At 64.2% G+C, this 113,250-nt stretch carries 102 protein-coding genes, 5 tRNA genes and 1 riboswitch (2 of these 108 cut by a window edge); of the genes, 61 read left to right on the top strand and 46 right to left on the bottom strand.

Annotation, left to right across the window (positions count from 1 at the left end; genetic code table 11):
- Together ACXAEK_RS19110 and lhpI are read right to left on the bottom strand one after the other, a co-directional pair.
- Window positions 1-589: the 5' portion of an aminotransferase-like domain-containing protein gene (locus tag ACXAEK_RS19110; protein ID WP_475044327.1), read on the bottom strand. 596 nt of this gene lie to the left of the window's left edge; 589 of the gene's 1,185 nt are visible here — the first part of the coding sequence; it begins with the start codon at window positions 587-589; its stop codon lies beyond the left edge, outside the window.
- A gap of 17 nt (window positions 590-606) precedes the next feature.
- A complete protein-coding gene (gene lhpI / locus ACXAEK_RS19105; RefSeq protein WP_475044326.1) occupies window positions 607-1,536 on the bottom strand; it encodes a bifunctional Delta(1)-pyrroline-2-carboxylate/Delta(1)-piperideine-2-carboxylate reductase in 930 nt (309 codons plus the stop codon).
- Between the two features lie 382 nt (window positions 1,537-1,918).
- On the opposite strand from lhpI, the gene ACXAEK_RS19100 reads away from it, so the two are divergent.
- The 9 genes from ACXAEK_RS19100 to ACXAEK_RS19060 all read left to right on the top strand — a co-directional run bounded on the left by ACXAEK_RS19100 (window position 1,919) and on the right by ACXAEK_RS19060 (window position 10,412).
- A complete protein-coding gene (locus tag ACXAEK_RS19100; protein WP_475044324.1) occupies window positions 1,919-3,082 on the top strand; it encodes a M24 family metallopeptidase in 1,164 nt (387 codons plus the stop codon).
- 61 nt (window positions 3,083-3,143) lie between these two features.
- Complete coding sequence (ehuB, locus tag ACXAEK_RS19095; protein WP_475044323.1) at window positions 3,144-3,998, top strand: ectoine/hydroxyectoine ABC transporter substrate-binding protein EhuB; 855 nt, start codon at window positions 3,144-3,146, stop codon at window positions 3,996-3,998.
- Between the two features lie 55 nt (window positions 3,999-4,053).
- A complete protein-coding gene (locus ACXAEK_RS19090; protein ID WP_475044321.1) occupies window positions 4,054-4,812 on the top strand; it encodes a maleate cis-trans isomerase family protein in 759 nt (252 codons plus the stop codon).
- Window positions 4,813-4,839: 27 nt separating this feature from the next.
- Window positions 4,840-5,697: an ectoine/hydroxyectoine ABC transporter substrate-binding protein EhuB gene (ehuB, locus tag ACXAEK_RS19085; RefSeq protein ID WP_475044319.1), complete on the top strand. Its 858-nt coding sequence runs from the start codon at window positions 4,840-4,842 to the stop codon at window positions 5,695-5,697.
- A gap of 59 nt (window positions 5,698-5,756) precedes the next feature.
- A complete protein-coding gene (gene ehuC, locus ACXAEK_RS19080; protein ID WP_475044317.1) occupies window positions 5,757-6,479 on the top strand; it encodes an ectoine/hydroxyectoine ABC transporter permease subunit EhuC in 723 nt (240 codons plus the stop codon).
- Window positions 6,480-6,482: 3 nt separating this feature from the next.
- Window positions 6,483-7,148 (top strand): ectoine/hydroxyectoine ABC transporter permease subunit EhuD, encoded by a 666-nt coding sequence (ehuD, locus tag ACXAEK_RS19075; RefSeq protein WP_039127002.1) that lies wholly within the window; start codon window positions 6,483-6,485, stop codon window positions 7,146-7,148.
- Window positions 7,145-7,921 carry an ectoine/hydroxyectoine ABC transporter ATP-binding protein EhuA gene (gene ehuA / locus ACXAEK_RS19070; RefSeq protein WP_475044315.1) on the top strand — a complete coding sequence of 259 codons (777 nt, stop codon included), beginning with the start codon at window positions 7,145-7,147 and terminating at the stop codon, window positions 7,919-7,921. Before ehuD ends, ehuA begins: the two co-directional genes overlap by 4 nt.
- Window positions 7,922-8,039: 118 nt before the next feature.
- The gene (locus ACXAEK_RS19065; RefSeq protein ID WP_475044313.1) at window positions 8,040-8,741 is read left to right on the top strand and encodes a GntR family transcriptional regulator; all 702 of its coding nucleotides are present in this window, start codon (window positions 8,040-8,042) and stop codon (window positions 8,739-8,741) included.
- A 27-nt stretch (window positions 8,742-8,768) separates the two neighbouring features.
- On the top strand, window positions 8,769-10,412 hold the full coding sequence (locus ACXAEK_RS19060; RefSeq protein ID WP_475044312.1) for a choline dehydrogenase: 1,644 nt from the start codon (window positions 8,769-8,771) through the stop codon (window positions 10,410-10,412).
- A gap of 219 nt (window positions 10,413-10,631) precedes the next feature.
- On the opposite strand, the gene ACXAEK_RS19055 is transcribed toward ACXAEK_RS19060, so the two are convergent.
- Complete coding sequence (locus tag ACXAEK_RS19055; RefSeq protein WP_475044311.1) at window positions 10,632-12,059, bottom strand: aldehyde dehydrogenase family protein; 1,428 nt, start codon at window positions 12,057-12,059, stop codon at window positions 10,632-10,634.
- A 465-nt stretch (window positions 12,060-12,524) separates the two neighbouring features.
- Here ACXAEK_RS19055 and ACXAEK_RS19050 point away from each other — a divergent pair.
- A tRNA-Leu gene (locus tag ACXAEK_RS19050) sits at window positions 12,525-12,611 on the top strand.
- A gap of 123 nt (window positions 12,612-12,734) precedes the next feature.
- Here the strand turns inward: ACXAEK_RS19050 and ACXAEK_RS19045 are convergent.
- The 7 genes from ACXAEK_RS19045 to thiC all read right to left on the bottom strand — a co-directional run bounded on the left by ACXAEK_RS19045 (window position 12,735) and on the right by thiC (window position 19,501).
- Window positions 12,735-14,096: an amidase gene (locus ACXAEK_RS19045; RefSeq protein WP_475044309.1), complete on the bottom strand. Its 1,362-nt coding sequence runs from the start codon at window positions 14,094-14,096 to the stop codon at window positions 12,735-12,737.
- 126 nt (window positions 14,097-14,222) lie between these two features.
- Entirely contained in the window at window positions 14,223-15,185 is a 963-nt protein-coding gene (locus tag ACXAEK_RS19040; protein WP_475044307.1) for a ThiF family adenylyltransferase, read from the bottom strand.
- Window positions 15,182-15,787, bottom strand: a complete 606-nt coding sequence (locus tag ACXAEK_RS19035) for a thiamine phosphate synthase (RefSeq protein WP_475045314.1) — start codon at window positions 15,785-15,787, stop codon at window positions 15,182-15,184. The genes ACXAEK_RS19040 and ACXAEK_RS19035 overlap by 4 nt, the downstream gene beginning before the upstream one ends.
- Window positions 15,787-16,554 (bottom strand): thiazole synthase, encoded by a 768-nt coding sequence (locus ACXAEK_RS19030; RefSeq protein WP_475044305.1) that lies wholly within the window; start codon window positions 16,552-16,554, stop codon window positions 15,787-15,789. Before ACXAEK_RS19030 ends, ACXAEK_RS19035 begins: the two co-directional genes overlap by 1 nt.
- Window position 16,555: 1 nt before the next feature.
- Entirely contained in the window at window positions 16,556-16,753 is a 198-nt protein-coding gene (gene thiS, locus ACXAEK_RS19025; protein WP_475044303.1) for a sulfur carrier protein ThiS, read from the bottom strand.
- Complete coding sequence (locus tag ACXAEK_RS19020) at window positions 16,722-17,690, bottom strand: FAD-dependent oxidoreductase (RefSeq protein WP_475044301.1); 969 nt, start codon at window positions 17,688-17,690, stop codon at window positions 16,722-16,724. Before ACXAEK_RS19020 ends, thiS begins: the two co-directional genes overlap by 32 nt.
- Window positions 17,687-19,501: a phosphomethylpyrimidine synthase ThiC gene (thiC, locus tag ACXAEK_RS19015; protein ID WP_475044300.1), complete on the bottom strand. Its 1,815-nt coding sequence runs from the start codon at window positions 19,499-19,501 to the stop codon at window positions 17,687-17,689. Before thiC ends, ACXAEK_RS19020 begins: the two co-directional genes overlap by 4 nt.
- 137 nt (window positions 19,502-19,638) lie before the next feature.
- Window positions 19,639-19,767, bottom strand: a riboswitch (TPP riboswitch).
- 214 nt (window positions 19,768-19,981) lie between these two features.
- Between thiC and bioB the strand changes: the two genes are divergently transcribed.
- The 12 genes from bioB to ACXAEK_RS18955 all read left to right on the top strand — a co-directional run bounded on the left by bioB (window position 19,982) and on the right by ACXAEK_RS18955 (window position 32,407).
- On the top strand, window positions 19,982-20,959 hold the full coding sequence (gene bioB, locus ACXAEK_RS19010) for a biotin synthase BioB (protein WP_475044298.1): 978 nt from the start codon (window positions 19,982-19,984) through the stop codon (window positions 20,957-20,959).
- Window positions 20,959-22,098 (top strand): 8-amino-7-oxononanoate synthase, encoded by a 1,140-nt coding sequence (locus tag ACXAEK_RS19005; protein WP_475044296.1) that lies wholly within the window; start codon window positions 20,959-20,961, stop codon window positions 22,096-22,098. The genes bioB and ACXAEK_RS19005 overlap by 1 nt, the downstream gene beginning before the upstream one ends.
- Window positions 22,095-22,736: a dethiobiotin synthase gene (gene bioD, locus ACXAEK_RS19000; RefSeq protein WP_475044295.1), complete on the top strand. Its 642-nt coding sequence runs from the start codon at window positions 22,095-22,097 to the stop codon at window positions 22,734-22,736. Before ACXAEK_RS19005 ends, bioD begins: the two co-directional genes overlap by 4 nt.
- Window positions 22,733-24,031: an adenosylmethionine--8-amino-7-oxononanoate transaminase gene (gene bioA / locus ACXAEK_RS18995; protein WP_475044294.1), complete on the top strand. Its 1,299-nt coding sequence runs from the start codon at window positions 22,733-22,735 to the stop codon at window positions 24,029-24,031. Before bioD ends, bioA begins: the two co-directional genes overlap by 4 nt.
- A 2-nt stretch (window positions 24,032-24,033) precedes the next feature.
- Complete coding sequence (locus ACXAEK_RS18990; RefSeq protein ID WP_475044292.1) at window positions 24,034-24,648, top strand: pimeloyl-ACP methyl esterase BioG family protein; 615 nt, start codon at window positions 24,034-24,036, stop codon at window positions 24,646-24,648.
- On the top strand, window positions 24,648-25,439 hold the full coding sequence (locus ACXAEK_RS18985; RefSeq protein WP_475044290.1) for a methyltransferase domain-containing protein: 792 nt from the start codon (window positions 24,648-24,650) through the stop codon (window positions 25,437-25,439). The genes ACXAEK_RS18990 and ACXAEK_RS18985 overlap by 1 nt, the downstream gene beginning before the upstream one ends.
- Window positions 25,440-25,623: 184 nt before the next feature.
- Window positions 25,624-26,592 carry an ABC transporter substrate-binding protein gene (locus tag ACXAEK_RS18980; protein ID WP_475044289.1) on the top strand — a complete coding sequence of 323 codons (969 nt, stop codon included), beginning with the start codon at window positions 25,624-25,626 and terminating at the stop codon, window positions 26,590-26,592.
- Between the two features lie 384 nt (window positions 26,593-26,976).
- The gene (locus ACXAEK_RS18975; RefSeq protein ID WP_475044288.1) at window positions 26,977-27,942 is read left to right on the top strand and encodes an ABC transporter substrate-binding protein; all 966 of its coding nucleotides are present in this window, start codon (window positions 26,977-26,979) and stop codon (window positions 27,940-27,942) included.
- Between the two features lie 10 nt (window positions 27,943-27,952).
- A complete protein-coding gene (locus ACXAEK_RS18970; RefSeq protein WP_475044286.1) occupies window positions 27,953-29,005 on the top strand; it encodes a quaternary amine ABC transporter ATP-binding protein in 1,053 nt (350 codons plus the stop codon).
- On the top strand, window positions 29,005-31,041 hold the full coding sequence (locus tag ACXAEK_RS18965) for an ABC transporter permease (protein WP_475044285.1): 2,037 nt from the start codon (window positions 29,005-29,007) through the stop codon (window positions 31,039-31,041). The genes ACXAEK_RS18970 and ACXAEK_RS18965 overlap by 1 nt, the downstream gene beginning before the upstream one ends.
- 122 nt (window positions 31,042-31,163) lie before the next feature.
- On the top strand, window positions 31,164-31,826 hold the full coding sequence (locus ACXAEK_RS18960; protein ID WP_475044283.1) for an NnrU family protein: 663 nt from the start codon (window positions 31,164-31,166) through the stop codon (window positions 31,824-31,826).
- Window positions 31,827-31,888: 62 nt separating this feature from the next.
- On the top strand, window positions 31,889-32,407 hold the full coding sequence (locus ACXAEK_RS18955) for a DUF2478 domain-containing protein (protein WP_475045312.1): 519 nt from the start codon (window positions 31,889-31,891) through the stop codon (window positions 32,405-32,407).
- A gap of 134 nt (window positions 32,408-32,541) precedes the next feature.
- On the opposite strand, the gene ACXAEK_RS18950 is transcribed toward ACXAEK_RS18955, so the two are convergent.
- Window positions 32,542-32,625: transfer RNA gene (locus tag ACXAEK_RS18950), tRNA-Tyr, on the bottom strand.
- A gap of 120 nt (window positions 32,626-32,745) precedes the next feature.
- Between ACXAEK_RS18950 and rlmB the strand changes: the two genes are divergently transcribed.
- From rlmB to ACXAEK_RS18935, 3 genes are all read left to right on the top strand, one after another.
- On the top strand, window positions 32,746-33,522 hold the full coding sequence (gene rlmB, locus ACXAEK_RS18945; RefSeq protein ID WP_475044282.1) for a 23S rRNA (guanosine(2251)-2'-O)-methyltransferase RlmB: 777 nt from the start codon (window positions 32,746-32,748) through the stop codon (window positions 33,520-33,522).
- A gap of 99 nt (window positions 33,523-33,621) precedes the next feature.
- Window positions 33,622-34,083, top strand: coding sequence for a YHS domain-containing (seleno)protein (locus ACXAEK_RS18940; RefSeq protein ID WP_475044280.1), 462 nt, complete (start codon window positions 33,622-33,624; stop codon window positions 34,081-34,083).
- A 204-nt stretch (window positions 34,084-34,287) separates the two neighbouring features.
- Window positions 34,288-34,758 carry a CoA-binding protein gene (locus ACXAEK_RS18935; RefSeq protein WP_475044279.1) on the top strand — a complete coding sequence of 157 codons (471 nt, stop codon included), beginning with the start codon at window positions 34,288-34,290 and terminating at the stop codon, window positions 34,756-34,758.
- A 170-nt stretch (window positions 34,759-34,928) separates the two neighbouring features.
- Here the strand turns inward: ACXAEK_RS18935 and ACXAEK_RS18930 are convergent, their stop codons facing one another.
- Both ACXAEK_RS18930 and hisF read right to left on the bottom strand, forming a co-directional pair.
- A complete protein-coding gene (locus ACXAEK_RS18930; protein ID WP_475044277.1) occupies window positions 34,929-35,246 on the bottom strand; it encodes a phosphoribosyl-ATP diphosphatase in 318 nt (105 codons plus the stop codon).
- Between the two features lie 11 nt (window positions 35,247-35,257).
- On the bottom strand, window positions 35,258-36,019 hold the full coding sequence (gene hisF, locus ACXAEK_RS18925; protein WP_475044276.1) for an imidazole glycerol phosphate synthase subunit HisF: 762 nt from the start codon (window positions 36,017-36,019) through the stop codon (window positions 35,258-35,260).
- Between the two features lie 225 nt (window positions 36,020-36,244).
- Between hisF and ACXAEK_RS18920 the strand changes: the two genes are divergently transcribed.
- Complete coding sequence (locus ACXAEK_RS18920) at window positions 36,245-36,691, top strand: DUF302 domain-containing protein (RefSeq protein ID WP_475044274.1); 447 nt, start codon at window positions 36,245-36,247, stop codon at window positions 36,689-36,691.
- Window positions 36,692-36,723: 32 nt separating this feature from the next.
- Here the strand turns inward: ACXAEK_RS18920 and ACXAEK_RS18915 are convergent, their stop codons facing one another.
- Window positions 36,724-37,014 (bottom strand): hypothetical protein, encoded by a 291-nt coding sequence (locus tag ACXAEK_RS18915; protein WP_475044272.1) that lies wholly within the window; start codon window positions 37,012-37,014, stop codon window positions 36,724-36,726.
- A gap of 25 nt (window positions 37,015-37,039) precedes the next feature.
- Complete coding sequence (gene hisA, locus ACXAEK_RS18910) at window positions 37,040-37,762, bottom strand: 1-(5-phosphoribosyl)-5-[(5-phosphoribosylamino)methylideneamino]imidazole-4-carboxamide isomerase (RefSeq protein WP_475044270.1); 723 nt, start codon at window positions 37,760-37,762, stop codon at window positions 37,040-37,042.
- Window positions 37,763-37,896: 134 nt separating this feature from the next.
- Here hisA and ACXAEK_RS18905 point away from each other — a divergent pair, with 134 nt between their 5' ends.
- Window positions 37,897-38,283, top strand: coding sequence for a DUF2147 domain-containing protein (locus ACXAEK_RS18905; protein WP_475044268.1), 387 nt, complete (start codon window positions 37,897-37,899; stop codon window positions 38,281-38,283).
- 2 nt (window positions 38,284-38,285) lie between these two features.
- Here the strand turns inward: ACXAEK_RS18905 and ACXAEK_RS18900 are convergent, their stop codons facing one another.
- The gene (locus ACXAEK_RS18900; protein ID WP_475044266.1) at window positions 38,286-38,537 is read right to left on the bottom strand and encodes a WGR domain-containing protein; all 252 of its coding nucleotides are present in this window, start codon (window positions 38,535-38,537) and stop codon (window positions 38,286-38,288) included.
- A 108-nt stretch (window positions 38,538-38,645) separates the two neighbouring features.
- A complete protein-coding gene (locus ACXAEK_RS18895) occupies window positions 38,646-39,182 on the bottom strand; it encodes a peroxiredoxin-like family protein (RefSeq protein ID WP_475044264.1) in 537 nt (178 codons plus the stop codon).
- Between the two features lie 103 nt (window positions 39,183-39,285).
- On the opposite strand from ACXAEK_RS18895, the gene ACXAEK_RS18890 reads away from it, so the two are divergent.
- Window positions 39,286-40,017 (top strand): helix-turn-helix transcriptional regulator, encoded by a 732-nt coding sequence (locus ACXAEK_RS18890; RefSeq protein WP_475044262.1) that lies wholly within the window; start codon window positions 39,286-39,288, stop codon window positions 40,015-40,017.
- 67 nt (window positions 40,018-40,084) lie between these two features.
- Here the strand turns inward: ACXAEK_RS18890 and hisH are convergent, their stop codons facing one another.
- Both hisH and hisB read right to left on the bottom strand, forming a co-directional pair.
- Window positions 40,085-40,723, bottom strand: coding sequence for an imidazole glycerol phosphate synthase subunit HisH (gene hisH, locus ACXAEK_RS18885; protein WP_475044259.1), 639 nt, complete (start codon window positions 40,721-40,723; stop codon window positions 40,085-40,087).
- 1 nt (window position 40,724) lies between these two features.
- A complete protein-coding gene (hisB, locus tag ACXAEK_RS18880; protein ID WP_475044257.1) occupies window positions 40,725-41,312 on the bottom strand; it encodes an imidazoleglycerol-phosphate dehydratase HisB in 588 nt (195 codons plus the stop codon).
- Window positions 41,313-41,513: 201 nt separating this feature from the next.
- On the opposite strand from hisB, the gene ACXAEK_RS18875 reads away from it, so the two are divergent.
- Entirely contained in the window at window positions 41,514-41,753 is a 240-nt protein-coding gene (locus ACXAEK_RS18875) for an Lrp/AsnC family transcriptional regulator (RefSeq protein WP_475044255.1), read from the top strand.
- Window positions 41,754-41,796: 43 nt separating this feature from the next.
- On the opposite strand, the gene ACXAEK_RS18870 is transcribed toward ACXAEK_RS18875, so the two are convergent.
- The 9 genes from ACXAEK_RS18870 to ACXAEK_RS18830 form a co-directional block, all read right to left on the bottom strand.
- Window positions 41,797-42,723, bottom strand: coding sequence for a calcium-binding protein (locus ACXAEK_RS18870; protein WP_475044253.1), 927 nt, complete (start codon window positions 42,721-42,723; stop codon window positions 41,797-41,799).
- Between the two features lie 114 nt (window positions 42,724-42,837).
- Entirely contained in the window at window positions 42,838-44,190 is a 1,353-nt protein-coding gene (locus ACXAEK_RS18865; protein WP_475044251.1) for an aminotransferase, read from the bottom strand.
- 161 nt (window positions 44,191-44,351) lie between these two features.
- Window positions 44,352-44,426, bottom strand: a tRNA-Gly gene (locus ACXAEK_RS18860).
- 144 nt (window positions 44,427-44,570) lie between these two features.
- Window positions 44,571-44,645 (bottom strand) — tRNA-Gly (locus tag ACXAEK_RS18855).
- Between the two features lie 90 nt (window positions 44,646-44,735).
- Window positions 44,736-45,149 carry a very short patch repair endonuclease gene (locus ACXAEK_RS18850; RefSeq protein WP_475044249.1) on the bottom strand — a complete coding sequence of 138 codons (414 nt, stop codon included), beginning with the start codon at window positions 45,147-45,149 and terminating at the stop codon, window positions 44,736-44,738.
- On the bottom strand, window positions 45,134-46,036 hold the full coding sequence (locus ACXAEK_RS18845) for a NaeI family type II restriction endonuclease (protein WP_475044247.1): 903 nt from the start codon (window positions 46,034-46,036) through the stop codon (window positions 45,134-45,136). The genes ACXAEK_RS18850 and ACXAEK_RS18845 overlap by 16 nt, the downstream gene beginning before the upstream one ends.
- Window positions 46,037-46,180: 144 nt before the next feature.
- The gene (locus ACXAEK_RS18840; protein ID WP_475044245.1) at window positions 46,181-47,140 is read right to left on the bottom strand and encodes a DNA cytosine methyltransferase; all 960 of its coding nucleotides are present in this window, start codon (window positions 47,138-47,140) and stop codon (window positions 46,181-46,183) included.
- Window positions 47,141-47,284: 144 nt separating this feature from the next.
- Window positions 47,285-47,359 (bottom strand) — tRNA-Gly (locus tag ACXAEK_RS18835).
- Between the two features lie 500 nt (window positions 47,360-47,859).
- Window positions 47,860-51,303 (bottom strand): pyruvate carboxylase, encoded by a 3,444-nt coding sequence (locus ACXAEK_RS18830; RefSeq protein WP_475044243.1) that lies wholly within the window; start codon window positions 51,301-51,303, stop codon window positions 47,860-47,862.
- A gap of 407 nt (window positions 51,304-51,710) precedes the next feature.
- On the opposite strand from ACXAEK_RS18830, the gene ACXAEK_RS18825 reads away from it, so the two are divergent.
- The gene (locus ACXAEK_RS18825) at window positions 51,711-52,148 is read left to right on the top strand and encodes a BLUF domain-containing protein (RefSeq protein WP_475044241.1); all 438 of its coding nucleotides are present in this window, start codon (window positions 51,711-51,713) and stop codon (window positions 52,146-52,148) included.
- Between the two features lie 3 nt (window positions 52,149-52,151).
- On the opposite strand, the gene ACXAEK_RS18820 is transcribed toward ACXAEK_RS18825, so the two are convergent.
- Together ACXAEK_RS18820 and ACXAEK_RS18815 are read right to left on the bottom strand one after the other, a co-directional pair.
- The gene (locus ACXAEK_RS18820) at window positions 52,152-53,294 is read right to left on the bottom strand and encodes an alpha-hydroxy acid oxidase (protein ID WP_475044239.1); all 1,143 of its coding nucleotides are present in this window, start codon (window positions 53,292-53,294) and stop codon (window positions 52,152-52,154) included.
- Between the two features lie 111 nt (window positions 53,295-53,405).
- Entirely contained in the window at window positions 53,406-55,214 is a 1,809-nt protein-coding gene (locus ACXAEK_RS18815) for a sensor domain-containing diguanylate cyclase (RefSeq protein WP_475044237.1), read from the bottom strand.
- Window positions 55,215-55,440: 226 nt separating this feature from the next.
- Between ACXAEK_RS18815 and ACXAEK_RS18810 the strand changes: the two genes are divergently transcribed.
- Window positions 55,441-57,798 carry an ATP-dependent helicase gene (locus tag ACXAEK_RS18810; protein ID WP_475044235.1) on the top strand — a complete coding sequence of 786 codons (2,358 nt, stop codon included), beginning with the start codon at window positions 55,441-55,443 and terminating at the stop codon, window positions 57,796-57,798.
- Between the two features lie 146 nt (window positions 57,799-57,944).
- Here the strand turns inward: ACXAEK_RS18810 and ACXAEK_RS18805 are convergent, their stop codons facing one another.
- From ACXAEK_RS18805 to ACXAEK_RS18795, 3 genes are all read right to left on the bottom strand, one after another.
- A complete protein-coding gene (locus ACXAEK_RS18805) occupies window positions 57,945-58,808 on the bottom strand; it encodes an EamA family transporter (RefSeq protein ID WP_475044233.1) in 864 nt (287 codons plus the stop codon).
- Window positions 58,809-59,597: a phosphodiesterase gene (locus tag ACXAEK_RS18800; protein ID WP_475044231.1), complete on the bottom strand. Its 789-nt coding sequence runs from the start codon at window positions 59,595-59,597 to the stop codon at window positions 58,809-58,811.
- Between the two features lie 313 nt (window positions 59,598-59,910).
- Window positions 59,911-60,120 (bottom strand): DUF1127 domain-containing protein, encoded by a 210-nt coding sequence (locus ACXAEK_RS18795; RefSeq protein ID WP_475044229.1) that lies wholly within the window; start codon window positions 60,118-60,120, stop codon window positions 59,911-59,913.
- A gap of 343 nt (window positions 60,121-60,463) precedes the next feature.
- On the opposite strand from ACXAEK_RS18795, the gene ACXAEK_RS18790 reads away from it, so the two are divergent.
- From ACXAEK_RS18790 to murD, 9 genes are all read left to right on the top strand, one after another.
- Window positions 60,464-61,528 carry an Mrp/NBP35 family ATP-binding protein gene (locus ACXAEK_RS18790; RefSeq protein WP_475044227.1) on the top strand — a complete coding sequence of 355 codons (1,065 nt, stop codon included), beginning with the start codon at window positions 60,464-60,466 and terminating at the stop codon, window positions 61,526-61,528.
- Between the two features lie 865 nt (window positions 61,529-62,393).
- Window positions 62,394-62,861 carry a division/cell wall cluster transcriptional repressor MraZ gene (gene mraZ / locus ACXAEK_RS18785; RefSeq protein WP_039167216.1) on the top strand — a complete coding sequence of 156 codons (468 nt, stop codon included), beginning with the start codon at window positions 62,394-62,396 and terminating at the stop codon, window positions 62,859-62,861.
- 3 nt (window positions 62,862-62,864) lie between these two features.
- On the top strand, window positions 62,865-63,857 hold the full coding sequence (gene rsmH, locus ACXAEK_RS18780) for a 16S rRNA (cytosine(1402)-N(4))-methyltransferase RsmH (protein WP_475044225.1): 993 nt from the start codon (window positions 62,865-62,867) through the stop codon (window positions 63,855-63,857).
- Window positions 63,854-64,204, top strand: coding sequence for a cell division protein FtsL (ftsL, locus tag ACXAEK_RS18775; protein ID WP_475044224.1), 351 nt, complete (start codon window positions 63,854-63,856; stop codon window positions 64,202-64,204). Before rsmH ends, ftsL begins: the two co-directional genes overlap by 4 nt.
- The gene (locus ACXAEK_RS18770; RefSeq protein ID WP_475044222.1) at window positions 64,201-65,985 is read left to right on the top strand and encodes a peptidoglycan D,D-transpeptidase FtsI family protein; all 1,785 of its coding nucleotides are present in this window, start codon (window positions 64,201-64,203) and stop codon (window positions 65,983-65,985) included. The genes ftsL and ACXAEK_RS18770 overlap by 4 nt, the downstream gene beginning before the upstream one ends.
- 17 nt (window positions 65,986-66,002) lie before the next feature.
- A complete protein-coding gene (locus ACXAEK_RS18765) occupies window positions 66,003-67,505 on the top strand; it encodes a UDP-N-acetylmuramoyl-L-alanyl-D-glutamate--2,6-diaminopimelate ligase (protein WP_475044220.1) in 1,503 nt (500 codons plus the stop codon).
- Window positions 67,502-68,902, top strand: coding sequence for a UDP-N-acetylmuramoyl-tripeptide--D-alanyl-D-alanine ligase (locus ACXAEK_RS18760; RefSeq protein WP_475044219.1), 1,401 nt, complete (start codon window positions 67,502-67,504; stop codon window positions 68,900-68,902). Before ACXAEK_RS18765 ends, ACXAEK_RS18760 begins: the two co-directional genes overlap by 4 nt.
- Window positions 68,903-68,922: 20 nt before the next feature.
- A complete protein-coding gene (gene mraY / locus ACXAEK_RS18755) occupies window positions 68,923-70,005 on the top strand; it encodes a phospho-N-acetylmuramoyl-pentapeptide-transferase (RefSeq protein ID WP_475044218.1) in 1,083 nt (360 codons plus the stop codon).
- 464 nt (window positions 70,006-70,469) lie between these two features.
- Window positions 70,470-71,867 (top strand): UDP-N-acetylmuramoyl-L-alanine--D-glutamate ligase, encoded by a 1,398-nt coding sequence (murD, locus tag ACXAEK_RS18750; RefSeq protein WP_475044216.1) that lies wholly within the window; start codon window positions 70,470-70,472, stop codon window positions 71,865-71,867.
- A gap of 220 nt (window positions 71,868-72,087) precedes the next feature.
- Here the strand turns inward: murD and ACXAEK_RS18745 are convergent, their stop codons facing one another.
- The gene (locus tag ACXAEK_RS18745; protein ID WP_475044214.1) at window positions 72,088-73,269 is read right to left on the bottom strand and encodes a BaiN/RdsA family NAD(P)/FAD-dependent oxidoreductase; all 1,182 of its coding nucleotides are present in this window, start codon (window positions 73,267-73,269) and stop codon (window positions 72,088-72,090) included.
- A gap of 234 nt (window positions 73,270-73,503) precedes the next feature.
- On the opposite strand from ACXAEK_RS18745, the gene ftsW reads away from it, so the two are divergent.
- The 16 genes from ftsW (at window position 73,504) to ACXAEK_RS18665 (ending at window position 90,600) form a co-directional block, all read left to right on the top strand.
- On the top strand, window positions 73,504-74,670 hold the full coding sequence (gene ftsW / locus ACXAEK_RS18740) for a putative lipid II flippase FtsW (protein WP_475044212.1): 1,167 nt from the start codon (window positions 73,504-73,506) through the stop codon (window positions 74,668-74,670).
- A gap of 25 nt (window positions 74,671-74,695) precedes the next feature.
- Entirely contained in the window at window positions 74,696-75,787 is a 1,092-nt protein-coding gene (locus ACXAEK_RS18735; RefSeq protein ID WP_475044210.1) for a UDP-N-acetylglucosamine--N-acetylmuramyl-(pentapeptide) pyrophosphoryl-undecaprenol N-acetylglucosamine transferase, read from the top strand.
- Between the two features lie 5 nt (window positions 75,788-75,792).
- Window positions 75,793-77,190, top strand: a complete 1,398-nt coding sequence (gene murC / locus ACXAEK_RS18730) for a UDP-N-acetylmuramate--L-alanine ligase (protein ID WP_475044208.1) — start codon at window positions 75,793-75,795, stop codon at window positions 77,188-77,190.
- Window positions 77,191-77,439 (top strand): hypothetical protein, encoded by a 249-nt coding sequence (locus tag ACXAEK_RS18725; protein WP_475044206.1) that lies wholly within the window; start codon window positions 77,191-77,193, stop codon window positions 77,437-77,439. It begins immediately after the preceding gene.
- Window positions 77,436-77,684 carry a DUF2484 family protein gene (locus tag ACXAEK_RS18720; protein ID WP_475044204.1) on the top strand — a complete coding sequence of 83 codons (249 nt, stop codon included), beginning with the start codon at window positions 77,436-77,438 and terminating at the stop codon, window positions 77,682-77,684. The genes ACXAEK_RS18725 and ACXAEK_RS18720 overlap by 4 nt, the downstream gene beginning before the upstream one ends.
- A 119-nt stretch (window positions 77,685-77,803) precedes the next feature.
- Window positions 77,804-78,109, top strand: coding sequence for a hypothetical protein (locus tag ACXAEK_RS18715; RefSeq protein WP_475044202.1), 306 nt, complete (start codon window positions 77,804-77,806; stop codon window positions 78,107-78,109).
- Window positions 78,061-79,002, top strand: coding sequence for a UDP-N-acetylmuramate dehydrogenase (murB, locus tag ACXAEK_RS18710; protein WP_475044200.1), 942 nt, complete (start codon window positions 78,061-78,063; stop codon window positions 79,000-79,002). The genes ACXAEK_RS18715 and murB overlap by 49 nt, the downstream gene beginning before the upstream one ends.
- 293 nt (window positions 79,003-79,295) lie before the next feature.
- Window positions 79,296-80,216 carry a D-alanine--D-alanine ligase gene (locus ACXAEK_RS18705; RefSeq protein ID WP_475044198.1) on the top strand — a complete coding sequence of 307 codons (921 nt, stop codon included), beginning with the start codon at window positions 79,296-79,298 and terminating at the stop codon, window positions 80,214-80,216.
- The gene (locus ACXAEK_RS18700) at window positions 80,204-81,097 is read left to right on the top strand and encodes a cell division protein FtsQ/DivIB (RefSeq protein WP_475044196.1); all 894 of its coding nucleotides are present in this window, start codon (window positions 80,204-80,206) and stop codon (window positions 81,095-81,097) included. The genes ACXAEK_RS18705 and ACXAEK_RS18700 overlap by 13 nt, the downstream gene beginning before the upstream one ends.
- 1 nt (window position 81,098) lies before the next feature.
- On the top strand, window positions 81,099-82,433 hold the full coding sequence (ftsA, locus tag ACXAEK_RS18695) for a cell division protein FtsA (RefSeq protein ID WP_475044194.1): 1,335 nt from the start codon (window positions 81,099-81,101) through the stop codon (window positions 82,431-82,433).
- A 374-nt stretch (window positions 82,434-82,807) separates the two neighbouring features.
- Window positions 82,808-84,529 carry a cell division protein FtsZ gene (ftsZ, locus tag ACXAEK_RS18690; RefSeq protein WP_475044192.1) on the top strand — a complete coding sequence of 574 codons (1,722 nt, stop codon included), beginning with the start codon at window positions 82,808-82,810 and terminating at the stop codon, window positions 84,527-84,529.
- 212 nt (window positions 84,530-84,741) lie between these two features.
- The gene (lpxC, locus tag ACXAEK_RS18685) at window positions 84,742-85,677 is read left to right on the top strand and encodes a UDP-3-O-acyl-N-acetylglucosamine deacetylase (protein WP_475044191.1); all 936 of its coding nucleotides are present in this window, start codon (window positions 84,742-84,744) and stop codon (window positions 85,675-85,677) included.
- Window positions 85,678-85,924: 247 nt separating this feature from the next.
- A complete protein-coding gene (locus ACXAEK_RS18680) occupies window positions 85,925-86,773 on the top strand; it encodes an outer membrane protein assembly factor BamD (RefSeq protein WP_475044189.1) in 849 nt (282 codons plus the stop codon).
- A gap of 28 nt (window positions 86,774-86,801) precedes the next feature.
- Window positions 86,802-88,451, top strand: coding sequence for a DNA repair protein RecN (gene recN / locus ACXAEK_RS18675; protein ID WP_475044187.1), 1,650 nt, complete (start codon window positions 86,802-86,804; stop codon window positions 88,449-88,451).
- A gap of 88 nt (window positions 88,452-88,539) precedes the next feature.
- The gene (locus ACXAEK_RS18670) at window positions 88,540-90,222 is read left to right on the top strand and encodes a chloride channel protein (protein WP_475044185.1); all 1,683 of its coding nucleotides are present in this window, start codon (window positions 88,540-88,542) and stop codon (window positions 90,220-90,222) included.
- Window positions 90,223-90,408: 186 nt separating this feature from the next.
- Window positions 90,409-90,600, top strand: coding sequence for a hypothetical protein (locus ACXAEK_RS18665; protein ID WP_475044183.1), 192 nt, complete (start codon window positions 90,409-90,411; stop codon window positions 90,598-90,600).
- A gap of 172 nt (window positions 90,601-90,772) precedes the next feature.
- Here the strand turns inward: ACXAEK_RS18665 and ACXAEK_RS18660 are convergent, their stop codons facing one another.
- The 6 genes from ACXAEK_RS18660 to ACXAEK_RS18635 form a co-directional block, all read right to left on the bottom strand.
- Window positions 90,773-91,114 carry a DUF427 domain-containing protein gene (locus ACXAEK_RS18660; RefSeq protein ID WP_475044181.1) on the bottom strand — a complete coding sequence of 114 codons (342 nt, stop codon included), beginning with the start codon at window positions 91,112-91,114 and terminating at the stop codon, window positions 90,773-90,775.
- 74 nt (window positions 91,115-91,188) lie between these two features.
- On the bottom strand, window positions 91,189-92,979 hold the full coding sequence (locus tag ACXAEK_RS18655) for an aminopeptidase P family protein (protein ID WP_475044180.1): 1,791 nt from the start codon (window positions 92,977-92,979) through the stop codon (window positions 91,189-91,191).
- A gap of 369 nt (window positions 92,980-93,348) precedes the next feature.
- The gene (gene cobT, locus ACXAEK_RS18650; protein ID WP_475044178.1) at window positions 93,349-95,226 is read right to left on the bottom strand and encodes a cobaltochelatase subunit CobT; all 1,878 of its coding nucleotides are present in this window, start codon (window positions 95,224-95,226) and stop codon (window positions 93,349-93,351) included.
- A gap of 193 nt (window positions 95,227-95,419) precedes the next feature.
- A complete protein-coding gene (gene cobS / locus ACXAEK_RS18645) occupies window positions 95,420-96,406 on the bottom strand; it encodes a cobaltochelatase subunit CobS (RefSeq protein ID WP_475044176.1) in 987 nt (328 codons plus the stop codon).
- Window positions 96,407-96,795: 389 nt separating this feature from the next.
- On the bottom strand, window positions 96,796-97,164 hold the full coding sequence (locus ACXAEK_RS18640) for a BLUF domain-containing protein (RefSeq protein ID WP_475044174.1): 369 nt from the start codon (window positions 97,162-97,164) through the stop codon (window positions 96,796-96,798).
- Window positions 97,165-97,431: 267 nt separating this feature from the next.
- Entirely contained in the window at window positions 97,432-98,055 is a 624-nt protein-coding gene (locus ACXAEK_RS18635) for a DnaJ domain-containing protein (RefSeq protein ID WP_475044172.1), read from the bottom strand.
- A 107-nt stretch (window positions 98,056-98,162) separates the two neighbouring features.
- Here ACXAEK_RS18635 and ACXAEK_RS18630 point away from each other — a divergent pair, with 107 nt between their 5' ends.
- Window positions 98,163-98,417, top strand: a complete 255-nt coding sequence (locus ACXAEK_RS18630) for a BolA family protein (RefSeq protein WP_475044170.1) — start codon at window positions 98,163-98,165, stop codon at window positions 98,415-98,417.
- A gap of 39 nt (window positions 98,418-98,456) precedes the next feature.
- On the opposite strand, the gene ACXAEK_RS18625 is transcribed toward ACXAEK_RS18630, so the two are convergent.
- The 3 genes from ACXAEK_RS18625 to gatB form a co-directional block, all read right to left on the bottom strand.
- On the bottom strand, window positions 98,457-98,945 hold the full coding sequence (locus ACXAEK_RS18625) for a DUF4177 domain-containing protein (protein WP_475044168.1): 489 nt from the start codon (window positions 98,943-98,945) through the stop codon (window positions 98,457-98,459).
- A gap of 169 nt (window positions 98,946-99,114) precedes the next feature.
- Window positions 99,115-100,356: a peptidase T gene (gene pepT / locus ACXAEK_RS18620; protein ID WP_475044166.1), complete on the bottom strand. Its 1,242-nt coding sequence runs from the start codon at window positions 100,354-100,356 to the stop codon at window positions 99,115-99,117.
- A gap of 315 nt (window positions 100,357-100,671) precedes the next feature.
- Window positions 100,672-102,183, bottom strand: coding sequence for an Asp-tRNA(Asn)/Glu-tRNA(Gln) amidotransferase subunit GatB (gatB, locus tag ACXAEK_RS18615; protein ID WP_475044164.1), 1,512 nt, complete (start codon window positions 102,181-102,183; stop codon window positions 100,672-100,674).
- 336 nt (window positions 102,184-102,519) lie between these two features.
- Here gatB and ACXAEK_RS18610 point away from each other — a divergent pair, with 336 nt between their 5' ends.
- Window positions 102,520-104,874, top strand: coding sequence for a Tex family protein (locus tag ACXAEK_RS18610; protein WP_475044162.1), 2,355 nt, complete (start codon window positions 102,520-102,522; stop codon window positions 104,872-104,874).
- 183 nt (window positions 104,875-105,057) lie between these two features.
- On the opposite strand, the gene ACXAEK_RS18605 is transcribed toward ACXAEK_RS18610, so the two are convergent.
- The 3 genes from ACXAEK_RS18605 to pepN all read right to left on the bottom strand — a co-directional run bounded on the left by ACXAEK_RS18605 (window position 105,058) and on the right by pepN (window position 109,521).
- A complete protein-coding gene (locus tag ACXAEK_RS18605) occupies window positions 105,058-106,356 on the bottom strand; it encodes a hypothetical protein (protein WP_475044160.1) in 1,299 nt (432 codons plus the stop codon).
- A 161-nt stretch (window positions 106,357-106,517) separates the two neighbouring features.
- Window positions 106,518-106,976: a hypothetical protein gene (locus ACXAEK_RS18600; RefSeq protein WP_475044158.1), complete on the bottom strand. Its 459-nt coding sequence runs from the start codon at window positions 106,974-106,976 to the stop codon at window positions 106,518-106,520.
- Window positions 106,969-109,521, bottom strand: a complete 2,553-nt coding sequence (pepN, locus tag ACXAEK_RS18595) for an aminopeptidase N (protein ID WP_475044156.1) — start codon at window positions 109,519-109,521, stop codon at window positions 106,969-106,971. The genes ACXAEK_RS18600 and pepN overlap by 8 nt, the downstream gene beginning before the upstream one ends.
- Before the next feature lie 223 nt (window positions 109,522-109,744).
- Between pepN and ACXAEK_RS18590 the strand changes: the two genes are divergently transcribed.
- From ACXAEK_RS18590 to ACXAEK_RS18580, 3 genes are all read left to right on the top strand, one after another.
- Complete coding sequence (locus ACXAEK_RS18590; protein ID WP_475044154.1) at window positions 109,745-111,892, top strand: malate synthase G; 2,148 nt, start codon at window positions 109,745-109,747, stop codon at window positions 111,890-111,892.
- Window positions 111,893-112,006: 114 nt separating this feature from the next.
- Window positions 112,007-112,435 (top strand): GlcG/HbpS family heme-binding protein, encoded by a 429-nt coding sequence (locus ACXAEK_RS18585; protein WP_475044153.1) that lies wholly within the window; start codon window positions 112,007-112,009, stop codon window positions 112,433-112,435.
- 102 nt (window positions 112,436-112,537) lie between these two features.
- Window positions 112,538-113,250, top strand: partial view of a gamma-glutamyl-gamma-aminobutyrate hydrolase family protein gene (locus ACXAEK_RS18580; RefSeq protein ID WP_475044151.1) — the 5' portion only. It continues 67 nt past the right edge of the window; the window shows 713 of its 780 coding nt (coding positions 1-713); it begins with the start codon at window positions 112,538-112,540; its stop codon lies beyond the right edge, outside the window.

Raw genomic sequence — 113,250 nt, 5'->3', positions numbered from 1 at the left:
CGAAGTTATAGCGCTGCGCCAGCGCCAGCATCTTCTTGCGCCGTGCCAGCGAGGTGGTGACGCCGGTCGGGTTGTGGAAGTCCGGCACGTCGAACAGCAGCTTGGGCATCTGCTCGGCGTTGTTTTCCATCCGCTGCAGCTTTTCTTCCAGTTCATCGGCGCAGAAGCCCTCGCCGTCCTGGCCGATGTCCAGGAAACGCACGTTGTGGGTGCGCATGATGTGGACAGCAGTCATATAGGTCGGGCGGGTGACGATCACGGTGTCGCCGGCCTCGCAGAAGGTTCGCAGCGCCAGGTCAAAGGCGCTTTTGGAGCCGTAGGTGACCAGCACATTCTCGCGGCTGGCCTTGATGCCGTCCTCGGCGACGAAGTTGCAGATCTCGTCGCGCAGGTCATCCAGGCCCATCAGCGGCGCATACTGCATGGCTTCTTCGCGCAGGGGGCCCACGGCCTCGGTCGCTTCGCGCACCACGTCGGGCAGGCAGGGCGGGTAGGCGGCGCCGGAGTTCAGGGCGATGGTGCCCGGCGCGTGGTCAAACACCGATTTGCCAAGAATGGCAGAGCGGCGGGCGAATCTGAAATCAGTCATTGTCTTTCCAGTCAGGTTCAGGATGCGGCGGCCATGCGGGCGGCGACGAAGTCCTCAATCGCGGCCCCCACGGATTTGAAAACAGTGATTTGGCTGTCCGAGGTGCGGGGCTGCGCTTCGCCGCGGCACAGTTCGGCCATGTCGCCCGCGATGTCGGCGCGGGTGATGGTGCCGTCAGCCAGCGGCTGGGTGATGTCGCCGGCCTCGGCCATGGCGCCATCGTATGTGTCGACGATGATGCCGCCGGCGGCGCGCTTCAGCGCCTCGCTGTCGGTCTCGCGCATCTCAGTTGTAAAGCCGCCAACCAGATCCAGATGCGCGCCCTCTTTCAACAGCGCGCCCTTGATCAGCGGATCGTTGGTGATGGTGGCGGCGGCAATCACATCTGCCTCTGCGACGGCTGCGTCCAGATCGGTGGCCACGGTGACGGCCTCGTCGAACTGATTGGCCAGCGCCTGGGCCTGTTCGGGGCGGCGGGCCCAGATCCTGACCGTCTCGTAGCTGCGCACGGCGCGGTGGGCCGGGATCAGGTTGGCAGCGATGGTGCCGGCGCCGACGATCAGCAGCGATTTGGCATCCTTGCGCGCCATTTGGTCGGCCGCGAGGGCAGAGGTGGCGGCAGTACGGCGCGCGGTCAGCTCGCCGCCTTCCATCACCGCCTCCGCCTGGCCGGTCACCGCGTCGAACACCATCACGCTGGCGTTCACCGCGGGCAGGTTGCGGGCCGAGTTTCCGGGGGCGATGAACAGGATCTTCACTGCCAGCTTGCCGCCTTCCTCCCAGGCGGGCATCGCCAGGAAAGCGGCGTCCGGCTCGCCCGGCACCGGCACGGAATGCGCGGTGCGCAGGGGCTGCGAGACGCCTTTGGCAAATGCCCCTTTCAGTTCGGAAATCAGCGCCTCCCAGGGCAGGGCGGCCTGCATGTCGCTGTCGGTGAAGAATTTCAACTGGCTGTCCTCCCGCTGCCGGTTTTGCTGGATAATATATTATCTAGTATCTAGCGACGTCAAGCGTTGTGACAGCTCGCGTGGAAGCGCCGCCTTGGCCCTTTGCAGCAAGGCTGCCGGGCGGTTCGCCTGCCGTTCCGGCCGGGATGCCGTTTTGAGAATCAGCCTTGCCGGATCGGGGATTCAATATTGTGATTCCCTTGGGCGGGATGTGTTTCAACCGATGGCAGGGCTGGGACTGTGGGGCGCTGAGAACCCCTGTTTTCTTGGGAGATTGACCCCGTGCGGATACTGCGTCTGTCTAATTCGCAGAAAATTCTTGCCCTAAATAATATATTATCTAGTATGATGGCACGCAAACACAGCTCGTGTAAGGTACGACATGACAGCCCCATACGCAGATTTCACCAAAGAAGAGTTCGAAGCGCGCTACGCCAAAACCCGTGCGCTGATGGCCGAGAAGAACCTCGACGCCATGCTGATCACCGAACGTCTGAACTATCAGTATTACACTGGCCACCGCTCTGAGCAGTGCGCCGTGGACAAGATCCGCTCCTACATGTTCATCCTGCCCAAGGATGGCGACCCGACCCTGATCACCATGCCGTTTGAGGTGGCGCAGGTGGAGCAGACCTCCTTCATCACCGACATCCGCACCACCGGCGGGCTGATGGGCCACCCGGAGTTCATCATCGGTGTGCTGAAAGATCTGGGCCTTTCCAAGGCCCGCATCGGCGCCGAACTGGGGCGCGAACAGTATCTGGGCATTTCCTACCTGGGCCTGCAGGAAGTGATGAAAGGCCTGCCAGAGGCGGATTTCATCGACGCCGCCGACATTATCCTGAAGGTGCGCAACGTGAAGTCGCCGCAGGAAATCGAATACCTGCGCCGCGCCTCGATCATCTCCGCCGAAGCGCAGAAGAAGACCTTCCAGGAGGTGCGCGCGGGCATGACCGAAAACGAGGTTGCCCAGATCCTGCGCCAGAACCTGATAGCCAACGGTGCCGAGAAGATCTCGCTTCTGTGCGTGCTGTCGGGGGCCAATGAAAAGGGCATCGTGCTGCTGCCGACCGACCGGGTGATCCAGAAGGGCGAGACCCTCGGGTTTGACGTCGGTGTCAGCTACAAGGGCTATTGGTCCGACCTGGCCCGGACCGCCTCCATCGGCAAACCCTCGGATGCGCTGAGCGAGTTTTACACCTGGGCCATGCAGCTGCGCCATGACTGCAACATGCAGCTGACCGCGGGCAATACCCCTGCACATGTGATCGAGGTGGTCGACAAATACCTGGCTGAACGGGGCCTCAAGACCATGGGCGTGGGCCGGGTCGGCCACGGTGTCGGCATCGAGACCACCGAATACCCGTCGCTGGCAGCGTTTGAGGACATCCAGTTCGAGGTTGGCAATGTCTTTGCCTGCAACCCCAACTTCTCGAATGAGCTGGGCTTCATCAACGCTGAGGACAACTGGGCGGTGACGGAAGGCGAGCCGGACCTGCTGTCGGCACCGGTTGCCGAATGGGAGATCCCGGTCATCGAAGCCTGATGAGGAAGTGAACCATGGGCGCCGCGGGGAAATCCGCGGTGCCGCACCAAGGGAGGACAACATGAAACTCAACAGATTGCGCCGGACATTGCTCAAGACAGTGGCGGCAGCTGCATTGGCCGGGGTGCCCGCGCTGGGCATGGCCGAAACGCTGGAAGAGCGCGGCAAGGCGGATGGCCTGCGGGTCGCCTATTACAACTTTGCCCCCTTTGCCTATGTCGATGGCGACGGCAAGGTGATCGGCGAGCAGGTGGAAATCCTGCGCCATATTCTGGGCGAAATGGGTCTGAGCATTGCCTCGGAAACCTCGACTGAATGGGGCAACCTGATCCCGGGGCTGAAGGCCGGCCGGTTTGATATCGTGGCGGCAGCGATGTTCGTGACGCCCAAGCGCTGCAATGAGGTCGCCTTTTCCGAACCTACCTTCGGCATTCAGCAGGCGCTGGTGGTGAAAAGCGGCAACCCCGCGGGCCTGTCGGAATATGAAAGCGTGCGCGAGGCGGGCGTGACCATGGCGGCGATCTCCGGCACTGCTCAGGTCGATTGGGCCAAGAGCGTCGGCGTGGAGGAAGCCAGCATCATGCAGGTGCCGGATACGCCGACCGGGCTGGCGGCTGTGCGCGCGGGCCGGGCCGATGCCTTTGCCATTGATGCGCCTGGCGCACGTCTGGCGGTGGCCGGCAACGACGGCGGCGAATTTGAAATGTTGCAGCCTTTTGCCGAGGTCGATGGCAAACCCGCCAGCCCGCATGGTGCCTATGCGGTGCGCCCGGATGAGGCGGCCTTTGTCGCGGCGTTCAACGCCAAGCTGGCCGAATTCATTGGCACGCCGGAGCATCTGAAGATCATGGAGGCGCATGGGCTGCAGCCCAGCGAGCTGCCGTCGCGCAGCACTGCCGATCTTTGCAAAGGCTAACCCGGGTGGGGCCTGCGGGCCCCGTCCGCTGACTGTTCAAGGCCGGAAGATGACGATGCAAGACCAGATCCCGCTGACTGAGACCGTGCTGGGCGACAGCCCCGGCCCGTTCCGCGTGGGCGTGCTGGCGCTGGCCAATGATCAGGTGATTGAGCGCGACCTGGCGCGGTTGCTGCCGCCCGAGGTGCTCACCTTTACCACCCGGATCGCCTTTGGCGGCGATTGCACCATGGAGCAGCTGGCGAAGATGGCGCCGCAGCTGGCAGAGGCTGCACAATTGCTGAATCCGGAAGTGGCCCTGGATGCGGTCATTTTCGGCTGCACTTCGGGCACGATTGCAATCGGACCGGAGACAATCCGCGATGCTATCCAATCCGTGCGTCCCGGCGCCTTGGCGGTGAACCCGGTGGAGGCCGCCTCAGGCGCGCTGCGCCACCTGGGCGCCCGCCGCATCAATCTGGTGACGCCGTACGAACCCGAAATCGCCGACCGCATGGCGGCGCAATTCGAGGCAGCGGGCTTTGCCATCAACCGCAGGTTCGACTTCGGCATCACTGCCTCCGCGGACATCAGCCGGGTCCGGCCTGAAGCCATCCTCGAAGCTGCCGCCCGGCTGGGCGGCGATGGGGCAGAGGCTACTTTTGTCTCCTGCACGGATTTCCAGTCGCTGGGGGTATTGGAGCGGATCGAGACAAAGACCGGCATTCCCGCGGTGTCCAGCAACCAGGCAATGGCCTGGGATGTCCTGGCCTCGCTGGGGGTGCCGGGCGGAGTGCCGGGCTATGGTCGGCTGCTCCGCGGAATACCGGACTGACAACACAATAAAACAGGGAGAAAACTCATGACATTCAACAAGATCCGCAGAACTGTGCTGAAAGGCGCCCTGGCGGCAAGCGTGGCAATGCTGCCCGCGATGGCGGCCCAAGCCGGCAGCCTGATGGACCGCGCCAAGGGCGAGGGGCTGCGCGTCGCCTTCTACAACTTCAAACCCTATGCTTACCAGGACGACAGCGGCAATCTTACCGGCACTGACGTCGAAACCCTGCGCGCGGTTCTGGACGCAATGGGCGGCAAGATCGCCGAGGCCAAGTCCACCGACTGGGGCGCATTGATCCCCGGCGTCAAGGCCGACCGTTTCGACGTCGTGGCTGCCGGCATGTTCGTCACCCCCAAGCGCTGCGCAGAGGTGCAATTCTCTGAGCCGACATTCGGCATCCAGCAGGCGATGGTGGTGGCCAAGGGCAACCCAAAGGGCGTCACCAACTATGAATCCGTGGCCGAACAGGGGCTGAAGATCGGCGTGGTATCGGGCTCTGCCCAGAAAGGCTATGCCGAGGCCGTCGGTTTGACCGACGCCAGCATCTCGCAGCTGCCCGACAACCCGACCGGGGTGGCTGCCCTGCGTGCGGGCCGCATTGATGCCTGGGCGGTCTCGGCCCCCGGCGTGCGTCAGATCATCGAAAGCCTGCCGGATGCGCCGATCGAATCCACCGCGCCCTTTGCCGAGGTGGCAGGCCAGGCAGCGGTTTCGCACGGCGCCTTTGCCTTCCGCCCGGCGGATGCTGACTTCGTCGCAGCCTTCAATGCCGAGCTGACCAAGTTCATCGGCTCCGACGCGCATATCGCGCTCTTGCAGGAACACGGCATGACTGCCGACGAACTGCCGATCAGCGCCACTGCCGAACTCTGCGGCAGCTGAAACCAACAGTCTCCTCCGGCTCCGGACCCGGGGGAGGCATGACGGATGGGGAGGGCCGGATGGTACCAAGAATTGCCATTGTCATTGGCTTGGCTGCCTTTTTGGCGGGCCTGTCGGTGGCGACCTTTGCCGAGCTGAAGATGTTTCTGCCCGCGATCCTGAAAGGCGCGGTGGTGACGGTTCAGATCTCGGTGCTGTCCTGGCTTGTCTTCATGGCAATGTCGCTGATTGCCGGTGTTGCCCGGGCCAAGGCTTCGGGTGCGGTGCTGTGGCTGGCGGTTGGCTATATCGAGATCTTCCGCGGCACTTCGCTTTTGGTGATCCTGTTCTGGCTGTTCTTCGTGATGCCTGAATTCGGCCTTACCATGTCGCCGGTGCTGGCGGGTGTGTTGGGCATCGGGCTGAACTTCGGCGCCTATGGCGCGGAGATCGCCCGCGGTGCCATCGGTGCAGTGCCAAAGGGTCAGACCGAGGCGACGATTGCCCTCAATATCTCATCCTGGAACCGGATGGTGCGGATCATCCTGCCGCAGGCCATCGCCATCATGATCCCGGGCATGGTCAACCTCACCATCGAGCTGATCAAGGCCACCGCGCTGGTCTCGGCTGTCACATTGGTCGACATCACCTATGCCAGCGTGCAGCAGAACCAGCTGCATTTCCGCACCGTGGAGATCTTCGCGATCACGCTGATGCTGTATTACTGCTTTGCCCAGTTCGTGCGCTTTGGCGGCGACGCCTTGGAAGAGCGCTTCTCCCGCCACCTGAGCAAGAGGGTCTGAGCCATGGACTGGAGATGGGATTTCACATTCGACGTGGTGCTGCCCAAGATGTGGGAAGCCGCAGGCGTCACCGTCTGGGCCACAGTCGCAAGCTTTGTTCTGGCGCTGATTGGCGGCCTCATCCTGATGCTCTTGAAAACGCACCGCTCGCCCTGGATCAGCAGGCCGGCCACTGAGTTCATTGAATTCATCCGGGCAACACCCCTGTTGGTGCAGATCTTCTTTCTGTTCTTCCTGCTGCCCGATTTCGGCATCACCCTGCCGCCGCTGACCACAGGCATTCTGGCCATCGGCATCTACAATTCTGCCCTGTGTGCTGAGGTCTACCGGGCCGGTTTCCAGGCAGTGCCCAAGGGCCAGTGGGAGGCCTGCATTGCGCTGAATCTCTCCACCTACCGAACCTTCCGGGATGTGATCATCCCGCAATCGCTGCCCCCCATTGTGCCGGCGCTGGGCAACTACCTGGTGGCGATCTTCAAGGAAACGCCGCTGTTGTCCTTCGTGGCGGTTGCGGAAATCATGCAAATCTCCAAGCTGATCGGCGCGGAATACTACCGCTTTACCGAGGCCGTCACCATTGCCGGGATCTTCTTCCTGGTGATGAGCCTGATCGCCGCCTTCCTGATCCGCCTGGTTGAGAATTACGTCAAGAGGAGCATCCTGCATTGACCCATCCCATGATCCAATTCGACAAGGTGCTGAAAGCCTATGGCGCGCTGCAGGTTCTGAAAGATCTCGATTTCAGCGTCGGCAAGGGCGAGGTGGTCTCGATCATCGGGCCCTCCGGCTCGGGCAAGACCACGGTGCTGCGGGTTCTGATGACGCTGGAGGGCATCCAGGGCGGCACCATGTATGTCGACGGCGAGCCGCTGAACCGGATGCAGAAGAACGGCACGCTGGTCGATGCCAGCACCGCGCATGTGCGCCGGATCCGCTCGAAAATCGGCATGGTGTTCCAGAACTTCAACCTGTTCCCGCATATGACGGCGCTGGAAAACTGCATCGAGGCGCCGGTGCATACGCTGGGCCAATCAAAGGCCGAGGCCACTGAGGAGGCGATGCGCCTTTTGACCATGGTCGGGCTGGCCGACAAGGCGGGCCACTATCCCAGCCAGCTGTCGGGCGGCCAGCAGCAGCGGGTGGCAATAGCCCGCACCCTGGCAATGCACCCCGAGGTGCTGCTGTTCGACGAGCCGACCTCGGCGCTGGACCCGGAAATGGTCGGCGAGGTGCTGGAAGTGATCCGCGATCTGGCCAAATCGGGGCGTTATACCATCCTGCTGGTCACCCATCAGATGGGATTTGCCAAGGAAGTGTCTGACCGGGTTTGCTTCTTTGACGGCGGCCGCATGGTCGAGCAGGGCGCGCCGGGGCAGCTGTTCGACAACCCGCAGAACGCGCGGCTGCAGCAGTTCCTGTCCAAAGTGCTGGAGGCCGGATGAGCGAGCGTCTTGCACCAGGCTTTTCGATGTCCTACGGGCATAAGGGGGCAGAGCATGCTGTTTCTGCCGCCGCCCGTGCAGCAGACCTGCCCGGATCCGGGCTTTGGGAGGTTTCAGAATGAAGAACATCCTCAACTACGGTGATGGCCCCAAGGCGATCTATGAGGTTCTGAAACAGCAGATCATCGCGGGTGAGCTGAAAGCCGGCGAAGAGCTGAAGATCATGCCGCTGGCCAAGGAGATGGACATCTCCATCGTGCCGCTGCGCGAAGCGATCCGGATGCTGGCGGCGGAAAGCCTGGTGGAGCTGCGCCCCCGCCGCAGCCCGATCATCGCCAAGATGAATGAGCGCGAGCTGATCGAGATGAACCAGATCCGCGGCGCGCTGGAACCCATTGTGCTGGCCGACGCGGTGCCGCGCCATACCGATGAAACCATCGCCGCCTGCCAGGCGCTGATCGAAGAGGACGAGCGCTCCACCGACCTTTGGGAAAAGGTGGAACTGAACCGCCAGTTCCATCTGGCGCTGCTGGAACCCTCGATCATGAAGCGTTCGCTGGCGATTATCGGCGACCAGTATGACGGCATCGCCCGCATCACCCAGTTCCGGGTGGTCGATCACGGCGGCATGGTCGGCAAGCATAACTTCGAGCATGAGGCGATCCTGGATGCGGTCCGGGTGGCCAATGTGGAAAAGGCGGTGGTGCTGATGACCCGCCATATCGATCACGCCACGGTGCGTGCCAAGCATGAGCTGAGCCAAGCGGTGGAGGCGGGCCCGGCTGCGGGCAGCGCCGCCGCGAAAGCGACCAAGGGCTGACAAAGCCCTCAACAGGGAAGACAACAGATGAAGACCTGCGACTATGTCGTGGTGGGAGCCGGCAGTGCCGGCGCCATCATTGCTGCACGCCTTGCGGAAGACCCCAAGGTCTCGGTTCTGCTGCTGGAGGCGGGGCCGAGGGACAGCAGTCCCTTGTTCCATGTCCCGGCGGCGATGCGCTATGCCTACAACGCCCCGAAATACAACTGGAACTACGAGACCGAGCCGGAACCGTTCCTCAACAACCGGGTGCTGGTGCAGCCGCGCGGCAAGGTGTTGGGCGGCTCAAGTTCGATCAACGGCCAGCTCTATCTGCGCGGCCATCCGATGGATTACGAGGGCTGGGCCGAGGCGGGCGCGCGCGGCTGGTCCTATGCCGACGTGCTGCCCTATTTCAAACGGCTGGAAACCCGGGTCGATGGCGCCAGCGAGTACCGCGGGGCCGAAGGCAGGATCCGCGCCTCGACCATGGGGGCGGACAATCCGCTGACCCAGGCGTTTTTGCAGGCGGGCAGCGAGGCCGGCTATCTGCGCACCGATGATGTGAACGGCGGCCAGCAGGATGGCTTTGGGCTGTTGCCCAAGAACGTAGCCGGCGGCCGCCGCTCCTCCACCGCGCAATGCTACCTGCGCAACCCGCCGGCCAACCTGACTATCGAAACGGGCTGCCACGTGCGCAACATCATGATGGAGGGGCGCAAGGCCACCGGCCTGCGGATGGTGCAGAACGGCCAGGAGGTGACGGTCAAGGCCAACCGCGAGGTGATCCTGTCGGCGGGCGCCTTCAACAGCCCGATGATCCTGATGCACTCCGGCATCGGACCGGCGGCGCAGCTGCGCGAGCAGGGGATTGAGGTGCTGCACGACCTTCCGGGTGTAGGCGAAAACCTGATGGACCACCCGCTGACCTCGCTGCAGGTGGCTTGCACCCAGCCGGTAACGCTCTACAAGCACTTGAACCTGTTCTCTCAGGCGAAGGGCGTGCTGGACTGGCTGCTGACCCGCAAGGGGCTGCTGGCCAACAACCATTTCGACGCGGTCGGTTTTGTGCGCACCAAGGCAGGCGTGCGCTTCCCCAACCTGCAGATTGCCCTGTTCCAGATCGCGGTGGCCGAGGGGTCGGCAGATTTCGTCAAGGAACACGCCTTCCAGCTGCAATTCGCCAACCAGCGCCCGCAAAGCCGTGGCTATGTGCGGCTGGCGTCAAACGATCCTTTCGCCGCGCCGCGGATCCGGTTCAACCTGCTTGAGCACCCGGAGGACGTGGAGGAGCTGAAGGCCGGTTTCCGCCTCAGCCGGGAACTGGTGCAGCAGCCGTCGCTGACGGCCTTTACCGGCAAGGAGATCTTCCCCGGCTCAAAAGTCGAAAGCGATGCGGACCTGGAAGCTTGGCTGCGCGAGACCTGCCATTCCTCCTATCATCCCTGCGGTACCTGCAAGATGGGGACCGATCCGATGGCAGTGGTCGACCCGGAATGCCGGGTGCATGGCATCGAGGGCCTGCGGGTGGTGGATGCCTCGGTGATGCCCATCATCCCCTCGGCCAACCTCAACTGTCCGTCGATGATGATTGGCGAGAAGGCCGCCGACATGATCGCCGGCAAGGACCCGCTGCCGCCATCGAACCTGCCCTATTACAGCGATCCGAATTGGGAGACCTCCCAGCGCTAGAGTGCTCAGCTGTGCTGGTTAATTTGCAGAGGGCAGCGCCCGACCCTGGGTGAGGGCGGAGCAGCCTCCCGTCAAACCGCAGGTTTGCCTCTGGCAAAACGGGAGGGCCGGGCGCTGCCCGGCCTATCAGCCGGGCGGTTCAGTTGTTCAGTTCCCAGCGCTAGGCGAAAAAAGAGGGCGCCCGTTTGGGCGCCCTTTCCAGTCGGGGGAGTATCCGGCCTATTGCGCAGCCGCTGTCAGCCGGGGGAAGAGATACTCCTGCACCGCCGCCTCGCCGCCGACACAGCCCAGCCCGCTTTGCTTGATGCCGCCAAATGGCACGTCGATATAGGCAGTCGTCAGCTGATTGACAGCGACGCTGCCTACCTGCAGCCGGGCGCCAACGGCTTCGGCTTCCGCCTGATCGGGGCCATAGACATAGCCGGACAGCGCCAGCTCGCAATTGTTGGCCTCGGCAATTACTGCTTCCAGGTCGTCATAGGGGGTGATGCAGGCAATCGGGCCAAAGATCTCCTCGCGCAGGCCCAAGGCGTCCCAGGGCACATTGGCAAAGACCTTGGGCGTGACCCAGTTGCCGGCGTTCTGTGCCACCGGATCGTCGACGACAACCTCGGCCCCCTTTGCCACCGCATCCCCGGCAATGCGCTGCATCGACGCGACCCGCTCCGTGGTCGCCAGCGGCCCCATGGTGGTGCCGTCTTCCAGCCCGTTGCCCAGCACCAGATTGCGCGCATAGTTGCCTGCGGCCGCGGCAAAGGCGTCATGCTGGGCCCGGTTCACAAAGATCCGGTTGGGGGCGGTGCAGACCTGGCCCGCATTCCAGAAGCGTTTGGAAATCAGTGCCTTGGCTGCCGCCTCCACATCCGTGCCAGGCAGCACGATAGCGGGTGCGTTGCCGCCCAGCTCCAGCGTGCAGCGCATGATCTCGGCGCCGCATTGCGCCGCCAGCTGGCGCCCCACCCGGACCGAGCCGGTATAAGACAGATGCCGGGTGGCCGGGTGTTTGATCAGTGTCTCCGACAGCATCGCCGACGACCCCATCAGCAGGTTCACTGTACCCGGCGGCAGGCCGGCCTCTTGCATGATTCCGACGAGCCGGGCGACGGAGGCCGGGGTGGAGTTGTTGGCGATCACAACCGCCGTACAGCCTGCAGCCAGCGCAGGAGCCAGATGCACCGCGGCAGTCTCCACGGGAAAATTCCAGGTCGTGATGATGATCACCGGCCCGGCCGGGATCATATCGATGGTGCGGCTGGTGTTTTTGCCGGGGCGCTCATACCGGAACGGCATGGTCTCAGCGACAGAGGCGAAATGCTCAAACATCTCAACCACCCCGTCCATCTCCATCCGCGCCTCAGCCAGCGGCTTACCCTGTTCGGTTGTGATCAGGGAGGAGATGTCCTCGTGCACGTCCTGCAACCGCTGCGCAATGCCGCCCAGAAACCGTGCCCGCTGGTCCGGCGGCAGGGCGGACCAGACAGGGAAAGCCTCAGCCGCTGCGCCGGCTGCCAATCGCGCATCGTCGGAAGTGGCGCAGACGACGGTTCCTATGGGTTCACCTGTAGACGGGCACAGATTGTTTCTAACGTCACGGCCCTCTGGCTGTTGCCAGGTGCCGTTGATCAAAGGTGCGCAGTTCCGGGCCATCGAAGGTTCCTGAAAATTTTGGACTGGCATTTGAATAATATATTATTTAGCAAGTTTCAATGCCAGTTTCGGCAGGGATCGCGCAGCATTTGGGATGAGGTGGTTATTTAAATATATTATTGCGCCGTCTGCAACGGAGGCCGTGGGCGTGGCGAGTGCTTTTCTCAGATTGTGAACTTGCAGGCCTTGGAATGCGGCATCTGAGCCCATCCCATGCGGTGCGCGATCCCAGGGTGAACCGTTCAAAAGGTTCGTTTCCCGCTTTGCATCAGGTTTCGCGTCAGCCAGCCATCATTGCTGAAACCAGCGTGAATCATGCTTGTCTTCCGGTGTGAATCCCGCCTGTCAGCCTGACCTGTGCCGGCCGGTTTGCGGCCGGAAAATATTCTGTCTCTCACCAGCATTTTTCAGCTTCACATCCCCGGCAGGCTGGTCTATACGCCGCTACACCAAGCCTAAGACAGTGCGGTCGTGGCGGAATTGGTAGACGCGCAGCGTTGAGGTCGCTGTTCCTTAACCGGAGTGGAAGTTCGAGTCTTCTCGACCGCACCAACTTTTCCCAAAGTTAGAATGAGTTCCGGGTGCTGCGGTTTTCGCATCATTCTGTCCGGCCCCGCAGCCCTCCGTGAGGGTTTTCTTCAGTGGCGGCGGCGGGCGCTCCTGGCGGTCAAAGGCCTAGCCAAGCTGGATTGCCCGTTCAATGGTGCGGGCGAATTGCAGCAGTCGGGCGTCGGAGCCTTTGGGGCCGGTGATGTGCAGCCCCGCGGGCATTCCGTCAGAGGACGTTCCGAAGGGAATGGAAACGGAGGGCAGCTCCAGCGGCGGGGTGAGGGTGACAGTGCGCCAGTCTTCGGTGATTTCCCCGTCCCGCAGGTCCGCGGAGAATGGCAGGCCGGTGGCTGTTGGCCACAGGGCAAAGTCATAGCGCTCGAAAAAGGCTGCAGTGTGCTGCCAGACCCGGGTGCGGGTGTGCTGATAGGCGACCAGCTCTGCCAGGCTGCGGCCCTCTGCCTGCGCACAGGCGGTGCGGAAGCTTTCGCCTGCCAGTCCCATATCCGGCGACAGCGCAGCGCGGATCTGCAGCGCGCATTGACCGCGGATTATGTCGCCATGGTCCAGCAGCGGCGCCAGGTCCGGCGCATCTTCTGCCACTTGCCAGCCCAATTCGCGGCACAGCGGCTCTGCCCGGGCGGCCGCGGCCTGCACGGATGGGTCCACGCGGGCTCCGAAGGGGGCCAGCGACAGGGCAACCCGGCCCGTGCAGCGGGCAGGGGCGTTTTCCAGCTTTGCCAGCTGCGGCAGATCCTGCCAGTAGCCCAGCGGCTGGCTGGCAGCATTGCCTTGCATCGCCTCCAGCAGCAGCAGCAGGTCAGGCACGGTGCGTGCCATGGGGCCAGGCACCGATAGCCCGTCAAAAGGCGCGGGGTTCGGTTCATAGGGAATCAGCCCGGAGGTCGGACGCATCCCGGTAATGCCGCACCAGGCCGCCGGTGTGCGGGTGCTGCCGCCGAGGTCGGAGCCATCGGCCAGTGCCACCATGCGGGCCGCCAGTGCCGCGGCTGCACCGCCGGAACTGCCTGCCACCGTCTTGTCCGGGTTCAGCGGGTTGCGGGTGGTGCCGGCCACCAGGTTGGAGGTCTGGCCGGAAAAGGTGAATTCGGGCGTGTTGCTCTTGCCAATGATCACCGCGCCCGACGCCCGCAGCCGGGCAACGTGCAGGGCGTCATAGTCCGGCACATGCCGGGCAAAGCTCCTGGAGCCCCAGGTCGTGCGCAGGCCTTTGGTTTCGAAACAGTCCTTGATGGCGATGGGCAGCCCGTGCAGGGGGCCTGCAAACCGCCCCGCAGCGGCCAGCGCATCCAGTTCCGCCGCGCGTGCCTCAGCGGCCTCCCAGTCCAGCGTGACAAAGGCGTTGACAGCGGGTTCCAGCGCTTCGGTCCGTGTCCGGTGGGCGTGCAGAACTTCGGCAGCGCTCAGACTGCGGGAGCGGATCTGCCGGGCCAATTCCACAGCACTCAGAGATAGAATATCGGTCATGCGAAGTGGCTCCCGGAAGCAATTGGCACAGGTTCTGGGCACCAAGTTAGAAAGCCTTCCGGGCAGTCTCCTTCCTGAAACCGGCCTCAAAACCGCCTGTCAGCGACTTGCGCCATGGTGCCGGTTTCAGTTTCCTGCGGCCATCAGCGCCAGATTGCGGTACCCCGCCAGATGCAGGTCCGATGCTGCGCCCCAGGCGCGCAACCCGGTTCGGCAGCACAGCACGATACGCCCTGTGCGCGGCAGGCCGGCGGCCAGCAATTGCGCGCGCGCAATCCTGCGGGCCTGCGGCAGCGGCAGCTGCGGCGCCTCAGCCGCATCACGCAGCTCGATCACGGTGTCCGCGGGTGTGACCTGCCGGGGCGCGATGAAGGGCAAAGCCTGTTCCGGTTCTTCCGCGCCGTCAAAGCGGAAGCTGCTGAGCTGCAGGTCTTCCAGCCGGAAGATGAACAGCTGTCCCTTGGGGGATGGCTGATGGTCCAGCAGCGCCTTCAGGGCCAGCTGCGCCTGCAGTGCGCCGATCATGCCCACGGCCGGTCCCATGACGCCAGCGGTTGCACAGGTCGCCGCCCGTGCCGGCAGATCCGGGAAAACGGCCCGCAGCGAGGGCGCGCCGCCGCAGAAGCCTCCGGCATAACCTGACTGGCCCAGGGCAGAGGCAGAGATCAGCGTCTTGCCTTGCCGCAGGCATTCGTCCGACAGGATATAGGAAACGGCAAAGCTGTCTGCCGCATCCACAACCAGATCCGCTCCGGCCACCAGCCTTGGCGCGTTGGCGGCATCCAGCGGCTGGACCAGGGCGGTTGCATCCAGGTTCGGATTGGCAGCCAGCAGGCGCCGCCGGGCCGCTTCGGCCTTGGGCCGCCCCAGATCCTCCATGGCATAAAGCACCTGCCGGTGCAGGTTGCTCTCCTCCACCAGGTCGCCATCCATCACCGTGATCCGCCCGACACCCGCGCCGCCCAGGTATTGCAGCACCGGGCAGCCAAGCCCCCCGGCGCCAATCACCAGCACATGGGAGCGGGCCAGCACGTCCTGGCCCTGCGCGCCGACCTCCGGCAGGATCATCTGGCGGGCATAGCGGCTCATGCGTCTTCCCGGGCCCGGCAGGCCTCAGCCCATTCCCGGGTGCGGGCCTCGGGGTCGTCTGCCAGCTGGATGTCTGTCACCACCGCAGCGCTGTCTGCGCCCGCGGCGAAGACCCCCGGCAGCCGCTCCGGGGTCAGCCCGCCAATGGCAACCAGCGGGGTCTTTCCCGCCATCCGCTTCCAGCGCGCGACCCGCTCCAGCCCCTGCGGGCCCCATTTCATCTTTTTCAGAAGCGTCGGATAGACCGGTCCCAAGGCGACATAGGCCGGGTCAAACGACAATGCCCGCTCCAGCTCGCTCTCGTCATGGGTCGACAGGCCGAACCGCACGCCCCTGCGGCGCAGGGCGGCGAAATCGGCGGTATCCATATCCTCCTGCCCCAGATGCACGAAGCTGCAGTTCAGATCCAGCGCCGCCTGCCAGTAGTCATTCACCACCAGCTGCGCCCCATGCACCGCGCAGAAATCCCGCGCCCGGGCGATCTGGCGGCGGACCTCACCTTCCGGCGCGTCCTTGATACGCAGCTGCACCAGCCTGGCCCCCTGCGGCACCAGCAGCTCCAGCCGGGCCACATGGCCCACGATCAGGTAAAAACGCTCCATCATGCAAACTCCGCCAGGCCCAGAACCGGGGTCGATGGCACCGCCATGTCGCGGCGCTCCATCGGATCGGCCTCATAGCCAAGCCGCCCGGCCTCAACCGCCAGCGCCATTGCGCGGGCCATGCCCGCAGGGGCGCCTGCTTTGGCCACCGCGGTGTTCAGCAGCACCGCATCCATGCCCAGCTCCATCGCCTGGGCCGCGTCCGAAGGGCGCCCAATGCCGGCGTCCACAATCAGCGGCACCTCCGGAAAATGCGCCCGCATCGCCCGCAGCGCATCCGGGTTGCGCATCCCCTGGCCGGAGCCGATCGGCGCGCCCCAGGGCATCAGCACCTCGCAGCCCGCGTCCAAGAGCTTTTCGCCCACCACCAGATCATCGGTGGTATAGGGGAACACCTGGAACCCTTCGCTGCTCAGCACCTGCGCGGCCTCCACCAGCCCGAACACATCCGGCTGCAGCGTGTCGGAATGGCCGATCACCTCCAGCTTGATCCAAGGGGTGCCGAACAGCTCCCGCGCCATATGGGCAGTGGTCACCGCCTCCTGCACCGAATGGCAGCCCGCCGTGTTGGGCAGAATGCGGCAGCCGGCGCCGCGCAGGCTCTGCCAAAAGCCGGCGCCGGAGCCATCTGCGGTTTCCCGGCGCAGGGACACGGTGATGATCTCTGTGCCGCTGGCTTCAATGGCTTCTGCCAGAATGGCAGGGGAGGGGTATTGCGCCGTGCCCAGCAGCAGCCGCGAAGTGATCTCTGTATCGTAGAACTGCATCTCAGCCTCCCTGCATCGGCGCAAGAACTTCCAGCCGGTCGCCCTCGGCCAGCTGCACATCGCCGCGCTTGCCGCGGGCGACAAAGGCGCCGTTCAGCGCCGTGGCGACAGCGGGGCTGGTAAACCCCAGCTCCTCCAGTGCGGCGGCCAGAGTGGGTCCCGTCACCTCATGCGGTTTGGCGTTTACGATGATCTTCATCCGTGGTCTCCGGTAATAATCGGTCTGCGGCCTGCTGCGCCATCGCGGGCGCCAGCAGGAAGCCATGGCGGTACAACCCGTTGAGGTAAAGCGTGCCGTCCTGATCAGTCAGCCGTGGCAGGTTGTCGGGGAAGGCCGGGCGCAGGCCCGCGCCGGTTTCCACCACGCCGGCCTCGGCAAAGCCCGGGTGCAGGGCAAAGGCCGCGCTCAAAAGCTCGCTCAGCGAGCGCAGGCTGATGGCGCGGTCAGAGCTGTTCTCGATCATGGTGCCGCCGATCATGAAATGCCCGTCGCCGCGCGGCACGAGGTACAGCGGCATCCGCGGGTGCAGCAGGCGCAGAGTGCGGCGGATCTCCACCTCCGGGCAATGCAGGATAGCCATCTCGCCGCGCACCGGGCGCAATCCGGGCAGCGGCGCCGCCATCCCGGTGCAATCCAGCGTGACCCGGCCCGGGGCGGGGGCGCCATAGCGGATCCCGACCCCCAGTTCCTGCACCTTGGCGCTCAGGTCCCGCAGCGCCCGCCGCGGGTCCAGATGCGCTTCCTGCTCAAAGAACAGCCCTTGCGCAAACCGTCCCGCCAGCGCCGGTTCCAGCTCTCCAATCTCCACCCCGTCCACACCCCGGTGACCGGTGGTGCGGCGGGCAAAGCGGGTAAGCTCCGCCCGGTCGCGGGCAGGCGCCACCACCAGCGTGCCGCGCCTGTGGACGGTCGTGACCTTGGCCCACCAATCGAAGGCGCGGCTGCCGAGGGTGATCACCTCCTCCTCGGCGCTTTCGCGTTCGCACCAGGGCGCCAGCATGCCGCCCGCAAAGCGCGCGACGCTGCTGTCTCCGGGGGTTTCGCCCCTCTCATAGACGGTGACTGCCGCCCCGCGCTGCGCCAGTTCATAGGCGCAGGCGAGACCGGCAAGGCCCGCGCCTGCGATGGTGATCATTCCGCCGGTTCCGCAGCTTCGGCAGCAGGCACATACAGCTCGCCGCCCTCGCGGAACTTGGCGGCCATCGCCTCCATGCCCTCTTTCTGCGCTTCCGAGCGGATGTCGTGGCTGATCCGCATCGAGCAGAATTTCGGCCCGCACATGGAGCAGAAATGGGCGACCTTATGCGCCTGTTTCGGCAGGGTCTGGTCGTGGAATTCGCGCGCGGTGTCCGGGTCCAGCGACAGGTTGAACTGGTCCTCCCAGCGGAACTCGAAGCGCGCCCGGCTCAGCGCATCGTCGCGGCGCTGGGCGCCCGGCAGACCCTTGGCGAGGTCGGCAGCATGGGCGGCGATCTTGTAGGTGATCACACCGGTCTTCACGTCGTCCCGGTCGGGCAGGCCCAGGTGCTCCTTCGGCGTCACGTAACACAACATCGCGCAGCCGAACCAGCCGATCATCGCCGCACCGATACCGCTGGTGATGTGGTCATAGCCCGGCGCGATGTCAGTGGTCAGCGGCCCCAGCGTGTAGAACGGCGCCTCGTGGCAGCACTCCAGCTGCTTGTCCATGTTCTCCTTGATCTTGTGCATGGCGACATGGCCCGGCCCTTCGATCATCACCTGGCAGTCCTTGGCCCAGGCAGTCTTGGTCAGTTCACCGAGGGTTTCCAGCTCGGCAAACTGCGCCTCGTCATTGGCGTCCGCGATGGAGCCGGGGCGCAGCCCGTCGCCAAGCGAGAAGGAGACGTCATACTGGCGGCAGATGTCGCAGATTTCCTCGAAATGCTCGTAGAGGAAGCTCTCCTTGTGGTGATGCAGGCACCACTTGGCCATGATTGAGCCGCCGCGCGAGACAATCCCCGTCACCCGGTTCACCGTCATCGGCACCATGTGCAGCCGTACACCCGCATGGATGGTGAAATAATCGACGCCCTGTTCCGCCTGCTCAATCAGCGTGTCGCGGAACACTTCCCAGGTCAGGTCCTCGGCGATGCCGTTCACCTTCTCCAGCGCCTGGTAGATTGGCACGGTGCCGATCGGCACCGGCGAATTGCGCACGATCCATTCCCGGGTGTTGTGAATGTTGCGGCCCGTGGACAGATCCATCACCGTGTCGGCGCCCCAGCGGATCGCCCAGACCAGTTTGTCCACCTCTTCCTCCATCGAGGAGGTGACGGCAGAGGTGCCCATATTGGCGTTGATCTTCACCTTGAAATTGCGGCCGATGATCATCGGCTCGATTTCCGGGTGGTTGATGTTGGCGGGAATGATGGCGCGGCCCGCGGCAATTTCCTGGCGCACGAATTCCGGCGTCACGTAGTCCGGGATGTTGGCGCCAAAGTCATTGCCGTCGCGGTTTGCATGGCAGGGCGACAGCTCGCGCAGCTGGTTTTCGCGGATCGCGACGTATTCCATCTCCGGCGTGATGATGCCTGCCCGTGCATAGGCCAGCTGGGTCGGCGCCTTGCCGTCCTTGCCGCGCAACGGCGCAGGTTTCACCGGGAACTCCGGCACCAGCCGGTCGCCCTCGACAAAGCCGTTGTCCTCGGGCTTCACATCGCGGCCCTGGTAGCTCTCAACGTCGCCGCGGGCGAGGGTCCACTGGCGGCGCAGCTGTGGCAGACCCTCACGGATGTCAGTCAGCACATCGGGGTCGGTATAGGGGCCGGAGCTGTCATAGACCGGCAGCGGCGCCTCGCCCGCGGTGGGGTGGGTGGCGATCTCGCGCATCGGCACGCGGATGTCCTCATGGACCTCGCCGCTGACGTAGATCTTGCGCGATGCGGGCAATGCGCCGGTGGTGATCTTGGGGTTGGGGACGTTCATCTGGTGTTCCTACGGGCCTTCGGTTCAAAAACACCAATTGAGCCGGGACGGAGGAAAACGGGCAGGGGGGTGTACAGCCGGTGTACGGCCGGTGCACGCATGCTGCCTGTCCGAAACACGGGTTGGGGCCGGGGCGCCGCGCCATGCTTCTTGCTTCCTACGCCAGTATCAACTGGGTCAGGTTCAAAGGGTCGCGCCGCCGGTCCGGGATGCCCCGCACCATGACGCCTCTCAGTCCCTTGGGCGGGACTCCCCTGCGAGGCTTTAGGGGTAGGGGAGGCGCGGGCCTTCCGTCAACTGAAAATTTTGTAGATTATTTTTCTTATTTAATATCAGTGATCTACGGGCGATATTGGTGCCGAATTGAGGCAAATCGCTGCAGCGCGGCTTTGGCGCTTGATCGGCGGCATTGAAATTATCTATAAAACGCCGCAACGCCATCCGCGCATGGCCGTCAGGTATACGAGAACAGGAGACAGCATGCTGGACGCTGCACCCATCCGCACCGACTGGACCCGCGAGGAAGCGGAAGCGATTTACAACAAGCCTTTCATGGACTTGCTGTTCCAGGCGCACAGCGTGCACCGGCAGTATTTCGACCCCAACCAGGTGCAGAAATCCAAGCTCCTCAGCATCAAAACCGGCGGCTGCGCCGAGGATTGCGCCTATTGCTCCCAGTCGGCGAGGAACGGCGCCCAGCTGCAGGCGTCCAAGCTGATCGAAGTGCAGCGGGTGATCGCCGAGGCCAAGAAAGCCAAGGAAGGCGGCGCGACCCGCTACTGCATGGGCGCCGCCTGGCGCTCGCCCAAGGACCGCGACATGGCCGCGCTGGAGGCGATGGTGCAGGGGGTAAAGGATCTTGGCATGGAAACCTGCATGACCCTTGGCATGTTGGACGAAGAGCAGGTGTTCCGCCTGCGGGATGCCGGTCTCGATTACTACAACCACAACATCGACACCTCCGAGCGCTACTACTCTGAGATCATCACCACCCGCACCTTTGCCGACCGTATCGACACCCTGAACCGGGTGCGCGAGGCAGGCATCAAGGTGTGCTCGGGCGGCATCGTCGGCATGGGCGAGCAGCAGCTGGACCGCATCGACATGATGCTGGCACTGGCAACGCTGGAGGAGCATCCGGATTCGGTGCCGGTGAACATGCTGATCCCGATTGCCGACACGCCGCTGGCCGATGTCGAAAAACTGGATCCGATCGAATTCGTCCGCTCCGTGGCGCTGGCCCGCATCCTGATGCCGAAATCGCATGTGCGCCTGTCCGCAGGCCGCACCGACATGTCGGACGAGATGCAAGCAATGTGCTTCTTTGCCGGTGCCAACTCGATCTTTGTGGGCGACACGCTGCTGACCGCGGACAACCCGGAAGAGGACAAGGACCAGCAGCTCTTCGACCGTCTGGGCATCACCGCGATGGCGGCAGGCTGCGACGGCAGCCGCTGATGGCAAGCGCCTTTCCGAGGCATGAGAAATCGCTGGAAGCGCTGCGCTCGCGCGGGCGCTACCGGCAGCTGATGCCGCGGGACGGTTATGACTTTGCCTCCAATGACTATCTCGGGCTGGCAGGCAGCGATGTGCTGCGTGCCGCCGCTGCCGATGCGCTGGCCCGCGGGGTGCCGGTTGGGGCAGGCGGCTCGCGCCTCTTGCGCGGCAATGACGCGGAACACCAGCTGCTGGAGACGGAGGCTGCGGAGTTCTTCGGCACTGAGGCGGCACTGTTCATGGGCGGCGGCTTCAACGCTAATCAGGCGATCTTCTCCACCCTGCCGCAGCAGGGCGACCTGGTGCTGTATGACGCGCTGATCCATGCCAGCACCCATGACGGGATGCGGCTGGGCCGGGCTGAGACGCGCAGTTTTGCCCATGGCGATGCGGAAGACGCTGCGCGGGTGCTGAAGGACTGGCGCTCGTCAGGCGGCGCAGGCCAGGTCTGGATCGCGGTTGAGGCGGTCTATTCGATGGATGGAGACCTCGCCCCGCTGGAGACGCTTATTGCGCTGGCGGATGTCACCGGTGCTGTTCTGGTGGTGGACGAGGCCCATTCGACGGGTGTGTTCGGCGATCTGGGTCGCGGACTGGCGCAAGGCATCGCCCACCGCCCCAACGTCCTTTCCTTACACACCTGCGGCAAGGCGCTGGGCGCCTCGGGCGCGCTGATCTGCGGTCAGCGGGTGCTGATCGAGACGCTGATCAACAAGGCCCGCGGGTTTATCTTTGCCACTGCCCCGTCGCCGCTGAACGCGGCACTGGTGCGGGCGGCCTTGCAGGAACTTCAGCAGAACCCGGGCCGTCGGGAACAGGCTTGGCAGGGGATCACCCATGCCCAAGGCGAGGCCAAGCGCCTTTGCGGGCTGGAGGGGGTTCAAAGCCAGATCCTGCCGGTGGTGATTGGCGACGACAAACGCACCATGGCGCTGGCCGCTGCGATGCAGGCCCGCGGCTATGACATCCGCGGCATCCGCCCGCCGACGGTGCCCCGCGGCACTTCGCGGCTGCGGTTGTCGATCACTTTGAATACGGCGGCAGGGGTCATCACCCGGATGTTTGAAGACCTCGCCCGGGAAATGGAGAGTGCAGCATGAGCGCGCTGATTGTCACCGGAACCGACACCGGCATTGGCAAGACCATCTTTTCCGCCGGCCTGGTGCAGGCGCTGGGCGCAGCTTATTGGAAGCCGGTGCAATCGGGCCTGGAAGAGGAGACCGACAGCCAGACAGTGGCCCGCCTGTCGGGCCGTCGGGCATTGCCGGAGGGCTACCTACTGCAGCTGCCCGCCTCGCCGCATCTGTCGGCGGAGGCCGAGGGTTTGGAGATCGACCCGGATGCGCTGTCTTTGCCTAAAGTCGATGGCGTGCTGGTGGCCGAGGGGGCAGGCGGGCTGATGGTGCCTCTGAACCGTGAGATGCTGTATCTCGACCTCGTCGCCCGCTGGCGAGCGCCGGTGATCCTGTGTGCGCGGACGCAGCTGGGGACGATCAACCACACGCTGCTGTCGCTGAAAGCGCTTCGGGATGCGGGCTGCACCGTTGTGGGCGTTGCTTTCATCGGCGACGCGGAACCGGCGGTGGAGGAAACCATCTGCCAGTTCGGCCAAGTGGCGCATCTGGGGCGGCTGCCGGTGCTAGTGGAGCTGACCTCCGACGCGCTGGCGGTGGCCTTTCAGGCCAGCATCCGGGTGGACCTGATCGAGGAGGCGCTGGCCAAAGGAGAGACGGCATGAGCGCGGCAGACTTCAGCCAGCTGGAATTCGACCAGCAGCACCTTTGGCACCCCTATACCAACGTCGCCAAACCGGGGCCCACATTTGTGGTGAAGGAAAGCGAGGGGGTTTATATTACGCTCGACGACGGCACCCGTCTGATCGACGCCATGTCGTCCTGGTGGTGCATGATGCACGGCCACAAAAACCCGGTGATCACCAAGGCAATCCACGAACAGCTCGACACCCTGCCGCATGTGATGTTCGGCGGGCTGACCCATGACCCGGCCATCGACCTTGGCCGCAAGCTTCTGGAAATCACGCCCGAAAGCCTCACCCGTATCTTCTACTGCGACAGCGGCTCGGTTTCGGTCGAAGTGGCGATGAAGATGGCTGTGCAGTACCAGCACGCCATTGGCCAGCCGGCGCGCAAGGAGTTTGCCACCATCCGCTCCGGCTACCACGGCGATACTTGGAAGGCGATGAGCGTCTGCGACCCGGACACCGGCATGCACCACCTGTTCCAGGGCGCGCTGAGCGTGCAGCATTTTGTCTCCCGCCCGCCGGTCCGAATCCACGAGGACTGGGTGGACGACCCGGCGCAGAACGGATTGGGTGAGCTGCGCGCAGTGCTGGAAGCCAACGCCGAGAGGATCGCCGCCTTCATATTAGAACCCGTCGTTCAGGGCACTGGTGGCATGTATTTCTATCATCCGGAATATCTGAACCAGGCCCGTGCCCTGTGCGACGAGCTGGGCATCCTGCTGATCTTCGACGAGATCGCCACCGGTTTCGGCCGCACTGGGGAGCTGTTCGCCACCAATTTCTGCACCGTCGAGCCGGACATCATCTGCCTCGGCAAGGGGCTGACCGGCGGCCATATCTCATTTGCCTGCACCATGACCAATGACCGGGTGGCGAAAGGCATCGGCGGCGGCAATCCCGGCCTGTTCATGCATGGGCCGACCTACATGGGCAATCCGTTGGCCTGCGCGGCCGCCAAGGCCTCGCTGGACCTGCTCACGGGTCAGGACTGGCGCGGCACGGTGGCGGCAATCGGCGAACAGATGCAGGCCGAACTGGCCCCGGCCCGCGATCTGCCCAATGTGGCGGACGTGCGGGTGCTGGGCGCCATCGGGGTTATCGAAATGAAGCACCGGGTCTCGGCGGACGAGGCCCACGCGCGCGCCCATGAAATGGGCGTCTTCCTGCGCCCCTTCGGGACCAATATCTACACCATGCCGCCCTTCATCACGACGCAGGATCAGCTGAGCGAAATCACCGCAGGCATGCTGCGGCTGGCGCGGGAGCTGTAACCGTGGAGTTCCGCTGGCTCAAACAGAACCAGGCAGCCGAGGTCATCGTGGTTTTCGGCGGCTGGGCCGTGGGGCCGGAAGTGTTCTGGCACTTGGATGGCCCGCAAGACATCTTGTTTGCCAGTGATTACACCAATCTGGACGCCGGCTTGCCGGATCTTTCCGGCTATGAGCGGCTCAGCCTGCTGGCCTGGTCCTTTGGTGTGGCGGCTTATGCCCATTGGCAGCAGGGGCGTCCTGATCCGTTCCACCGCAAGGCCGCGGTGAACGGCAGCCTGCAGCCGGTGCACCGGGCCGCGGGCATCCCTCCTGCCGTCTTCCGCAAGACAGTCGAGCGCCTGAGCCTGCAAACCTACCAGGACTTCCTGACACGGGTGTTCGGCGCGCCGCAGCCCGCCGAGCCGCTGGATGTGGACGCGCGCCGCGCAGAACTGCTGGCAGTGGAGCAGCGCGGCGATGCTCCTCGTATGCGGTTCGACCGGATCTGGATCAGCTCCGGCGACAGGATTTTCCCGCCAGCCAATCTGGCCCGGGCCTGGGCCGGGCAGGATATCTCCAGGATCGACGCCGCCCACGCCCCCTTTGACAGGTTTTCAGAATGGGAGGCGCTGTTCTGATGAAAGATCTTGTGTCCCATGGGCTGGACCAGCCCCGCGTCCTGCACAGCTTCCGCCGCGGGCTGCAAAGTTACCACGGCGCGGCCTCGGTGCAGGCGGAAACTGCCGCCCGGCTTGCGGCCATGCTTCAGGCTCAAGGCGCGCCGCGGCGTTTCGGCATGGCGCTGGAGTTCGGCTGCGGAACCGGGCACCTGACCCGGCAGATGCTGCGGCGGTTCGAGGTGGAAAACCTGATCCTCAATGATCTGGTGCCGGAGGCGGCGCTGACGCTGAAGGGGCTGAAAGGTCGCGGGGCAGCGCAGGCCCGGTTCGCGGCAGGCCCTATCGAGAGCATAGAGCTGCCGCGGCGGCTGGAACTGATCGCCTCGGCCTCTGCCGTGCAATGGATACCGGACCTGCCGGTCTTGCTTGCGCGGCTGGCACGGCATCTGAAACCCGGCGGCTGGCTGGCGCTGTCGGGCTTTGGCCGCAACCAGTTCCGTGAACTGGCGGCGCTGGGGTCCGCCGCGGCAGCGCCAAGCTGCCTGGATGCCGGGGAATGGGCCGCCCTGCTGCCGGAAGGGATGGAGCTTTTGGCGGTAGAGCAGCGCCCGGCCGTGCTGTCATTTGGCAGTGCGCTGGACCTGCTGCGGCATTTGCGCCAGACCGGGGTCAACGGCCATGCCCGGCAAAATTGGAGCCGCCGCCGCCTGCGGGAGTTCGAAGCAGCCTACCAGGCCCGTTTCGGTTGCAATGGCGCCTTGCCGCTGACCTATGACCCTGTGCTGCTGGTCGCGCGCAGGACCCGGTAGCCGCATTGCGGCGGTTTCCGTGCGCAATGCGCGCTTAGGGCAAGTTTTAGGTTTTTTCCAGCGCGCCGGCGGAGGTGATCCGCTGCCGCGTTAATCTTTGTCAACGTCCCCCTGATATGCCGGAACCAGAGCTGCGCCCTTAGGGGGCGGCATGTGGGAATACTGGCAGAACGGGAGTTACGCCATGACATTCAAAGCGTTTGCGTCAGCGCTGGGGGCGCTGGCGGTTTCGGGGGCTGTTCATGCAGCTGACATGGGCGACGTTGGAACGCCGATCCGGCTGTCCCTGAACAATTGGACCGGCCAGCACTTGTCGACCTATATCGCCGGCGGCATGCTGGAGGAGGCGGGCTATACCGTCGAATACGTAGAGGCCGACCAGGGCGCCATGTATGAAGAAATCGCCTCAGGCGATGTTCATGCGATGGTTGAGATCTGGACCACCAGCAACCCGGCCAGCTATTTTGCAGCCCGAGACGAGGGCCGGATCGAGGAACTGGGCGATCTGGGCCTGGATGCCCGCAACGGGGTGGTTTTCCCGCCTTATGTGGCGCAGATGTGCCCGGGCCTTCCCAACTGGGAAGCACTGCGCAGCTGCGCGGCCATCTTCTCTAAGGATGGCAAGGGCAAGCGCGGCATTTACCTGGCTTACCCGGAATCCTGGGGCTCGCCCGGCGCCGACCGGATCCGGGCCCTGGACCTGCCGTTTGACGTGGTTGCGGCAGAGTCCGAGGCCGCGATGATTGAGGCGTTTCAGGAGGCCTACCGCGAAAGACGCCCGGTGATTTCCACCTTCTGGGCGCCGCATTGGGCAATGTCGTCCTATGCGTTGCAATTCGTGCGCCTGCCTAAGCCGGAGCCAGCCTGCTACACCGATCCGTCCTGGGGGCCGAACCCCAAGGCCACCGGCGATTGCGATTTCTACCGCGGCGGCGTGGTCAAGGCGAGCTGGAACGGGTTCAAAGAGCGCTGGCCTGCTGCCTATGAAATCCTCAAGAACTATGAGCTGAGCATTTGGGACCAGCAGCCGCTGATCGGCCTGGTGGATGTCCGCGGCGAAACCCCGCGGGGTGCCGCCCGCGGCTGGCTGGCGGTCAACCGCGCCAAGTGGATGCCGGTTGTCGAGGAGGCCACCGGCAAGGGCCGGTCCTGAAGCCGCGTAATCCGCTCATGCAGAAAGAACAGCGCGCCTGCTATGCAGGGGCGCTGTTTCTGTTTCGGCGCATCTGCCTTGCTGCTCGACCCGCCGCTGGTATAAGCCCGGAGGGCGGGATGTTGATTCCGGAACTTGTCTGTTTGCACAAAAACTTAAACCGTCAATCAGATTTTTTTGCCTTTTGTGCCGCATTTGCTCGACAAGAGGTCGCAATATGTTCCAATACTTGCATTATCCCCGGCCACACTTGGGTCATGGGCATCTGCTGACAAAGGTAAAGAGCGGCCGTAAGGCCAGGCAGCTGCCATGAGCCGCCGGGTTCCAAAAGACGCGCTAGGCCGGAAAACGGGCCGCGCAACAACAATGACAGGGAGTAGAAGGATGAACTTCAAGGGATATGCGCTGGCGCTGGGCGCCGCAACGATGACGGTTGCAGCGGGCATCGCCTCTGCGGCGGAGCTGGGCGACACCGGCAAGCCGATTAAGCTGGCGGTGAACGAATGGACCGGCCAGCATGTGACCACTCATATTGCAGGCGAAATGCTCAAGGCCGCTGGCTATGACGTGGAATATGTGTCCGCGGGCATGATGAACCAGTTCCAGGCCATCGCCGATGGCGACATCCACGCGACGCTGGAAATCTGGTCCTCCAATGTCTCGGATGAATACGCCAAGAAGGTGGAAGAGGGCACTGTTGTCGAACTGGGCGACCTGGAGCTGAACGCGCGTGAAGGTATTGCCTACCCGGCCCATGTGGCCGAAATCTGCCCCGGCCTGCCGGCCTGGGAGGCGCTGAAGGATTGCGCGATGCAATTCGCCACCGCTGAAACCCTGCCGAATGGCCGCCTGGTCGACTACCCGGCCGACTGGGGCACGCCCGGTGCCGACCGTATGACGGGACTTGAGCTGCCGTTCAAGGCCGTGCCTGCGGGTTCTGAGGCAGCTTTGATCGTCGAGCTGCGCGCCGCGACGGAGCGTAAGACGCCGCTGTTGATCACTTTCTGGCAGCCGCATTGGGCGATGTCCGCCTATGACGTGCAGTTTGTCGACCTGCCGGCAGGCGAGGACGCCTGTTTCAGCGATCCGGCCTGGGGGCCGAACCCCAATGCGGTGAACGACTGCGACTTCTCGCCCTCGCGCATCTTCAAGGCTGCTTGGTCCGGCACCGAGGAAACCTGGCCTGCAGCCTTTGAGATCCTGTCGAACTACACCCTGGCCGTTGAGGACCAGCAGCCGATGATGGGCGCGGTCGACGTGGACGGCGGCAAGGTCGAAGAGGTGGTTGCCGAATGGATGGCCGCCAACGAGGACAAGTGGCGCCCGGTTGTCGACGCCGCCATCAACTGAGCACAGCCCAGTGAGCGGCTCTGAAACGCCCGCCATCACCTGCCGGAATGTCTGGCAGGTGTTTGGCAACAACGCAGACAGCGCCCTGAAAGAGGCGCTGTCGCAGCACGAAACACCTGAAGCAGCAGCACAGGACTTGCGCGGCAAGGGGCTGATCCCGGCGGTGCAGGACGCCTCCTTTGACGTGAAGGAAGGGGAGCTGTTTGTGATCATGGGGCTGTCCGGTTCCGGCAAGTCGACCCTGATCCGCTGCATTTCGCACCTGCTGCACGCCACCGGCGGCGAAATCCGTATCGACGGCGAGAATATCGTCGAAGCCAGCCCCAAGCGGCTGATCGAACTGCGACGCAAGAAGCTGGGCATGGTGTTCCAGCACTTCGGCCTGTTCCCGCATATGACCGTGGCCGAGAATGTCGCCTATCCGCTGCGGGTGCAGGGGGTGAAAAAGAAGCAGCGCCTTGCCAAGGCACAGGAAGTGATCGAATTGGTTGGCCTCGGAGGCCGCGAAACCAACTACCCACGCGAACTCTCAGGCGGCCAGCGCCAGCGCGTCGGCATTGCCCGCTCGCTAGTGGCCGATTGCTCGGTCTGGTTCCTGGATGAGCCGTTCTCGGCCCTGGACCCGCTGATCCGGCGGCAGCTGCAGGATGAGTTCCTGGAAATTCAGGCCAAGCTGAGGACCACCATCGTTTTCATCACCCATGACATCAACGAGGCGCTGAAGCTCGCCGACCGCATCGCCATCATGCGCGATGGCAAGGTGGTGCAGATCGGCACCCCCGCCGACATCGTGCTGCGCCCGGTGGATGACTATGTGCGCGAGTTCTCCAAGGACGTGGCCAAGGGCCAGCACGCCCGCGTCGCCTCGGTGATGCAGACAGGTGAGCAACATGTCTATGGCGCCGACGATCCCGGCCTTCGGCAGGATATGACGCTGGATGCCGCCCTTGCCCGCTGCATGGAGCTGTATGAGCCGGTGCCCGTCCGCACGGATGACGGCAAACTGGTCGGCGTGGTAAACCCTGCAGACCTCGCTGCCGCGCTGCAGGTGGAGCAGGGGTGATGGCGGGTCTGTCGAAAGGATCCGTTGCGGCGCTGATCGCAGCGGCGGTGGGTGCTCTGTGCCTTCTGCTGGAAAGCAGCCTGCCGTGGCTGGTGAAATTCCCCGCCGCCTGGGTGCTGCCTGCCACTGACTGGGTCGGGGCCTTCATGGAATGGTTCCTGGCGCTGATCAAACCCGCCGCGCGCAGTTTCTCGGCGCTGATGTTCTATCCGATGGAGGCGGCGAACTTTGTGCTGAGCCATACCCCCTGGCCGCTGGTCATCTGCGCCACCACGGCGCTGGCCTGGTCCCTGGGCGGGGTGCGGATGGCGCTGATGGCCGTGGTGGGCCTCGGCTTTGTGCTGGCATCGGGCTACTGGCCCGAAAGCATGAACACGCTGGCGCTGGTCGCCGTCTCGGTGCCGCTGGCGCTGATCATAGGCGGCAGCATCGGCATCCTTGCCAATGAGTACCCCAAGATCCGCCAGCCGGTGCAGGCGGTGCTCGACATCATGCAGACGGTGCCGACCTTTGCCTATCTCACACCCTTGCTGGTGCTGTTCGGCTTTGGTCCTGTGGTGGGCCTCATCGCCTCCGCCATCTACGCGGCCCCGCCGATGGCGCGCAACGTGCTGTTGGGCCTGGAACGCGTGGAACCTGAAATCAAGGAAGCCGCCATTATGGCCGGCGGCACCCGCCTGCAGCAGCTGTTCCAATGCGAGATCCCCTCGGCCGGACAGCAGATCATGGTGGGGGTTAACCAGTGCCTGATGGCCGCACTCTCGATGGTGATCATCGCCGCGGTAATCGGCGGTTTTGACGACATTGGCTGGGAAGTGCTGCTGACCATGCGCAAGGCGCAGTTCGGCCAGAGTCTGCTGGCGGGTCTTGTGATCGTGATCTTCGCAATTCTGATCGACCGGATGAGCGGCACCCTGACCCAGGACCGGCGCGACAAGCACAACCCGCGCGTTGCCTGGGGCATCCTGGCGCTGGGTGCGCTGGTCAGCGCAGCCTTCTGGGGCAGCGTTCAGCAGCCCGGCGCCTACGGCCTGTTCAACCCGGTGGCGGACAGCGTGGACCGGGGGCTTTCATCCTTCACCAGCGCCAACGCGGAGTTTCTGACTGCGCTCAAGAACAACGTTTTGTTCTACGTGCTGCTGCCGATGCGGATCGGTCTGGATCAGGCGGTGCTGCCCTTTACCTGGGGGTTTGCCTGGACCCCGGCGATGAGTGCGGCGCTGTTTGCGGCGGGCGCCGTTGCCGGCGTGGTCTTTGCATTGCGCGGAAAGATGGCGCTGGGCGTGATGCTGCTGATTGCGGCAGGGATGCTGGAAACCGGCATTTCGCAGCTGCCCTGGCCCTTTGTTCTGGTGGGTGCGGGCGCGCTGGCCTGGGTCGCAGGCGGCCGCGGGCTGGCGATCCTTACCGTGGTGCTGCTAGGCACCATCCTGCTGTCCGGCCTGTGGGAGCGGGCGCTCTTGTCGCTCTACCTCTCTGGCGCGGCAGTCTTTGCCTGCGCGGTCGTGGGTGGGGCCATCGGTCTGGCCTCGGCGGTGTCGCCTGGCGTCTGGCAGGTGGTGCGCCCGGTCTGCGACATGCTGCAGACCATTCCGCTGTTCGTGTTCCTGATTCCGGTGCTGATGGTGTTCCAGATCGGCGAGTTCTCCGCCTTTTTGGCGATCATCGCCTATGCCATCGTGCCGATGATCCGCTACACCCGGCACGGGCTGGTTTCAACGCCAGAGGAAATGATCGAGGCCGCGACTGCCTCCGGCGCCACCACATGGCAGATGCTCAAAGACATCCGCGCGCCCTATGCGGCGCCGTCTATCCTCTTGGGGCTCAATCAGACCATTCTCTATGCCTTTGCGATGCTGGTCATTGCGGCGCTGATCGGCACTACCGGCCTTGGCCAGTCGATCTATCTGGCGCTGGGGCAGGCGGATGTGGGGCTAGGCATCTCTGCAGGGGCTGCGATGGCGATCCTCGCGCTGATTGCCGACCGCATGGTGCAGGGCTTTGCCGAGGAGCGGCGCAAGGCGCTGGGGCTGTAACCGCCTCCAAAATCATCTAAAGGGCGCCCAAGGGGCGCCCTTTTTTGATCTGGGGCAACGTTTTGCACCGCCCGCCCGCCTATAGCTGCACTTAAGACTGATCTATTTCCGGAGAGACCCCAATGGGCTGGCTCGAATTCACCTCTGCACTGCTGTTGTTCCTGGCCAGCCACGCCATCCCCGTGCGCCCGCCGGTGCGGCCCTGGCTGGTCGCCCGCTTGGGCCTGCGCGGCTATATCATCGCCTACAGCCTGCTGTCGCTGGCTATCCTGGCCTGGCTGGTCGTGGCCGCCGCCCGCGCGCCTTATGTCGGCGTGCTGCCCTATTGGGAGGGTTTCCGCTGGGTGCCGCTGCTGGTGATGCCGCTGGCCTGCCTGCTGGCTGTGGGTGGCATGATGCGGCAGAACCCCTTCAGCTTTGGCGGGCTTGGCATCAAGCCCTTTGATCCGGCAGCCCCCGGTATCTTGGCTGTAAGCCGCCACCCGCTCCTGGCGGCGATGGCGCTTTGGGCCGGGGCGCATCTGCTGGCAAACGGCGACCTGGCGCATGTGATTCTGTTCGGCCTGTTTGCGGGCTTTGCCTGGATGGGTATGGCGCTGATCGACAAGCGCAAACAGCGCCAGATGGGGCAGGGCGAATGGCGCCGCCTCAGCCGCAACACCGCGCGGCTGAACCTCGCCCGGCTGCGGCCCTCGGGCAGCGAGGCCGCGCTTGCCGGGGCAGCGTTCCTGGCGCTTCTGCTTCTGCACGCCCCCGTCATCGGCTACCATCCGCTGCCCTGGTAGGGGTTGACCCCGGCGCCCGCATGACCACCTATGAAATGACTCGAGACTGGAGAATAAGACTGATGCACCTGGCCTATGTGATGACCGAAGAACGCGGCGCCACCGACCGTCTGCTGAGCGAGCTGGCCGAGAAACTGCAGGCCAAGGGCATCCGCCTGGCCGGTATCGTGCAGACCAATGTGGAATGCTATGACAAAGAGTTGTGCGACATGGATGTGCGGGTGCTGCCTGCGGGCGAAACCATCCGCATTTCGCAATCCCTGGGCGCGGGCGCCCGCGGCTGCCGCCTGAACCCCGAGGCGCTGGAACAGGCGGTCGGGCAAGTTTCTGGCGTGCTGCAATCAGACCCGGCGCCGCAGCTGCTGATCGTCAATAAATTCGGCAAGCACGAGGCCGATGGCCGCGGTATGCGCCCCATCATCGGCGAGGCTCTGGCGCTTGGCATCCCGGTGATTTCCGGCGTTAACAGGCTGAACGTAGAGCCGTTCCAGGCCTTTGCGGACGGTATGGCGGTGGCGGCTGGCCCGAATCTGGAGGCGCTGGTCGCCTGGGCGGAACAGGCTGTGGCTGAAACCGCCTGATCTGCAGATTACCGTTTGAAATCAGATGAAAGGCCCGCGAAGCTGATGCGGGCTTTTTGTTTTACCGCGCCGCGTGCGGCCCATTCAGCGGTTTGCTGAACCACCATCGTCCGATCTGTGATGCAGAAAGAAGATGGTGGGCGACCTAGGAATTGAACCTAGCGTGCGTCTCCGCGAGGGAGTTACAGTCCCCTGCCACACCTTGCGGCCTGTCGCCCACTGTCAGTTGCGTGTTGCACCTGATGTGGAGGCGTGATTACAAGCAGGCCAAAGGAGCGTCAACAGGAAAAACGCAAGTTTTTCACGCGCCCCGCAAATTCTTTTTGCCGGAGAGCAATATGGCTAAGAAACCCAAATGGGTCGTCGAAAAAGAGCAGGCCAAACGGGCCGCTGCAGCGGAAACCGTGTGGCTGTTCGGGCTGCATGCGGTGCGCGATGCGCTGCTGAACCCCAAGCGTGAAAAACTGCGCCTGATGGTGACCATGAACGCGCAGGCAAAACTGGCAGATGCAATTGAACAATCCGGTATCGAGGCTGAGGTTGTCGACCCGCGCAAGTTCAACCCGCCGATCGACCCGCAGTCGGTGCACCAGGGGGCAGCGCTTGAGGTGAAGCCCCTGAACTGGGGTGGGCTGGCCGAAAACTGCATCGGCGCAGAGGCGCCGCGGGTGCTGCTGCTGGACCGGGTCACTGACCCGCATAACGTTGGCGCCATCCTGCGTTCTGCAGAGGTGCTGGGCGCCAGCGCCGTGATCGGCACCCGCCACCACTCGGCGCCTGAAACCGGCGCGCTGGCCAAGACCGCCAGCGGCGCGCTGGAGCGTCAGCCCTACCTGCGGATGCGCAACCTCGCCGACACCATAACCGAACTGCAAAGCATGGGTTTCATCGTGCTGGGTCTCGATGGCGAAGCAGAACAGACCATCGAAGCCGCGCTGGCGGGCAAGCAGCACCTGCCGGTAGCCTTGGTGCTGGGCGCCGAGGGGCCGGGGCTGCGGCAAAAGACCAAGGAAACCGTGGATGGCCTGGTCAAGATCGGCGCCGCGGGCGGCTTTGGATCGCTCAATGTGTCGAACGCAGCGGCGATCGCGCTCTATGCTTCGATCGGGCGCTAAGAGCGCCGGGGCCGTCACGGGCTGATCACATCTGCGTATGCGCCCTTTGCAAGGCCCGGGTGCTGCTTCAGAGTCCTGGGACGGATTTGGAAAACGTGAATGGAGAAGAGCAAGGTGCTGCGACTGGTCCTGTTGGCTGCTGCAGTTCTGTTCCTGTCTCTGCCAGGGCTGTCCCGGGCAGAGATGGCTGTCTTTTCCTCCCGCGAAGGGGTGGCCATTGGGGGATATGACCCTGTGGCCTTCTTTGAGCAGGGGGCGGCAGAGAAGGGGCGGCGTTCCCATGCGGTGATGTGGAAGGGGGTCGTGTGGCGATTCGCTTCCGCACGGAATCAGGCCCGGTTTGAGGCTAACCCCCGTGCCTATGCACCGGTTTTTGGCGGCTACTGCGCCTATGCGATGTCCAAGGGGCTGGTGCATCAGGGAAATCCTGAGATTTGGGCGATTGTGGACGGGGAGCTGTTCCTGTTGAACAACCAGCGTGTCCACACCCTTTGGCAGGCTGATACCGTGCAGATGATCGCCAGCGCGCATGCGCATTGGCCTGCAGTGCTGCGGAAATAACCTGTCACCTCACAAAAGCGAGAGCACCCCTTTTATTTTTCCGACTGTGACCCATATTCAATACAGACTGCGGAGTGGAACCACCGCAGATCTTTTTCACTGTCCCTCGTTCCATACCTTGCGCCCGGCTTGTCCGGGCGCATTTTTATGTCCGGGCAGCGAATCCGTCTATTCTGTGCCGGATGCCGCGGCTAGGGTGCGGGCATGACAGATTACAGCGATGAGCATCTGAAGAAGGTCCTGCAAAGGGCCAAGACCGTAGCGGTGGTGGGCGTGTCGATGAACCCGGTGCGCCCCAGCTACTATGTGGCACGCTATCTGGGCCTCAAGGGCTACAGGGTGATTCCGGTGAATCCCGGCCATGCGGGCAAGATGCTGTTCGGCGAAACAGTGCGGGCCAGCCTTTCAGAAATTGACCTGCCTGTGGACATGGTCGACATCTTCCGCCGTTCCGAGGCGGTGCCGCCGATCGTGGATGAAGCGCTGGAGATTTTTCCCAAGCTGCAGACCATCTGGATGCAGATAGGGGTAGAGCACGCTGAGGCTGCCGCCAGGGCCGAGGCGCGCGGGGTGACGGTGATCCAGAACCGCTGCCCCAAGATTGAATACCAGCGCTTGTTCGGCGAATTGCGCATGGGTGGTTTTGCCACCGGCATCATTTCCTCGAAGCTCTGACGCCTGTGGCTGTTCGGGGCGCTCCCGCCCGCTGCTGGCGCCCTGAAGGGCGTCATGCGCGGTTGGGTCGGGCGCCGCTGCGCGGCGCAAAAGAACTTGCTGAGAGGCCCTGACGGGCAAGTCTGCCCGTCAGGGCCTGGCCAATTGTAATATTGAGAGCGGGCTTGGGGTCAGCCCTTGGGACGGCTGGCTTTCTCGGCAATGCCGCTGAGGCCCTGGCGTTCAGCCAGCACCTGCAGCACATCGTCCAGCGCAACATCGCGGGCGGCCAGCATCACCAGGAAATGATAAAGCACATCAGCGCCTTCCGAAGCCAGCTTGGCTTTGTCAGCCTTCACCGCCTCGATGATCGCCTCAATGGCTTCCTCGCCGAATTTCTCGGCGCATTTCTCCGGTCCCTTTGCCAGCAGCTTGGCGGTCCAGCTGCTGTCCGGATCGGCGCCCTTGCGGGACTGAATGGTGGCTTCGAGATCGTGCAGCAGGCTCATCACATGTCCCTTCAGTTCAGCCGCATCGGGATGCCGGCGGCGGCCATGTGTTCCTTGGCTTCCTGGATGGTGTATTCGCCGAAGTGGAAGATTGAGGCCGCAAGCACCGCGGATGCACCGCCTTTGGTGACGCCCTCTACCAGGTGGTCCAGATTTCCGACCCCGCCCGAGGCGATCACCGGCACGTCCACCGCGTCCGAAATCGCCTTGGTCAGGGGCAGGTTGAATCCGGATTTGGTGCCGTCCCGGTCCATCGAGGTGAGCAGGATTTCTCCCGCGCCCTTTGCTGTTACGGTGCGGGCAAACTCCACCGCGTCGATGCCGGTGGGTTTGCGGCCGCCATGGGTGAAAATCTCCCAACGGCCCGGCTCGACAGTCTTGGCGTCGATGGCGCAGACGATGCACTGGCTGCCGAACTGATCCGCGGCCTCGGCAATCACATCCGGGTTGGCCACCGCAGCGGAATTGAACGAGACCTTGTCGGCGCCCGCCAGCAGAAGCGCCCGCACATCATCTTTGGTGCGCACCCCGCCGCCCACGGTCAGCGGCACAAAGCACTGCTCGGCGGTGCGCCGCACCACGTCGAACATGGTGCCGCGGTTTTCATGGGTCGCGTGAATGTCGAGAAAGCAGATCTCATCCGCGCCGGCAGCATCATAGGCCTTGGCCGATTCCACCGGATCGCCCGCATCGCGCAAGCCGACAAAGTTGACGCCCTTGACCACACGCCCATCGGCGACGTCGAGACAGGGAATGATACGGGTTTTCAGCATGGGGATCCGCCTTTTGCTCCTTGCGCCCGTGGGTACGCAATGACTGCCAAAAGCGCAACAGATATGGCTGCGGCTGCGCGTTTTGGTCCGGGGCGGGCTTATGTTACCCTGCCAGACAGCACCGCCGCAGTCAGTCAGATACCGCCAATGCCGCAAACGTGACTTGCCTGTTTGCGCCCGCTGCCTTGTTTTCACCGCATCGCCTCACATTTTGGAGCAGCTGTTATGATGAAAAACCTTATCCTTACCGGAGCCATCGCCCTCATGTCTGCATTGCCCGCCGCTGCCGAATTGATCAATGTGCCAAGCCAGAAACCCGTGGCGGAAACCATGGACGCGCTGCAGGCCGCTGTTGAGGGCGCAGGCGCCACCGTCTTTGCCCGGGTGGATCATGCCGCGGGCGCGCAAAAGGCGGAACTGGCGCTGAAGCCGTCCCAGCTGCTGATTTTCGGCAACCCCAAGCTGGGCACCCCGGCGATGCAGGCGGACATGCGCGCCGGGCTCTATCTGCCGCTTAAGGTGCTGGCGTATGAGGATGCGGATGGCCAGGTCTGGGTGACCTATGAGGATCCGGCTGAGATGCTTTCGGGCCTCGATATCCCCGCTGACGCCGGGTTCATTGCCAAGATGCAGGGCGCTCTGGGCAAGCTGACGGCTGCTGCCGCGCAATAACCCCGAAGGCCGCCTGCAGGCCGCCCCGTGCCTTACCGGCGCGGGCGGGACCGGTAGCGGTCGATCACGGCTGCAATCGCCCACAACAGCCCGGCGCCCATGGTGACCGGGCCGAAGATCAGCGGCCCCCAGGCGGCAAAGACCCCCATGGTATAGGCGGTCTCGCCCAGGTCGCGGCCCAGCACCACGCAGGGGTTGGCAAAGCCTTCGTGGATTTCGCAATCAAAGCCGGCTCCCAGCAGTACCACAAAGGCAATACACAGCAGCCACAGGACAATCGGGCCTATGGTGAGGACGGCAAGGATGCGGCGGACGAGGCGCATAGGCTTTCCCTTCGCCGGGACGGCGTCAGGCTTTCAGAACCGCCAGCGCCTCTTTCAGGTCAATGGCCCCATCATAGAGCGCCCGGCCTGAAATCGCGCCGTTCAAAGGCGCGCCGCAGGATTTCAGCGCCGTGAGGTCGTCCAGCGAGGACACGCCGCCGGATGCAATCACCGGGATGCTTACCGCATTTGCCAGACCGGCGGTGGCCTCGACATTCGGGCCCTTCATCGCGCCGTCGCGCAGGATGTCGGTATAGATGATCGCGGCAACGCCGGCGTCCTCAAAGGATTTGGCGAGGTCGGTGACCATCACGTCGGTTTCCTCGGCCCAGCCCTTGGTTGCGACCTTGCCGTTGCGGGCGTCGATGCCGACCGCCACCTTGCCAGGGAATTCCCGCGCCGCTTCGCGCACCAGATCCGGGTTTTCCACCGCCACGGTGCCCAGGATGACCCGGGCCAGGCCCTTGCCGATCCAGCGCTCGATGGTTGCCATGTCGCGGATACCGCCACCCAGCTGCGCGGGCACCTTGGTCTGCTTCAGGATCTCCTCGACCGGCACGGCGTTGACCGGCTCGCCGGCAAAGGCGCCATTGAGGTCCACCAGATGCAGCCACTCACAGCCCGCCTCGACAAACTCCAGCGCCTGCGCGGCGGGGTTGTCATTGAACACTGTGGTCTTGTCCATCTCGCCATGCAGCAGGCGCACGGCCTGGCCGTCTTTGAGGTCAATCGCGGGGTAGAGGATCATCCGGGCGGTCCTTCGTGAAATCAAGCTGGCGGTGTTTTGCACAACGTAAGGGCAGATTGCAACGCGACCCGAAGTCAACCTTGCCTCAAAGAAGGCATCAGGGACAGGCTGCCTGAAAACAGGGAGGAAATGGAATGAAACATCTACTGGCAGGCATTGCCGTGGCCTTGGGGCTGGCAGGTGCAGCTGCGGCGGACCCGGTTCTGGGTGTTTGGAAAACCGAACCCGATGACGGCTCCTATGCCCACATCCAGATGGCGAAATGCGGCGCCGCGGTTTGCGGCAAAATCGCCCGCACCTTCAACAGCGATGGTGAGTACCAGTCCCCGAACATTGGCAAGACGCTGGTGATCGACATGGTGCCAAACGGCGACGGCTCTTACGAGGGCAAGGTCTGGCGGCCCTCCAACGACAAGATCTACATCGGCAAGATGGATCTGGCGGGCAGCTCCTTGGCCTTGCGGGGCTGCGTTGCGGGCGGGCTGATCTGCTCGAAACAAACCTGGACCCGCGTCGAATAAGCCTAAAGCAGCCCCAGCTGCACCGGGATCGGCGCATAGCCGCGTTTCAGCTGCCGGTCCCGGAAGCGTTCGAAAATCGCCTGCGCTTCTGCCTGACCGGCAAAATACGTGCGCTTCTGCACCCCGCCCGGCGCGTTCAGCGGCCCGGATACACGCTCAACACACCAGTCGCCGAACAGGGTCGGCGTCAGGCTCAGCAGGCAATAGCGGTGCTTGCCTTCGGCGTGGTCGTATTTCTCGAAACGGATGTGCAATGGGGGCTGCCGCAGTGACAAAAGGTCCGCCCCGTATGCAACGAAGCGGACCCCTTGTCTATTGTTCAATCCGGCGAATTGCACTGGCCCCAGCGGCAGCTGTAACGCTTACACCTCACCGGTGTATTCGCCGCGCGCCGGGTAGTTGTTGGGGATGGCAAAATCCAGTGCCGCCACCAGTTCCGCGAAATGCGGGCGCACGAAAGGCATGGTCTGCACCGAGCCGTAATAGAGCGTCTGCTCCGGTGTTACCAGGAACAGGCCGGGCTCTGAGAACAGCGCAGGCTCCTCGATCCCGATAGAGGTCTTGCCGCGCGAGGTGGAGATATAAAGCCCCCATTCCTTGGCCACGGTGAGCGGCAGGTCGTAGCCGAACCGCAGTTCCTTGGCCTCGATCTTGCCGGCCATTGCACGTGTGCGCTCCTCGCCGTCAGAACTGATGGCGATGCAGTTGACACCGCGTTCGGCAAAGGCCGGAACCTTCTTCTCGAACTCCTTCAGATAGGTCGCGCAGATCGGGCAATGCAAGCCGCGGTAAAAGCAGATCACAGTGCCGCGCTCGGCGGTTTCCGCAGACAGGTTAAACTGCCCATGGTCCAGCGTCGGCAGGGTCAGGTCCGGGGTTTTCTGGCGGGGGATCAGCATGTTTTTGGTCCTTATGAATGATGTGAGTGGTGGTTCTTGCCCAAAGGTATCGCCCAGTTTACTGTTGTATAAATCCGAAAAACCTGATGGAAACTCCGAAATCATGGATCGCCTCACCACATTGATGGACCGCTTCCAGCTCACCGTGCAGGCCGCTGCCCCGGGCGAGGCCAATTTGATCGCGCTGGCCGATGCAGCAGGGGAGCCGGTGCAGATTCTTTACCGCACACGCGGCCCATTGGCGGTTCCTGCTCCGGGGGCGGTCATGTGGGCGGCGCGGGTGGAATGGTCGGGGCAAAGCAATCCGTTCCTGGCCGCATTGCCGCCGGTGGTGGAATATGACGTTTCCAGCAATGCCGAGGCGCAGGGGCTGGTACGGCTGATGCGGGACGAAGCAGAGGGGTGGCATTGCGGCGCGCAATCGGTGATCAACCGGCTGGGCGAGGTGCTGATGGTGCGCCTGTTGCGCAATCAGATCCAAAGGGGCGCGACAGAGCCGGGACTGCTGGCGGGCCTCGCCGACCCGCGCCTCAGCCGCGCCATCGTGGCAATGCACGACCATCCGGGCCGCCTCTGGACCAACGCCGACCTGGCGCAGGAGGCGGGGCTGTCGCTGTCACGCTTTGCGGAACTCTTCGCGGCTGAGGTCGGCGAAACCCCAATCGGCTACTTGCGCCGCTGGCGGCTGATCCTGGCGCATCAGGATCTTGTGCGCGGCGATAGGGTGGAGGCGGTGGCCCGCCGCTACGCCTATACCAGCCCCGAAGGCTTCACCCGCGCTTTCCGCAAGGCCTATGGCGTCGCGCCGGTGTCACTACGCTCCGCTGCGGCCTAGATGCTCCAGGCTTCTTCTTTGTCTAAATGCTCAAAGCAGAAGGCAACGGCGCGCAAGCGCCGTCCCCTTACGGTTTCCAGGTCAGGAAGTTGCCGATCATTCTCAGGCCCGTGGCCTGGCTTTTCTCCGGGTGGAACTGCATGCCCAGCATCGTGTCCCGGCCAATGACAGCCGTGACATCTCCGGCGTAATCCACATGCGCCAGCCGCTCCGCCGGGTTTGCCACGCGGAAATGGTAGGAGTGCACAAAATACACGTGATCGCCGCTTTGGATGCCGTCAAAGACCGGGTGCGCATGGTCGATCACCAGATCGTTCCAGCCCATATGCGGCACCTTCAGCGACGCATCCGCGGGTTCGATCTTCACCACATCGCCGCCAACCCAGCCGAGGCCCGGTGTCTCTTCATACTCATGCCCGGTGGTCGCCATCAGCTGCATGCCGACGCAGATGCCCAGGAACGGACGGCCCTTCTGCTCCACCGCTTCGACCATGGCGTCATAGATGCCCTTGTGGCCGCGCAGCTCCGCCGCGCAAGCCGGAAAGGCACCATCGCCGGGCAGCACCAGCCGGTCGGCGCGGGCCACCACATCGGCGTCAGAGGTCACCACGACCTCGCCCGCGTCCATCTCCCGCGCCATGCGCTGAAAGGCTTTCTCGGCAGAGTGCAGGTTGCCGGAATCGTAGTCGATAATCGCGGTCAGCATCTTAGAGTGCGCCCTTGGTCGACGGGATCGCATCCGCCTTGCGCGGATCGGTCTCCACTGCCAGCCGCAACGCACGGGCGACCGCCTTGAAGGCCGCCTCGGCGATGTGGTGGCTGTTGAACCCGTGCAGCTGGTCGATGTGCAGGGTGATGCCGCCGTGAGTGCTGAGCGCCTGGAAAAACTCCCGCACCAGCTCAGTGTCAAACGTGCCTATCTTCTGGGTCGGCAGCTCCACATTCCATATCAGGAAGGGGCGCGCCGACAGGTCCAGCGCACAGCGCACCTGGGTGTCGTCCATCGGCAGGTGGCACTCGCCATAGCGGCGGATGCCCTTCTTGTCCCCCAGCGCCTGCACCAGCGCCTGACCCAGCGCGATGCCGGTGTCCTCCACCGTGTGGTGGTCGTCGATGTGGTAATCGCCCTTGGCGCGGATGGTCATGTCAATCAGCGAATGGCGCGCCAGCTGGTCCAGCATATGGTCGAAAAAGCCAACCCCGGTCTGGTTGTCATAGACCCCGGTGCCATCCAGGTTGATCTCAACCGAGATATCGGTTTCCGCGGTCTTGCGGGTCACTTTGGCGGTACGCATCAGCGGCTTATCCTTCGTCATGCTGCAGGAATTCAAATTCTGCCTGGGCGCTTATAGGGCGGGCAGGGGGCATGGCTCAAGTGCGGCATTGTGCATGGGGGCAACCTGTTGCAGCAATCCAGGCATGATCCCGGTCTCTTGCGCCTGCCTGCGCCGCGTGCGAGCTTGGCGAAATTCCGTGACCATTCAAAAGGGCCGCCCATGTCCACCTGCGTCTTTGTCCAGATCCGCTGCAAGCCCGGCACCACTTACAAGGTGGCCGAGGAAATCGCCCTGCGCGAAATCCACTCCGAGCTTTATTCCACCAGCGGCAACTTTGACCTCTTGATGAAGCTCTACATCCCCTCAGGTGAAGACGTCGGCAAATTTATCAATGACCAGCTGCTGCAAATCGATGGGATCGAACGGTCGCTGACCACGATGACCTACAAGGTGTTTTGACGGCTGCCCCCTCCCGCCCCGAACAAGCGGGAGGGGAGAGCAATCAAAAGATGAAATCGGAGGCGTCGATTGGAACGTTGCTGCCTCCGAGGATGAGAATGCTGGTGCTGCCGTAGGTGATTTCCAGATCATTCCCGTCCGAGGTTAGCGTCAGATCGGCAAAACTGGTGACGCCATGATAGTCGATTTCGATCCGGTCCTTGCCATCGGACCAATTCTCGATGGTGTCGCTGCCCAGATTGCCGCCATTGAAGACAAACACGTCCCGGCCGGACTGGCCGCGCAGGATATCGTTGCCCTTTCCGCCTTCCAGCCGGTCGTCCCCGCCGCCGCCAGTCAAACGGTCATTCCCCGCGGATCCAACCAGCGTGTCATCGCCCTTGCCGCCCGACAGCGTGTCGCGGCCGCCGCCTCCGATCAGGCTGTCAGCGCCTCTGCCGCCAAGGATCTTGTCCCTGCCGCCGCCGCCCCACAGCTTGTCATTGCCCTGCCGCCCGTCAATCTTGTCGTTCCCGCCAAAGCCATTGAACTTGTCGCGTTTGCCGCCGCCCTGAAATTCATCCCGCCCGCTGAACACCTGCTTCAGAAGCTGGACGTTGTCCCGGTTGCTTTCCGTGGCCGAGACCCGGAAAAAATCGGCGGCGTCGATATTCAGCCCTGTCGCGGTTGAGGTGAAATCCGCCCCGGTTTCGGTTACATCGGTGATCAGCCCGCTGCTGGGCGTTGCCAGTGTTGTGCCGAACAGGGTGATATCGGTGAATTGCAGATCGGTGCCGCTGTAGACATCCGGTGCGGGATCGGGGATCGGAGGGGCGCCGGGGATGGGGGTGGAAATGTCCCGGACCAGCGAAAACCCCGTGCTGGACGTGCCGGTGACGCTTGCCCCCAGCTGAAACTGAAAGGACAGCCAGCCCAGGCCGCCGCCGGCCTGATCCGTTCGCGTATTTCCATTGACGACAAATTTTACCATGGAACACCTTTTGATTTGAATGATTAGGTGTTCACTGCTCCCTGGCTGCAATTCACGGGGAAAATGCGCCGCAAAGTTTCATCGCTCCACTGCGGCGCATCTTTTCCGCCGGGCTTACTGTGCAATCAGCCCCTTGTCCCACAGCTCCGCATAAGCCGCATCAATCGCGGTCCTCATCCGCGCCAGCATGTCATCGACCTCATCCTTGGTGATGATGATCGGCGGGCACAGAGCCACCGCATTGCCTGCAACCGCCCGGATGATCAGCCCGTTGGCCTCGCAGGCCTTCTGCGCAGCAGCCCCCGCCGCGCCCTTATCAAAGCTGGCGCCGGTGGTCTTGTTCGATACCAGCTCCAGCGCTGCGATCAGGCCCTTGCCGCGGACCTCACCGACCAGCGGATGAGCGGTGAAGATCTCGCGCAGCTGCGCCTGCATATAGGCGCCCACCTCGGCGGCGTGCTCAAACAGGTTGTCGCGCTCATAGATCTCCAGCGTCTTCAGCGCCGCCGCACAGGCCGCCGGGTGGCCCGAATAGGTATAGCCGTGACCGAACACGCCAACCTCATTGGTCTGGGCGATCATTGCCTCATACATGTATCCCGGAATGACCGAGGCCGAGATCGGGAAATAGGCTGAGCTCAGCTGCTTGGCAAAGGTCATCAGGTCCGGCTTGATGCCCATGGTGGTACAGCCGAAATCAGCCCCGGTGCGGCCAAAACCGCAGATCACCTCATCCGCCCAGACCAGAATGCCATGCTTGCGCAATAGCGCCTGCAGCTTCTCGTAATAGCCCTCCGGCGGCACGATCACACCGGAGGCGCCGGTGATCGGCTCGACAATCATCGCCGCAATTGTATCCGGGTCTTCCGCCAGGATCTGTTGTTCCAGGTTATTGATGATCCGGTCGACGAACTGCTCTTCGGTCTCGTTGCCCTGGCGGCCGGTGTAGTAATGCGGTGAATCCGAGCGCAGGATCGACAGCGCCTCCAGCGGTGCGTCGAAATGGGCCAGGTTTGCAGGCAGCGAGGTTAGAGAGCCAGCCGCCACTGTCACCCCGTGATAACCGCGCTCCCGGGTGATGATCTTGCGCTTCTCCGGCTTGCCGATGGCGTTGAAGTAATAGCGCAGCATCTTGTAGTGGGTGTCATTGGCGTCGGATCCGGAGTTGCCAAAGAAGATATAGGCATCCTCCACCGGCACCATCGCCTTCAGCTTCTCGGCCAGTTCCATGATCGGTTCATGGGTCTTGCCGCCAAAGGTGTGCGAGAACGGCAGCTTGTGCAGCTGTTCGGTGATCGCGTCCATCACCTCGGTATTGCTGTAACCCAGAGAGGTGCACCACAGGCCGGCCAGCCCCTCGATGTATTTGTTGCCCTTCGTGTCATAGACATAGATGCCTTCGCCGCGGTCCAGGCACAGCTGCTCGGTCGCGGTGAAATTGGTAGTGGGATAGATGACTGGGGCCATGGCCAAACTCCTCCAATGGTCCGCCGGGAGGGGCGGAATCGCTGTTGCGCCCAGCATTGGCGGGAAAGCACAGCTGCGTCAAAAGGAATTTGATCATATTCATGGCGCAGGATTGGAAAAAGCGAAAGGCCGCCCCGAAGGGCGGCCTGTCCGTTTCCCGATGGAGCGGGCGATGAGATTCGAACTCACGACCCTTACCTTGGCAAGGTAATGCTCTACCCCTGAGCTACGCCCGCGCTGCCATCCGGTGACGCGGTGAATAGGAAATCCAGGCGCGGGCCGCAAGCGGAAAATGACGGTCCGGTGAAGAAAAAGCCGCCGATGCTGTGATGCACAAAAGCGAAAGGCCGCCCCGGAGGACGGCCTTTTCCGCTTTCGAATGGAGCGGGCGATGAGATTCGAACTCACGACCCTTACCTTGGCAAGGTAATGCTCTACCCCTGAGCTACGCCCGCGCTGCCATTCGGTGAGGCGGTGTTTAGGATTTTCCCAATCAAGCCGCAAGAGGAAATTTTCGAAACTGCGCAAGTATCTGTGGATAAGCGTTATTCCTCCGTTTTGAGGAACTCCGTGAGGCGGACTTCCAGTGCAGCAATATCTTTGGTCTCGCATTCCCAGATGGTCAGCACCTGCCAGCCCGCGTCCTGCAGCGCGGCCAGATGCTCCGTATCGCGCTCGACATTGCGCCGCAGCTTCGGCTCCCAGTAGTCGCGGCGGCTGGCCGGGATGCGCCCGTCGCGGCAGGTATGGAGATGCCAGAAACAGCCGTGTACGAATATCACCTTGCGCCGCGGCCCAAACACCAGATCGGGTTTGCCGGGCAGGTCCTTGCGGTGCAGCCGGTAGCGGTAGCCCATCCCATGCACCAGCCGCCGCACCAGCATCTCCGGCTTGGTGTGCTTGGCGCGAATCTTGGCCATATTGGCACTGCGCCGTTCCGGTGTCAGGGTGTCGGCCATTCCACATGGTGCCTGGATTGTTCCACCATGCGGGCATGGTAGCCGCTTTCAATCCGGCAGGAAACAAAGGCGCTGGCCGGGCAGGGCGGCAGCCCCAGCGCTTTGATCAGCTGGGCATCCTTCTGCCCCTCCAGCAGTACGATCTGCTCGCGCGCCAGAATGTCCCGGGTGCCGTGGCCGCCATCAGCGCGGATCCGGCGCATGAAGTCCTTTTGCTGCGCCACCGCCTCCACCACGTCGCGGGGAACCGAGCGGCCCTGGATCAGCCGGAATAGACGCGCCATGCGCTCGTTGCCGGTCTCTCCTGCAAAGATCTGCTCCACCGCCGCCTCATCCGCGGTGCGCCAGAAATTGGCGGGGTAGGGCTGATCCTTCAAGAGCCACAGGATATGGCGGAACCCCTCGGCGGAAATGCTGCGCTTGGCATCCTTGTTCTGGCCTTGGGTCAAATGCTCCGGCCGGGCCACGATCAGCCCCAGATAGCAGCGCGCCCGTACCTCATCCGCCGCGACCAGCAGGCAAGCGCAGTCCAGTGCCTCGGTGGGGATCATCCAGTTGCTGCCCATGGTGTGTTTGATGTCCACGTCCTGGCCAAGGATCTCTGTATCCAGCCGGCCTTTGCGCAGTTTCAACAGTGCCCGCAGCTCGATCTCCACCCGGGTGCCGATATAGGTCTTTTCAGTCTTCTCCAATTCCTCGTAGGCACGCCGCCCGGTCTTGGGTGTCATGATCACATCGTCGATGCATTGGCGCAGCATCTGCGGCACATCGTATTCCAGCGCTAAAGCGCCGCCCGCACGGGTGGCGATCTCTTCGGCCAGCGGGAAGAGGCGGCCGAAGTCGGGATGGCCCGGCAGGACCAGGCTGTCAGGGAGCTTTTGTTTCATGGAGAGGAACTTTGTTGGATGTCCCGCCCGGCCGATAGGCCGGGCAGCGCCCAACCGCCCCCACGGGCGGGCGCTGCGCTTCCGCCCGCGGTTGCGCGCTGCCCTCCGTGTGTCATGGAAGGGGGAGGTGAAAGGGGGGAGGCTCTACGCCCGCACAACATGCAGGTTCGGCTTGGCAATCGCCGCCTTCAGCTCGCGCGCCACCGCCTCGGCCACTGGCGGCGGGAAGGCGTTGCCGACTTGCCGGTAGGCATTGGTCTTGGCGCCGGTGAAATGCCAGGCATCCGGGAAGCCCTGAATACGCGCCACCATCCGCACCGTCAGGCGCGGCATGTCGTTGTGGAACGGGTCCGGTGCCTCGTTGGCGATGGTGCGCCCTTCAACGCCCAAAGCCGCCCAGGCGCGCCGCGCCCGGGTCGGGCCCAGATCCGGGCCGCCATGTTTCTTGGAGCCGCCAACGATGGTCGGCGCTATCTCATCTGCCTTGGCCGCCCAGTCATCAGCGCCGCGCCAGCCGCGCTCCTTCATCAGATCTATCAGGGTTGCCCCGACGGTCGGCGGATTGTGCGGCAGCGGCTCGGGCCAGTTGAACTGGCCGGCAAATTCCTTACGCAGGGCAACAATCGCCACCCGCGGCCGCAGCTGCGGCACGCCAAAGTCCGAGGCATTCAGCAAACGCCAGTCAGTCTCATACCCCAGCTTTGAGAGCTGCTTCTTCAGCTTCTCCCGGTAGTCGGAGAAAACCGCATCCAGAAAGCCGCGCACGTTTTCGATCATTACCGCGCGGGGGCGGGTGGCATCCACGATTTCGATCGCATCGTCGAACAGGTTGCGCTCGTCCTTCTCGCCCAGCTGCTTGCCGGCTACGGAAAACGGCGGGCAGGGCAGGCCGCCGGCCAGCAGGTCGATGCCCTTATAGTCACCGGCCACGTCCTTGAACTTGCGCACGTCCTCTTCCAGCACGTTCCACTGGGGGCGGTTGTGGCGCAGGGTGGCGCAGCAATGCTTGTCGATCTCCACCAGCGCCGTGTGGTCAAAGCCCGCCGCCTCGAGACCGAGGGCCTGGCCGCCCGCACCTGCGCATAGTTCTACCGATGTCAGCATTCTGCTCTGCCTGTCCGTTCGCGTTCTTGCTCTGTTCCTATGCGGTAAAGCGATTCCGCACAAGGTTTTCTGCACCGGGTCAGACTATGCGGAAATGCTGAAAAACGAAAGGCCGCCCCGAAGGGCGGCCTGTCCGTTTCCCGATGGAGCGGGCGATGAGATTCGAACTCACGACCCTTACCTTGGCAAGGTAATGCTCTACCCCTGAGCTACGCCCGCGCTGCCATCCGGTGAGCGGTGAAATAGGGCTTGGGCGCGCGGGCCGCAAGAGGAAAATCGGCAAGCGGAGAAAAAAATCTGCACCGGCCGCGACGGAGAATCGGGGCGCGCGCGTAACACCGTTCATAAATCGGAATTTCAGGGGAGATTGACTGGATGCTTTGCAAGGATTTCCTGCGGATCGGATGCCTGGGTGCAGCCATTGGCCTTGGATTGCTGGCGCATAGCAAGCCAGCGCGGACAGACAACTGGGCCGGTCCGGCTGAGGCCGTGATGCTGCAGAAAACTAAGGTTTCCAGCACGTGACCACCCGTTTCCCGGCGCGGGAAAGGGCCAAGAACCCTGCGGGGATCTTCGGGTGTCATGCACAGAGGGGCGCCCCTGTTTTCCGCGCCGGGAAACGGGCCGGAATTCTCGCAGAATTCCGCATCGCCAGTGCAAAGGAAAAGGGCGCCCGCCAGCCGGCTGGGCGCCCTTCCTGAACTTTCCGGTTCTGCGGCTTATTCCAGCTCGATCAGCAGATCCTTGGCGTCGATCTGACCGCCCGCCTGGACATGCACGGCCTTCACAACCGCGTCGCGCTCGGCGTGGATGCCGGTTTCCATCTTCATCGCTTCGATAGTCAGCAGCATGTCGCCTTCATGCACCTGCTGGCCTGCCTGTACCGCGACTGAGGCCACTACACCCGGCATCGGCGCGCCAACGTGGTTGGCATTGCCCGCTTCCGCCTTGGCACGCTGCTCGGTCGAGGCCTTCACCAGGCGGTTCGGCACCCGGATCACCCGCGGCTGGCCGTTGAGCTCGAAGAAGACCTTTACCTCGCCCTTCTCGTCCGTTTCACCCACGGCCTGCAGACGGATTTCCAAGGTTTTGCCCGGATCGATCTCGGCAGTGATCTCGTCGCCCGGCTCCATGCCATAGAAGAAGGTCTTGGTCGGCAGGGCGCGTACTGGGCCGTACTGACGGTGGCGGCCCATGTAGTCCAGGAACACCTTCGGATACATCAGGTAGCCGTTCAGGTCCTCATCATCGACCTTGAAGCCTTCCAGCTGCTTGGACAGATCCGCACGCACTGCTTCCAGGTCGACCGGCTCCAGATGCGCGCCGGGGCGTTCGGTGTTGGGCGCTTCGCCCTTCAGAACCTTGCTGACGATGCTCTCCGGGAAGCCGCCCGGGGGCTGGCCCAGGTTGCCGCGCATCATATCGACCACCGAGTCGGGGAAGGCCACGTCCGTTTCCGGGCTTTCCACCTCGTCGCGGGTCAGGCCCTGGCTGACCATCATCAGCGCCATGTCGCCAACCACCTTGGATGAGGGCGTCACTTTCACGATGTCGCCGAACATCTGGTTCACATCGGCATAGGTCTGCGCCACGTCGGCCCATTTCTCTTCCAAGCCCAGTGAGCGCGCCTGCGCCTTCAGGTTGGTGAACTGGCCGCCCGGCATCTCGTGCAGGTAAACCTCGGAGGCCGGCGCCTGCAGGCCGCTTTCGAACGCCGCATACTGGCCGCGCACCTGCTCCCAGTAGCCTGAGACCTCGCGCACCTTGGCGATGTCGATTCCAGTGTCGCGGTCGGTGTTGCGCAGGCCCTCGACAATCGAGCCCAGGCAGGGCTGCGAGGTGCCGCCCGAGAACGCATCCATGGCTGCGTCCACCGCATCAACACCCGCGTCTGCTGCCGCCAGGATGGTGGCGCCGGCAATGCCGGAGGTGTCGTGGGTGTGGAAGTGGACCGGCAGGCCGACCTCTTCCTTCAGCGCCTTGATCAGCACCCGCGCCGAGGCAGGCTTCAGCAGACCCGCCATGTCCTTCAGGCCTAGGATATGGGCGCCCGCGGCCTCCATCTCCTTAGCCATGCCGACATAGTATTTCAGGTCGTATTTGGAGCGGTTCGGATCCAGGATGTCGCCGGTATAGCAGACGGTGCCTTCGCAGACCTTGCCGCTTTCGACCACCGCATCCATGGCAACGCGCATGTTCTCAACCCAGTTCAGCGAGTCGAACACACGGAACACGTCAACACCGGTCTCCGCCGCCTGGCGCACAAACTCCTGCACCACGTTGTCCGGATAGTTGGTGTAGCCGACGCCGTTGGAGGCGCGCAGCAGCATCTGGGTCATCAGGTTCGGCATCCGCTCGCGCAGGTCGCGCAGGCGCTGCCAGGGGCATTCCTGCAGGAAGCGGTAGGCCACGTCAAAGGTCGCACCGCCCCAGCATTCCACCGAGAACAGCTGGTTCAGATGCTGCGCATAGGCCGGCGCCACTTTGATCATGTCGATCGAGCGCATCCGGGTCGCGAGCAGCGACTGGTGGCCGTCGCGCATGGTGGTGTCTGTCAGCAGCAGCTGGCGCTGTGCCTTCATCCAGTCGGCAACGGCTTGCGCGCCTTTTTGTTCCAGCAGGTTGCGGGTGCCGTAGGGCAGGTTGCCCGGCTCGGCGTGCGGCGCGCGCGGCTCCTTCAGGTCGGCAGCAGGGGCTGCGCGGCCTTCGGTCTCCGGGTGGCCGTTGACGGTGATGTCGGCGATATAGGTCAGCACCTTGGTGCCACGGTCGCGCCGCTTCTTGAAGCTGAACAGGTCCGGGGTTTCGTCGATGAATTTGGTGGTGTATTCATTCGACAGGAAGGTCGGGTGTTTCAGCAGGTTCTCAACGAACGCGATGTTGGTGGAAACACCGCGCACCCGGAATTCGCGCAGCGCACGGTCCATGCGGGCAATCGCCTTTTCCGGGGTCGGCGCCCAGGCGGTCACTTTGGTCAGAAGCGAGTCATAATAGCGGGTGATCACGCCGCCTGCATAAGCGGTGCCGCCGTCCAGGCGGATGCCCATGCCGGTGGCCGAGCGGTAGGCGGTGATGCGGCCGTAGTCCGGGATGAAGTTATTGAGCGGATCCTCGGTGGTCACACGGGTCTGCAGCGCGTGGCCGTTGAGGCGGATGTCGTCCTGCCCGGCCTTGCCGGTGGCCTCGGCAATGGTCTTGCCTTCGGCGATCAGGATCTGCGCCTGCACGATGTCGATGCCGGTGACCTCTTCGGTCACGGTATGCTCCACCTGCACCCGCGGGTTCACTTCGATGAAGTAGAACTTGCCGTCGTTCATATCCATCAGGAATTCGACGGTGCCTGCGCATTCATAGTTCACATGCTGGCAGATCTTGCGGCCCAGGTCGCACAGTTCCGCACGCTGTTCTTCGCTCAGGTACGGGGCAGGGGCGCGTTCAACCACTTTCTGGTTGCGGCGCTGCACCGAGCAATCCCGTTCATAGAGGTGATAGATCTCACCGTGCTTGTCGCCCAGGATCTGCACCTCGACGTGGCGGGCGCGGGTGATCATCTTCTCCAGGTAGCCCTCGCCGTTGCCAAAGGCGGCTTCCGCTTCGCGGCGGCCTTCCAGCACTTTCTCTTCCAGCTCTTTATCAGCGTGGATCGGACGCATGCCGCGGCCGCCGCCGCCCCAGGAGGCCTTCAGCATCAGCGGGTAGCCAATCTCAGCTGCTTCCTTGCGGATCGCGTCCATGTCGTCGCCCAGCACTTCGGTCGCCGGGATGACCGGAACGCCAGCGGCAATCGCCACCTTGCGGGCAGAGGCCTTGTCGCCAAGGGCGCGCATGGTTTCGGCCTTGGGGCCGATAAAGGTGATGCCGTTGCGGGCGCAGGCATCCACGAAGTCCGGGTTCTCCGACAGCAGGCCGTAGCCGGGGTGGATCGCATCGGCGCCGCTTTCCTTGGCGACGCGGATGATCTCTTCGATCGACAGATAGGCCGCCACCGGGCCCATGCCTTCACCGATCCGGTAGGCCTCGTCAGCCTTGAACCGGTGCAGGCCGAGCTTGTCTTCCTCGGCATAGACGGCGACGGTGCGTTTGCCCATTTCGTTGGCTGCGCGCATCACGCGGATCGCGATCTCGCCACGGTTGGCAATCAGGATTTTTTTGAAGTCGGTCATTTCACCCTCGGGGTCCGTGCAAGTTGGTGCAGTGTTAGGCGGATATTATCGAACCGCACAACCGTAGTTCTGGGTATTTCCGGCATGATTGCGCTCTCAAGCGGCCTGTTTTTCCAATTCTGTTACATTCCAGGCGGCGGAAATATCCCGCTGGTAACGGACAATAGGTCCGGTTCGCACCTTATTTTCGGCGTGCAAAGAGGTGCGCGCCAGTCGCATTGGACGCTGAGGCTCAACTTTAGGTCAGCAAAGCGGACCTGGCCTGCAACCAATGAACCGGTAGCCTGTCCTTTTGCGGCGGCCCTGCGCGGCCGCCCGGCGGGTAAACTGAATTCAATCGCGGCTTCAAGTGCTTGCCCGCTGAAACCGCCTGGCTGCGGCCAGGCCAGCAGCAAAGGAGAGTGAACATGCACCGTATCATTTACGTCAGCCAGTCCGCCCGCAGGATGTCCAGTGCAGAGCTGGGCGGGATCGTCAAAAAGGCACAGGAAGCGAATGCTGCTGTGGATGTGACCGGCATGCTGGTCGGCCACAGGGGCTGGTTTCTGCAGGTCATCGAAGGCCCGGCAGAGGCTCTGGCTGCGCTGTTTCACCGCATCAGCGCGGACCCGCGCCACGGCAATATCCGGGTACTGGTGAGCGAAACAGCAGCAGACCGGGCGTTCCCGGAGTGGCGGATGGCCTTTTCCGAACCGCAAATGCTGCCGGAACGCGTGCGCAAACACGTGTTTTCCCTGCAGAACCTGATTCCGATCAACAGCCCGGACCGCGGCAGCGAAACTGCAGTGCGGCAGGTGGTGCGGGATTTCCTGGCCGCCTTCGAACGGCTGGAAAAGACCGCATGACACCTACAGCGCGCGTATCTCAACTGAGCTGAGACCGTCCAGGCCGGCGATACCTAGCTGACCCATGCAGGACTCCAGATCCTTGGCCAGAAGGCTGATCAGATGCACCGGTCCGGCCTTGCCCAGGGCGGCCAGCGCATAGTGAAAGGCGCGGCCCAGCATGATGAAATCCGCCCCCAGCGCCAGCGCCCGCAGAATGTCCAGCCCGCCCTCGATACCGCTGTCAAAGATCACTGGCACGGAAACGGCCTCGCGGATTTCCGGCAGCAGGCTGATGGCGGGCGGGCAGCCGTCGAATTGGCGCCCGCCATGGTTCGAAAGCCAGATGGCATCGGCCCCGGCCTCCTGCAGCAGCCGGGCGTCCTCGGCCCGCTGCACACCCTTGACGACAAACGGCCCATCCCAGTTGCGCCGCAGCCAATGCACATACTCCCAGCCGGGCGAGGTGCGCAGCAGATAGCCGATATGCGCCGTTGGCGGCAGGTTGGCCTGTGCGCCGCTGACGTATTTGTCCAATGTCCGCATATGCGGCAGGCCATGCCGTACCATTCCCAGCGCCCAGGCAGGCCGCTGTGCAATCTGCGCCAAAAGCCGCGGGGTCAGCCGCGGCGGCTGGGTCAGGCCCGAACGCACTTGCCGTTCCCGGCGCGAGGCGACCGGCACATCCACCGTCAGCACCAGCGTGCCAAAGCCTGCATCCCGAGCCCGTGCCAGCAGGTCTGCGCGGATGGTTTCATCCTTGGGCGGATACAGCTGGAACCAGGCGTCCCTGCCCAGATGCGGCGCCAGATCTTCCGGCGACTGGCTGGCCACCGTGGACAGGCAATAGGGGATGCCCGCTGCCGCGGCGCTGCGCGCCAGAATGCCCTCTGCATCAGGCCAGATCAGCCCCGACATGCCCACGGGGGCGACGCCGAAGGGGCAGGCGTGGACGGTTCCCAGGAGGTTCACAGACAGATCGGTCTCCAGCGGCCCGTGCAGCACCGAGGGCAGCATACCGATCCGGTCCAGCCCGGCCCGGTTCTGCGCCTTGGCGGCCTCAGTGCCGGTGCCGCTGTCCAGATACTCCCAGACGAAATGCGGCAGCCGCCGCCTGGCGCGGTGCTTCAGATCGCCAAGCCCCGGGTATCGCTGATGCAAATCCATGCAGGCATTGGTACGCGGCGGGCGCGGATGTGCAAGGAAAAGCGCTGGCTCTTTGCCCGTCTTCTTGCCCGCGCTTGCGCCCTGGCATGGCGCGCCGCCGGCGGCGGCGGTTCAGGCCGCTTCGCCCTGGCTGCTGCCCGGTCCGTCCTCCCCGGTGCTTCCCGCGCCGTCCGGCTGCACCGCCGGGCCGCGCGGTTCAGGCATGGCGCCTTCGGCAATGCAAACCTGGTTGCGGCCCTTGGCCTTGGCTTCATAAAGCGCTGCATCGGATGCCCGCAGCAGGTCCTGCGGCATGGTGCCATGGGCGGGGTAGTGGGCCACACCAAGCGAGATAGAGATCCGCGGCAGCGCCTTTTCGCCATAGCGGACAACCACGTCCTCGATCACCTGCCGCAGCAGTTCCGCCTTGGTGACCGCATCCACCGGGCTCACGCCGGGCAAGAGCAGCGCAAATTCCTCGCCGCCCGGGCGGCAGGCCACTTCATCGCCGTCGCAAGCCTGCTCCATCGCAGCGCCAACCGCGCGCAGAACCATGTCGCCGGCATCATGGCCGTGGTTGTCGTTGAACTTCTTGAAATGGTCGACGTCGATCGACACCACACTCAGCGGCTTGCCGTTATTCTGGCTCGCGGCCACGAATTTGCGCAGGCTTTCGGTCATGTGGCGGCGGTTGAAAAGCCCGGTCAGCGGGTCGCGCACCGACTGGTCGTGCAGCTGGTCGCGCATCCGCACATTGGCAATCGCCATTGAGATCTGCTCCGCGCACATCTGCGCCAGTTTCTTGCTCGACACAAACTCCGGGCAGTTGTCCTTGATCGCCCGCAGATGCATCAGGCCGACAGTCTCGCCATGGGCCAGAATCGGAAAGCAATAGTAGCTGCGCCCGTCATGCGGCTCCGCGTGCTCGCAGACAAAATCAATCTCAGATGTGCCGAACTCATAGGTGCGGCCCCGGCGCAGGCCCCAGCATTCCTCAGGGTGGATATGATCCTTGTGGCTGCCGCCGTTCCAGCTGGCACAGCCGTCCAGTACATCGCGGGAGTTGGAATAAACATAGACGCTGCCTTCTGCGGTCGGCAGGATATGGGTCATGAAGCGGGCAACCATGTCAAACAGCTCATCCAAAGAGCGGCTCGACTGCAGCCATTCATTCAGTTCCCCCAGCAGCTGCACCTCCCGTGCCAGCCGCAGCTGCTCGTCCAGGATGTCACGCTCCTTTTCGTTGCGCTGCCGCATCTGGTTCATGCTGAAACGGTTGGTCCGGAACACCACATAAACCGCCACGGTCATCGCCAGCAGCGCAATGGAGGTCAGAACAATCAGCGACAGCCGGGCACGGCGGATGAACGTGTCGCGCAGGTCGGTGATGTCGGTGTAGAAATCAATCGCGCCGTCAAAATGCCCGTTGTGAACCAGCGGCACGTAAAGCTGCGCAACCTCGCGCCTGATGCTGCTGTCAAACCCGTTGGATTGCAGCGGGAACCCGTCCACCTCATAGGCGGGCAATGGCTCATGCATGTAATAAACCTCGCCGCGGGCCACCTGCGTGCTGAAAAAGGCGTTGGTCTCATACTCGCCGATCTCATCGCTGCGGGTGGACCAGAAAATCTCCCCCTCGGAGGTCAGCAGCCGGAACCGGAATACGTCCGTTTCATCCGGCAGCAGCAGCAGGTCCCGGGCGTCTTCGGGCTGGATCAGCCCGTCCTCAAAGGCGGTCTCGACATTGGTCATATGCAAGACAACCCGGCGCTGCCAATGCTCCGACTGTTTGCGCAGGTCGTTTTCAATCATCCGGTCCACGATCGGCTCCGGCACCGCAAAAACGGCCCATGCCGATGCGGAAGCTGCCGCAATCAGGACAAAGATCAGCGACATGCTGCGGATCTTCTCAGCAAGGCTGGATCTGAAATTTTTTTGCATATTCCTGCGCCTAAAGTAATGAATATTAAGGTGGCGGTGTGTCTCCGCGAACGTAGACAGGATTGCTTTCAGGACCGTTAACCCGCCGTAAGCAGGAAGGGATTTTTCTTTGCTGCCCGCGCTTTAACCTGCTTCGGCCCGGGCCTTGCGGGGTGCGCGCCCAGCAGGTGAACAGACTGTGAACGTCCTCTTTCCGCCGGACCTGAATCACGCTAGGATCACGGCCATGAGCAGTTTTGACGAAATGGACGCCTTTGAGGGCGCATCGCTGTCGTCCCGCGCCATGGCAGCGCGGCCGATGCCCTATCTGGACACGCTGAACCCCGCCCAGCGGGAGGCGGTGGAATGCCTCGACGGCCCTGTGCTGATGCTGGCCGGCGCCGGCACCGGCAAAACCAAGGCGCTGACCACCCGCATCGTGCATCTCCTCAGCACTGGCCGCGCCCGCCCGAATGAGATTTTGTCGGTCACCTTCACCAACAAGGCCGCCCGCGAGATGAAGGAGCGGGTGGCGGGCATGCTCGGCCAGGCGGTCGAGGGGATGCCCTGGCTCGGCACTTTCCACTCGATCTGCGTGAAACTGCTGCGCCGCCATGCCGAATTGGCCGGGTTGAAATCGAACTTCACCATTCTTGACACCGACGACCAGATCCGGCTTTTGAAGCAGCTGATCCAGGCCGCGGGCATCGACGACAAGCGCTGGCCCGCGCGGATGCTGGCAAACATCATTGACGACTGGAAAAACCGCGCCCTGACGCCGGAGAAGGTGCCGGTTGCCGACGCCAGCGCCTACAACGGCCGCGGCACCGAATTCTACGCCCAGTACCAGACCCGCCTGCGCGAGCTGAACGCGGTGGATTTCGGCGATCTGCTCCTGCACATGGTGACGATCTTCCAGAACCACCCGGACGTGCTGGAGCAATACCAGCGCTGGTTCCGTTACATCATGGTGGATGAATACCAGGATACCAACGTCGCCCAGTACCTATGGCTGCGGCTCCTGGCCGGCGCGCACAAGAACGTCTGCTGCGTCGGTGATGATGATCAGTCGATCTATGGCTGGCGCGGTGCTGAGGTCGGCAACATCCTGCGGTTCGAAAAGGATTTCCCTGGCGCCATGGTGGTGCGGCTGGAGCAGAACTACCGCTCCACAGGCCATATCCTTGCGGCTGCTTCCAATGTCATCCGCGGCAATGCCGGCCGTCTGGGCAAGGAGCTGTGGACAGACGCCGGCGACGGCGAAAAGGTCCGCCTGATCGGCCATTGGGACGGCGAAGAAGAGGCCCGCTGGATCGGTGAAGAGATCGAGGCGATGCAGCGCGGCACCCGCGGCCAGACTCCCATCGGCCTCAACAGCATGGCCATTCTTGTTCGCGCCTCCCACCAGATGCGCGCGTTTGAGGACCGCTTCCTGACCATCGGCCTGCCGTACCGCGTTATCGGCGGCCCGCGGTTCTATGAGCGGATGGAGATCCGCGATGCGATGGCCTATTTCCGTGTTGTGGTCTCGCCCGACGACGACCTGGCGTTTGAACGCATCGTCAACACTCCCAAACGCGGCCTTGGCGACAAGGCGCAGCAGACCATCCAGGGCATTGCCCGCGAAAACGGCGTCTCGCTGGTGGAGGGCGCCCGGCTGGCGGTCGAGTTGGGCCAGATTAAGGGCAAGGGCGGCAGCGCCCTGCGCCAGCTGGTTGAGGGCATCGCCCGCTGGGGCCATATGGCGGGCGACGCGGACATGACCCATATGGAACTGGCCGAAATCATCTTGGATGAGAGCGGCTACACCGCCCATTGGCAGAACGACAAGAATCCGGATTCGCCGGGCCGGCTGGAAAACCTCAAAGAACTGGTGAAGGCGCTGGAGTTGTTCGAAAACCTGCAGGGCTTCCTCGAACACGTCAGCCTGGTGATGGACAATGACAAGCAGGACGCGGACGAGAAGGTCTCGATCATGACCCTGCACGCCGCCAAGGGCCTGGAATTCCCCGCCGTGTTCCTGCCGGGCTGGGAGGACGGGCTGTTCCCCTCGCAGCGCTCGATGGACGAAAGCGGCCTCAAAGGGCTCGAGGAAGAGCGCAGGCTGGCCTATGTGGGCATCACAAGGGCAGAGGAAATCTGCACCATTTCCTTTGCCGGCAACCGCCGGGTCTTTGGCCAGTGGCAGTCGCAGCTGCCCTCGCGCTTCATTGATGAGCTGCCCGAAGAGCACGTCGAGGTGCTGACCCCGCCGGGCCTCTACGGCGGCGGCTATGGCGCGGCGGCCCCCGGAGCGGGGCAGGTCCGCTCGACGATCGACGAGAGGGTGGCCCAGGCCGACGGCTACAATTCCCCGGGCTGGAAGCGGATGCAGGCCCGCGCAGGGCAATACGGCATGTCTCAGCCCAAGGAGAGCAAGAACACGGTGATCGACCTCACCGCCACCTCCAGCTTTACCCTGGGGGAGCGGGTGTTCCACCAGAAATTCGGCTACGGCGCCATCACCGGGATCGAAGGCGACAAGCTGGAAGTGGATTTTGAAAAGGCAGGCCCCAAGAAAGTGGTGGCCAAATTCGTGACTGCCACCGACGACGTTCCGTTCTGAAGTCCAGTATCACGCCGGTTTGACCGGCGGATCGGATCGCGCAGCGATCCGATCCGGGCGCAGGCGCGGCGGTCAGCTGCGCTGCCCGCCGCGCCTGCGCCACCCCCTTCCTCTGACGTTCGCGTAAGGCGGGGAAGGCTGCGGACTTAACGCAGCGCTATCATCGCAATGCCGATGGCAATCAGCACCGCCCAGCCTAGGCGGCTGAGGCCGCGCGGCTCCTTCAGCACCAGCGCCGCCAGGATCACCGAGACCGGGATCGACACCTGCCGCACCGCACTGACCGCTGCGGCCTCAGCGCCCAGCTGGAACACCCGCAGGATCAACAGGTAAGACAGGTAGGACGAGAGTCCCGCAAACAGGATGCGCCAGGGGTGCTGCGCCCAGCCGCGCACCACACCAAGCAAGGGCGCCGACTGCCCCCGGTCTTCCCAGGCGCGCAAGGCCCCCATCGCCAGCGTCACCAGGATATAGGTCCAGAACAGAAACGGCGCGCTGGCGGCGCCTTGCATCGCTGCCGCGTCGGAAACTGAATAGGCGGCTGAGCCCAGCATCGCCATTGCCGCCATGGCAAAGGCGCGCGGATCGTCCAAGAGCCGCCCCTTGCCCTTCTGGATCATCAGCCCGGCCCAGATGATCAGCCCCATCCCCAGAAGCGCCGCGCCGGTATAGCTGCGGTCCAGCACCAGCCAGCTGAACGCGGCAATCGCCAGCGGCGAGGAGCGCACGATCGGGTAATAGGCCGACAGGTTCCCCCGCCGCAGCGCCGACAGCGTGCCGTAGTAGTAAACCGTCAGCCCCAGCGCCGAGACCAGCACCAGCGGCCAGACCCCGGCGGGCAGGGCAGGGCTTTGCCCCGCCAGCGCCATATGCACAGCGGCAAACACCACCCAGCTGAGGCACACCCCGGTATAACAGGACACCGGATGCGCCACGCCCTTCAGCGTCAGGTCACGCAGCGGGTGGGTGGCCGCCGACAAGAGAACCAGCAGGATCCAAAGCAGTTCCACTTAGAAGGCAGCCCCCTGGCCGGGCCGGTCCAGATAGGCGTCGAAATGCACCGTCACCTGATCATCGCTCACCTGCACCACGCCATAGGCCATCGGTTCGACGCTGTACTCGCCTCCGGCCCGCTCCGGCACCAGCGGGATCTGGTGGTTGGTGCTGGGCAGCGAGGTAAAACTGTAGCCGCGCCAGTTCACATAGGTCATCCGGTGAATGTGGCCGTAAAAGATGTGGCGGATGTTGCGGCCCTTCTGCAGCACCGCAAAGAACGCCTCGGGGTCGCGCAGCCTGATATCGTCCACAAAGGGCAGGCCGATATCAAAGGGCGGGTGGTGCAGGAAAAGGAACACCGGCGCATCGCCCGCCGCCTCCAGCTCTGCCTCCAGCCAGGCCAGCCGGTCTGTGCAGAGCTCCCCGTCATGCACGCCCGGGCCCCCGGTCAGCGTGTCAAGGAACAGGAACCGCGCGCCGCGCGCCGCATGGCTGTGCTGCACAAACCCGCCGCCGGCGCGCGGATGATCGGCAAAGACGTCCAGGAAATTCTGCCGCACATCATGATTGCCCAGCATCAGAAAGACCGGCAGAGGAAACGCCGCCAGCTGCTCCTGCAGCCAGCCATAGGCTGCGGGATCGCCCTCATCCGCCAGATCACCTGAAATAACGCAGAATTCCGCGTCCTTGTGCCACTCGGCAATATCCGCCAGCACCCGCATCAGATTCGCCGCCGGATCGCCGCCGTTCAGCGGCACGCCGGGCGCCATCAGGTGGATATCCGTCAGATGGATGAATTTCATGACACCGGTCCCGCAAAAAGCTGCTGATTATGCCGGTGATAAAATCAGCAGATTCAAGAAAGGGATAGCCTGAAAACGTCAGCCTCCCGGCCGGACCGCGGCAAACCGCAGCCCCAAAAACAAGAAACGGCGGCGCCCAGGGAGGAGGAGGGGCACCGCCGTTCTGTCAAACACCGGGTATCAGGGAGGAGGAGACCCCGGTGATCCAAGCCCGGCTTTCGGCCGGTATAGGGTGCGGCGGCATCAGGGAGGAGGAGGATGCCACCGCGTAGGACAGGCTCTCAAGGGAGGAGGAGAAAGAGCCTGATCTCTATCAGTTGTTTTCGTAAGCGGCCTGATAGGCGACGCGCTTGATTTCGGACCGGTTCAGGCCCAGGTCTGCCAGCTCGCGGCCGGACAGGGCCGACAGCTCATTGACGGTCTGGCGGTACAGGCGGTAACGGACGAACTTGACCAGCAGGGCATCCAGGAAGCCCACCGGGGACGCAATGTTCACCGCGGAAATCTGTTGTGCTGCTGCCATCGTTCTGTTCCTTCGTCTAGCCGTCTCGTCTATCGCCGCTGTGGCGTTTCTTGAATGGTAATTTAGGGATATGCTGCGGATGCACAATCCCGTGCTTCGTCATTGCTGCTATGCGGCATGTGCATGGGTGGCGCAGGGTAGGTCTTTGTAATTGGACAAGATTTTCAGCCACCCATTATGCGGCTGTATAATTTCTGGGCAAACTGGTGCGCGTCGCGCATGGCTCCCGGGGCAGCGGATTGACATATCTGCCGCCCTGTTGCTGCGGCAAACGCGCAAGCCGGGTTTCCTGTTCCGCGGGGCACACATATATATGGGCCGGATTTGACGCAGGAGAGCAGCCATGAGTGTCACACAGGAACAGATTCGCGCCGTGCTGGAGCGGCTGGCGCTGCCCGATGGCGGCACCCTGGTGTCGCGCGACATGCTGCGGGCGCTGCGCATCGAGGGCAGCAAGGTGAGCTTTGTGATCGAGGCGCCCAGCCCCGAGATCGCCAAGCTGATGGAGCCCCTGCGCAAGGCCGCCGAAGCGGCAGTCCTGTCGCTCGACGGCGTTGAGACCGTCTCCGCCGCGCTGACGGCCCATGCGCCGCAGCAGCCAGCCCCCAGCCTCAAGGTCGGCGGCCATCCGAAACCGCAGGCGGAGCCGCTGAAACCTGCGGGCGTCAAGCGCATCCTGGCGATTGCCTCAGGCAAGGGCGGGGTGGGCAAATCCACCGTGTCCTCGAACCTTGCCGTGGCACTGGCCAAACAGGGCCGCAAGGTCGGCCTGCTGGATGCCGATATCTACGGCCCCTCCCAGCCCCGCATGATGGGCGCCAGCGGACGGCCTTCCAGCCCCGACGGCAAGATCATCGAGCCGCTGCACGCCCATGGCGTCACCCTGATGTCGATCGGCTTCATGGTCGATGATGCCAAGGCGGTGGTCTGGCGCGGCCCGATGCTGATGGGCGCGCTGCAGCAGATGCTGGGGCAGGTGAACTGGGGTGAGCTGGACGTGCTGATCGTCGACCTGCCGCCCGGCACCGGCGACGTGCAGCTGACGCTCTGCACCAAGGCAGAGCTTTCGGGCGCCATCGTCGTCTCCACCCCGCAGGATGTGGCGCTCTTGGATGCGCGCAAGGCGATGGACATGTTCAACACGCTGAAGGCCCCGGTGCTGGGCCTGATCGAAAACATGTCCTTCTTCACCTGCCCCGATTGCGGTGGCGAGCATCACATCTTTGGCCACGGCGGCGTCGCGGCAGAGGCGGAAACGCTAGGCTTGCCGCTTCTGGGCGCCTTGCCGATTGACCTGGAAACCCGGCTGGCCGGCGACAGCGGCACGCCCATTGCGGCGGGGAAGGGGCCGATGGCCCAGGCTTATGCCCGCATTGCCGAAGGCCTGATCGGCGGCGGCATGGCCTGAGAGGGCCGGACACCCCTATTCAATATGTGTGCAGGCCCGCCGCTTTGGCGGGTCTTTTCCGTTCCGGGGCCCTGCGGATGGGCGCCGATGGGAAAGCGGCCGGATCTGGGACCGGATGGGACCTGCGGCCCGGCGCGGGACTTCATGGGGCATTTGGGATTGCATGGGAGGCCTGGGAATTCACGGGATAGCCGGGAATTCATGGGAGCCATGGGAAATCATGGCCCGCTACCAGCACTGCACCCCTTGCAGTTGCGAATCACATGGCTTTGAACCGCTTTTGCGGGGTGCCTTCAGTGCCTCTGCAGGCCGGATGCGGCGAACATAGGGGGAACTTGCCGGAAAACTGGAGTCAGGATGATTAAATCCCGGGAAACTATGGGAAATAAATCTCGCCTGCAACTCGCATCTATATCTAGTGTTTGCGCTGGGTTTATTCACAACAAGTTCCGAATATTGCCCTGAAAGTGCCACGAATCTCAGGCGGTCCTCCGGAATCTCTGTCAAGGATTCGACGATGTCCCATAAAAAACAGTTGCGGGGCCATCAATTCCCATAGTATCCCTACTTCATCAGATGAGACGAGGGACGGGGCGCCAAACGACCCCAGAGCCAAAAATAAAATAAGCAGGTTTCATACAGGCCTTCGCTTTCATCGAACAAGAGATCCGGCGCGCGGGCGAGCAGACATCCCCCCAGGTGGCGCGCGCAGTCGGACATCCCGCAAAGCGGGCCAAGGCGGCGGGTTGATCAGTGGCAGCAGATCAACCCGCCCCTTTTCATTCTGGGGGACGGATCAACGCGAGGGACACGCGAAAAGGACGGTAAATTGGGCCGCAGGTTCAGAGGCGAAAGCCACCATAAGGTGGACACAAAGGGGCGGGTGTCGATTCCGGCCTCCTTTCGCCGTGTGCTGGAGGCCGCCGATCCCAATTGGCAGCCCGGCCAGAACCCGGAACTGGTGATCGTCTACGGCGACAAGCGCCGCAATTTCCTGGAATGCTATACTATCGAGGCGATCGAGGAGGTCGACGCCAAGATCGACCAGCTCCCGCGCGGCTCGATGCAGCGCAAGATGCTGCAGCGGATGTTCCACGGCCAGTCCTTCCCGACCAATGTCGACGAGACCGGCCGCCTGGTCCTGCCCGCGAAGCTGCGCCAGAAAATCGACCTCGATGCCGAGGCCTTCTTCATCGCCGCGGGCGACACCTTCCAGATCTGGAAGCCTGAGACCTACGAGGAAGAAGAGCTGGCCAAGGCCGAAGAATGGATGGAGGACCTGCCCGAGGACTTCGATCCGATGGAATTCCTAGACGGCGCTGGGGGCGCTTAAACAATGACCCAGGACCAAACTGCTGCCAATGGTCCCCATATCCCGGTTCTTCTCCGCCCGCTGCTTGCCGCCGTGGCGCCCGTCACGGGCTGCTGGCTGGATGGCACTTTCGGGGCCGGCGGCTACACCCGCGGCCTGCTGGAGGCCGGGGCACAGCAAGTCACCGGCGTTGACCGCGACCCGCTGGCGTTCGAGCTCGCAAAACCCTGGGCGGGGGAGTACGGCACCCGCCTGATCCTGCAGCCCGGTGTCTTCTCCCGCATGGATGAATACGCCCAGGATCTGGATGGCGTGGTGCTGGACCTTGGTGTTTCCTCCATGCAGCTGGACCTGGCCGAACGCGGCTTCTCCTTTATGAAGGACGGCCCGCTGGACATGCGGATGTCGCAGTCCGGCCCGTCGGCTGCCGACCTCATCGCCGAACTGACCGAGGCGCAGATCGCCGACATCCTGTTCCACTACGGCGAGGAGCGCGCCAGCCGCCGCATCGCCAAGGCGATTGTCAAAGAGCGCGCGCTGGAACCCATCACCACCACCTTGCGCCTGGCCAAAATCATCGAAAGCTGCCTGCCGCGCCCCAAGCCCGGCCAGTCGCACCCGGCGACCCGCAGCTTCCAGGGCCTTCGCATCGCGGTGAACGCCGAATATGACGAGCTGTTTGAGGGGCTTCTGGCCGCTGAGCGCGCGCTGAAACCCGGTGGCCACTTGGCCGTCGTGACCTTCCACTCGGTCGAAGACCGCATGGTCAAACGCTTTTTCCAGCACCGCGCGGGCAAGACCGGCCGCGCCAACCGCTACGCGCCAGAGCAGGCAGAGGCCCCGTCACAGTTCGAGCTGGTCACCCGCAAGGCAGTGGGGCCGGACGATCAGGAGCTGGCCGAAAACCCCCGTTCCCGCTCCGCCCGCTTGCGGGTCGGGCGCCGCACTGACGCCGCACCGGGGCCGATCACGGCCAAGGAACTTGGAATGCCGCAGCTGAAAGAGGCGCGCAAATGAAGACTTTGCTGTATGCCGCAACCTGCCTGGCCGTCTTTGGCCTCGCCTTCTGGGCTTACCGCGAAAACTACGCCACCCAGCAGGTGCTGAAAGACACCCGCGCGCTGCAGCGCCAGATCGGCGCCGCCCAGGTGCGCCTCAGTGTGCTGCGCGCCGAATGGGCCTATCTCAACCGCCCGCAGCGCCTGCGCGAGCTGGCAGAGATCAACTTTGACAGCCTTGGCCTGCTGCCGCTGCGACCCGACCAGTTCGGCCGCGTCGATGAGGTCTCCTATCCGGAGCCGGAGGAGCTGATCATCACCGATGGCGTCGAAGTTTCCGGCCTGAACGCGGAGGACTACCCATGATCCGCACGCCGCTGCGCCCGCTGGCCCGTATCCTGCACGCCCGCGCATCGGGCGAAAACCCGGACGTGATCGAAAAAGAAAACATCAGCCTGCGACATCAGGAAATGCAGGCGCAGGCCCGCCAGCGCGCCGAGGGGCGGCTCTTGGTGCTGGGCCTGTTCTTTGTCTTTGCCTTTGGCGCCATTATCACCCGCATGGGCATGACCGCCGTGTCGGAACCGGCTGAACCCGTCGCCAGCGTGGCTGGCGCTGCCATCGCCGCGCAGCGCGCCGACATTGTCGACCGCAACGGCAGCCTGCTGGCCACCAATTTCGAGACCCATTCCCTCTATGCCCAGCCGCCGCAGATGATCGACCCAACCGGTGCTGCGGAGAAGCTGGTGGAGATCTTCCCCGACCTCGACCGCGAACGCCTGATCAAGGATTTCACCGGCAAGCGCAAGTTCCTGTGGGTGAAGAAGAAAATCAGCCCTGAGCAGCTCCAGGCGGTGCATGACATCGGCGATCCCGGCCTGATGTTCGGCCCGCGCGAAATGCGGCTTTATCCCAACGGCAGCCTTGCCGCCCATGTGCTGGGCGGCGCCGGTTTCGGCAAGGAAGGCGTGAACGCCGCCGAAGTGATCGGCGTTGCCGGCGTGGAGCGCCAGTTCGACGACTACCTGCGCGACCCGGCCAACGCGGGCAAGCCGCTGCAGCTGTCGCTCGACCTCACTGTGCAGGCTGCAGCCGAGCAGGTGCTCTATGGCGGCATGAAGCTGATGAACGCCAAAGGGGCCACCTCGATCCTGATGGACGCCCATACGGGTGAGGTGATCTCGGTGGTCTCCTTCCCAGACTTCGATCCCAACGACCGGCCGCGCCCGCCGGCCTCGGGCTTTGACCCTTCGGTCAGCCCGCTGTTCAACCGCGCGGTTCAGGGCGTGTATGAGCTCGGCTCCACCTTCAAGATCTTCACCGCCGCCCAGGCGATGGACCTGGGGCTTGTGAACGCCGACACCGTGATCGATACCCGCGGCCCGCTGCGCTGGGGCCGCTTTGCGATCCGCGATTTCCGAAACTACGGCAACGAGATGTCGGTGACCAAGATCATCGTCAAATCCTCCAACATCGGCACCGCCCGGCTGGCGCAGCAGATCGGGGTGGAGCGGCAGAAAAGCTTCCTCGACACGCTGGGCATGCTGGACCCGACACCGTTTGAAATCTCCGAAGCCGCAGGCGGCAAGCCGCTGCTGCCGCCGAACTGGTCGGAACTGTCGGCGATGACCATCTCCTACGGCCACGGCATTTCCACCACGCCGATGCACTTGGCGGCGGGCTATGCCGCGGTGGCCAACGGCGGGCGCTATGTGGCGCCGACAATTCTGAAACAGAACGGCCCGCAGCTGGGCCAGCGGGTGATGAGCGAGGCCTCCGCCAAGGCCGCGCGCAAAATGTTGCGCAAGGTGGTCTCCGAAGGTACCGCCTCTTTTGCCGAGGTCGAGGGCTATCAGGTCGGCGGCAAGACCGGCACTGCGGATAAGCCCAAGCCCCGCGGCGGCTATTACGATGACAAGGTCATTGCCACATTTGCTTCTATTTTCCCGGCACATGACCCCAAGTATGTGCTGATCGTGACGCTGGACGAACCCTCCATCATCGCCCACGGCGAGGAGCGCCGCACCGCAGGCTGGACCGCGACCCCGGTAGCCGCGGAGATGATCGGCCGTGTCGCGCCGCTCTTGGGGCTGCGTCCGCAAGTTGAACCCGCAGAGGTGACTGGTATAACCCTCACCTCGAACTGACACAGGTGAGGGCCGCCATGAGCAGCAGCAGACCAGACCAGCCTCTGAACCAATTGAGACTGGGCCAATTGGGGCTCACTGCCCGCGGCGGCGCCGACCCGCAGATCAGCGGCCTGACGGTGGACAGCCGCGAGGTGCGCGAGGGGTACTTGTTCGCGGCCTTGCCGGGCAGCCAGATGCATGGCGCCAAGTTCATTCCCGGTGCGCTGGAGAAAGGCGCAACCGCCATCCTGACGGATGCCGCAGGGGCAGAGATTGCCGCCAAGGTGCTGGACGAAAGCCACGCCGCCCTGGTGGTGGTTGAGGACCCGCGCCAGACTCTGGCCTATGCCGCCGCTCTGTGGTTCGGCGGCCAGCCGCAGACCGTGGTGGCGGTGACCGGCACCAACGGCAAGACCTCCGTGGCGACCTTTGTGCGCCAGATCTGGTCTGAGCTGGGCCATGAGGCTGTCAACATGGGCACCACCGGTATTGAGGGCGCCTGGAGCTATCCGCTGGCCCATACCACGCCGGAGCCGATCACCCTGCACCGCGCCCTCTCCGAGGCCGCCGCGGCGGGTATTACCCATGCGGCGATGGAAGCCTCCTCGCACGGGCTGGACCAGCGGCGGCTGGACGGGGTGCAGCTGGCGGCTGCCGGCTTCACCAATTTCACCCAGGACCATCTGGACTACCATGAGACGTTTGACGCCTATTTCGCCGCCAAGGCGGGCTTGTTCCGCCGGGTGCTGCCTGACGAGGGCGTCGCCGTCATCAACATGAACGACCCCCGCGGCGCCGAGATGCGCGCCGTCGCTGCTGCCCGCGGGCAGGAGGTGATCAGCGTCGGCCGCGGCCTGGGCGATCTGAACCTGATGGGGATGCGCTATGACGGCACCGGGCAGGACGTGCGCTTCTCCTGGCATGACAAGCCTTATCAGGTTCGGCTGAACCTCATCGGCGGCTTCCAGGCGGAAAACGTGCTGCTTGCTTGTGGGCTGGTGATTGCTGGCGGCGAAGATCCGGAGCGGGTCTTCGAAACCCTGCCGCATCTCACCACCGTGCGCGGCCGGATGCAGCTGGCGGCGGAGCGCGACAATGGCTCAGCCGTGTTTGTCGACTACGCCCACACCCCCGACGCGGTGGCTAGCGCCATCAAGGCGCTGCGCCCGCATGTGCTGGGGCGGCTGGTTGCTATTGTAGGTGCGGGCGGCGACCGCGACACCAGCAAGCGGCCCCTGATGGGAGAGGCGGCGCATCGGAACGCCGATGTGGTGATCGTGACGGATGACAACCCCCGCAGCGAGGACCCGGCCATCATCCGCGCCGCGGTGAAGGGCGGCGCGCCGGATTGTATCGAGATCGGCGACCGCGCAGAGGCGATCCTGCGCGGGGCTGACATGCTGCAGGCGGGCGACGCGCTGATTATCTGCGGCAAGGGGCATGAGACCGGCCAGACCGTGGGTGACACGGTGCTGCCCTTTGATGATGTGGAGCAGGCCAGCATTGCCGTGGCCGCGCTGGACGGGAGGATTGCATGAGCCTTTGGACCGCATCTGAGGCCGCCGCCGCAACAGGCGGCAAGGCGCAGGGCGACTGGGCCGTCTCAGGCCTGTCGATCGACACCCGTACCATCGAACCCGGCGATATGTTCGTGGCGCTGAAGGCCGCCCGCGACGGCCATGACTTCGTGGCACAGGCGCTGGAAAAGGGCGCCGGTGCAGCGCTGGTCTCCCGCATTCCCGACGGGGTGCCCGCGGATGCGCCGCTGCTGATCGTTGAGGACGTGCAGGCGGGGCTGGAGGCTTTAGGCCGGGCGTCGCGCGCCCGTACGAACGCCAAGGTCGTTGCGGTCACCGGCTCGGTGGGCAAAACCTCGACCAAGGAAATGCTGGCGCGGATGCTGTCCGATCAGGGCCGCACCCATGCTGCCGTTGCCAGCTACAACAACCACTGGGGCGTACCGCTGACGCTGGCGCGGATGCCGCGCGATACCGAGTATGCGGTGATCGAGATCGGCATGAACCACCCCGGCGAGATCGCGCCGCTGGCAAAACAGGCGCGCCCGCATGTGGCGATGGTGACCACCGTGGCCGCGGTGCACTTGGAGGCGTTTGAAAACGTCGCAGGCATCGCGGCTGAGAAGGCCGCGATCATGGAGGGGCTGGAGCCCGGCGGCGTGGCGGTGCTGAACGCCGATATTGCCGAGGCCCATGTGCTGCGGGATGCGGCCGCGGATCTGGGCGCAACCGCCCGCTGGTTCGGCGAAAGCGCTGCCGGCTACACCCTGCTTTCCGCCGGCATCGAAGGCGAGGAGACCGTCGCCCGCGCCACTGCAAACGGGCTCGCGGTTGAGCTGCATATTCAGTCCCTTGGCGCCCATTTCGCGATGAATGCGCTGGGCGCGTTGGCCTGTGTCGAGGCGCTGGGGGCTGATCCGGCAAAGGCCGTCGAAAGCCTTTCCCTGTGGTCGCCGGTCAAAGGCCGCGGCGTTCGGGAGGCAATCCGGCTCGAGAGTGGAGACGTCACCCTGCTGGATGACAGTTATAACGCCAACCCGACCTCGATGGCGGCAGCGCTGGCGGTGCTGGCGGCGACACCGGGGCAGGGGCGCCGGATCGCTTATGTCGGCGACATGAAGGAACTGGGGCCGCAGGAGGTGCAGCTGCACGCCGGGCTGGCGGAACTGGACGCGGTGCAGGGCATCGGCAGGATCCACTGCATCGGCCCGCTGATGCAGGCTCTGCACGAAGCCTTGCCAGAGGAAAAACGCGGCGGCTGGTACGCAACCAGTGCCGAAGCGGTGCCGGGCCTCGCAGAAGAAATCCGCGGCGGCGATATCGTGCTGGCCAAGGGCTCGCTCAGTATGGGCCTCGCCAGGATTGTTGACGGCATCCGCGAAATGGGCCACTCCGGCCCCACACGAGAAAACGCGTAAAGAACGAGGGGAAGAGCAAAATGCTCTATTGGCTGACCGCTTTGTCGGACGGGGGGGATGTTTTCAACCTCTTCCGCTACATTACCTTCCGCGCAGGCGGCGCCTTCATGACCGCGCTGATCTTCGGCTTCCTGTTCGGCAAGCCGCTGATCAACGTGCTGCGCCGCAAGCAGGGCAAGGGCCAGCCGATCCGCGACGACGGGCCGGAGGGGCATTTTTCCAAGGCGGGCACTCCGACCATGGGCGGCCTCCTGGTGGTTGGCGCACTCTTGACTGCGACGCTGATGTGGGCGCGCTGGGACAATCCCTTTGTCTGGCTGGTGCTGTTTGTGACCCTGGCCTACGGCCTCATTGGCTTTGCCGATGATTACGCCAAAGTGTCCAAGCAGAATACGGCGGGGGTGCCGGGCAAGCTGCGGCTGGCGCTGGGGATCCTGATTGCGGTGGCGGCATCGCTGTGGGCCGCGGCCTATCATCCGGAGCCTTTGCAGAACCAGCTGGCGCTGCCGGTGTTCAAGGACACGCTGATCAATCTGGGGATCTTCTATGTGCCGTTTTCAATCTGCGTCATTGTCGGCGCCGCCAATGCGGTGAACCTGACCGACGGTCTGGACGGGCTGGCGATTATGCCGGTGATGATTGCGGCCGGAACCCTGGGGGTCATCGCTTATGCGGTGGGGCGGGTCGACTTTACCGAATACCTGGACGTGCATTACGTGCCCGGCACCGGCGAGATCCTGATCTTCTGCGCGGCGCTGTTCGGCGCGGGCCTGGGTTTCCTGTGGTATAACGCGCCGCCCGCGGCGGTGTTCATGGGCGACACCGGCTCGCTCGCCCTGGGCGGCGCGCTGGGCGCCATTGCCATCGCCACCAAGCACGAGCTGGTGCTGGCCATCGTTGGCGGGCTGTTCGTGGTTGAGGCGCTGTCGGTGATCATTCAAGTCCTTTACTTCAAGCGCACCGGGCGCCGCGTGTTCCTGATGGCGCCGATCCATCACCACTATGAGAAGAAGGGCTGGGCCGAACCGCAGATCGTGATCCGCTTCTGGATCATCTCGCTGATCCTGGCGATGATCGGCCTGGCAACGCTGAAGGTGCGGTAAACACGCCCTTTGGCTGCCGCACCGTGTCTTCGGCGGGGCAGTTTGCAATCTCTTTTCTATGGAACCGCCCGGGGCTGCTGCTGCGGGCGGTTTGTCTTTGGTAAGGAAGGCGGCGCCGCCAAAGGGGCGGAGCATCGGATGGCCCTTGCCAAGGGGCCATGCCCGTCTATCGGCCTCATGCGGACCCGCCCTGCACCCAATGAAGAGGTGGTCTGAGGGGGCCGGTCTCCTGGTCGTCTTGTTGCAACGGATTGACCATACCCCGGCCGGGTGAAGATGTGGTGAGGACAGCGTACGGTGGCTGCGCAACGGGCGCTCTCCCGCCAATTTCGGCAGGCTGCGCCTGCCTGCCAATTGTTGGGCATGGCACGGGCCTGGCGGCCCGTGCCGGGCGGCTTCTTGCAGGCGGGGCGGCTCCTGTGCAAAGTGCCGCCGGAAACGGTTCAGGAAGATGAGGGCAGGAGATGATCCCGGTCAAAGGATATGAGGGCGCCAAGGTCGCGGTGCTGGGGCTGGGGCGCTCAGGGCTGGCGACGGCGCGCAGCCTGCGCGAAGGCGGGGCCGAAGCGTTGTGCTGGGACGACAACCCGGCGGCGCGGGATGCGGCGGAGGCGGAAGGCTTTACTTGCCGCGATCTGCATAAAGCCGGCGCCTTTGACGGCGTGGCAGCGCTGATCACCTCGCCCGGCATTCCGCATCTCTACCCCAAGCCCAACCCGGTGATCCGCGCCGCGATTGAGGCGGGTGTGCCAGTGGACAATGATATCGGGCTGTTCTTCCGCTCCTTCGCCGATGCCGGGTGGCAGATGTACGACCAGCCGCCGCGGGTGGTGGCGGTCACCGGCTCCAATGGCAAATCGACCACGGTGGCGCTGCTGCACCACATCCTGCAGGAGGCCGGGCGCGAAAGCCAGCTGGCAGGCAATATCGGCCGGGGTGTGCTGGACATCGACCCGCCGGGCGAGGGCGGCGTGGTGGTGCTGGAGCTGTCGAGCTATCAGACCGAACTGGCCCGCGCCCTGACGCCGGATGTGGCGGTTTTCACCAATCTCTCGCCCGATCACCTGGACCGGCATGGCGGCATGGGCGGCTATTTTGCGGCCAAGCGCAGGCTCTTTGCCGAGGGCGGACCGGACCGTGCCGTCATTGGCATTGACGAGGATGAGGGGCTGTTTCTGGCAGGCCAGCTGTCTGAGGGGCTGGGCGATGACCGGGTGATCCGGGTGTCCGCGGCCCGCAAGCTGACCGGGCCGGGCTGGCAGGTCTTTGCCAGGAAGGGGTTCCTGTCTGAGTACCGCAAGGGGCGGCAGGCGGCGTCGATCGACCTGCGCGAAATGACCGGCTTGCCCGGTGCGCATAACCACCAGAACGCCTGCGCGGCCTATGCGGCGGCGCGCACCCTGGGCCTGGCGCCGCGGCTGATCGGCGAGGCGATGGCTACCTTCCCGGGCCTGCCGCACCGCAGCCAGACCATCGCCGGGGCAGGCGGTGTGCGCTATGTGAATGACAGCAAGGCCACCAACCTGGACAGCGCCGTGAAGGCCCTGAGCGCCTTCAAGAACATCCGCTGGATCTGCGGCGGGCTGGAGAAGGACGGCGGTCTGGAGGCGCTGCAGGGGCAGACCGGCAATGTGGTGAAGGCCTATGTGATCGGCCGCGAAGCGGCGGGCTTTGCGCTGCAGCTGGATGTGGAGGCGGAGGTTTGCACCACCATGGCGGCGGCGGTCGAGCGCGCCATGGCGGAGGCTGAAGAGGGCGACACCGTGCTGCTGGCGCCTGCGGCGGCGAGCTTTGATCAGTATGACAACTTTGAACAGCGCGGTGATGACTTCACGGCAGAGGTGAAAAAGCGGCTGGGGTAGCAGGGGCTTCAGGCTCACCCAAGCGGAAAATCCGCCTCTGACCCGCCATCGCATGGTCTTTGCCTGCCAGAGCCATCCCCCATGCTCAAGCAGAATGGCCGTCTCCCCGCCAAGGCGGGGCCCCTCGGCAATTCCGCGTGATCCCGTGCGCTGTCCCCGGCCACCTGTGCCCAAGCGAAGGCGGCTCCGAAGCGGAAATCCCTGAGGGACAGGGGGCAGCTCAGCCGCTGGCGGCGATGGCGGTGCCTGCGGCATGGCCCGACGCCCAGGCCCATTGGAAGTTGTAGCCGCCAAGCCAGCCGGTCACATCCACCGCTTCGCCGATGGCGTAAAGCCCGGGGGCGGCTTTCGCCTCCATGGTCTTGGAGGAGAGGCCATCGGTGCAGATGCCGCCGAGGGTGACTTCCGCCGTGCGGTAGCCTTCAGTGCCCGCGGGCAGCAGGCGCCAGCTTTGCAGCGCCTCGCAAAGGGCGGATAGCGCGGCGTCGGACTGGTCTGCAAGGCGGCCCTTGAGCTCCAGTTGCGGCTTTAGGAAATCCACCAGTTTGCCCGGCAGGTGGCGGGACAGCTCGGTGGTCAGGTCGCGGCGGCCCTCGGCCTGGCGCTGTTCGCGCAACAGGTCATAGAGCGGTGTTTCAGGGATCAGGTTCACGGTGATCTCCTCGCCCTCGCGCCAGTAGGAGGAGAGCTGCAGGACGGAAGGGCCGGAGAGGCCGCGGTGGGTGAACAGCAGGGCCTCGTCAAAGCTGGTGCGCGCATTGCTAAGCCGCGCGGGCAGGGAGACCCCGGCCAGCGGCTGGAAACGGCCGTCGGGGAAGGTGAAGGGCACCAGGCCAGCGCGGGTCTCGGTGACCTCAAGCCCGAACTGGCGGGCGAGGTCATAGGCAAGGCCGGTGGCGCCCATCTTGGGGATCGACTTGCCGCCGGTGGCCAGCACCAGGTTGCGGCAGCTGACGGTATGGGGTTTGCCCTCGCGCAGCAGTTGGACCGTGTAGCCGTCTGCGGTCTGCTCGACGCTCTCGACCGAAGTGTGCAGCCACAGGTCCGCGCCGGCCTCCTGCATCTCCTGCACCAGCATCGCGATGATCTGTTTGGAGGAGCCGTCGCAGAACAGCTGGCCCAGGGTTTTTTCGTGCCAGGCGATACCGTGGCGGTCCACCAGTTCGATAAAGTCCCACTGCGTGTAGCGGGCCAGCGCCGATTTGCAGAAATGCGGATTGGCCGAGAGGTAGTTCCCCGCCTCGGCATACATGTTGGTGAAATTGCAGCGGCCGCCGCCGGAGATGCGGATCTTTTCGCCCGGTGCCTTGGCGTGGTCGATCACCAAAGTGCTGCCGCCTGAGTGGCGCGCGCACATCATGCCGGCCGCACCGGCGCCGAGAATCAGAGTGTTCACCTGCATGGCGCGCATCCACCACGGAACCGGGGGCGGCGCAAGGGGAAGGCCGGGGCGGGATCGCCTGGCAGATTGGCGCCGGCCCGCGGGCGGCTTCTTGCTGTCAAGATGGCCTGCCGGCGCGGCGGTGGTTTTCCGCCGAACTGTGTTCTTTTTCTGGCGCGCTGGCTCACGTTTCGTTACAGTTTAAGTGAGACCCCGAAAACGGGGCGGAGCGAGGCATATAGTGGCGGTATTCCCATGACTGAGATGGTCTATGGCGCGGTTCCCGTGCAGGCTGGTGAGCCAATTCTTCCCAAGTGGTGGCGGACGCTGGATAAATGGACAATGTCCTGCATCCTGATGCTGTTCGTGATCGGGCTGTTGCTGGGGCTTGCCGCCTCGGTGCCGCTGGCGGAAAGAAACGGGTTCGGCAATTTCCACTATGTTCAGCGGCAGGCGGTTTTCGGCCTGACGGCGCTGATGGCGATGCTGATCACCTCGGTGATGTCGCCGGTGCTGGTGCGGCGGCTGGCGGTGTTGGGCTTTGCCGTGGCCTTTGTGGCGCTGGCCTTCCTGCCGATCTTCGGCACCGATTTCGGCAAGGGGGCGGTGCGCTGGTATTCGCTTGGCTTTGCCTCGCTGCAACCCTCGGAGTTCCTGAAACCGGGGTTCATTGTGGTGGCCGCCTGGATGATTGCCGCCAGCCAGCAGATCAACGGCCCGCCGGGCACGCTGATGTCCTTTGCGCTGTGCATGATGGTGGTGATGATGCTGGTCCTGCAGCCGGATTTCGGCCAGGCAAGCCTGATCCTGTTCGGCTGGGGGGTGATGTATTTTGTCGCCGGTGCGCCGATGCTTTTGCTGGTCTGCATGGCCGCTGTGGTCGTGATGGGCGGGGTTTTTGCCTATAACAGCTCTGAGCATTTTGCCCGCCGCATCGACGGCTTCCTGAACCCCGATGTCGATCCGACCACCCAGCTGGGCTATGCCACCAACGCGATCCGCGAGGGCGGGCTGTTTGGCGTCGGCGTTGGCGAGGGGCAGGTGAAATGGTCGCTGCCGGATGCCCATACGGATTTCATCGTGGCCGTGGCAGCCGAGGAATACGGGCTGGTGCTGGTGGCGGTTCTGATCGCGCTTTATGCCACGATCGTGGTGCGCTCGCTGTTCCGGCTGATGCGCGAGCGCGATACCTTCATCCGCCTCGCAGGCACCGGCCTCGTGTGCATGTTCGGCGTGCAGGCGATGATCAACATGGGGGTTGCGGTGCGGCTCTTGCCCGCCAAAGGCATGACTTTGCCGTTTGTCAGCTATGGCGGATCTTCGCTGATTGCCACCGGAATTGCAGTGGGTATGCTCCTGGCTTTTACCCGGACGCGCCCGCAGGGCGGGATTGCCGACTACCTGAACGGCCGCGGCCGCTGACGAGAGAGAAAAGAGACCAGCTGCGATGGCACAGAAAATGCTCTTGATGGCTGCCGGGGGAACCGGCGGCCATATGTTTCCTGCACAGGCGCTGGCCGAAATGATGCTGGCGCGCGGCTGGCGGGTGAAACTGTCGACCGACGCGCGCGGCGCGCGCTACACCGCGTCCTTCCCCAGCGCGGTTGAAATCTCGCAGGTGTCCTCTGCCACCTTTGCCCGCGGCGGGCTGCTGGCCAAGGCGCTGGTGGCGCCGAAGATCGCCGGCGGTATTGTGTCGATGATGATGCAGATGCGCCGTGACCGCCCCGATGCGGTAATCGGTTTCGGCGGCTACCCGTCGATCCCGGCGCTGGGGGCGGCAACGCTGCTGAAACTGCCGCGGATGATCCATGAGCAGAACGGCGTGCTGGGCCGCGTCAATCAGCTCTTCGCCACCCGCGTGGCGGGGGTGGCCTGCGGCACCTGGCCGACCGCGCTGCCGGAAGGGGTTGCGCATGAGCATGTGGGCAACCCGGTGCGCAGCGCAGTGAAGGAGCGGGCGGGTGCTGGCTATATTCCGCCGGGGGATTACCCGATGTCGCTGCTGGTCATGGGCGGCAGCCAGGGCGCGCGCATCCTGTCCGATGTGGTGCCCGCGGCCGTCGCGGCGCTGCCGGAGCATATTCGCCGCCACCTGCGGGTGTCGCATCAGGCGCGCGAGGAGGACCAGGAGCGGGTCAATGCGTTTTACGCCGAGCACGGCATAAACGCCGATGTGCAGACGTTTTTCACCGATGTGCCCGCCCGCATGTCGGAGGCGCAGCTGGTGATCTCGCGCTCCGGCGCGTCTTCGGTCGCGGATATCTCGATCATCGGGCGGCCCTCGATCCTGATCCCCTTTGCCGCCGCCGCAGGCGACCACCAGACCGCCAACGCCCGCGGGCTGGTTGACGCCAATGCCGCCGTGATGATTCCCGAAAGCGCCCTTGATATCCCGGTGCTGGCAGAGCATATGGGCGCGATTCTGAGTAACCCGCAGGCTGCCGCGCAGATGGCAACCGCTGCACTGAGCGCCGGAGTCCCCGATGCTGCCGAACGTCTGGCAGCACTGGTGGAGCAGCTGGCCGAGGAAGGATAAACGTTATGAACCCTGCAACCAAACTGCCTGGCGACGTCGGCCCGATCCATTTCGTGGGTATCGGAGGCATCGGCATGTCGGGCATCGCCGAGGTGCTGTTGAACCTTGGCTATGTGGTGCAGGGCTCGGACCTGAAATCCTCCAAGATCACCGGCCGGCTGGAAGAGCTGGGCGCGCGGATTTTCGTCGGCCAGAAGGCGGAGAACCTGGAGGAGGCCGCGGTTGTGGTGATCTCCTCCGCCATCAAGCCGGGCAACCCGGAGCTGGACGAGGCCCGCCTGCGCGGCCTGCCGGTGGTGCGCCGCGCCGACATGCTGGCAGAGCTGATGCGGCTCAAGTCCAACGTCGCCATCGCCGGCACCCACGGCAAGACCACCACCACCACCATGATGGCAGAGCTGATGGTGGCCGGCGGTTTCGACCCCACGATCGTCAATGGCGGCATCATTCACGCCTATGGCTCCAACGCGCGGATGGGGCAGGGCGAATGGATGGTGGTCGAGGCGGATGAGAGCGACGGCTCCTTCAACCGGTTGCCCGCAACCATCGCCGTGGTGACCAATATCGACCCCGAGCATATGGAGCACTGGGGCGACTTTGACCGGCTGCGCGACGGCTTCCTGGAGTTTGTCTCCAACATCCCGTTCTACGGGGTGGCCGTCTGCTGCACCGACCACGCGGAGGTGCAGGCGCTGGTGGGCCGGATTTCCGACCGCCGGGTGGTGACTTATGGCTTCAATGCGCAGGCGGACGTGCGCGCCGTCAACCTGACCTACAAGGCGGGTGTGGCGCATTTCGACGTTGTGCTGCAGGCCGAGGACCGGGTGATCGAGGGCTGCACCCTGCCGATGCCAGGAGACCATAACGTCTCCAATGCCTTGTCCGCGGTTGCGGTGGCGCGGCATCTGGGCATGAACAGTGTTGAGATCCGCGAAGCCCTGGCTGCGTTCGGCGGCGTCAACCGGCGCTTCACCAAGGTGGGCGAAGTGAACGGCGTCACCATCATCGACGACTACGGCCACCACCCGGTGGAAATCGCCGCGGTGCTGAAGGCCGCGCGCCAAGCCTGCGAGGGCCGGGTGATCGCCGTGCATCAGCCGCACCGCTATTCGCGCCTGTCGAACCTGTTCGACGATTTCTGCGCCTGTTTCAACGAGGCTGACGTGGTGGCGATTGCCGAGGTCTTTGCCGCCGGCGAGGACCCGATCGAAGGCGCCAGCCGCGATGACCTGGTGGCAGGCCTGATCCGCCACGGCCACCGCCACGCCCGCGCCATCCTGAACGAGGAAGACCTGGAGCGCCTGGTGCGCGAGCAGGCCCGCCCTGGCGACATGGTGGTCTGCCTTGGCGCCGGCACCATTAGCACCTGGGCCAACGGCCTGCCGGACCGGCTGCAAGCCTAAATGCTGCTTCTTGCACCGATAGCCTTGCTTCTTGTTGGGGCGTGTTTTGGCGTTTTGCCGGGCTGGCTGTCGGGGGGGCTGCTTTTGTTGTTCTCTGGCGGCCTGATTTACGAATACTGGGGGGCAAGTCCAGTAGATTGGGCATCCTTCAGGTTTTCATTTGTCTTCTTACTTCCGGTCGGAATTCCGGCGCTGTTGGCAGGTTTCCTTCTGGGGCGCTGGGCCAAGGGAGGGGTGGTAGAGGAATGACGCTTTCCCTCACCCTTGCTGCCGTCTGGGCGCTGGCGGCCAATGTTCTGGCGATGATCCCCAGCCGCGACAATCATTGGCGGCGCGCCTATGTGCTGATTGCGCTGGGCATTCCGCTGCTGGGTTATGTGACCTATGAAAACGGCCCCTGGTGGGGGCTGGCGGTGCTGCTGGCGGGGATGTCGGTGCTGCGCTGGCCGGTGATCTACCTGGGCCGCTGGGTGCGGCGCGTCACCGGTTTCTGAGCGGCGCAGCCCGCCCTGCCGTATTTACAGTTTCTTTGAGGTCCTCTGCTAAACAGGCAAGCATACTTCGTATTTCCTGTTTCAGGCCAGCGTGTACCGGCTGGCGGTGGAGACCTTTCTTGGTTGCTGTATCTGCACTTTGGCTGGCGTTTGGTGTTGTTTGGCTGGCCGGTTTGTACCGGCTGGGCCGGTCCAGGCGCTCTGATCTGGCAGCGGCCGTGGCGGCGGTCTGGCTTGCCATCCTGGTTTGGCTGGCTGCGCGGCTGCTGTTTGAGGCGGAGTCCGGCCGCCGGATGGCAATATCCCTTTATCTTGGCGGCCACCTCGTCTACGGACTGTGTTCGCTGGCAGGCTGGAACTTGGGACGGAAACGACGATGGCGGCGCAAATTGAAGGGATACTACCGGCGGCTCGCGGGCGGCTGACAGAAGGCAGGCCGCTGGCGGAGCTGACCTGGCTGCGCGTGGGCGGGCCTGCGGACTGCCTGTTTCAGCCTGCGGACGTTGACGACCTGGCGGATTTCCTGCGCGGCCTCGATCCGGCAGTGCCGGTGTTCCCGATCGGCGTCGGGTCGAACCTGATTGTGCGGGACGGCGGGCTGCGGGCGGTGGTGATCCGGCTGGGCCGCGGGTTCAACGGGATCGAAGCGGCGGGGGATACCGTCACCGCCGGCGCTGCGGCGCTGGATGCCCATGTGGCCAGGCGCGCAGCGGATGCGGGGATCGACCTGACCTTCCTGCGCACCATTCCCGGCTCCATCGGCGGTGCGGTGCGGATGAACGCGGGCTGCTACGGCAGCTATTTGGCGGATGTTTTTGTCTCGGCCACCATCGTGACCCGCCAGGGTGAAATCCGCGAGGTTACGGCAAAGGAACTGGAGTTCCAGTACCGCCAAACGGCATTCCCCGAGGGGGCGGTGCTGGTGTCTGCCACCCTGCGCGGCCCCAAGGGCGACCCGGCAGAGCTGCATGCCCGGATGGAAGCGCAGCTGAAGAAACGGGATGAGACCCAGCCCACCAAGGAGCGCACTGCAGGCTCCACTTTCCGCAATCCGGCCGGGTTCTCCTCGACCGGGCGGGCGGATGATGTGCATGACCTGAAGGCCTGGAAGGTGATCGACAACGCCGGCATGCGCGGCGCCCGGCGCGGCGGCGCCCAGATGAGCGAGAAGCATTCCAACTTCCTGATCAACACGGGTGGCGCATCTGCCGCAGATCTGGAAGGTCTGGGTGAAGACGTGCGGAAAAAGGTTTACGAGATTTCCGGCATCACGCTAGAGTGGGAAATCATGCGGATTGGTGATCCGCTTCCCGAATAGCCGGAAAACCTGAGCGCTGACAAAGGCTTCTGTTGCCGCAGCCTGAGGAGACCATAGGCCCCTGAAAGGGCGCGGGCAGCGGCAATTGTTAAACGTGGTAAAGGCAACATTAACGCCCCGGTAAGATTTCGGGCGGTAGGGTGCCGAAGAGGCGGCAATGATATGCCGGTGCAAGGGGCGCAGTGCCCCGCGGAAATCAGCCGGGCCAAACCGGCGCAAAAACATAAGGCGGGCCTGTTCGGGCTCCAAGAAACAGGGGCATGAAAGCCCCGCATGTATTGAGGCGCTTCGTGGTGAGTAAGTCGAGCAGGGCACTCCCGAAAGTCGCGGTGCTGATGGGCGGACCGTCAGCCGAACGCGAGGTATCGCTGTCCAGCGGCCGTGAATGCGCGGCGGCGCTGCGCGGTGAGGGGTTCGAGGTTGTTGAGGTGGATGCAGGCGCCGGCCTGCACGCGCGCCTGTTGGAGGTGAAGCCGGATGTGGCGTTCAACGCGCTGCACGGGCGCTGGGGCGAGGATGGCTGCGTCCAGGGCGTGCTGGAATGGCTGCAGATCCCCTATACCCACTCCGGCGTGCTGGCGTCGGCGCTGGCGATGGACAAACAGCGATCCAAGGAGGTCTACCGCGCCGCCGGGCTGCCGGTGGTGGAAAGCGGGCTGTTTGCCAAGGACGACGTGAGCGCCGGCCATGTGATGGCGCCGCCCTATGTGGTGAAGCCCAACAACGAGGGCTCCAGCGTCGGCATCTATATTGTGCAGGAGGCCGCCAACGGCCCGCCGCGGCTGTCGCAGGAAATGCCCGCCGAGGTGATGGTTGAGACCTACGCGCCGGGGCGTGAGCTGACCACTACGGTGGTCGGGGACCGGGCGCTGACGGTTACTGATATCCTGACCGACGGCTGGTATGACTACGACGCCAAGTATAAGCCCGGCGGCTCGCGCCATGTGCTGCCGGCGGATCTGCCGCGGGAAATCTTCGACCTGTGCCTGGAATACGCGCTGAAGGCGCATGAGGTGCTGGGCTGCCGCGGTGTCAGCCGCACCGATTTCCGCTGGGATGAGGCGCGCGGGGCCAATGGGCTGATCCTTCTGGAGACCAACACCCAGCCCGGCATGACGCCAACCTCGCTGGCGCCGGAGCAGGCGGCTTTTTGCGGCATGACCTTTGGCCAGCTCTGCGCCTGGATGGTGGAGGATGCCTCATGCAACCGCTGATCGGGCGCTTCCGCAAGCCGGAGGAAGGGCGCTGCGACCCGGCGCCGTCGCGGCTGAAGTACCGGTTGCAGCGCTGGATGCTGACACCGGGGATCCGTGTCGGCTTGCGCTTTGGGGTGCCGTTCTGCCTGGTCCTGGCCGCGGGCAGCGCCTATCTGGCTGATGAGGGCCGCCGCGATGTGCTGCAGGGGCTGGTGAATGACGCCCGCGCCGCGATCGAGGAACGGCCGGAGTTCATGGTCAACGTGATGGCGGTGGACGGTGCCGGCACCAGCGTGGCGCAGGACATCCGCGAGGTGGTGCCGCTGGATTTCCCGGTCAGCTCTTTTGATCTGGACCTGGAGCAGATCCGCGATGTGATCACCGGGCTGGACCCTGTGAAGACCGCCAGCGTGCGGATCCGCCCCGGCGGCATCCTGCAGGTGGACGTCGAGGAGCGCGAACCGGCACTGATCTGGCGCAGCCGCGAGGGGCTGGCGCTGCTGGACGAAAGCGGCATTCACGTCGCTGAACTGGGCCGCCGCAGCCTGCATCCGGACCTGCCGCTGATCGCGGGCAAGGGGGCGGACGGCGTAGCGGCAGAGGCGCTGCGGCTGTTTGCAGCGGCCAAGCCGCTGGGGCCGCGGTTGCGCGGGCTGGTGCGCGTGGGCGAGCGGCGCTGGGACGTGGTGCTGGACCGCAAGCAGCGCATCATGCTGCCGGCTGAACAGCCGGTGCGGGCGCTGGAGCGGGTGCTGGCGGTAAGTGAAGTACAGGATTTGCTGGAACGCGATGTGGCGGCGGTGGACATGCGCCTGGCTGGGCGCCCCACCGTGCGGATGACCGAAAACTCAGTGGAAAACTGGTGGCGGATCCGGCAGCTGAACGGGGGCGGGCAGTAACATGACAGATCTCTATCAATCCCAGCGGGCGATGCGGCAGATGCGCCGCCAGGCGATGCAGCGCGGTGTGGTGGCTATTCTGGACGTGGGCAGTTCCAAGATCGCCTGCCTGGTGCTGCGCTTTGACGGCGCCGGCAAGCTGAGCGAGGACGGCTCCATCGGCGCCCTGGCCGGGCAGTCGGGGTTCCGGGTGATCGGCGCGGCGACCACGCGGTCGCGCGGCGTGCAGTTCGGTGAAATCACCGCCATGCAGGAGACCGAGCGCGCCATCCGCACCGCGGTGCAGGCAGCGCAGAAGATGGCCGAGGTGCGGGTCGACCATGTGATCGCCTGTTTCTCCGGCGCCAATCCGCGCTCTTACGGGCTGGATGCGCGGCTGGATCTGGAGGGGCAGGAAGTCTCGGAGCATGAGGTCGCGCAGGTGCTGGCCTCCTGCGAGGTGCCGGAATACGGCGCGGGCCGCGAGGTGCTGCACGCGCAGCCGGTGAATTTCGCGCTCGACAACCGTTCCGGCCTGGGCGATCCGCGCGGCCAGATGGGCCAGACCCTGGCGGTCGACATGCATATGCTGACGGTGGATGCCATCGCGGTGCAGAACCTGGTGCGCTGCATCCAGCGCTGCGATCTGGAGCTGGCGGGGATTGCCTCCTCGGCCTATGCCTCCGGCTTTTCGGCCTTGGTCGAGGATGAGCAGGAACTGGGCGCCGCCTGTATCGACATGGGCGGCGGCTCCACCTCGATTTCGGTCTTTATGAAGAAGCATATGATCTATGCCGACGCGGTGCGTCTGGGCGGCGATCACATCACCAGCGACATTTCGATGGGGCTGGGCGTGCCCTTGGCCAATGCGGAGCGGATCAAGACCTTCTGCGGCGGGGTGCATGCCACCGGCGCCGATGACCGCGACATGATCGACATCGGCGGCGATACCGGCGACTGGGAGCACGACCGCCGCACCGTCAGCCGGGCGGAGCTGATCGGCATTATGCGCCCCCGCGTTGAGGAAATCCTGGAGGAGGTGAGGGCGCGGCTGGATGCGGCCGGGTTTGAATACCTGCCCAGCCAGCAGATCGTGCTGACCGGCGGCTCCAGCCAGATCATGGGGCTGGACGGCTTGGCGAGCCGGATCCTGGGCCAGCAGGTGCGGCTGGGGCGGCCCTTGCGCGTCCACGGCCTGCCGCAATCGGCAACCGGGCCGGGCTTTGCCTCTGCTGTGGGCCTGTGCCTGTTTGCCGCCCATCCGCAGGATGAGTGGTGGGATTTCGAGATGCCTGCCAGCCGCCATCCGGCGGGCACCCTGGGCCGGGCGGTGCGCTGGTTCCGCGACAACTGGTAAGCCGGAGTTCAATTCAACCGGAATGCGCATTGGGGGCGTGACAGCGCCCTTCTGACCCGTTAGGTTGTCATTAACGTCCGCGGCAAACGCGGCGATTCAGCAGGCCGGGCAGTGGCCAGCCAAGTTTCGGAACACATCTCCTCTGCAAAGCGATTTTGCGGGCGGAGAGGTTTTGTTGTGTGTGGCTTGTGCTGAATCCCCAATATCTGCTAGGGACGGCGAAATACCGCGTTTCAAGCCTTAGAATGAGGCTGTATTTTGTAGCACAGAGTGCTTTTTGGGATGACGCATCATCCGCTGCGCGGTAAGATTATGGTGAATAGGACAGGAATAAGCCCTTTGCGGGAAGGGCGGGTAACACAGGCGGTATGAGCATGACGTTGAATCTTTCGATGCCCGGGCAGGAAGAATTGAAGCCGAAGATCACGGTGTTTGGTGTCGGCGGGGCCGGCGGCAACGCTGTCAACAACATGATCGAAAAGGAATTGGACGGCGTTGAATTCGTCGTGGCCAATACCGACGCGCAGGCGCTGCAGCAAAGCGCGGCCAAGGCCCGCATCCAGCTGGGTGTGAAAGTCACCGAGGGCCTGGGCGCTGGCGCCCGCCCGCAGGTGGGCTCGGCCGCGGCTGAGGAAAGCATCGAACAGATCGTCGACCACCTGGCGGGCGCGCACATGTGCTTTATCACCGCGGGCATGGGCGGCGGCACCGGCACCGGCGCCGCTCCGATCATCGCGCAGGCCGCGCGGGAACTGGGCGTGCTGACCGTGGGCGTTGTCACCAAACCGTTCCAGTTTGAAGGGCTCAAGCGGATGCGTCAGGCCGAAGCAGGCGTCGAAAGCCTGCAGCGCGTGGTCGATACGCTGATCATCATCCCGAACCAGAACCTGTTCCGCCTTGCCAATGAGAAGACCACCTTCACCGAGGCGTTCTCGATGGCGGATGACGTGCTGTATCAGGGCGTCAAGGGCGTCACTGACCTGATGGTGCGCCCGGGCCTGATCAACCTCGACTTTGCCGACGTGCGTGCGGTGATGGACGAGATGGGCAAGGCGATGATGGGCACCGGCGAGGGTGAGGGCGAGGACCGCGCGGTCCAGGCCGCCGAGAAGGCGATTGCCAACCCGCTGTTGGACGAAATCAGCCTCAAGGGCGCCAAGGGCGTGCTGATCAACATCACCGGTTCGCACGATCTGACCCTGTTCGAACTGGACGAGGCCGCCAACCGCATCCGCGAGGAAGTGGACCCGGATGCCAACATCATCGTCGGCTCGACCCTGGACACCGGCATGGAAGGCAAGATGCGCGTGTCCGTCGTGGCCACCGGCATCGACGCAACCGATGTGAACACCGATATGCCGGTGCCGCGCCGTCCGATGTCGGCGCCGCTGCGTCAGACCGTCAGCGTCGAGGACACCCGCACCGCGGCTCCGCTGGAGCTGGAAACCCCGGTTGCGCAGCCTGCCGCCGCTGAGGCCGCCCCGGCGCCTGCTGCCGAAGCTGCACCGGCTGAGCCGGCCGCCGCGCTGGAAGAGCCGGCGCTGTTTGCTGAAATGAACGTTGAGCAAGCCGCGGCGCAGGAGCAGGCCGAAGATATCTTTGAAGAAATCGAGCCGATGGGCGACGACGGCCTGCCGCCGCCCGCATATCAGCCGCAGGTGCCGGAATTCCGCCCGCAGGCAGATGTTGCAGCCGAACCGCAGGCCGACAGCTTTGTCGCCCCCAAGGCGCCGGCGCCCGGCACCCCGTCGCCGCAGGCGCTGGAACGTCTGCAGGCCGCGGCCCAGCGGGTCCAGCAGCCGCAGGCGCAGCAGCGTCCGGCAGCCCCGGCAGCCCCGGCGCCGCAGCCGCAGTCCCAGGCACAGCAGCCGCAGGCCGAGGGCCAGCGCCGTTTTGGCCTGAACTCGCTGATCCACCGGATGACCGGCAGCGCAGAGGCTCCGGCGGCGAAACCGGGCCCGCAGGCCGTGCGCCAGCAGCCCGCAATGCAGGCGCAGGCCCCGGCAGCCCAGCCGCAGCCGGTTCAGCAGCAGCAGGCGGATCCGGATCAGGAGCGGATCGAAATCCCCGCTTTCCTGCGCCGCCAGGCTAACTGAGGCATCACATATCAGTTCTGAAAAGCCGCCTTCGGGCGGCTTTTTTGTTATTAAGATTAGGGGCTTACGTGGTTCTAAGCGGTGTTTTGCTTATCTGTTACAGCCATGTTTCAATCCGTTACAAAGATTGAGTTGTGCGTTGTTAAGCAAAACCTTAACTCTCATCCGCAACACGGCCCCGCGAGGCCGGAAACAGTGGAACGAGGCGCAACGTGCAAAATACGCTCAAGGCATCGGTGGCATTCGAAGGGGCCGGCCTGCATTCCGGCAAACCCGCACGCATGGTTCTGATCCCGGCTCCGGCGGGGCACGGCATCGTTTTCAAGCGCACCGATATCGCATTGGGCAACACCCTGGTTCCGGCCCGCTGGGACCTGGTTGAGCGCAGCCCGCTGTGCACCCGGCTGGTCAACACCTCCGGCGTCAGCGTCTCCACCGTTGAACACATCATGGCGGCACTGGCCGGCTGCGGCGTGCACAACGCGCTGATCGAAATCGACGGCCCGGAAGTGCCGATCGTGGACGGTTCCTCCGCCCCGTTTGTGCGCGGCATCATGAAATACGGCGTGCAGCGCCAGGGCGTGCCGATCACCGCCTTTGAGGTGCTGAAGCCGGTCACCGTCGAAAAGGACGGCGCCCGTGCCACCCTGTTGCCGTCGGACCGTCTGACCATCGAATTCCACATCGACTTTGCCGAGGCTGCCATCGGCCGCCAGAGCAAGGTGCTGGACATGCGCAACGGCAGCTTTGCGCGTGAGCTGTGCGACAGCCGCACCTTCTGCCGCCAGGCAGATGTTGAAACCATGCAGGCCAATGGCCTCGCTCTCGGCGGTGTGCCGGGTGAAAACGCCGTTGTCTTCGACGGCGAGCGGGTCGAAAGCGGCGCCGGGCTGCGCCATGCGGATGAGCCTGTGCGCCACAAGATGCTTGATGCGCTAGGAGATCTGGCGCTGGCTGGGGGGCCGGTCTTGGGGCGCTATGTTGGCGAGCGCGCGGGGCACGCGCTGACCAACACCTTGCTGCGTGCCCTGTTTGCGGAGCCGGGTGCGGTCCGGGCCGTCGCCTGCGATGCAGCGATGACCGCACGGCTGCCGGGGCAGGGTCTGATCTGGTCGGAAATTCCGGCTGAGCAGCGGCGCGTGGCATAAGGCAGAAACCTGAAACGAGGGGCAGGCTGGCCCGGGACGCGACTGTCCCGGGCCTTTTCCTATGCCGCATGGCGCAGGCAGGCGTTTGCAGGGGCAAGGAATGGAAGGGCAGCCTTGACCATTGCCGGCTTTCTCTGCCATGTGAATGCGGAAGTGGCGAAAGGCGTTTTGCGCGCCATTTGAATATGCTAGAGACAGCGTAACCGGGGCGGACACCCGTAAGGCAATGACGGTGAGGTGAGGCGACATGAACGGCATCAGGGCGGGAGCCAAAACCCTCGGCGCGGTGCTTCTGATGGCGGCCCTTGCGGGCTGCGGCGGCGATGGCGGCGCAGTGAAGCGCGGCGAGTCGCTGGAAGCCTTTTCAGCTGAGCACATCTACCAGCGCGGCGAATTTGAGCTGGCCAACCGCCAGCCCAAGGATGCGGCCTATTACTTCTCTGAGATCGAACGCCTGTATCCCTATTCCGAATGGGCCAAACAGGCGGTGATCATGCAGGCCTTTGCCTATCATTCGACCAAGGATTACGAGAACAGCCGCGCGGCCGCGCAGCGGTTCATTGACTTCTACCCGGCGGATGAGGATGCGGCCTATGCCCAGTATCTGCTGGCGCTGAGCTATTACGACCAGATTGACGAGGTGGGCCGCGACCAGGGGCTGACCTTCCAGGCGCTGCAGGCGCTGCGCACGGTGATCGAGGTTTATCCCGACAGCGAATATGCCAATTCGGCGATCCTGAAGTTCGACCTGGCCTTTGACCATCTGGCGGGCAAGGAAATGGAGATCGGGCGGTATTACCTGCGCCGCGGCCATTATACCTCTGCGATCAACCGGTTCCGGGTTGTGGTGGAGGATTTCCAGACCACCAGCCACACCGCCGAGGCGCTGCACCGGCTGGTCGAGTCCTATTTGTCGCTGGGCCTGACGGCCGAGGCGCAGACCGCGGCGGCTATTCTGGGCCATAACTTCCAGTCCACCGATTGGTACGAGGACAGCTACCGGCTGCTGGGCGCAAACGGGCTCAAGCCCAAGGACCGCGGTAACAACTGGCTGAGCCAGATCTACCGTCAGACGATCAAGGGGCGGTGGCTGTAACGGCTGCCGCGGCAATTGGGGCGGGGCAATGCTGCGCGCGCTTGATATCCGGGATATCCTGATCATTGATCACCTGGAGCTGAATTTTCAGCCCGGGCTGAATGTGCTGACCGGCGAGACCGGGGCCGGGAAATCCATTCTGCTGGATTCGCTGGGGTTCGTGCTGGGCTGGCGCGGCCGCGCTGAACTGGTGCGCCAGGGCGCCAAACAGGGCGAGGTGCTGGCCGAGTTCGAACTGGGCGCTGACCACCCGGCCCACGCCATCCTGGGAGAGGCCGGGCTGCCGGGCGGGGATGAGCTGATCCTGCGGCGGGTGAACACCGCCGAGGGGCGCAAGACCGCCTGGGTCAATGACCGCCGCTGCTCGGGCGAGGTGCTGCGGGCGCTGTCGGAAACGCTGGTGGAACTGCATGGCCAGCATGACGACCGGGGGCTGCTCAATCCGCGCGGCCATATGGCGCTGCTGGACCAGTATGCCGGGGTGCAGGGGCTGCTGGCAGAGGTGCGCGGCGCCTGGTCCAATGCAGCCAAGGCGCGCAAGACGGTTGCCGCCACCCGCGCGGCGCTGGAGGCTGTGCGCGCCGAGGAGGAGTTCCTGCGCCATGCGGTGGCAGAGCTGGACAAGCTGGATCCGCAACCGGGCGAGGATGAGGCGCTGGACACCCGCCGCCGCCAGATGCAGGCGGCCGAGCGCATCCGCGGCGACATCGCCCGCGCCCATGCGCTGCTGGGCGAAGGCGCCGAGGGCGCCATGGGCGAGGCGCAGCGCTGGCTTGAGGGCGTTGCGGGCCAGGAAGACGATACCGGGCTGGACGAGCCGCTGGCGGCGCTCAGCCGCGCGATGATCGAACTGGGCGAGGCGCAGGACGGGGTCGAACGGGTGCTGGACAGCCTCGACTTCAATCCGGGTGAGCTGGAAGACTGCGAGGAACGGCTGTTTGCGATCCGCGCCCTGGCCCGCAAGCATGACGTGCAGGCGGATGAGCTGGGCCACTATGCCGGAACCCTGCGCGCCAAGCTGGCGGCGCTGGATGCGGGCGACCAGAATCTGGCGGATCAGGAAGCCGCGCTTAACGCGGCAGAGGACGCATACCGGCAAGCGGCCAAGCAGCTGGGTGCAGTGCGCCGCCAGGCCGCGTCGGCGCTGGACAAGGCAGTGATGGCAGAGCTGGCGCCGCTGAAAATGGAACGCGCGGTGTTTGAGACCCGCATCACCACGGCGGAGCCGGGGCCGGATGGCATGGATGCGGTGGCCTTTACCGTGGCCACCAACCCGGGCGCGCCTGCAGGCGCCCTGAACAAGATCGCCTCGGGCGGCGAGCTGAGCCGCTTTCTGCTGGCGCTGAAGGTCTGCCTGCGCGGCGAAGATGCCAGCAAGACCTTGATTTTCGACGAGATCGACCGCGGGGTTGGCGGCGCCACCGCCGATGCGGTGGGGCGGCGCCTGCGCAGCCTGGCGGGCGGCGGCCAGGTGCTGGTGGTGACCCACTCGCCGCAGGTGGCGGCGCTTGGCGGCCATCATTGGCAAGTGCGCAAGCAGGTGGTCGATGGCATGACCCTGTCGCAGGTGGTGCCGCTGGCCGAGGCCGAACGGGTGGATGAGCTTGCGCGCATGGTCTCTGGCGATACCATCACCGAGGAGGCCCGCGCCGCGGCCCGCGCATTGCTGGCCGGATAACCTGCCAAAGCTGCCGGGCAGGTGAGGGTTCTTTAACTGGATTTATGGCACTTTCACGCCATTAAGAAAAAAGACCCGCTGACAGCTTATGGTAGACGAAATCCGCTCCTCTCTTTCCGCATTGTTTTTGCAGTGGCTGGCCGGCCTCAAGGACATCTGGCGGGTGCTGCGCCACCGCGGCCCCAGCCAGTTCCAGTTCTGGCTGATCGCGCTGCTGATCGGCATCGCCGCGGGCTTTGCCGCGCTGTTCTTCCGCAAAGGAATCGCGGCGCTGCAAGCCTGGGTCTATGGTGCGCCGGATCTTGATTACCTGCATTCCTACGCGCAGGGTCTGCCCTGGTACACGCTGGTGGCTATCGCCGCAGGCGGCGGGCTGGTGGTGGGTCTGATCCTGGACCGGTTCACCCCGGACGGGCGGGTGCGCTCTGTTGCGGATGTGATCGAAGGTGCGGCGCTCAATGACGGGCGGGTCGAGCACAAGGAGGGCCTGGCCTCGGCGCTGGCGTCGTTCATCACGCTGTCCACCGGCGGCTCTACCGGGCGCGAGGGGCCGGTGGTGCATTTGGCCGGGGTGATCTCTACCTGGGTCAGCAACCGGATCAATGCAGACGGCATCACCGGGCGCGACCTTTTGGGATGCGCGGTGGCGGCGGGGGTCTCGGCCAGCTTCAACGCGCCGATTGCGGGCGCGCTGTTTGCGATGGAAGTGGTGCTGCGGCATTTCTCGGTCAACGCCTTTGCGCCGATCGTGGTGGCCTCTGTGGCCGGAACCGTGATCAACCGGCTGGAATACGGCGATGTGACCGAGTTCACCCTGAACACGCCGGGCGCCTTGCAGTTCTATGTGGAACTGCCCGCCTTCTTGATCCTTGGCCTGATCTGCGGCCTGGTGGCGGTGGCGCTGATGAAGGCGATCTTCTTTGCCGACAAGGTGGGCAACACGGTGCAGCAGCGGCTGCATCTGCCGCGCTGGCTGCGCCCTGCCGTCTCCGGCGCCATGCTGGGCGTGATTGCGGTCTGGTATCCGCATATCATCGGTGTGGGCTATGAAACCACTGTGCTGGCGCTGACCGGCGGGCTGCTGCTGGGGCAGGCGGTGATCTTTACCGCGGTCAAGACGGCGGCCGTTGCCATCACCATGGGCGGCCGCATGGGCGGCGGCGTGTTCTCGCCTTCGCTGATGATCGGGGCGCTGACCGGGCTGGCCTTCGGGCTGATTGCCACCGCGGTGCTGCCGGATGTGTCGGGCACCCATACGCTTTATGCTTTTGCCGGCATGGGGGCGGTTGCGGCGGCCGTTCTGGGGGCGCCGATATCCACCACGCTGATCGTGTTTGAACTCACCGGCGACTGGCAGATCGGCCTGGCGGTGATGGTCTCGGTCTCCATGTCGACGGCGCTGGCGTCGCGGCTGGTGGACCGGTCGTTCTTCCTGACCCAGCTGGAAAAGCGCAATATTCACTGCGCCGCGGGCCCGCAGGCCTATTTGCTGGCATTGATCCGGGCCGGGGCTGTGATGCGCCCGATGGGCGACAGCCGCTGCGCCAGCCTGGGGGACTGCGAGGCCCTGGCAGAGCAGGGCCTGTGCATCCGCGCCTCCGCCTCGCTGGAGGCGGCGATGCCGGTGTTTGACCGCGCGGATGCGGCCTATCTGCCGGTGATGATGGATGACGGCGGCAGCGAGGAGATCATCGGCGCGCTTTATCACGTGGACGCGCTGAAGGCCTACAACCGGGCGCTGGCGGCCACCGCAGCAGAGGAACACCGCTGAACCCGGCGGTGGCAAACTACCGCCGAAGGGGAAAATCCAGGAAATCTCCCCTGATCTGTGAGAATTTCGCTACAGGTTCCGGATTGTGGTAAAGAAAGTCTTAAAAATTTAGTTGCCCTGCCCAGGCCGCTGTCTCAACATCACGATTGCGACATAACAAGACTTACTCACTTTGGGTGGAAAATCATGCGCAATTTCGAAATCGGCCCGCAAGAGGCTGATGCGAAACACAAGGCGGACGAGCGGGCAAACGAGCGGGCAGCACTGGAAGCGGCTATCAACTACGCGATCCAGTGTGCGCGGGAAACGGATATCCTAGGCGCAGGCGATGCGCTGGAGGAAGCAAGGCTGAACCTCAGCCGGGCCGTTCTCACCTAGCCATCCCGGCTTCTGCCAGAACATCGAACCGGCCCGCGCTGCGTGGCCGGACCGGCGGCTGCAACCGGATCCGGGGCAGGCGCCTGGCATCCCTGCAAAACAAAAACACCGGCGCAGGGCGCCGGTGTTTTGCGTTTCGGCTATGGCTCCGCACCGGGGCAGGCCTGTCCGGTCAGACCTGTTCCACCTTGACGGAGTCGCTCAGAACAAAGGCCAGGTGGCCCTTGATCTCTGCCACGGCCTCAACCGGGTCCTCATAGCTCCAGGCGGCGTTTTCAGTGACCGAGGATTTGTTGGCGATCGAGAAATAGCTGGCGTCGCCCTTGTGCGGGCAATGGCTGGACTTGCTGGTGCGGTCCAGGAACGCCATAGCGATGTCTTCGCGCGGGAAATAGATGACCGGATCCAGATCGCCTTCTGACAGCTCCAGAGCATTGGCGGTCTCCCCCAATACGGCGCCGCCGGAGCGGACAGTCCAGGTGCCTTCGGCCTTACGGATACGGATCGTGGTCATGCGTGTTTTCCCATTCTCTTCGGTCTTGTCGTCTTTTGTTCAGTCTATCTCACAGCCTAAGTAACAAAGATGTGTCACAAGGCGGCAGTTGCGGCATCAAGCCACGCCTTTGCGGCGGGGCTAAGCCGCGGGCCGATTTTTGCCGCCACCTCCTGGTGGTAGGCATTCAGCCAGTCTTTTTCGCAGGCTGTAAGCATTGCCACGTTTACCAGCCGCCGGTCAATGGGGGCAAAGGTCAGCGTGCGCCAGCAAAGCATCTTGCGCTCCGGGTCGCTGCTGTCCAATGCGGGGGCTTCCTGTGCAACGATCAGGTTCTCGATGCGGATGCCAAAGGCACCCTCGCGGTAGTATCCCGGCTCATTCGACAGGATCATGCCGGGCTCCAGCGGCACATGGCTGGTGCGCGCCAGCCGCTGCGGGCCTTCGTGGACGCTGAGGTAAGCACCGACGCCATGGCCAAGCCCGTGGTTGAAATCCTGGCCTGCCAGCCACAGCGGCATCCGGCCGATGGCCTCGATGTCGCGGCCCGCCAGCCCTTTGGGCCAGCGCAGGCGGGACATGGCGATCATGCCCTGCAGCACGCGGGTATAGGCAGCGCGCTCCTCCTCGCCTGGGGTGCCGATGGCGATGGTGCGGGTGATGTCGGTGGTACCGTCCAGATACTGGCCGCCGCTGTCCAGAACCAGCAGGTGGCCGTCCTCCAGCCGTGTATCGGTCTCTTCGGTCACGCGGTAATGCATGACGGCGCCGTTTTCGCCGGTGCCTGCGATGGTTTCAAAGCTGATGTCGCGCAGGGCAGGGTCTTCGCGGCGCAGGCTCTCCAGCTTTTTCACCACGTCGATTTCGGTGATGGTACCAGGCGCCTGCGAATCCAGCCAGGCCAGCATCTCCGCAATCGCGGCACCATCGCGCAGGTGGGCGGCGGCGCTGCCTTCGATCTCGGCTGTGTTCTTGCGCGCCTTGGGCAAGGCGCAGGGGTCGCCTGCCGGCACCAGCCGGTCGCCAAGCGCATCGGCCACGATCTGCGGCACGGTGCCGGAATCGGCCGCAACAGAGCCGTTGAGGGCTGCGGCGGCCTTGAGGAAGTCCTCAGGCGGGTGCACGGTGACGGAGCTGTCAAAGTGATCCTGCAGGCCCGCCAGCTTCCCGGCTGCCATGAACAGGTCCACCCGTGCATCGCCGTGCAGGATGGCAAAGCCATGCGCCACGGGGTTGCGGGCCACGTCGCTGCCGCGGATGTTCAAGAGCCACATGATGCTGTCGGGCAGGGTGATGACCGCCGCTGCCTGGCCGGCCTCGCGCAGGCCCTTGGCCAGCCGCGTGCATTTGTCCGCAGCGCATTCGCCAGCATAGTCCAGCGGGTGGGCTGCCACCGGGTTCATCGGCGGCTCCGGCTGGTCTTCCCAGATCCGGTCCACCAGGTTTTCGCATTGCACCAGGGTGATGCCGCTGCCCTTCAGCTCCTTTTCCAGCGAGGTGATCTGCCCGGCGGCGTGCAGCCAAGGATCAAAGCCGACTTTGCCGCCCTGCGGCAGCTGCTCCTTCAGCCAGTCCGCCAGCTGCACCTCGGGCCAGGGCACAGGGGTATATTCCGCGGCGACCTGGCGTTTCACCTGGGTGCGGTAGCGGCCGTCGATGAAGACGCCGGCGATCTCCTGCAGCACTGCGCAAAATCCCGCGGAACCGGTGAAACCGGTAAGCCAGCTGAGCCGCTCATCATGCGGCGCCACATATTCGCCCTGGTGGGCATCGGCGCGCGGCACCAGGAAGCCGTCGAGTGCTTCCGCCGCCAGTTCCTTGCGCAGCGCGGCCAGCCGGGGCGGGCCCTGTTCCGGGCGGGCGGTCACATCGAAGGTCTGATACATCGGCGTCTCTCTCCAGCTGAAGGGCGGGGCGGCAGCAGGGGACGTCCCGGTGGCCGCGGCAAAGAAAAGGCGCAGGGCTGAGCAGCCGCGCGCCCCTTCTTGTCCCAAATCGCCCTGCAGCTGGCAAGGGCGGCGGCAGAGGGAATTGCCGGGACCTGACGGAACAAACTTGAAGGCGGAAGACGGGAAAGCTCCCGCCCGGCCTCAGGGCATCCAAGATGCCCCGCGGCCCGTTGGGCCAAGCGCCGGATGCCTGCGGCATCCGGCGCCGCCGCGCGCGTCAGCGCGCGGCCATGCCCAAGGCTGAGGACAGCATCTGCAGATGCAGGCCAAAGGCGCGGGAGCGCGCCCTTGGGTTGACGGGGGAAGTCAGCCCGCGCGTTTGATGCCCATGACGCGGGCACGGGCGCGCGGGTCGCTGTCAAACAGCGCCGCCAGCTGTTCGGTCATCGCGCCGGCCAGCTGCTCCACATCGGTGATCGTCACCGCGCGCTCGTAATAGCGGGTCACGTCGTGGCCGATTCCGATCGCCAGCAGCTCCACCTGCTTGCGCTTCTCCACCATCGCAATCACGTCGCGCAGGTGCTTCTCCAGATAGTTCGCCGGGTTCACCGAGAGCGTTGAATTATCCACCGGCGCGCCATCGGAGATCACCATCAGGATCTTGCGGGCCTCGCGCCGTGCCACCATCCGGCGGTGCGCCCATTCCAGCGCCTCGCCGTCGATGTTCTCTTTCAGCAGCCCTTCTTTCATCATCAGGCCGAGGTTGGCGCGGGTGCGGCGCATCGGGGCATCGGCCCCTTTGTAGATGATGTGGCGCAGATCGTTCAGGCGGCCGGGCTGCTGCGGGCGGCCCTCGTTCAGCCAGGCCTCGCGCGCCATGCCGCCCTTCCAGGCGCGGGTGGTGAAGCCGAGCACCTCGACCTTCACGTTGCAGCGCTCCAGCGTCCGGGCCAGAACGTCGGCGCAGATCGCCGCGATGGAAATCGGGCGGCCCCGCATGGAGCCGGAATTGTCCAAGAGCAGCGTCACCACGGTGTCGCGGAACTCGGTGTCCTTTTCGACCTTGAACGACAGCGGCGTGGTCGGGTTGGCAACCACACGCGCCAGGCGGCCGGCATCCAGGATGCCTTCCTCGCGGTCGAACTCCCAGGAACGGTTCTGCTGCGCCTGCAGGCGGCGCTGCAGCTTGTTGGCAAGGCGGCTCACCGCGCCCTTCAGCGGCTCCAGCTGCTGGTCGAGATAGGCGCGCAGGCGCTCCAGCTCAGCAGGCTCGGCCAGCTCCTCGGCGTTGATTTCCTCGTCATGGGCATCCAGGAACACCTTGTAATCCGGGTCCGCATCCGAGACCGGCGGCGGCGCGGGCGGCTCCAGCGGCGCCTCGCCATCGGGCATTTCGGTGTCCTCGGCCAGATCGTCATCGGCCATCTCGTCCATCGAGACCTGGGCCTGGCTTTCGTCCTGCTGCTGCTCCTGGCTCTGCTCGGGAGAGGCGTCGGCCTGCTCCTCCTCGCTATCGTCCTGGCCGGTGCTGTCCGGGTCCTGCTGCTCCTCGGCGTTGTCCTCGGCCTCGTCATTGGCCTCATCGTCCAGCTCATCCGGGTCGTCGCCCAGCTGGTCGCCATAGCCGAGGTCGGAGATTACCTGCCGCGCCAGCTTGGCGAAAGCGGCCTGGTCGGCAATGGTCTCGTCCAGGTTTTCCAGCGTGCCGCCGGCCTGGGATTCGATGAAGCCGCGCCACAGCTCCATGATGTTGGAAGCGCCTTCCGGCAGGTCGCGGCCGGTCGCCAGATGCCGTACCAGGAAGCCGGCGGCGGCGGCCAGCGGCGCCTCGGAGGAGGATTTCATCTGGTCATAGCCGCGCCGGATCAACTCGTTGCGGATCTTCACGTCGATGTTCGAGGCGGTGCCCGGCATATGCCGCGCGCCCATCGCCTCGCAGCGGGCGGTTTCCATCGCCTCATAGAGGTCGCGGGCCATTTCACCCTGCGGCACATATTTGGCGTGGGTGGCGTCGTCGTGGAACTTGTGGCGCAGCGCCAGCGCGTCGGCGGTACCGCGGGCCAGCAGCACTTCCTCACGGGTCATCCGGCGGGAGACCTGCGGCAGCCGCATGGTGTCGCCCGACAGGCCCGAGGGGTCGACCGTGTAGCTGACCGACAGCTCCGGATCGTCGGCCATCACCTTGGTGGCCTCAGTCAGGGCCTTCTTGAACGGATCGGCTGGGTTATCGTTTGGCTTTTTCATGGTCGCACCTTTTCCGCCAGTCAGCATCGCCCTTGCCTGATTGAAAGTCCAGCGAGTGTGCTGCGGATAGGGCAGCGGCCGGCCCGGCGGGGTGGGCGAGAAGCGCCCGCCCGTTTTGCCGGAGGCAAACCTTCGGTTTGACGGGGGGCGTGTCGGGCGCTGCCCGGCCTGCGGCCGGGCGGCATTTTACCAGTTAGCCCAGCGAAACGCTCGCAGCGCTTTCCGGCAGCTCTTCGTCAAAGCAGCGCTGGTAGAACTCGGCTACGGTCTGGCGCTCCAACTCGTCGCATTTGTTCAGGAACGACAGGCGGAAGGCATAGCCCACGTTGCGGAAGATCTCGGCGTTCTGGGCCCAGTTGATCACGGTCCGCGGGCTCATCACGGTCGACAGATCGCCGTTCATGAAGGCGGTGCGCGTCAGGTCGGCAACGGTCACCATCTGGGAGATCTTCTTGCGGCCTTCGGCGGTGTTGTAATGCGGCGCCTTCGACAGAATGATGGCGCTTTCGGCATCGTGGCTCAGATAGTTCAGGGTGGAGACCAGCGACCAGCGGTCCATCTGCGCCTGGTTGATCTGCTGGGTGCCGTGGTACAGACCGGTGGTATCGCCGAGGCCGACGGTGTTGGCGGTTGCAAACAGGCGGAAGAACGGGTTCGGGGTGATGATCTCGTTCTGGTCCAGCAATGTCAGCTTGCCGTCATGCTCCAGCACCCGCTGGATCACGAACATCACGTCGGCGCGGCCCGCGTCGTATTCGTCGAACACAATGGCAACCGGGTTGCGCAAGGCCCAGGGCAGGATGCCCTCGTGGAATTCAGTCACCTGCTTGCCGTCGCGCAGCTTGATCGCGTCCTTGCCGATCAGGTCGATCCGGCTGATGTGGCTGTCCAGGTTCACACGGACAGACGGCCAGTTCAGGCGGGCGGCGACCTGTTCGATATGGGTCGATTTGCCGGTGCCGTGATAACCCTGGATCATCACCCGGCGGTTGTGGCTGAAACCTGCCAGGATGGCCAATGTGGTTTCCGGGTCGAACTTGTAGGTGTGGTCCATCGCCGGAACGCGTTCAGAGCCGTCGGCAAAGCCCTTGACCGTCATGTCGGTGTCGATCCCGAACACATCGCGCACCGAAATCGTTTCGGTCGGTTTCGCATCCATATCCACAAATCCGTCGGTCATCGCAGTCGGTCCTTATCCCTCTTCCCTGCTTTCAGGGGCCAATTCGCGGGATTGGTGCCTGATCTGGACCGCGCGCGCAAGGGAAACTCGCGCAGCAATCCAGCTGATATTGCGATTGTGACGGAACTGGACGGACGGAAACGGCGGTGCGGCAAGCACTGCGCCCCCGGCCGGGCAGCAGGGGGCGCGTTTGGCCGGCGCTCGCATAGCTTTGGGGGGGTAGGCTGCGGCCGGCTCATCTTTGCCTAACCGGTCGCGGCGGGGCGGGTCAAAGAAATAAAAAGTCTATCATTAATTTTCGGCAAAAGACCGCCCATGCCGGGGCATGCCGGGGCGGTTTGATGCCGAGCTGGTTGCGGGCAGTTCCGGAGCCGGCGCGGCAGGCAGCGTCAGGCAGCCATCGCCTGGCTGGAAAAATCCAGCCCGGTCAGCATCGTGATTTCGCTGCGCATCTCTTTGCCCAGGGTTTCGGGCTGGGCATAGGCGAGGCAGATTTTATCGAAGGCGCGAAAGCGGATCGGCATAGAACCGCAGGGCTCGGCGCTTTCGAACAGCGGGCTGGCTTTGGCCTGGCGGATAGTATTGTCCAGCGCGGCCTGCGGCCCTTCCAGAATGAAATGGACAGTGTTGCCGCTGCGGATCATGATCCCGGTGGCGCCGCCGTTGCGGAAGGCGGGGCGGTTGCGGTTGATGAACTGGGCAATCTGCTGGTGGCTTGCGGTGGCGGACAGTTCGGCGGCGAGGATGATGCGGTGCATGGGCGGTCTCCTGTGATGGCGGTTGCTGGCTGTGAGCGGTGTTGAAGCTGATAAGCTCAATCTACAGGTGAAAGACCTGCGGCGCCCGTCCGCAAAAGGATAGAAACGCCCCTGCGCCGGTGGCAAAAGCGTGCCGGCCTGACCGGAAGGATAGCGGCCTGGCCAAAGGCGCGGGAAATGCCCCGCAGGGCGCACAGCCCGCGGGTCCGGCCACGAAAAAAGCGGCCCCCGGGGGAGCCGCTTCTGAAGTTGGCGGTGTGCAGCCTGCTATTTGAAGCTGCGGCTGTCCTTGATCTGATCCCAGGCCCACATGACCTCTTGCAGCTGTTCCTCCTGGCTGCGGTCGCCGCCGTTCATGTCCGGGTGCAGCACCTTGATCAGCTTCTTGTAGGCCTTGCGGATATCGGCCTTGGACCAATCGTCCTTGGCCTCCAGGATTTCGATAGCGCGGCGTTCGGTGGGCGGCAGGCGGCGGCCGGTCTTGGCGGCGCGGCCCGGGTTCTGGGTGGCATTGGCGCCCAGCACCTGATGCGGGTCCTCGATGCCCAGCCGTGCCCAGGCGCGGGCCTCGGGATCGCCCAGCGGCTTGGTCTCGCGTTCCCACACCTTGTCCTTGGAGCGCTGCGCGTTCAGCTCTGCCTCGGTGGTGCCTTCGAAGAAGTTCCACTGGTTGTTGTACTCGCGCACGTGCTCCTGGCAAAACCAGTAGAAATCATCCAGCACATCGGGCGCCTTGGGGGCGCGGAATTTGCCGGCTTCTTCGCAACCGTCCTTGTCGCAGACGCGCACGGAGGTTTCAGAGGCACCAGTGGCCGCCCGGCGCCCGCGCGGGTTCTTCTTTTTCGCGGAGCGGACGGACATATCAAAGCCAAAAGGATCGGACTTGCTCATGGGGGTGCACCTTCTAGACGCATCTGTTCAACTCGGAGGCAGCAGTTTAGTCTAAGGGCCGCCAGATTGAAGAGGGCGCAGGTAAAATTTTTGAGGATGAGCGGAAAATGAGCGTGAAGACGGAAATGGAGGCGGCCCTGCAGGCGGCCTTTGCGCCGGCGGTGCTGGAGGTGGTGAACGAGAGCCACAAACATGCAGGCCACGCGGGCGATGACGGCTCAGGCGAGAGCCATTTTGCGGTGCGGATCCGCGCCGGTGCGTTTCAGGGGATGAACCGGGTGCAGCAGCACCGGGCGGTGCATAAGGCACTGGGGGATATCGTGCAGCGCATCCACGCGCTGGCGCTGGATATCGGCGTTTAAGCAACTGCCGGTGGGCGGGGCCGCCCACCGGTCAGCGATCTAGTTTTCGCTGCCGTCTTTCAGCCCGGCCCGTGCTTTCAGCGCGGCCGTCATACCGGAGACCGGGCTCAGTTCCTCAACGCCATCATCCGACTGCATCCTGGCGGCGCCGGGGCCGGGCACAGGCGTGGCGCCTGCGGGCGCTTCGGGATCGCCGGCGGTGGCGGTCAGCGGCGGCTCGCTGTGGCGGAATTCCGGGGCTGGTACCGGCGCCGGTTCCGGCGCGGCTTCCGGGGCCGCTGCGGGCTGCTCTGCGGCAATGGCGCGGCGGAACACCATCACATTGCGCCAGTTGGTGGCCGATCCTGTGAGGCCCGCGCGCTCCTCGCTCGGGAGCAGTTCCGCGCGCTGGAACTCCCAGCCTTCAGCGGCCATTTCATTCAGCAGGATCTCGATCGAATTGGCAAAGCGCGCCTCGGGCGTCTTCACCCCCTTGGCCTTGGTGCCCTTGGCCGGGGCAGGGACAACCTTGTATTCAAATGCTTGCATGAACGTCTCCTGTCTTGCTGCGCAGGTTTAGCGGAAAGGGGGGAGCGGTCAAGAGCCCGGCACCTGGCTCATGCGCGGCAGGATGCCGTTTTCCTGCAAGGAAAACGGCCCGGAAAACACCTGTTTTCCGGGCCGGAATTTTTGCAAAATTCCGCACTCTGCGGTGTCCTCAGACCTTTGCCGCTGCTTTCTGCACCAGCGTCAGGCAGACCTCCGTGGCCTTGGCCATGTCCTGCACTGAAATCCACTCCAGCGGCCCGTGCACATTCTGCATTCCGGTGAAGATATTGGGCGTCGGCACCCCGAATTCGGTCAGCCGCGAACCATCTGTGCCGCCGCGGATCGGGGCGGAGATGGGCGCGATCCCATGCGCCTTGCAGGCCGCCAGCGCCAGCTCCACCGGGGTCATGTCGTTTTCCAGCCAATAGCGCATGTTGCGGTATTGCGGCTGGATCTCGCAGGTGATCTCCGCCCGCGGCTCAGACGCCTGCACCGCCTCGCAGACCTTGCGCAGCAGATCGCCCTTGGCGGCCAGCCCGTCCAATTCAAAATCGCGCAGGATCAGCTTGATCTCCATCTCGGATGAGCCGCCGTTCATGCCGGTGATATGGATGAACCCCTCGCGCCCGTCCGTCGTCTCAGGCGTCATGGTGGCCTGCGGCAGGGTCTGCACGATTTTCGCCGCCAGATGCGCGGCATTGACCATCTTCTCCTTGGCCCAGCCGGGGTGGATCGACACGCCCTTGATGGTCACGGTGGCGCCGTCAGCAGAGAAACTCTCATAGACGATCTCACCTGCTTCGCCGCCATCGAGCGTATAGGCGAATCCGGCGCCCAGGTCCTTGGGCAGCTGTTCACCAACGCCGCGGCCGATCTCCTCGTCCGGGGTGAAGGCGAGGCGGATCTTCGGATGCTTTATCTCCGGGTGCGCCAGCAGGTGCCGGGCCAGGGTCATCACGATGGCAATCCCCGCCTTGTCGTCGGCGCCCAGCAGGGTCAGGCCGGAGGCGGTGATCAGGTCATCGCCCTGTTTGGAGGCGAGGTAGGGCGATTTCTGCGGCGACAGCACCAGGTCGGGGTTGTCGGGAAAGGTGATATCACCGCCATCATAGCCCTTGATCACGCGCGGCTTGACGCCGGCTGCGTTAAACTGGGGTGCGGTGTCGACATGGGCGAGAAGGCCGATGGCCGGCCCCGGCGCGGTGGCGGGAATGGTGGCCAGCACCACGCCGTAATCCGTCAGCTGGACGTCCTGCGCGCCGATTTCCTGCAGTTCCGCCACCAGCAGGTTCAGCATGTCGAACTGAATTGCAGTGCTGGGGGTGGCGGCTGAGGTTTCGTCGCTCTGGCTGTCGATGGCGGCGTAGCGGACCAGACGGTCCTCGAGTTCCTGATCGAAAATGCGGGTCATGAAGCCTCCGGGGTTTTCGGCGGAGCAAAGCCGCTGGCGCGGGGAAGGTCAAGGCGGGGGAGATGACGGGGGAGTGAGGCGGTTTTTGCCAGCGCGAAGGGCAGCGCTTGACCGCGGGTGGGGGCGAAACCCCCGCCCATGGGGGCGGTCGGGGGCTGTCCGGCGTGCCGCCGGACGGAAGATTGGCAATGACACCCCCCGGTGCACAGGGGGTGTACAAGAGGTGCACGCAGGACACCCCCCCATTCCGGCACGAAAAAGGGCGCCCCGGTTTTATCCTTGGGGCGCCCTTTCGAATTCCGTTTCCCGCCGGGATCAGCCGCCCAGTTTCTTGGCGACCAGCTCGTTCACCGCCTTGGGGTTGGCCTTGCCGCCGGTGGCTTTCATCACCTGGCCGACAAACCAGCCGGCCAGTTTCGGGTTCACCTTGGCCTTCTCCACCTGCGCCGGGTTGGCGGCGATGATCTCGTCCAGGGCGGTCTCGATGGCGCCAGTATCTGTCACCTGCTTCATGCCGCGTTCTTCGACAATCTGCGCCGGGTCGCCGCCTTCGGTATAGACGATCTCAAACAGGTCCTTGGCGATCTTGCCGGAGATCGCGTCCGATGAAATCAGGTCGATGATGCCGCCCAGCTGCGCCGGCGAGACCGGGGATTCGGTGATCGCATGGTCTTCTTTCTTCAAGCGGCCGAACAGTTCGTTGATGACCCAGTTGGCAGCCAGCTTGCCCGAGCGGCCCTTGGCGGTTTCCTCAAAAAAGGCCGCCGATTCCACGTCTGCGGTCAGTACCGATGCGTCATAGTCTGAGAGGCCGAAGTCGTTGATGAACCGCGCCTTTTTCTCGTCCGGCAGCTCCGGCAGATTGGCGGCGATACCGTCCACCCAGGCCTGTTCGATTTCCAGCGGCAAGAGGTCGGGATCCGGGAAATAGCGGTAGTCATGCGCTTCTTCCTTGGAGCGCATGGAGCGGGTCTCGCCCTTGTCCGGGTCATACAGGCGGGTTTCCTGCTCGACCTTGCCGCCACCCTCGATGATGGCGATCTGGCGGCGTGCCTCGACCTCGATGGCCTGCTGGATGAAGCGCATGGAGTTCATGTTCTTGATCTCGCAGCGGGTGCCGAGGTGCGAGAAGTCCTGTGTTTCCTGGTACTTCTCATACTGGCCCGGCAGGCAGACCGAGACGTTGACGTCGGCGCGCAGGTTGCCGTTCTGCATGTTGCCGTCGCATGTGCCCAGGTACTGCATGATCTGGCGCAGCTTGGCGATATAGGCGGCAGCTTCTTCCGGCCCGCGGATGTCGGGGCGCGACACAATCTCCATCAGGCAGACGCCGGTGCGGTTCAGGTCCACGAAAGACATGTTGGGGTCCATGTCGTGGATCGACTTGCCCGCGTCCTGCTCCATGTGGATCCGCTCGACCCGCACGTTGCGCGCGGTGCCGTCGCCCAGTTCCACCAGTACTTCGCCTTCACCCACAATGGGATGATAAAGCTGGGAAATCTGATAGCCCTGCGGCAGGTCGGGGTAGAAGTAGTTCTTGCGGTCAAAGGCGGACCACAGGTTGATGCCGGCCTTCAGGCCCAGGCCGGTGCGCACTGCCTGTTCCACGCAGTATTCGTTGATCACCGGCAGCATGCCGGGCATCGCCGCGTCCACGAAAGCCACGTTGGAGTTCGGTTCGGCGCCGAACTTGGTGGAGGCGCCGGAGAACAGCTTGGCATTGGAGCTGACCTGGGCATGCACCTCCATGCCGATGACCAGTTCCCAGTCATGCTTGGCGCCCGCGATTACCTTGGGCTTGGGGAGTTCATATGTCAGGTCGAGCATGGTTTTCCGCCGTATCCGAATGTCAGTTGCAGTGACGTGATGCGATGTTTCATCGGCACAATGTCAATTTCAGTTGCACAGCGTTCTAGGCCCGGCGGCGCGGAGGAGCAAGAGGGCAGGTGGCGCAGAGAGCTTTGAGGCGGGTGGAAGACCCTTGAATCGCACGGGCTGCAAGCCCGGGCAGCGCCCGTCCGCCCCCATGGGCGGGCGCTTCGCTTCCGCCCGCGGACGGGCGCTGCCCTTCGCGATGGTTCGCCTGTGCCTGATTCAACCTCTTGGCGGGGTGCATTAGGAGGGCTAGAACTGGCAGCCCGAGCAGAATATCAGGAGGCCGCCTTGGACACATCCGCCCGTATCAGCCAGACCATTGCCGGTGAGATCAGCGCCAGCGCGAAACAGGTAAGCGCCGCAGTGGCGCTGCTGGATGAAGGCGCCACGGTGCCCTTTGTCGCGCGCTACCGGAAAGAGGCGACCGGGGGCTTGGACGACAGCCAGCTGCGCACCCTGGCGGAGCGGCTGGAATATCTGCGCGAGCTGGAGAAGCGGCGGGGGGCGATCCTCGAGTCGGTGAAGTCCCAGGACAAGCTGACCGATGAACTGGCGGCCTCGATTGCCAAGGCAAAGACCAAGGCGCAGCTGGAGGACATCTATCTGCCCTACAAGCCCAAGCGGCGCACCAAGGCGATGATTGCGCGCGAAAACGGGCTGGAACCGCTGGCGGAGGCCATTCTGGCCAACCGCGGTGCCGATCCGGAGAAACTGGCGGAGGGCTATGTCACCGAGGCCGTTGCCACGGTGAAAGATGCGCTGAACGGAGCGCGGGATATTCTGACCGAGCGGCTGACGGAGAATGCGGATCTGCTGGGCCGGCTGCGGGAGTTTCTGCAGCGCGAGGCGGTGGTCACCGCCAAGGTCGTGGAGGGCAAGGAACAGGAGGGCGCCAAGTTCTCGGACTATTTTGCCCATAGCGAACGCTGGGCGGATGTGCCCTCGCACCGGGCGCTGGCGATGCTGCGCGGCTCGAACGAGGGCGTGCTGACGCTGGATGTCGGGCCGGAGCCGGAAGAGGGGGCAGCACGGGCCGAGGCGATGGTCGCGGCAGTGCTGGGCGCGGGCGGCCAAGGACCGGGCGACAAGTGGCTGCGCAAGGTGGCGGGCTGGGCCTGGCGGGTGAAGCTGAGCCTCTCGATGATGCTGGAACTGATGGGCGATCTGCGCGGTCGTGCGCAAGAAGACGCCATTCAGGTCTTTGCGCGCAATTTGAAGGACTTGCTCTTTGCTGCTCCAGCCGGTGCGCGGCCGACTCTCGGGCTGGACCCGGGCATCCGCACCGGCGTCAAGGCGGCAGTGGTTGATGCAACCGGGAAACTGGTGGCCACTGAGACCCTGTACCCGTTCCAGCCGAAGAACGATCTGCGCGGCGCGCAGGTGTCGATTGTGAAGCTGATCGCCGAACATGGCGTGGAGCTGATCGCCATCGGCAACGGCACCGCCAGCCGCGAGACCGAGAAGATGGTGGCGGAGGTGCTGAAGCATCTGCCCGCCAAGGTGAAGGCACCCACCAAGGTGGTAGTCAGCGAAGCAGGCGCTTCGGTTTATTCAGCCTCCGAACTGGCTGCGCGCGAGTTTCCCGATCTGGACGTGTCCTTGCGCGGCGCGGTGTCGATTGCACGGCGCCTGCAGGATCCGCTGGCGGAACTGGTCAAGATCGAACCCAAGAGCATCGGCGTGGGCCAGTATCAGCACGATGTGGACCAGCACAAGCTGTCGAAATCGCTGGAGGCGGTGATTGAGGATGTGGTGAACGCGGTGGGTGTGGACCTCAATATGGCCTCGGCACCGCTTTTGAGTCATGTCTCGGGCCTTGGCCCAGGACTGGCGGAGGCGATTGTGGCGCACCGGGATGTGAACGGAGCGTTCAAATCGCGCCGGGAGCTTCTGAAGGTTGCGCGGCTTGGCCCTAAGGCGTTTGAGCAATGCGCGGGCTTTCTGCGGATCCGCGACGGAAAGGAGCCGCTGGATGCGTCCTCGGTCCACCCCGAGAGCTATGATGTGGCGCGCAGGATCGTGGCCGCTTGCGGGCGCGATATCCGTCAGATTATGGGCGATGAGGCCGCGCTGAAAGGCCTGCGGGCAGAGGAGTTCGTGGGCGGCGATGTTGGCCTGCCCACCGTGCGCGACATTTTCCAGGAATTGGAAAAGCCGGGCCGCGACCCTCGCCCGTCCTTCGTGACTGCCTCCTTCAAGGACGGGGTGGAGGAGATCACCGACCTGAAGCCCGGCATGGTGCTGGAAGGCGCGGTCACCAACGTGGCGGCCTTTGGTGCCTTCGTGGACATCGGCGTGCATCAGGACGGCCTGGTGCATGTCAGCCAGCTGGCCGACCGGTTTGTGAAGGACCCGCATGAGGTGGTGAAGACCGGCCAGGTGGTCAAGGTCACGGTGACCGAGGTGGATGTGCCCCGCAAGCGGATCGGGCTGACCATGAAGAAGGACGGCGGCGCGTCTGCCAAGGCGGACCGCAATGCACGCGGGCCATCCAAGGGCGCCGGGCCGCGGCGCGGCGGCAAGACGGGCGGGCCTCAGGGCGGCCGGGGCAAGATGTCCACGGGTCCTAAGGGCGGCCAAGTCCGGGATCAGGGAGCCGGCGCGCTGGGCGCGGCCTTGATGGATGCCTTCAAAAAGAAGTGAGGGAGCGGGACCTTGGTCCCAGTTCGATCACGGCAATGCAGACCAGAACAGGTCGCGTCAGTGGAGGTATTCCGGTGAGCGTTCACCGGGGCGGGTGCGGAACGCGCCCGCCGCTGGCGCGACGGGGGCGGCCACCGGTGATGGCAAAAAATGCATTGATGCGTGAAAGCCGCGGTATTCGCCTCAGGCGGGGCTGAACTCCAACCCTTGATCAGTAAAGGCAACCTTTTGCCCGTCTTCGATTTCATCGCGGAATTGGCCGGCGATTGCGGCCAAGGCCCCGGCATGGCCGCGGGCGGCAAAGCGGCTGAGCGAGGTGATGCGGGCGCTGTTGTCGAACCCCTCTTCGGCATGGGCCCAGACCAGCGGGTGCAGTTCCTTGAGATGGCCGCGGATCAGCCAGTTTGCGGCCTCGGCGATTTTCAGGCGCGGGACGTCGGCCTGCAGGTTCTGCCCCAGCCCCTTGCGCAGGGCGATTGTGCAATAGGCGGCCAGAAGGTTGATGGTTTCCTGCGACGGATTGGCCTCGACGATATCGCGGAGGCCGTCGAGGAAGAAGCGGGTGTCAACCCGGGCGCAGGCCTGGTCGTCGATGGCAATCGCGTCGAAATAGACCCATGCATAGCCGCCGGCGCCCCAGGTTGGGGCCGTGCGGGCAGCGGTGCGGCGGGCCTCAAGCTCCAGCGCGGCATAAGACCCGGACCAGCGCGGCAGCATATGGGTGCCAAGCGCGCGCATGTGGCGGTGGTTTCCGGGGGCAAGGTCAATCAGCGCTCCGAAGGCATCGGCCACCTGCAGCGCGCCGCCGCTTCGGCCGGCGTAAAGCGCGCATTGCGCCGCTTTCAGGAACGGGCTGTCCTGGCAGGCTGCTGCAACCGGATCCAGCAGGGCGGCGGCCCGGTCGAAATGAGCAGCGCAGCGGCGCTGGTTCCTGACAGGCGCCGCAGCGTGGCCGTCCGAGCCGCGCCACGCCCAGCCAATGTCGATATGGGCCATGGCCACCAAAGCGGTGAGATAGGGGTCATGGCGGTTTTCTGCCCGCAGTGCCTCAAATGCCATCAGGCCGCGGATCAGGCTGCGGCTGCCTGCATCCTTGTTTTCGGCCAGGGCGTGCTCGGTTGCATTGACCACATCGGCACGGGCGCCATAGGCAATCAGATCGGCCAGCGGCAGGCCGCAGCGCGCAGTGGTGCCGGCGGTGTCCGCCTCCTGGATCCGGCGGGACAGCTCCTCCCAGCGTTCCTGGCGCGCCAGGAACTGCCCGGTTTCCTGAGCGTGAAGGCAATCGGGATCGCCCTGTTCGCTGCGGACCGGGATCGACAGGCTGTCTTCAAGCCGGCGGGTCAGCAGAGCATCTGCAGGTGCAGGGGCGGGGATGGCAGAGGCCGCGGGGGCCGGGCGGGCGGCAGGCCGGAGATGGGCAGACATCTTGCCGGAAATGCGGGTCAGAAATTCCCGCGCCTGTCGAGACGTTGTGAGCATTTGCGCTTCCTGATGAGTGGCAGCTTATCGTTGTTCACAGTCTCGTCAGGCAATGGGGCGCAAAGATGGCGGCACTGAGGAAGTTAACGCACGCTGGCGGTTATTCGCGCGTGGCTGTTTAAAATCTGAACGGATTTCAATGGACGATTGACGGAGAGCCTTCAAAACGCGGTGAAGTGGTGCCGTTCCGTGCGGATACCGCGTTTCAGAAACTCCGCATCTGTTTCCGCGTGCGGCGGCGTGGCCTCCTGCGGCAGCCGGATGCGCTTGCCATTTTTCAGGATCAGTGTCGCGCGCACCGAAAAGTCCCAGCGGGTGTCGAACCGCACGCGGTCAATTTCGCCGAGCCGCGCCTGCCCGGTCAGCTTGCCGCTGAACCACTCTATCCGGTCTTGGGAGATTTTCAGCCCGGATAGAGGGTTGCGCACCAAATCGGCCAGCGCAGGCAGTACCGGCAGGGCCAGCAGGACCACCAGCCACAGGGCGGCATCCAGCACCAGCCACAGCGCCAGAAGCGCCGCAAGCCAGCCGCCCGTTGCCAGAATGGCAGCGGCGGAGCGGCCCCGGCGGGAGAAGCTGTAGTCCGCCGCCGGGGGCAAGGGTTCAGGCGTTTCAGGCATCCAGGATCCGGGTGACCATTTCAGTGGTGTCGCGGCTGAGACCCTCTGTGCCCGCAATCCGGCTGAGCTGGGCGCGGATTAGCGACTGGCGGTCGCTGCCGTAGCGCTTCCAGGTCTGGAAGGCGGCGCACATGCGGGCGGTGGTCTGCGGGTTCAGCTTGTCCAGCGCGATCAGATTGTCCGCCAGCAGCTGATAGCCCTCGCCGCTGGCATGGTGGAAGCCCGCGTGGTTGCCCGCCAGCGCCCCCATCACCGCGCGGAAGCGATTGGGGTTCTTCATGTCAAACAGCGTGTGCCGGGTGAGGTCTGCGGCGGTGGCAGCCGTCTTTTCTGGCGCGGCGCAGGCGATTTGCAGCGCAAACCATTTGTCCATCACCAGCCGGTCGTCCTGCCATTGGTCAAAGAACGCCTGGCTTTGCGCTTCGCCCTTCTCAGCCTTCATCAGCGCAGCCAGGGCGGCATATTGCTGGGTCATGTTGTCCGCGGCCTCATACTGGCGCGCGGCCTGCTCGCCGCCGTCCAGCCGGGTCAGCAGCGACAGGATGCGGCCATTGAGGGCACGTTTGCCGGCCCCTTCGGCATCGGGCGAGTACGGGCCTTCGACAGTGGTCGCCGCATAAAGCCGGGGCAGGCTGGTTTCCAGCTGCTGCGCCAGGGTCTGGGTAAAAGTCTCTGCCGCGTCATAGATCTTTTGCGGATCGGGGGTGAAGCCCCGGTCATGCAGGGTCTGGGCGATGTCGGCCTGGCTGGGCGGCGACAGCACCAGGGCGCGGAAGGCCGGATCCTGATCGTCGTCGCGCACCAGTTTCTCCAGCGCGTCCAGATAAGCCGCATCGGGTGCAGCGCCATCCAGCACCATCGCAACGCGGGTTTCCTTGGCCAGCGCGTTGCCGGCCTCCCAGCGGTTGAACGGGTCGGTGTCATGGGCCAGCAGGAAGGCGCGTTCGGCGTTGCTGGTCTCGCGTTCCAGGATCACCGGGGCGGAGAACTCGCGCAGGATCGACGGTACCGGCTTTGCGCCGAGGCCGTCGAAGGTGAAGCTCTGCTTGGCCTCGGTCAGTTCCAATACTTCCGTTGCGCGCACCTCGTCGCCGTTGGGCGATAACAGGCCCACCGCCATTGGGATCACCCGCGGCGCCTTGTCGGGCTGGCCGGGTGTGGGCGGCGTCGATTGCTCAAACGTTAGGGTATAGGTGCCATCGGCGTAATATTCCGAGACCTTCACCCGCGGGGTGCCCGCCTGGCTGTACCACAGTTTGAACTGGCTCAGGTCGCGCCCGGTTGCGTCCTCAAACACCTTCAGCCAGTCCTCGATGGTGCAGGCCTGGCCGTCGTGGCGGTCAAAATAGAGCTTCAGCGCCTTGTAGTAGTTCTCATCCCCCACCAGCCGCTTGAGCATGCCGATCACCTCAGCGCCTTTTTCATAGACGGTGGCGGTGTAGAAGTTGTTGATCTCCTGGAAGGCTTCAGGGCGCGGCGGATGGGCGAGGGGGCCGTTGTCCTCAGGGAACTGGCGGGTGCGGAGCGTAATCACGTCGTCGATCCGCTTCACCGGTTCCGAGCGCATGTCGGCGGTGAACTGGGCATCGCGGAAAACCGTCAGCCCTTCCTTGAGGCACAGCTGAAACCAGTCACGGCAGGTGATCCGGTTGCCGGTCCAATTGTGGAAATACTCATGGGCGATAATCGCCTCGATACGTTCGAAATTGGCATCTGTGGAGGTCTCTGGCGACGCCAGAACGCAGGAAGAGTTGAAAATGTTCAACCCCTTGTTCTCCATCGCACCCATGTTGAAGTCGTCCACGGCGACAATGTTGAACAGCTCCAGGTCGTATTCCAGGCCGTAGACGTCTTCGTCCCACTTCATCGACTTCTTCAGCGCCTCCATGCCAAAGGCGCATTTGCCCTCGTCGCCGGGGCGGACCCAGATGTTCAGCTCCACCTCCTTGCCGGACTTGGTGGTGAAGCTGCCGGGATGGTTCACCAGGTCGCCCGCCACCAGCGCAAACAGATAGGCCGGTTTCGGCCAGGGATCATGCCATTCGGCCCAGCCTTCGCCCGCGCCCACCGGGTTGCCGTTGGACAGCATCACCGGTTCGTCGCCCTCGATCCGCACGGTGAAGGTGGACATCACGTCGGGGCGGTCGGGGTAATAGGTGATCTTGCGGAAGCCCTCGGCCTCGCATTGGGTGCAATACATGCTGTTCGACATGTAAAGCCCCTCCAGCGCGGTATTGCCGGCCGGGTTGATCTCCACCTCGGCTTCCCAGGTGAAGGGGGCGCTGGGCACATCGCATTTGAGACCGCCATCGACCAGTTCGGGCGTCACAGCCCCGCCGTCGATTTTGGCGGAGATCAGCTGCAGCTCCTCGCCGTGCAGAAAGAAGGTCTTGTCCGCTGCATCCGCCTTGGGTGCAAAGCGGATCTTGCTGAGCACCCGGGTGGTTTCCGGTGTCAGGCGGAAGGTCAGGTGAACGCTTTCGACGTCAAACCCAAAGGGCGTGTAGTCTTTCAGGTAGAAGGTCTGGGGCGTGTCTTTGGCCATTCTCGTTCTCCTCTGCACTGCTTCTGTTCAGGTGTAGCGGACAGGGGCGCGACTGCAAGCGGATTGGCGGGTTCTTGGCAGGTTCAGGAAAAATCCGCAGAACTTTCTTGGAAAACAAGAAAGTGAGTTCGGTTTCAGCGGCAGGGTGTTTTGTTGCCGATCGGAAACTTCTGCCCTAGTTAGGGTGCAGCATACAGTGGTGTACCGCCGGAAGGAGCAAGTCATGAGCCGGGTCGAGAAACAGGGAATTCAGGTCGCGCCGGAGCTGGCGGAGTTCATCGAGAAACAGGCGCTGCCGGGCACCGGGGTGGAGGCTGATGCGTTCTGGAAAGGCCTGGCAGAGCTGGTGAACGGCTTTGGCCCGGAGAACCGTGCGCTGCTGGCCAAACGTGAAGACATCCAGGCCAGGATCGACGCCTGGCACATCGCCAACCGCGATAAGCCGCATGACCACGAAGGCTACAAGGCGTTCCTGGCAGAGATTGGCTACCTGCTGCCGGAGGGCGGCGATTTCGAGATCGGGACGCAGAATGTGGACCCCGAAATCGCTTCGGTGCCCGGGCCGCAGCTGGTGGTGCCGATCACCAACGCCCGTTACGCGCTGAACGCGGCCAATGCGCGCTGGGGCAGCCTTTATGACGGGTTCTATGGCACTGACGCGATGGGAACCCCGGCGCCTGCGGGCGGCTATGACAAGGGGCGCGGCGCGCGGGTTGTGGCGCGGGCGCGGGTCTTCCTGGACGAGGCCTTTCCGATCAACGGCGCCAGCCACGCGGATGTGCGCCGCTATCACGTGCAGGAGGGCCAGCTGCTGATCGACGATCTGCCGCTGGCGCAGCCGGAGAAATTTGCAGGCTACCGCGGCAACCCCAAGGCACCCGAATCCGTGCTGCTGCGCAACAATGGCTTGCATGTGGAACTGGTGTTTGACCGCGCCCACGCGATCGGCGCCCGCGACCAGGCCGGCCTGGCCGATGTGCGGCTGGAAAGCGCGATGTCCGCGATCATGGACTGCGAAGATTCGGTGGCTTGCGTCGATGCCGAGGACAAAGTGCTGGCCTATTCCAACTGGCTGGGCCTGATGAAGGGCGATCTGGAGGCGGTTCTAGACAAGGGCGGCAAGACCATTACCCGACGACTGAACCCGGATTTCGGCTTTACGGCGCCGGATGGCGCGGCGATGACCTTGAAAGGCCGCGCCTTGCTGTGGGTGCGCAATGTCGGCCATCTGATGACCAACCCTGCTGTTTTGGACAAGGATGGCAACGAGGCCTTCGAAGGCCTGCTGGATGCGCTGATCACCGTGACGGCTGCCATGCATGATCTGAAGCGCGAGGGCGGCAATTCTGCCCATGGCTCTGTCTATGTGGTGAAGCCCAAGATGCATGGTCCGGAGGAAGTCGCCTTTACCGACCGGATTTTCGGCAAGGTCGAGGACATTCTCGGCCTGCCGCGCCACACGGTGAAGATCGGCATCATGGATGAGGAGCGCCGCACCTCGGTCAACCTCAAGGAATGCATCCGCGCCGCCAAGAACCGGGTGGCCTTTATCAACACCGGCTTCCTCGACCGCACCGGCGACGAGATCCACACCTCGATGGAGGCCGGGCCGTTCTCCCGCAAGGATTTCATCAAGCGCAAGGGCTGGATCGGCGCCTATGAGAACCTGAATGTGGATATCGGCCTGGAGTGCGGCCTGTCAGGCAAGGCGCAGATCGGCAAGGGCATGTGGGCGATGCCCGACATGATGGCGGCGATGATCGAGCAGAAGATCGAGCATCCGAAATCCGGCGCCAACTGCGCCTGGGTGCCGAGCCCGACCGCTGCGACCCTGCACGCGCTGCACTACCACAAGGTGGATGTGCTGGCGGTGCAGGAGAAACTCAAGGCTGGCGGCCGCCGCGCCCATGTGGACGGCATCCTGGAAATCCCGCTGGCGACCTACCGCAAGTGGACCCCGCGCCAGATCGCCCGTGAGGTGGATAACAACGCCCAAGGCATCCTCGGCTATGTGGTGCGCTGGGTCGATCAGGGGGTGGGCTGCTCCAAGGTGCCGGACATCAACGACGTTGGCCTGATGGAGGACCGCGCCACCTGCCGGATCTCCGCCCAGCACATCGCCAACTGGCTGCACCATGGTGTCGTCTCCGAGGAGGAGGTCATGGGCAGCTTGCGCAAGATGGCCAAGGTGGTGGATGAGCAGAACCGCGGCGACAACAGCTACCGCGCGATGGCGCCGGGATATGACACCATCGCCTTCAACGCGGCCTGCGACCTGGTGTTCAAGGGCCGGGTGCAGCCGTCGGGTTATACCGAGCCGGTGCTGCACGCCCGGCGGCTGGAGCTGAAAGCGCAGGAAGCGGCGGCCTGAGCGCGGCAAACTGGCCGGATGAAACAGTTTCCCCGCAAAAAGGGGTAGTCAAAGGGGGCCTTTTGGCCTCCTTTTCCGGTTGGAGACGTCACCCAAGCGAGAAGGACAGGACCCATGGCTGATATTTCACTGGAACAGGCGCGCACCATTATCCGCGTAGCGCTGGAAAAGGGGCGCGAACTGAACCTGAAACCGCTGTCTGCAGTGGTGCTGGATGCCGGCGGCCATGTACAGGCCTTCGAACGCGAAGACGGCGCCGCACCTGGCCGGTTTCCGATTGCGCATGGCAAGGCCTATGGCTCGGTGATGCTGGGCATGGCAGGCAGTGCCCAGATGGCGCGGGCTGAGGCGCAGGCCTATTTCATGGCCGCAGTGAACGGTGTCTATGGCGGCCAGGTGGTGCCGGTGCCGGGCGGTGTGCTGGTGCGCGGTGCGGATGGCGCGGTGATCGGTGCGGTCGGTGTGACGGGCGACACCTCTGACAATGACGCGATTGCCGCCATGGCGGGTATCGAAGCTGCTGGCCTGTCAGGGGAAATCTGACTCTCCCGTGCGCCTGTGAACACTGAGTTGCGCCGTCACTGCGGTTGAACCCGGCCTTTGGCAGAGCTAGGTTTTCTGTCAGGGAACGGAGACAAGCAGACCATGGCGCGACCCAAAGTAGGCATTATCGGCAATTCCTATCTGCTGAACGATCAGTATCCCGTGCATGCGGGCGGCACGATGAATTCCGAGGCGATTGCCGAGGTTGCAGGCTGTATGCCGCTGATGATCCCATCGGATCCGCGGTTTGTGACCGTCGAGGAACTGCTTCGCACTTTCGACGGCTTCCTGCTGACCGGCGGGCGCCCCAACGTGCATCCCAACGAATACGGCGAGGCCGAGACCGAGGCGCACGGCGCCTTTGACCGGGCCCGTGACGCCATCACCCTGCCGCTGATCCGCGCCTGTGTGGAGCGCGGCCAGCCTTTCCTGGGCATCTGCCGCGGCTTCCAGGAGGTGAACGTGGCAATGGGCGGCACCCTGCACCCGGAAATCCGCGACCTGCCGGGGCGGATGAACCACCGGATGCCGCCGGACGGCACGCTGGAGGAAAAATTTGCCCTGCGCCACACGGTCAAGTTCAACCCGGGCGGCGTGTTCCACCGTTTGTTCGGGGCGGAAGAGGTGATGACCAACACGCTGCACGGCCAGGGCATCAAACGCCCGGGCGCGCGGGTTGTGATCGACGGCCACGCGCCGGATGGCACGCCGGAGGCGGTCTATATCAAGGATGCGCCGGGCTTTACCCTGTCGGTGCAATGGCACCCCGAGTGGGAAGCCGCAGCGGACCCGGTGTCGCGGCCGCTGTTTGAGGC

This window comes from Leisingera sp. ABM4_101, assembly GCF_056158725.1.
This window is presented reverse-complemented; position numbering and strand designations above follow the sequence as displayed.

Coding starts and splice junctions, on each gene's coding strand:
- ACXAEK_RS19030 (WP_475044305.1), bottom strand. CDS start 16,554: ATGCAGTTCTACGATACAGAGATCACTTCGCGGCTGCTGCTGGGCACG.
- hisB (WP_475044257.1), bottom strand. CDS start 41,312: ATGCGTACCGCCAAAGTGACCCGCAAGACCGCGGAAACCGATATCTCG.
- ACXAEK_RS18955 (WP_475045312.1), top strand. CDS start 31,889: ATGCACCTGGCCTATGTGATGACCGAAGAACGCGGCGCCACCGACCGT.
- ACXAEK_RS19090 (WP_475044321.1), top strand. CDS start 4,054: ATGCAAGACCAGATCCCGCTGACTGAGACCGTGCTGGGCGACAGCCCC.
- ACXAEK_RS18875 (WP_475044255.1), top strand. CDS start 41,514: ATGTCCACCTGCGTCTTTGTCCAGATCCGCTGCAAGCCCGGCACCACT.
- ACXAEK_RS18845 (WP_475044247.1), bottom strand. CDS start 46,036: ATGAAACAAAAGCTCCCTGACAGCCTGGTCCTGCCGGGCCATCCCGAC.
- cobS (WP_475044176.1), bottom strand. CDS start 96,406: ATGACCGACGGATTTGTGGATATGGATGCGAAACCGACCGAAACGATT.
- ACXAEK_RS18630 (WP_475044170.1), top strand. CDS start 98,163: ATGAGCGTGAAGACGGAAATGGAGGCGGCCCTGCAGGCGGCCTTTGCG.
- hisA (WP_475044270.1), bottom strand. CDS start 37,762: ATGATCCTCTACCCCGCGATTGACCTCAAAGACGGCCAGGCCGTGCGC.
- ACXAEK_RS18720 (WP_475044204.1), top strand. CDS start 77,436: ATGACGCTTTCCCTCACCCTTGCTGCCGTCTGGGCGCTGGCGGCCAAT.
- ACXAEK_RS18735 (WP_475044210.1), top strand. CDS start 74,696: ATGGCACAGAAAATGCTCTTGATGGCTGCCGGGGGAACCGGCGGCCAT.
- ehuD (WP_039127002.1), top strand. CDS start 6,483: ATGGACTGGAGATGGGATTTCACATTCGACGTGGTGCTGCCCAAGATG.
- ACXAEK_RS19100 (WP_475044324.1), top strand. CDS start 1,919: ATGACAGCCCCATACGCAGATTTCACCAAAGAAGAGTTCGAAGCGCGC.
- ACXAEK_RS18605 (WP_475044160.1), bottom strand. CDS start 106,356: ATGCTCACAACGTCTCGACAGGCGCGGGAATTTCTGACCCGCATTTCC.
- ACXAEK_RS18660 (WP_475044181.1), bottom strand. CDS start 91,114: ATGACCACGATCCGTATCCGTAAGGCCGAAGGCACCTGGACTGTCCGC.
- ACXAEK_RS19065 (WP_475044313.1), top strand. CDS start 8,040: ATGAAGAACATCCTCAACTACGGTGATGGCCCCAAGGCGATCTATGAG.
- hisH (WP_475044259.1), bottom strand. CDS start 40,723: ATGCTGACCGCGATTATCGACTACGATTCCGGCAACCTGCACTCTGCC.
- pepT (WP_475044166.1), bottom strand. CDS start 100,356: ATGACCCGCATTTTCGATCAGGAACTCGAGGACCGTCTGGTCCGCTAC.
- mraY (WP_475044218.1), top strand. CDS start 68,923: ATGCTCTATTGGCTGACCGCTTTGTCGGACGGGGGGGATGTTTTCAAC.
- ACXAEK_RS18795 (WP_475044229.1), bottom strand. CDS start 60,120: ATGGCAGCAGCACAACAGATTTCCGCGGTGAACATTGCGTCCCCGGTG.
- ACXAEK_RS18790 (WP_475044227.1), top strand. CDS start 60,464: ATGAGTGTCACACAGGAACAGATTCGCGCCGTGCTGGAGCGGCTGGCG.
- murB (WP_475044200.1), top strand. CDS start 78,061: ATGGCGGCGCAAATTGAAGGGATACTACCGGCGGCTCGCGGGCGGCTG.
- bioD (WP_475044295.1), top strand. CDS start 22,095: ATGAGCGCGCTGATTGTCACCGGAACCGACACCGGCATTGGCAAGACC.
- ACXAEK_RS18760 (WP_475044219.1), top strand. CDS start 67,502: ATGAGCCTTTGGACCGCATCTGAGGCCGCCGCCGCAACAGGCGGCAAG.
- hisF (WP_475044276.1), bottom strand. CDS start 36,019: ATGCTGAAAACCCGTATCATTCCCTGTCTCGACGTCGCCGATGGGCGT.
- ACXAEK_RS18700 (WP_475044196.1), top strand. CDS start 80,204: ATGCAACCGCTGATCGGGCGCTTCCGCAAGCCGGAGGAAGGGCGCTGC.
- ACXAEK_RS18655 (WP_475044180.1), bottom strand. CDS start 92,979: ATGTATCAGACCTTCGATGTGACCGCCCGCCCGGAACAGGGCCCGCCC.
- ACXAEK_RS18840 (WP_475044245.1), bottom strand. CDS start 47,140: ATGCTGACATCGGTAGAACTATGCGCAGGTGCGGGCGGCCAGGCCCTC.
- ACXAEK_RS18850 (WP_475044249.1), bottom strand. CDS start 45,149: ATGGCCGACACCCTGACACCGGAACGGCGCAGTGCCAATATGGCCAAG.
- ACXAEK_RS18625 (WP_475044168.1), bottom strand. CDS start 98,945: ATGCAAGCATTTGAATACAAGGTTGTCCCTGCCCCGGCCAAGGGCACC.
- ACXAEK_RS18985 (WP_475044290.1), top strand. CDS start 24,648: ATGAAAGATCTTGTGTCCCATGGGCTGGACCAGCCCCGCGTCCTGCAC.
- bioB (WP_475044298.1), top strand. CDS start 19,982: ATGCTGGACGCTGCACCCATCCGCACCGACTGGACCCGCGAGGAAGCG.
- ACXAEK_RS18745 (WP_475044214.1), bottom strand. CDS start 73,269: ATGCAGGTGAACACTCTGATTCTCGGCGCCGGTGCGGCCGGCATGATG.
- ACXAEK_RS18800 (WP_475044231.1), bottom strand. CDS start 59,597: ATGAAATTCATCCATCTGACGGATATCCACCTGATGGCGCCCGGCGTG.
- ACXAEK_RS19040 (WP_475044307.1), bottom strand. CDS start 15,185: ATGAGCCGCTATGCCCGCCAGATGATCCTGCCGGAGGTCGGCGCGCAG.
- ACXAEK_RS18585 (WP_475044153.1), top strand. CDS start 112,007: ATGGCTGATATTTCACTGGAACAGGCGCGCACCATTATCCGCGTAGCG.
- ACXAEK_RS18680 (WP_475044189.1), top strand. CDS start 85,925: ATGAACGGCATCAGGGCGGGAGCCAAAACCCTCGGCGCGGTGCTTCTG.
- rsmH (WP_475044225.1), top strand. CDS start 62,865: ATGACCCAGGACCAAACTGCTGCCAATGGTCCCCATATCCCGGTTCTT.
- ACXAEK_RS18770 (WP_475044222.1), top strand. CDS start 64,201: ATGATCCGCACGCCGCTGCGCCCGCTGGCCCGTATCCTGCACGCCCGC.
- rlmB (WP_475044282.1), top strand. CDS start 32,746: ATGGCTAAGAAACCCAAATGGGTCGTCGAAAAAGAGCAGGCCAAACGG.
- ehuC (WP_475044317.1), top strand. CDS start 5,757: ATGGTACCAAGAATTGCCATTGTCATTGGCTTGGCTGCCTTTTTGGCG.
- ACXAEK_RS19045 (WP_475044309.1), bottom strand. CDS start 14,096: ATGACCGATATTCTATCTCTGAGTGCTGTGGAATTGGCCCGGCAGATC.
- ACXAEK_RS18590 (WP_475044154.1), top strand. CDS start 109,745: ATGAGCCGGGTCGAGAAACAGGGAATTCAGGTCGCGCCGGAGCTGGCG.
- ACXAEK_RS18960 (WP_475044283.1), top strand. CDS start 31,164: ATGGGCTGGCTCGAATTCACCTCTGCACTGCTGTTGTTCCTGGCCAGC.
- ACXAEK_RS18865 (WP_475044251.1), bottom strand. CDS start 44,190: ATGGCCCCAGTCATCTATCCCACTACCAATTTCACCGCGACCGAGCAG.
- ACXAEK_RS18965 (WP_475044285.1), top strand. CDS start 29,005: ATGGCGGGTCTGTCGAAAGGATCCGTTGCGGCGCTGATCGCAGCGGCG.
- ACXAEK_RS18665 (WP_475044183.1), top strand. CDS start 90,409: ATGCGCAATTTCGAAATCGGCCCGCAAGAGGCTGATGCGAAACACAAG.
- ACXAEK_RS18930 (WP_475044277.1), bottom strand. CDS start 35,246: ATGAGCCTGCTGCACGATCTCGAAGCCACCATTCAGTCCCGCAAGGGC.
- ACXAEK_RS18600 (WP_475044158.1), bottom strand. CDS start 106,976: ATGCCTGAAACGCCTGAACCCTTGCCCCCGGCGGCGGACTACAGCTTC.
- ACXAEK_RS18820 (WP_475044239.1), bottom strand. CDS start 53,294: ATGGATTTGCATCAGCGATACCCGGGGCTTGGCGATCTGAAGCACCGC.
- ACXAEK_RS18980 (WP_475044289.1), top strand. CDS start 25,624: ATGACATTCAAAGCGTTTGCGTCAGCGCTGGGGGCGCTGGCGGTTTCG.
- ACXAEK_RS19005 (WP_475044296.1), top strand. CDS start 20,959: ATGGCAAGCGCCTTTCCGAGGCATGAGAAATCGCTGGAAGCGCTGCGC.
- ACXAEK_RS18935 (WP_475044279.1), top strand. CDS start 34,288: ATGACAGATTACAGCGATGAGCATCTGAAGAAGGTCCTGCAAAGGGCC.
- thiS (WP_475044303.1), bottom strand. CDS start 16,753: ATGAAGATCATCGTAAACGCCAAACCGCATGAGGTGACGGGACCCACT.
- ACXAEK_RS19035 (WP_475045314.1), bottom strand. CDS start 15,787: ATGGAGCGTTTTTACCTGATCGTGGGCCATGTGGCCCGGCTGGAGCTG.
- murD (WP_475044216.1), top strand. CDS start 70,470: ATGATCCCGGTCAAAGGATATGAGGGCGCCAAGGTCGCGGTGCTGGGG.
- ftsZ (WP_475044192.1), top strand. CDS start 82,808: ATGACGTTGAATCTTTCGATGCCCGGGCAGGAAGAATTGAAGCCGAAG.
- ftsL (WP_475044224.1), top strand. CDS start 63,854: ATGAAGACTTTGCTGTATGCCGCAACCTGCCTGGCCGTCTTTGGCCTC.
- ACXAEK_RS18895 (WP_475044264.1), bottom strand. CDS start 39,182: ATGCTGATCCCCCGCCAGAAAACCCCGGACCTGACCCTGCCGACGCTG.
- ACXAEK_RS18830 (WP_475044243.1), bottom strand. CDS start 51,303: ATGACCGACTTCAAAAAAATCCTGATTGCCAACCGTGGCGAGATCGCG.
- ACXAEK_RS18815 (WP_475044237.1), bottom strand. CDS start 55,214: ATGCAAAAAAATTTCAGATCCAGCCTTGCTGAGAAGATCCGCAGCATG.
- cobT (WP_475044178.1), bottom strand. CDS start 95,226: ATGAAAAAGCCAAACGATAACCCAGCCGATCCGTTCAAGAAGGCCCTG.
- gatB (WP_475044164.1), bottom strand. CDS start 102,183: ATGCTCGACCTGACATATGAACTCCCCAAGCCCAAGGTAATCGCGGGC.
- ACXAEK_RS18635 (WP_475044172.1), bottom strand. CDS start 98,055: ATGAGCAAGTCCGATCCTTTTGGCTTTGATATGTCCGTCCGCTCCGCG.
- ACXAEK_RS18940 (WP_475044280.1), top strand. CDS start 33,622: ATGGAGAAGAGCAAGGTGCTGCGACTGGTCCTGTTGGCTGCTGCAGTT.
- ACXAEK_RS18920 (WP_475044274.1), top strand. CDS start 36,245: ATGATGAAAAACCTTATCCTTACCGGAGCCATCGCCCTCATGTCTGCA.
- ftsA (WP_475044194.1), top strand. CDS start 81,099: ATGACAGATCTCTATCAATCCCAGCGGGCGATGCGGCAGATGCGCCGC.
- ACXAEK_RS18725 (WP_475044206.1), top strand. CDS start 77,191: ATGCTGCTTCTTGCACCGATAGCCTTGCTTCTTGTTGGGGCGTGTTTT.
- ACXAEK_RS18825 (WP_475044241.1), top strand. CDS start 51,711: ATGCACCGTATCATTTACGTCAGCCAGTCCGCCCGCAGGATGTCCAGT.
- ACXAEK_RS18905 (WP_475044268.1), top strand. CDS start 37,897: ATGAAACATCTACTGGCAGGCATTGCCGTGGCCTTGGGGCTGGCAGGT.
- ACXAEK_RS19060 (WP_475044312.1), top strand. CDS start 8,769: ATGAAGACCTGCGACTATGTCGTGGTGGGAGCCGGCAGTGCCGGCGCC.
- ACXAEK_RS18890 (WP_475044262.1), top strand. CDS start 39,286: ATGGATCGCCTCACCACATTGATGGACCGCTTCCAGCTCACCGTGCAG.
- thiC (WP_475044300.1), bottom strand. CDS start 19,501: ATGAACGTCCCCAACCCCAAGATCACCACCGGCGCATTGCCCGCATCG.
- ACXAEK_RS18640 (WP_475044174.1), bottom strand. CDS start 97,164: ATGCACCGCATCATCCTCGCCGCCGAACTGTCCGCCACCGCAAGCCAC.
- ACXAEK_RS18810 (WP_475044235.1), top strand. CDS start 55,441: ATGAGCAGTTTTGACGAAATGGACGCCTTTGAGGGCGCATCGCTGTCG.
- ftsW (WP_475044212.1), top strand. CDS start 73,504: ATGACTGAGATGGTCTATGGCGCGGTTCCCGTGCAGGCTGGTGAGCCA.
- ACXAEK_RS18975 (WP_475044288.1), top strand. CDS start 26,977: ATGAACTTCAAGGGATATGCGCTGGCGCTGGGCGCCGCAACGATGACG.
- ACXAEK_RS18870 (WP_475044253.1), bottom strand. CDS start 42,723: ATGGTAAAATTTGTCGTCAATGGAAATACGCGAACGGATCAGGCCGGC.
- ACXAEK_RS18670 (WP_475044185.1), top strand. CDS start 88,540: ATGGTAGACGAAATCCGCTCCTCTCTTTCCGCATTGTTTTTGCAGTGG.
- bioA (WP_475044294.1), top strand. CDS start 22,733: ATGAGCGCGGCAGACTTCAGCCAGCTGGAATTCGACCAGCAGCACCTT.
- ACXAEK_RS19020 (WP_475044301.1), bottom strand. CDS start 17,690: ATGATCACCATCGCAGGCGCGGGCCTTGCCGGTCTCGCCTGCGCCTAT.
- pepN (WP_475044156.1), bottom strand. CDS start 109,521: ATGGCCAAAGACACGCCCCAGACCTTCTACCTGAAAGACTACACGCCC.
- ehuB (WP_475044319.1), top strand. CDS start 4,840: ATGACATTCAACAAGATCCGCAGAACTGTGCTGAAAGGCGCCCTGGCG.
- murC (WP_475044208.1), top strand. CDS start 75,793: ATGAACCCTGCAACCAAACTGCCTGGCGACGTCGGCCCGATCCATTTC.
- ACXAEK_RS19055 (WP_475044311.1), bottom strand. CDS start 12,059: ATGGCCCGGAACTGCGCACCTTTGATCAACGGCACCTGGCAACAGCCA.
- ACXAEK_RS18765 (WP_475044220.1), top strand. CDS start 66,003: ATGAGCAGCAGCAGACCAGACCAGCCTCTGAACCAATTGAGACTGGGC.
- recN (WP_475044187.1), top strand. CDS start 86,802: ATGCTGCGCGCGCTTGATATCCGGGATATCCTGATCATTGATCACCTG.
- ACXAEK_RS18915 (WP_475044272.1), bottom strand. CDS start 37,014: ATGCGCCTCGTCCGCCGCATCCTTGCCGTCCTCACCATAGGCCCGATT.
- ehuB (WP_475044323.1), top strand. CDS start 3,144: ATGAAACTCAACAGATTGCGCCGGACATTGCTCAAGACAGTGGCGGCA.